This window comes from Catenulispora sp. EB89 (assembly GCF_041261445.1).
Taxonomy (GTDB): domain Bacteria; phylum Actinomycetota; class Actinomycetes; order Streptomycetales; family Catenulisporaceae; genus Catenulispora.
Genome location: NZ_JBGCCU010000008.1, coordinates 288040 through 402218, shown reverse-complemented (window position 1 = coordinate 402218; position 114179 = coordinate 288040). Strand labels below are relative to the sequence as shown.

The 114179-nt window shown below is 71.1% G+C and carries 105 protein-coding genes and 1 pseudogene; 41 read left to right on the top strand and 65 right to left on the bottom strand.

Annotation, left to right across the window (positions count from 1 at the left end; all coding sequences use genetic code 11):
- Positions 1-96 precede the first annotated feature (96 nt).
- Complete coding sequence (locus tag ABH920_RS20285; protein WP_370350607.1) at positions 97-744, bottom strand: TetR/AcrR family transcriptional regulator; 648 nt, start codon at positions 742-744, stop codon at positions 97-99.
- A 230-nt stretch (positions 745-974) separates the two neighbouring features.
- The gene (locus tag ABH920_RS20280) at positions 975-1448 is read right to left on the bottom strand and encodes a MarR family winged helix-turn-helix transcriptional regulator (protein WP_370350606.1); all 474 of its coding nucleotides are present in this window, start codon (positions 1446-1448) and stop codon (positions 975-977) included.
- Between the two features lie 139 nt (positions 1449-1587).
- Between ABH920_RS20280 and ABH920_RS20275 the strand changes: the two genes are divergently transcribed.
- A complete protein-coding gene (locus tag ABH920_RS20275) occupies positions 1588-2844 on the top strand; it encodes an alpha/beta hydrolase (RefSeq protein ID WP_370350605.1) in 1257 nt (418 codons plus the stop codon).
- Positions 2845-2923: 79 nt separating this feature from the next.
- On the opposite strand, the gene ABH920_RS20270 is transcribed toward ABH920_RS20275, so the two are convergent.
- The 4 genes from ABH920_RS20270 to ABH920_RS20255 form a co-directional block, all read right to left on the bottom strand.
- The gene (locus tag ABH920_RS20270) at positions 2924-3787 is read right to left on the bottom strand and encodes a helix-turn-helix domain-containing protein (RefSeq protein ID WP_370350604.1); all 864 of its coding nucleotides are present in this window, start codon (positions 3785-3787) and stop codon (positions 2924-2926) included.
- An 89-nt stretch (positions 3788-3876) separates the two neighbouring features.
- Positions 3877-4584 carry a hypothetical protein gene (locus ABH920_RS20265; protein ID WP_370350603.1) on the bottom strand — a complete coding sequence of 236 codons (708 nt, stop codon included), beginning with the start codon at positions 4582-4584 and terminating at the stop codon, positions 3877-3879.
- Positions 4585-4675: 91 nt separating this feature from the next.
- Positions 4676-5386 (bottom strand): SDR family oxidoreductase, encoded by a 711-nt coding sequence (locus ABH920_RS20260; RefSeq protein WP_370350602.1) that lies wholly within the window; start codon positions 5384-5386, stop codon positions 4676-4678.
- A gap of 145 nt (positions 5387-5531) precedes the next feature.
- Complete coding sequence (locus tag ABH920_RS20255; protein WP_370350601.1) at positions 5532-6473, bottom strand: LysR family transcriptional regulator; 942 nt, start codon at positions 6471-6473, stop codon at positions 5532-5534.
- A 139-nt stretch (positions 6474-6612) separates the two neighbouring features.
- Between ABH920_RS20255 and ABH920_RS20250 the strand changes: the two genes are divergently transcribed.
- Positions 6613-7521 carry an NAD(P)H-binding protein gene (locus ABH920_RS20250; RefSeq protein ID WP_370350600.1) on the top strand — a complete coding sequence of 303 codons (909 nt, stop codon included), beginning with the start codon at positions 6613-6615 and terminating at the stop codon, positions 7519-7521.
- Entirely contained in the window at positions 7521-7895 is a 375-nt protein-coding gene (locus ABH920_RS20245; protein ID WP_370350599.1) for a darcynin family protein, read from the top strand. Before ABH920_RS20250 ends, ABH920_RS20245 begins: the two co-directional genes overlap by 1 nt.
- Positions 7896-7964: 69 nt before the next feature.
- Here ABH920_RS20245 and kstD read toward each other — a convergent pair whose 3' ends face one another.
- The 11 genes from kstD to ABH920_RS20190 all read right to left on the bottom strand — a co-directional run bounded on the left by kstD (position 7965) and on the right by ABH920_RS20190 (position 23572).
- Positions 7965-9725, bottom strand: coding sequence for a 3-oxosteroid 1-dehydrogenase (gene kstD, locus ABH920_RS20240; RefSeq protein WP_370350598.1), 1761 nt, complete (start codon positions 9723-9725; stop codon positions 7965-7967).
- 101 nt (positions 9726-9826) lie between these two features.
- A complete protein-coding gene (locus ABH920_RS20235) occupies positions 9827-11683 on the bottom strand; it encodes a serine/threonine-protein kinase (RefSeq protein ID WP_370350597.1) in 1857 nt (618 codons plus the stop codon).
- A gap of 152 nt (positions 11684-11835) precedes the next feature.
- Positions 11836-12774, bottom strand: coding sequence for an aldo/keto reductase (locus ABH920_RS20230; protein WP_370350596.1), 939 nt, complete (start codon positions 12772-12774; stop codon positions 11836-11838).
- Positions 12771-13682: a carbohydrate ABC transporter permease gene (locus ABH920_RS20225; protein WP_370350595.1), complete on the bottom strand. Its 912-nt coding sequence runs from the start codon at positions 13680-13682 to the stop codon at positions 12771-12773. The genes ABH920_RS20230 and ABH920_RS20225 overlap by 4 nt, the downstream gene beginning before the upstream one ends.
- The gene (locus ABH920_RS20220) at positions 13679-14569 is read right to left on the bottom strand and encodes a carbohydrate ABC transporter permease (protein WP_370350594.1); all 891 of its coding nucleotides are present in this window, start codon (positions 14567-14569) and stop codon (positions 13679-13681) included. Before ABH920_RS20220 ends, ABH920_RS20225 begins: the two co-directional genes overlap by 4 nt.
- Before the next feature lie 46 nt (positions 14570-14615).
- Positions 14616-15938, bottom strand: coding sequence for an ABC transporter substrate-binding protein (locus ABH920_RS20215; protein WP_370350593.1), 1323 nt, complete (start codon positions 15936-15938; stop codon positions 14616-14618).
- A gap of 40 nt (positions 15939-15978) precedes the next feature.
- Complete coding sequence (locus ABH920_RS20210; RefSeq protein WP_370350592.1) at positions 15979-17433, bottom strand: aldehyde dehydrogenase family protein; 1455 nt, start codon at positions 17431-17433, stop codon at positions 15979-15981.
- 151 nt (positions 17434-17584) lie between these two features.
- Complete coding sequence (locus ABH920_RS20205) at positions 17585-18268, bottom strand: ThuA domain-containing protein (protein WP_370350591.1); 684 nt, start codon at positions 18266-18268, stop codon at positions 17585-17587.
- A 263-nt stretch (positions 18269-18531) separates the two neighbouring features.
- On the bottom strand, positions 18532-19746 hold the full coding sequence (locus ABH920_RS20200) for an ROK family protein (protein WP_370350590.1): 1215 nt from the start codon (positions 19744-19746) through the stop codon (positions 18532-18534).
- Positions 19747-19874: 128 nt separating this feature from the next.
- The gene (locus ABH920_RS20195; protein WP_370350589.1) at positions 19875-21281 is read right to left on the bottom strand and encodes a S8 family serine peptidase; all 1407 of its coding nucleotides are present in this window, start codon (positions 21279-21281) and stop codon (positions 19875-19877) included.
- A gap of 230 nt (positions 21282-21511) precedes the next feature.
- Positions 21512-23572 carry a phosphocholine-specific phospholipase C gene (locus ABH920_RS20190; RefSeq protein ID WP_370350588.1) on the bottom strand — a complete coding sequence of 687 codons (2061 nt, stop codon included), beginning with the start codon at positions 23570-23572 and terminating at the stop codon, positions 21512-21514.
- A gap of 303 nt (positions 23573-23875) precedes the next feature.
- Between ABH920_RS20190 and ABH920_RS20185 the strand changes: the two genes are divergently transcribed.
- Positions 23876-24568 (top strand): B3/4 domain-containing protein, encoded by a 693-nt coding sequence (locus ABH920_RS20185; RefSeq protein WP_370350587.1) that lies wholly within the window; start codon positions 23876-23878, stop codon positions 24566-24568.
- On the opposite strand, the gene ABH920_RS20180 is transcribed toward ABH920_RS20185, so the two are convergent.
- Positions 24565-26373, bottom strand: coding sequence for an ABC transporter ATP-binding protein (locus ABH920_RS20180; RefSeq protein ID WP_370350653.1), 1809 nt, complete (start codon positions 26371-26373; stop codon positions 24565-24567). The genes ABH920_RS20185 and ABH920_RS20180 overlap by 4 nt on opposite strands.
- 173 nt (positions 26374-26546) lie before the next feature.
- Positions 26547-27386, bottom strand: a complete 840-nt coding sequence (locus ABH920_RS20175; protein ID WP_370350586.1) for an SAM-dependent methyltransferase — start codon at positions 27384-27386, stop codon at positions 26547-26549.
- Positions 27387-27666: 280 nt separating this feature from the next.
- Here ABH920_RS20175 and ABH920_RS20170 point away from each other — a divergent pair, with 280 nt between their 5' ends.
- The 3 genes from ABH920_RS20170 to ABH920_RS20160 all read left to right on the top strand — a co-directional run bounded on the left by ABH920_RS20170 (position 27667) and on the right by ABH920_RS20160 (position 30033).
- A complete protein-coding gene (locus ABH920_RS20170) occupies positions 27667-28719 on the top strand; it encodes a phosphatidylinositol-specific phospholipase C domain-containing protein (RefSeq protein ID WP_370350585.1) in 1053 nt (350 codons plus the stop codon).
- 127 nt (positions 28720-28846) lie between these two features.
- Positions 28847-29629 carry an ArsR/SmtB family transcription factor gene (locus ABH920_RS20165; protein WP_370350584.1) on the top strand — a complete coding sequence of 261 codons (783 nt, stop codon included), beginning with the start codon at positions 28847-28849 and terminating at the stop codon, positions 29627-29629.
- A gap of 20 nt (positions 29630-29649) precedes the next feature.
- Positions 29650-30033: a VOC family protein gene (locus tag ABH920_RS20160; RefSeq protein WP_370350583.1), complete on the top strand. Its 384-nt coding sequence runs from the start codon at positions 29650-29652 to the stop codon at positions 30031-30033.
- Here ABH920_RS20160 and ABH920_RS20155 read toward each other — a convergent pair.
- Positions 30030-30314, bottom strand: a complete 285-nt coding sequence (locus ABH920_RS20155) for a DUF427 domain-containing protein (RefSeq protein WP_370350652.1) — start codon at positions 30312-30314, stop codon at positions 30030-30032. The two genes, ABH920_RS20160 and ABH920_RS20155, sit on opposite strands and share 4 nt — an antisense overlap.
- 188 nt (positions 30315-30502) lie before the next feature.
- Here ABH920_RS20155 and ABH920_RS20150 point away from each other — a divergent pair, with 188 nt between their 5' ends.
- Complete coding sequence (locus ABH920_RS20150) at positions 30503-31027, top strand: hypothetical protein (RefSeq protein ID WP_370350582.1); 525 nt, start codon at positions 30503-30505, stop codon at positions 31025-31027.
- A gap of 57 nt (positions 31028-31084) precedes the next feature.
- Here the strand turns inward: ABH920_RS20150 and ABH920_RS20145 are convergent, their stop codons facing one another.
- The 3 genes from ABH920_RS20145 to ABH920_RS20135 all read right to left on the bottom strand — a co-directional run bounded on the left by ABH920_RS20145 (position 31085) and on the right by ABH920_RS20135 (position 33384).
- A complete protein-coding gene (locus ABH920_RS20145) occupies positions 31085-31852 on the bottom strand; it encodes a hypothetical protein (protein WP_370350581.1) in 768 nt (255 codons plus the stop codon).
- Complete coding sequence (locus ABH920_RS20140) at positions 31849-32268, bottom strand: hypothetical protein (protein WP_370350580.1); 420 nt, start codon at positions 32266-32268, stop codon at positions 31849-31851. The genes ABH920_RS20145 and ABH920_RS20140 overlap by 4 nt, the downstream gene beginning before the upstream one ends.
- 153 nt (positions 32269-32421) lie before the next feature.
- Positions 32422-33384 carry an aldo/keto reductase gene (locus tag ABH920_RS20135; RefSeq protein ID WP_370350579.1) on the bottom strand — a complete coding sequence of 321 codons (963 nt, stop codon included), beginning with the start codon at positions 33382-33384 and terminating at the stop codon, positions 32422-32424.
- Between the two features lie 95 nt (positions 33385-33479).
- On the opposite strand from ABH920_RS20135, the gene ABH920_RS20130 reads away from it, so the two are divergent.
- Positions 33480-34049, top strand: coding sequence for a TetR/AcrR family transcriptional regulator (locus tag ABH920_RS20130; protein WP_370350578.1), 570 nt, complete (start codon positions 33480-33482; stop codon positions 34047-34049).
- Between the two features lie 304 nt (positions 34050-34353).
- On the opposite strand, the gene ABH920_RS20125 is transcribed toward ABH920_RS20130, so the two are convergent.
- Entirely contained in the window at positions 34354-34938 is a 585-nt protein-coding gene (locus ABH920_RS20125) for a DoxX family protein (RefSeq protein WP_370350577.1), read from the bottom strand.
- A 359-nt stretch (positions 34939-35297) separates the two neighbouring features.
- On the opposite strand from ABH920_RS20125, the gene ABH920_RS20120 reads away from it, so the two are divergent.
- Together ABH920_RS20120 and ABH920_RS20115 are read left to right on the top strand one after the other, a co-directional pair.
- Complete coding sequence (locus ABH920_RS20120; protein WP_370350576.1) at positions 35298-36038, top strand: MerR family transcriptional regulator; 741 nt, start codon at positions 35298-35300, stop codon at positions 36036-36038.
- A 27-nt stretch (positions 36039-36065) separates the two neighbouring features.
- Positions 36066-36890 (top strand): hypothetical protein, encoded by an 825-nt coding sequence (locus ABH920_RS20115; RefSeq protein ID WP_370350575.1) that lies wholly within the window; start codon positions 36066-36068, stop codon positions 36888-36890.
- 76 nt (positions 36891-36966) lie between these two features.
- Here the strand turns inward: ABH920_RS20115 and glpD are convergent, their stop codons facing one another.
- The 3 genes from glpD to ABH920_RS20100 all read right to left on the bottom strand — a co-directional run bounded on the left by glpD (position 36967) and on the right by ABH920_RS20100 (position 41416).
- Positions 36967-38697, bottom strand: coding sequence for a glycerol-3-phosphate dehydrogenase (glpD, locus tag ABH920_RS20110; protein ID WP_370350651.1), 1731 nt, complete (start codon positions 38695-38697; stop codon positions 36967-36969).
- 210 nt (positions 38698-38907) lie between these two features.
- Positions 38908-40428, bottom strand: coding sequence for a glycerol kinase GlpK (gene glpK, locus ABH920_RS20105; protein WP_370350574.1), 1521 nt, complete (start codon positions 40426-40428; stop codon positions 38908-38910).
- 130 nt (positions 40429-40558) lie between these two features.
- Entirely contained in the window at positions 40559-41416 is an 858-nt protein-coding gene (locus ABH920_RS20100) for an MIP/aquaporin family protein (protein ID WP_370350573.1), read from the bottom strand.
- Positions 41417-41752: 336 nt separating this feature from the next.
- Between ABH920_RS20100 and ABH920_RS20095 the strand changes: the two genes are divergently transcribed.
- Complete coding sequence (locus ABH920_RS20095) at positions 41753-42520, top strand: IclR family transcriptional regulator (RefSeq protein ID WP_370350572.1); 768 nt, start codon at positions 41753-41755, stop codon at positions 42518-42520.
- Positions 42521-42664: 144 nt separating this feature from the next.
- Positions 42665-44194: a glycerol kinase GlpK gene (glpK, locus tag ABH920_RS20090; RefSeq protein WP_370350571.1), complete on the top strand. Its 1530-nt coding sequence runs from the start codon at positions 42665-42667 to the stop codon at positions 44192-44194.
- Between the two features lie 60 nt (positions 44195-44254).
- Here the strand turns inward: glpK (ABH920_RS20090) and ABH920_RS20085 are convergent, their stop codons facing one another.
- Together ABH920_RS20085 and ABH920_RS20080 are read right to left on the bottom strand one after the other, a co-directional pair.
- Positions 44255-44896: a cysteine hydrolase gene (locus tag ABH920_RS20085; protein WP_370350570.1), complete on the bottom strand. Its 642-nt coding sequence runs from the start codon at positions 44894-44896 to the stop codon at positions 44255-44257.
- Between the two features lie 77 nt (positions 44897-44973).
- Positions 44974-45852, bottom strand: a complete 879-nt coding sequence (locus ABH920_RS20080) for a LysR family transcriptional regulator (protein WP_370350569.1) — start codon at positions 45850-45852, stop codon at positions 44974-44976.
- 156 nt (positions 45853-46008) lie between these two features.
- Between ABH920_RS20080 and ABH920_RS20075 the strand changes: the two genes are divergently transcribed.
- Positions 46009-46728 (top strand): SDR family oxidoreductase, encoded by a 720-nt coding sequence (locus ABH920_RS20075; protein ID WP_370350568.1) that lies wholly within the window; start codon positions 46009-46011, stop codon positions 46726-46728.
- Here the strand turns inward: ABH920_RS20075 and ABH920_RS20070 are convergent.
- Both ABH920_RS20070 and ABH920_RS20065 read right to left on the bottom strand, forming a co-directional pair.
- A complete protein-coding gene (locus tag ABH920_RS20070; RefSeq protein WP_370350567.1) occupies positions 46677-47102 on the bottom strand; it encodes a hypothetical protein in 426 nt (141 codons plus the stop codon). The two genes, ABH920_RS20075 and ABH920_RS20070, sit on opposite strands and share 52 nt — an antisense overlap.
- A gap of 155 nt (positions 47103-47257) precedes the next feature.
- On the bottom strand, positions 47258-47911 hold the full coding sequence (locus tag ABH920_RS20065; RefSeq protein WP_370350566.1) for a TetR/AcrR family transcriptional regulator: 654 nt from the start codon (positions 47909-47911) through the stop codon (positions 47258-47260).
- Between the two features lie 106 nt (positions 47912-48017).
- Here ABH920_RS20065 and ABH920_RS20060 point away from each other — a divergent pair, with 106 nt between their 5' ends.
- Both ABH920_RS20060 and ABH920_RS20055 read left to right on the top strand, forming a co-directional pair.
- Positions 48018-48392, top strand: a complete 375-nt coding sequence (locus ABH920_RS20060) for a hypothetical protein (RefSeq protein WP_370350565.1) — start codon at positions 48018-48020, stop codon at positions 48390-48392.
- Between the two features lie 10 nt (positions 48393-48402).
- Positions 48403-49233, top strand: coding sequence for an alpha/beta hydrolase fold domain-containing protein (locus ABH920_RS20055; protein WP_370350564.1), 831 nt, complete (start codon positions 48403-48405; stop codon positions 49231-49233).
- 19 nt (positions 49234-49252) lie between these two features.
- Here the strand turns inward: ABH920_RS20055 and ABH920_RS20050 are convergent, their stop codons facing one another.
- Positions 49253-52093, bottom strand: coding sequence for an ABC transporter permease (locus tag ABH920_RS20050; protein ID WP_370350563.1), 2841 nt, complete (start codon positions 52091-52093; stop codon positions 49253-49255).
- A gap of 139 nt (positions 52094-52232) precedes the next feature.
- Between ABH920_RS20050 and ABH920_RS20045 the strand changes: the two genes are divergently transcribed.
- Together ABH920_RS20045 and ABH920_RS20040 are read left to right on the top strand one after the other, a co-directional pair.
- Positions 52233-52667, top strand: a complete 435-nt coding sequence (locus ABH920_RS20045) for a DUF4240 domain-containing protein (RefSeq protein WP_370350650.1) — start codon at positions 52233-52235, stop codon at positions 52665-52667.
- A 70-nt stretch (positions 52668-52737) separates the two neighbouring features.
- Entirely contained in the window at positions 52738-53481 is a 744-nt protein-coding gene (locus ABH920_RS20040; RefSeq protein WP_370350562.1) for an alpha/beta hydrolase, read from the top strand.
- Here ABH920_RS20040 and ABH920_RS20035 read toward each other — a convergent pair.
- The 7 genes from ABH920_RS20035 to ABH920_RS20005 all read right to left on the bottom strand — a co-directional run bounded on the left by ABH920_RS20035 (position 53478) and on the right by ABH920_RS20005 (position 63157).
- A complete protein-coding gene (locus ABH920_RS20035; RefSeq protein ID WP_370350561.1) occupies positions 53478-54056 on the bottom strand; it encodes a hypothetical protein in 579 nt (192 codons plus the stop codon). The genes ABH920_RS20040 and ABH920_RS20035 overlap by 4 nt on opposite strands.
- A gap of 239 nt (positions 54057-54295) precedes the next feature.
- A complete protein-coding gene (locus tag ABH920_RS20030; protein WP_370350560.1) occupies positions 54296-56704 on the bottom strand; it encodes a glycoside hydrolase N-terminal domain-containing protein in 2409 nt (802 codons plus the stop codon).
- On the bottom strand, positions 56701-58539 hold the full coding sequence (locus tag ABH920_RS20025) for a carbohydrate-binding protein (protein ID WP_370350559.1): 1839 nt from the start codon (positions 58537-58539) through the stop codon (positions 56701-56703). The genes ABH920_RS20030 and ABH920_RS20025 overlap by 4 nt, the downstream gene beginning before the upstream one ends.
- 15 nt (positions 58540-58554) lie before the next feature.
- Positions 58555-59475, bottom strand: coding sequence for a carbohydrate ABC transporter permease (locus tag ABH920_RS20020; RefSeq protein ID WP_370350558.1), 921 nt, complete (start codon positions 59473-59475; stop codon positions 58555-58557).
- On the bottom strand, positions 59472-60440 hold the full coding sequence (locus ABH920_RS20015) for a carbohydrate ABC transporter permease (protein WP_370350557.1): 969 nt from the start codon (positions 60438-60440) through the stop codon (positions 59472-59474). The genes ABH920_RS20020 and ABH920_RS20015 overlap by 4 nt, the downstream gene beginning before the upstream one ends.
- Positions 60441-60479: 39 nt before the next feature.
- Complete coding sequence (locus tag ABH920_RS20010; protein WP_370350556.1) at positions 60480-61790, bottom strand: ABC transporter substrate-binding protein; 1311 nt, start codon at positions 61788-61790, stop codon at positions 60480-60482.
- Between the two features lie 173 nt (positions 61791-61963).
- Positions 61964-63157: an ROK family protein gene (locus ABH920_RS20005; protein ID WP_370350555.1), complete on the bottom strand. Its 1194-nt coding sequence runs from the start codon at positions 63155-63157 to the stop codon at positions 61964-61966.
- 138 nt (positions 63158-63295) lie between these two features.
- On the opposite strand from ABH920_RS20005, the gene ABH920_RS20000 reads away from it, so the two are divergent.
- Positions 63296-65398 carry an alpha-galactosidase gene (locus ABH920_RS20000; RefSeq protein WP_370350554.1) on the top strand — a complete coding sequence of 701 codons (2103 nt, stop codon included), beginning with the start codon at positions 63296-63298 and terminating at the stop codon, positions 65396-65398.
- Between the two features lie 36 nt (positions 65399-65434).
- On the opposite strand, the gene ABH920_RS19995 is transcribed toward ABH920_RS20000, so the two are convergent.
- The gene (locus ABH920_RS19995) at positions 65435-66040 is read right to left on the bottom strand and encodes a TetR/AcrR family transcriptional regulator (RefSeq protein ID WP_370350553.1); all 606 of its coding nucleotides are present in this window, start codon (positions 66038-66040) and stop codon (positions 65435-65437) included.
- Between the two features lie 65 nt (positions 66041-66105).
- Between ABH920_RS19995 and ABH920_RS19990 the strand changes: the two genes are divergently transcribed.
- Positions 66106-66561, top strand: coding sequence for a VOC family protein (locus ABH920_RS19990; RefSeq protein WP_370350552.1), 456 nt, complete (start codon positions 66106-66108; stop codon positions 66559-66561).
- Between the two features lie 36 nt (positions 66562-66597).
- On the opposite strand, the gene ABH920_RS19985 is transcribed toward ABH920_RS19990, so the two are convergent.
- The 3 genes from ABH920_RS19985 to ABH920_RS19975 all read right to left on the bottom strand — a co-directional run bounded on the left by ABH920_RS19985 (position 66598) and on the right by ABH920_RS19975 (position 68689).
- Positions 66598-66990 (bottom strand): nuclear transport factor 2 family protein, encoded by a 393-nt coding sequence (locus ABH920_RS19985; protein ID WP_370350551.1) that lies wholly within the window; start codon positions 66988-66990, stop codon positions 66598-66600.
- Between the two features lie 80 nt (positions 66991-67070).
- On the bottom strand, positions 67071-68024 hold the full coding sequence (locus ABH920_RS19980; protein WP_370350550.1) for a hypothetical protein: 954 nt from the start codon (positions 68022-68024) through the stop codon (positions 67071-67073).
- Between the two features lie 149 nt (positions 68025-68173).
- Positions 68174-68689 carry a hypothetical protein gene (locus ABH920_RS19975; protein ID WP_370350549.1) on the bottom strand — a complete coding sequence of 172 codons (516 nt, stop codon included), beginning with the start codon at positions 68687-68689 and terminating at the stop codon, positions 68174-68176.
- Positions 68690-68972: 283 nt separating this feature from the next.
- Here ABH920_RS19975 and ABH920_RS19970 point away from each other — a divergent pair, with 283 nt between their 5' ends.
- From ABH920_RS19970 to ABH920_RS19945, 6 genes are all read left to right on the top strand, one after another.
- Positions 68973-70001 (top strand): LacI family DNA-binding transcriptional regulator, encoded by a 1029-nt coding sequence (locus tag ABH920_RS19970; protein WP_370350548.1) that lies wholly within the window; start codon positions 68973-68975, stop codon positions 69999-70001.
- Positions 70002-70090: 89 nt separating this feature from the next.
- On the top strand, positions 70091-71359 hold the full coding sequence (locus ABH920_RS19965) for an extracellular solute-binding protein (protein WP_370350547.1): 1269 nt from the start codon (positions 70091-70093) through the stop codon (positions 71357-71359).
- An 11-nt stretch (positions 71360-71370) separates the two neighbouring features.
- Positions 71371-72447 (top strand): carbohydrate ABC transporter permease, encoded by a 1077-nt coding sequence (locus ABH920_RS19960; protein WP_370350546.1) that lies wholly within the window; start codon positions 71371-71373, stop codon positions 72445-72447.
- Positions 72444-73268, top strand: coding sequence for a carbohydrate ABC transporter permease (locus ABH920_RS19955; protein ID WP_370350545.1), 825 nt, complete (start codon positions 72444-72446; stop codon positions 73266-73268). The genes ABH920_RS19960 and ABH920_RS19955 overlap by 4 nt, the downstream gene beginning before the upstream one ends.
- Before the next feature lie 77 nt (positions 73269-73345).
- The gene (locus ABH920_RS19950) at positions 73346-75367 is read left to right on the top strand and encodes a TIM-barrel domain-containing protein (RefSeq protein ID WP_370350544.1); all 2022 of its coding nucleotides are present in this window, start codon (positions 73346-73348) and stop codon (positions 75365-75367) included.
- A complete protein-coding gene (locus tag ABH920_RS19945) occupies positions 75364-77688 on the top strand; it encodes a hypothetical protein (protein WP_370350543.1) in 2325 nt (774 codons plus the stop codon). The genes ABH920_RS19950 and ABH920_RS19945 overlap by 4 nt, the downstream gene beginning before the upstream one ends.
- 318 nt (positions 77689-78006) lie before the next feature.
- Here the strand turns inward: ABH920_RS19945 and ABH920_RS19940 are convergent, their stop codons facing one another.
- Entirely contained in the window at positions 78007-78840 is an 834-nt protein-coding gene (locus ABH920_RS19940; RefSeq protein WP_370350542.1) for a phytanoyl-CoA dioxygenase family protein, read from the bottom strand.
- 277 nt (positions 78841-79117) lie between these two features.
- On the opposite strand from ABH920_RS19940, the gene ABH920_RS19935 reads away from it, so the two are divergent.
- Entirely contained in the window at positions 79118-79750 is a 633-nt protein-coding gene (locus ABH920_RS19935) for a hypothetical protein (RefSeq protein ID WP_370350541.1), read from the top strand.
- 30 nt (positions 79751-79780) lie between these two features.
- Here ABH920_RS19935 and ABH920_RS19930 read toward each other — a convergent pair whose 3' ends face one another.
- From ABH920_RS19930 to ABH920_RS19905, 6 genes are all read right to left on the bottom strand, one after another.
- Positions 79781-80464 (bottom strand): hypothetical protein, encoded by a 684-nt coding sequence (locus ABH920_RS19930; RefSeq protein WP_370350540.1) that lies wholly within the window; start codon positions 80462-80464, stop codon positions 79781-79783.
- A gap of 133 nt (positions 80465-80597) precedes the next feature.
- Positions 80598-81230 carry a hypothetical protein gene (locus ABH920_RS19925; RefSeq protein ID WP_370350539.1) on the bottom strand — a complete coding sequence of 211 codons (633 nt, stop codon included), beginning with the start codon at positions 81228-81230 and terminating at the stop codon, positions 80598-80600.
- A gap of 11 nt (positions 81231-81241) precedes the next feature.
- Entirely contained in the window at positions 81242-81775 is a 534-nt protein-coding gene (locus ABH920_RS19920) for a SigE family RNA polymerase sigma factor (protein ID WP_370350538.1), read from the bottom strand.
- A 140-nt stretch (positions 81776-81915) separates the two neighbouring features.
- On the bottom strand, positions 81916-82674 hold the full coding sequence (locus tag ABH920_RS19915; RefSeq protein ID WP_370350537.1) for a hypothetical protein: 759 nt from the start codon (positions 82672-82674) through the stop codon (positions 81916-81918).
- 308 nt (positions 82675-82982) lie between these two features.
- Entirely contained in the window at positions 82983-83876 is an 894-nt protein-coding gene (locus ABH920_RS19910) for a serine hydrolase (RefSeq protein ID WP_370350536.1), read from the bottom strand.
- Entirely contained in the window at positions 83869-84795 is a 927-nt protein-coding gene (locus tag ABH920_RS19905; protein WP_370350535.1) for a LysR family transcriptional regulator, read from the bottom strand. Before ABH920_RS19905 ends, ABH920_RS19910 begins: the two co-directional genes overlap by 8 nt.
- Before the next feature lie 84 nt (positions 84796-84879).
- Here ABH920_RS19905 and bla point away from each other — a divergent pair, with 84 nt between their 5' ends.
- A complete protein-coding gene (gene bla, locus ABH920_RS19900) occupies positions 84880-85869 on the top strand; it encodes a class A beta-lactamase (protein WP_370350534.1) in 990 nt (329 codons plus the stop codon).
- A gap of 8 nt (positions 85870-85877) precedes the next feature.
- Here bla and mraY read toward each other — a convergent pair whose 3' ends face one another.
- The 3 genes from mraY to ABH920_RS19885 form a co-directional block, all read right to left on the bottom strand.
- A complete protein-coding gene (gene mraY / locus ABH920_RS19895) occupies positions 85878-86951 on the bottom strand; it encodes a phospho-N-acetylmuramoyl-pentapeptide-transferase (RefSeq protein ID WP_370350649.1) in 1074 nt (357 codons plus the stop codon).
- 307 nt (positions 86952-87258) lie between these two features.
- The gene (locus ABH920_RS19890) at positions 87259-87510 is read right to left on the bottom strand and encodes a hypothetical protein (protein WP_370350533.1); all 252 of its coding nucleotides are present in this window, start codon (positions 87508-87510) and stop codon (positions 87259-87261) included.
- 177 nt (positions 87511-87687) lie between these two features.
- Positions 87688-88401: an alpha/beta hydrolase gene (locus tag ABH920_RS19885; RefSeq protein ID WP_370350532.1), complete on the bottom strand. Its 714-nt coding sequence runs from the start codon at positions 88399-88401 to the stop codon at positions 87688-87690.
- Positions 88402-88642: 241 nt separating this feature from the next.
- On the opposite strand from ABH920_RS19885, the gene ABH920_RS19880 reads away from it, so the two are divergent.
- Entirely contained in the window at positions 88643-90406 is a 1764-nt protein-coding gene (locus tag ABH920_RS19880) for an FAD-dependent oxidoreductase (protein ID WP_370350531.1), read from the top strand.
- A gap of 19 nt (positions 90407-90425) precedes the next feature.
- Here ABH920_RS19880 and ABH920_RS19875 read toward each other — a convergent pair whose 3' ends face one another.
- Both ABH920_RS19875 and ABH920_RS19870 read right to left on the bottom strand, forming a co-directional pair.
- On the bottom strand, positions 90426-91025 hold the full coding sequence (locus tag ABH920_RS19875; RefSeq protein WP_370350530.1) for a DNA-3-methyladenine glycosylase I: 600 nt from the start codon (positions 91023-91025) through the stop codon (positions 90426-90428).
- Positions 91026-91035: 10 nt separating this feature from the next.
- A complete protein-coding gene (locus ABH920_RS19870) occupies positions 91036-93909 on the bottom strand; it encodes an AAA family ATPase (protein ID WP_370350529.1) in 2874 nt (957 codons plus the stop codon).
- A 164-nt stretch (positions 93910-94073) separates the two neighbouring features.
- On the opposite strand from ABH920_RS19870, the gene ABH920_RS19865 reads away from it, so the two are divergent.
- Positions 94074-94589: an RNA polymerase sigma factor gene (locus ABH920_RS19865; RefSeq protein ID WP_370350528.1), complete on the top strand. Its 516-nt coding sequence runs from the start codon at positions 94074-94076 to the stop codon at positions 94587-94589.
- Positions 94582-96000, top strand: coding sequence for a hypothetical protein (locus ABH920_RS19860; protein ID WP_370350527.1), 1419 nt, complete (start codon positions 94582-94584; stop codon positions 95998-96000). The genes ABH920_RS19865 and ABH920_RS19860 overlap by 8 nt, the downstream gene beginning before the upstream one ends.
- Positions 96001-96028: 28 nt before the next feature.
- On the opposite strand, the gene ABH920_RS19855 is transcribed toward ABH920_RS19860, so the two are convergent.
- Positions 96029-96676, bottom strand: coding sequence for a TetR/AcrR family transcriptional regulator C-terminal ligand-binding domain-containing protein (locus tag ABH920_RS19855; RefSeq protein ID WP_370350526.1), 648 nt, complete (start codon positions 96674-96676; stop codon positions 96029-96031).
- Positions 96677-96772: 96 nt separating this feature from the next.
- Here ABH920_RS19855 and ABH920_RS19850 point away from each other — a divergent pair, with 96 nt between their 5' ends.
- The gene (locus ABH920_RS19850; RefSeq protein WP_370350525.1) at positions 96773-97585 is read left to right on the top strand and encodes an alpha/beta fold hydrolase; all 813 of its coding nucleotides are present in this window, start codon (positions 96773-96775) and stop codon (positions 97583-97585) included.
- 36 nt (positions 97586-97621) lie between these two features.
- Here ABH920_RS19850 and manD read toward each other — a convergent pair.
- Positions 97622-98883, bottom strand: a pseudogene (manD, locus tag ABH920_RS19845) (D-mannonate dehydratase ManD).
- Between the two features lie 104 nt (positions 98884-98987).
- Here manD and ABH920_RS19840 point away from each other — a divergent pair.
- Entirely contained in the window at positions 98988-100226 is a 1239-nt protein-coding gene (locus tag ABH920_RS19840) for a cytochrome P450 (protein ID WP_370350524.1), read from the top strand.
- Here ABH920_RS19840 and ABH920_RS19835 read toward each other — a convergent pair.
- The 3 genes from ABH920_RS19835 to ABH920_RS19825 all read right to left on the bottom strand — a co-directional run bounded on the left by ABH920_RS19835 (position 100204) and on the right by ABH920_RS19825 (position 103675).
- Positions 100204-100935: a response regulator gene (locus tag ABH920_RS19835; RefSeq protein WP_370350523.1), complete on the bottom strand. Its 732-nt coding sequence runs from the start codon at positions 100933-100935 to the stop codon at positions 100204-100206. The genes ABH920_RS19840 and ABH920_RS19835 overlap by 23 nt on opposite strands.
- 24 nt (positions 100936-100959) lie before the next feature.
- On the bottom strand, positions 100960-102144 hold the full coding sequence (locus ABH920_RS19830; protein WP_370350522.1) for a sensor histidine kinase: 1185 nt from the start codon (positions 102142-102144) through the stop codon (positions 100960-100962).
- A 103-nt stretch (positions 102145-102247) separates the two neighbouring features.
- Positions 102248-103675: a WGR domain-containing protein gene (locus tag ABH920_RS19825; protein ID WP_370350521.1), complete on the bottom strand. Its 1428-nt coding sequence runs from the start codon at positions 103673-103675 to the stop codon at positions 102248-102250.
- Positions 103676-103776: 101 nt separating this feature from the next.
- On the opposite strand from ABH920_RS19825, the gene ABH920_RS19820 reads away from it, so the two are divergent.
- A complete protein-coding gene (locus ABH920_RS19820) occupies positions 103777-104355 on the top strand; it encodes a GNAT family N-acetyltransferase (protein WP_370350520.1) in 579 nt (192 codons plus the stop codon).
- 40 nt (positions 104356-104395) lie between these two features.
- Positions 104396-105016 (top strand): pentapeptide repeat-containing protein, encoded by a 621-nt coding sequence (locus tag ABH920_RS19815; RefSeq protein WP_370350519.1) that lies wholly within the window; start codon positions 104396-104398, stop codon positions 105014-105016.
- A 73-nt stretch (positions 105017-105089) separates the two neighbouring features.
- On the opposite strand, the gene ABH920_RS19810 is transcribed toward ABH920_RS19815, so the two are convergent.
- The 3 genes from ABH920_RS19810 to ABH920_RS19800 all read right to left on the bottom strand — a co-directional run bounded on the left by ABH920_RS19810 (position 105090) and on the right by ABH920_RS19800 (position 107502).
- On the bottom strand, positions 105090-105653 hold the full coding sequence (locus ABH920_RS19810; RefSeq protein ID WP_370350518.1) for a hypothetical protein: 564 nt from the start codon (positions 105651-105653) through the stop codon (positions 105090-105092).
- A gap of 44 nt (positions 105654-105697) precedes the next feature.
- Entirely contained in the window at positions 105698-106423 is a 726-nt protein-coding gene (locus ABH920_RS19805) for a hypothetical protein (RefSeq protein ID WP_370350517.1), read from the bottom strand.
- A 143-nt stretch (positions 106424-106566) separates the two neighbouring features.
- Positions 106567-107502 (bottom strand): DMT family transporter, encoded by a 936-nt coding sequence (locus ABH920_RS19800; RefSeq protein WP_370350516.1) that lies wholly within the window; start codon positions 107500-107502, stop codon positions 106567-106569.
- 71 nt (positions 107503-107573) lie between these two features.
- Here ABH920_RS19800 and ABH920_RS19795 point away from each other — a divergent pair, with 71 nt between their 5' ends.
- Positions 107574-108536, top strand: coding sequence for a LysR family transcriptional regulator (locus ABH920_RS19795; RefSeq protein ID WP_370350515.1), 963 nt, complete (start codon positions 107574-107576; stop codon positions 108534-108536).
- Between the two features lie 255 nt (positions 108537-108791).
- On the opposite strand, the gene ABH920_RS19790 is transcribed toward ABH920_RS19795, so the two are convergent.
- Complete coding sequence (locus ABH920_RS19790; protein ID WP_370350514.1) at positions 108792-109157, bottom strand: hypothetical protein; 366 nt, start codon at positions 109155-109157, stop codon at positions 108792-108794.
- A gap of 199 nt (positions 109158-109356) precedes the next feature.
- Between ABH920_RS19790 and ABH920_RS19785 the strand changes: the two genes are divergently transcribed.
- The 5 genes from ABH920_RS19785 (at position 109357) to ABH920_RS19765 (ending at position 113148) form a co-directional block, all read left to right on the top strand.
- Positions 109357-109656: a hypothetical protein gene (locus tag ABH920_RS19785; protein ID WP_370350513.1), complete on the top strand. Its 300-nt coding sequence runs from the start codon at positions 109357-109359 to the stop codon at positions 109654-109656.
- Positions 109653-110492, top strand: a complete 840-nt coding sequence (locus ABH920_RS19780; RefSeq protein ID WP_370350512.1) for a hypothetical protein — start codon at positions 109653-109655, stop codon at positions 110490-110492. Before ABH920_RS19785 ends, ABH920_RS19780 begins: the two co-directional genes overlap by 4 nt.
- Positions 110489-110914, top strand: coding sequence for a hypothetical protein (locus ABH920_RS19775; protein WP_370350511.1), 426 nt, complete (start codon positions 110489-110491; stop codon positions 110912-110914). The genes ABH920_RS19780 and ABH920_RS19775 overlap by 4 nt, the downstream gene beginning before the upstream one ends.
- Positions 110915-111008: 94 nt before the next feature.
- Positions 111009-111392 carry a roadblock/LC7 domain-containing protein gene (locus tag ABH920_RS19770; RefSeq protein WP_370350510.1) on the top strand — a complete coding sequence of 128 codons (384 nt, stop codon included), beginning with the start codon at positions 111009-111011 and terminating at the stop codon, positions 111390-111392.
- Positions 111393-111723: 331 nt separating this feature from the next.
- The gene (locus ABH920_RS19765; RefSeq protein ID WP_370350509.1) at positions 111724-113148 is read left to right on the top strand and encodes an MFS transporter; all 1425 of its coding nucleotides are present in this window, start codon (positions 111724-111726) and stop codon (positions 113146-113148) included.
- A 25-nt stretch (positions 113149-113173) separates the two neighbouring features.
- Here ABH920_RS19765 and gap read toward each other — a convergent pair whose 3' ends face one another.
- Positions 113174-114172, bottom strand: a complete 999-nt coding sequence (gene gap / locus ABH920_RS19760; protein ID WP_370350508.1) for a type I glyceraldehyde-3-phosphate dehydrogenase — start codon at positions 114170-114172, stop codon at positions 113174-113176.
- Between the last annotated feature and the right edge of the window lie 7 nt (positions 114173-114179).

Below are 114179 nucleotides of genomic sequence, written 5' to 3'. Positions count from 1 at the left end.
AAGAGGAATGCGGGCACCGGACGATGCCGTCCGGCGGCCCGCCCACCCTACCGACTAAATGGCACGCCGCGACAGTAAACCGCCGAGTGGCCCCGATCACACATCCCGGGCCTGCGCTGCGGCCAGCCCGATCCGCGCCGAGGCCCGGATGGTGTCCTCCAGCGACAGACCGTGCTCCCCCGGCGCGCGGCACACGTAGTGCCGCAGCCCCTGGTGCATAGCGGCCAGCAGCATCGAGGCCTTGACCCGGACCCCCAGGTCGTCGGCCGGCAGGCCGAAGCGCTCGGCCAGCACCTGCGCCAGCGGCGCCACCGCCTCGGAGTAGCAGCGGCTCCACACCGCGTCCAGCAGCGGCTCGGTGTGCGTGAGCCGCAGCAGGTCGATGACCAGCAGCACCCGCGTCGGGGAGGCGGCGTCGCTGAACCAGCGGGTGTCGTCGGCGGCCTCGACCAGCGGACGCTCGGCGGGCAGGTCGCGCACGTAGGAGGTGAACCGGTCCAGCCCGAACGACAGCAGCGGCGCGGCACAGGCCTCCTTGCTGGGGAAATAGCGCCACAGCGTGCGGGTGGCGATGCCCGCGGCGTCCGCGATCTGCGCGACCGACGTCCCGTCCAGCCCCTGCTCGGTGAACAGCCGCACCGCCGCGATCGCGATCTCCAGGCGGATCTCGTCCTTGCGCGACTCGCTCAGCGGCGGCCTGCCGCCACGCCGCGCGGGTTCCGTCGCGGTCTGCGTCTGGGCCATGGGTGGCGCCTTCCCTGGTGGGTCTCCGTATTGGCTGAAAACCCATGTTAATGGCGCGTTGCGACAAATGGAAAAGGCGGTCGGGCCGGTGCGGGCCGGTCGCAGCGCCTGGGACGCCCGGCGCACGGAGCCGGCGTCGGCGTCGGCGTCGTGCCCCCGGGCGACATCATCCTCTGGTTCGGCTCCGAGAACCACACGCCGACTGTCGGTTCCGTATTCCGATGCCCGCATCAGAGCCGGTCGTAGATCGCCGCCAGTTGCCGCAGCACGTCGACCGCGGCGTCCAGGGCGGCGGTGTCATGGTGCGCGAACGCGGTGTCGAGCGCCTTGGTCAAGATCGCTTGGCGCTCGTCGTGGCGGCGGCGGCCGGTATCGGTGAGAGCGACCAGGACTGATCGCTTGTCGTGCGCGGGGCGTTCGCGGGTGACGTAATCGGCCGCGACCAGGCCGTTGACGAGTTGGGTGGTGGCAGCGTCGGTGGTCTCGGTGGCGGCGGCCAGTTGCCTGATCGACAGAGGGCTTCCCGCCTCGGCCAGGGCGCGCAGGGCCCGGGCGTGGGTGAGCGAGAGCGCGCCCGGGATGCGGGTGGCGCGCCCGCGCAGTCGGGAGTCGGCGGCGCTGAGGCTGTAGGCGGCGCGCGCGAGTACGTCGAGGGCTTGGTCGCGGGTGGGACCGGCAGCGGAGCCGGGGTGCGGCTCGGGCATGAGGATCGTCCTCTCGAAGTGCGGTTCGGCGGTCGGGGTTCGACGGTCGGGTTGACATCCACTTTAACCTAAGTACTTAATAGTTAAGTACTTAGGTGTTGCGGCGAAGGCCGGACACCCCGCGTGAAAGGACGTCATCATGACCATTCGTTCGACCGGCCAGAACTGGGCCCTGGACATAGCCCTCGCCCAGGGCGGCTTCGACGCCCTGCACCCCCGGGCCAAGGGCACCCTCGAGCAGCTCGGCCACGACCACACCGACTTCGACAAGGTCTTCGGCCTGGTCAGCAGCGGAGCCATGCTGCCCAAGGCCTGGGCCGCCGTGGCCGGACAGGCCGAGGAGCGCGCCGCCCACCACGACCGCGGCGGCTTCACGCAGACCGCAGCCGACCTGTACGTGCGCGCCGCCGTGATGTGGGGCCGCGCGCAGTATTCCATCTTCGACGCGACCGACCCGCGCAAGCTCGCCTTCCGTGAGCACGCCGACCACTGCGTAGCGCGCATCGGCGCGCTGCGCGGGAACCGGGTGCGCCGGGTGGTCCTGGACTTCGAGGGCGGGCAGATCTTCGGCCTGCTCCACCTGCCGGCAGGTGACGTGATCGGCGCCGCCGCCGTCATCCTCGGCCCCGGCATGGACATGATCAAAGAGGACTACATCTACGCCGCAGAGCGCTACTACACCTCCCGCGGCATCGTGGCCCTGTCCATCGAAGGCCCGGGCCAGGGCGAGACCAGGGCGAACGGACTGACCGTCGACCTGACGAACTACGAGCGCGCCATCAGCCGCTACATCGACTACCTGGCCGCGCTCCCGCAGGTCGACCCCGCCCGAATCGGCATGTTCGGCATCTCCATGAGCGGCTACTGGGGCTCGCGCGCCGCCACCACCGACCCCCGCCTCGCCGCGCTGGCCGCGTTCGAGGCCGTCACCGGCGACTTCACCACCATCTTCGAGCGCGCCCAGCCCACCTTCAAGAACAACTACATGTTCATGGCCGGCTACACCGACGAAGAGGCCTTCGACCACGACCTGGTCGCCCGCATGCCGCTCGGCGACCTCGTCGGGCAGATCACCTGCCCGGTGCTCTACGGCATCGGCGAGTTCGACGAACTCACCCAACTCGAGCAGGCTCTGGCCAGCTACGAGCGGGTCAGGGCGCCAAAGGAGATGCGCGTGTACGAGAACGAATTCCACCCGCTGGGCGGGGCCGCTGCGGAGGTCTTCCGCTTCGGCGCCGAATGGATCGAGCGCGCCCTGAACGGGGAGTTCCGCGAGCCGGGACGCGACGTGCGCCACTACGTCCACAGCGACGGGCGCACCACCGACCACACCGCCAACCCGACCTGGTGGCTCGGCACCATACCCACCCAGATCGCCGACGCCCGTAAGGCGTGAGACCGGAGGCCGGGGCGGCCCACCCGCAGGGGCCGCCCGACCCGACCGAGCGGCTAGGCGTCCTGCCAGGAATCAGAACTCAGAACTCGTTGATGAGCTTGGCCAACGCCTCGGTGGTGAGCGCCGGAGTCAGCGCATTGACACTGATCCGCTCCATCACCTGCAGATACACGTCCACATCATCGTTCTTGTCCAGATACAGCGCCCCGGACAGGTGCTCCAGGTACACCACGTCCGGCAGGTCCTGCTCGGCGAAGCGCAGGATGGTGAACGCGCCGGCGTCGGCGGCCTGTGCGCCGCACTCGAAGGGCAGCAGCTGCACCGTGACGTTCGGCCGCTCCATCATCTCCAGCAGGTGCGAGAGCTGCCGGCGCATGATCTCCGGGCTCCCCATCGGGCGCCGGACCGCCGCCTCGTCGAGCACCGCCCAGAAGCGCGGCGGGTTCTCGTCGTGGGACAGGACGTGCTGCCGTTCCTGGCGGATCGCGACGCGGCGCTCGACGTCCGCGTCGAGGGCGGTGTTGCCCCGGGCCACGACGGCGCGGGTGTAGTCCGAGGTCTGGAGCAGGCCGGGGATGAACTGCACCTCGTAGGTGCGGATCAGGTCGGCCGCCGCCTCCAGGCCCACGTAGTTGGCGAACCAGCTGGGCAGGACGTCGTGGTAGCCGTGCCACCAGGAGGCCGCGTTCGCCGCGTCGGCCATCGACAGCAGCGGCTCGCGCTCCCGCTCGTCGGTGACGCCGTACAGGGTCAGCAGGTCCGCGACGTCGCGGACCTTGAAGCCGACGCGCCCGAGTTCCAGCCGCGAGATCTTCGATTCCGAGGAGCGGATCTCGTAACCCGCCGCCTCCCGCGTGATGTGCGCCGCCTCGCGCAGGCGCCGCAGCTGGGAGCCGAGCATGAGGCGTCGAACAGTGCTGGACGTGCCTTGCGCCTCGCTCACCTGCACAAGGTACAGGCTTCCGGCGCGAGAGTCAGCGACACGGTCGATTTCGCAATCTCAGGGATATCCCCGAGAGGTTCACCAGGGGTTCACCGAGCCTGGAACACGTCCCCGTAGCGCTCCCAGCGCGGCCACGGCCCGAAGTGCACGGCGTACCACTGCCCGCGCCACGACAACAGGGAGAAGACCCCGAACGAGTGCGACACCCCGTCGAGCGTGTACCTGACGCGCGAGCCGTAGAGCCGATAGTAAGGGATCTTGTTCTCCTCGGACCCCGGCGTCATCCACTCCGCGTTGCCCGCCGGCACGTCGATCCCGACCAGCTGCGCCCGCTGCGCACCGGCGCCGAGCAGCCGGTGCGCGGCGTGCACGTCGAGGTCGAAGTAGCCCAGCAGGCGGTAGTCGTAGTCGCCGGCGGCGTTCCACAGGGCCTTGAGCTGGACGTACGCGGTCTTCGGGAAGAAGAACGGATGCGCTTCCTGCGGATCGTCGTCGACGATGCCCTGCCACAGCGCGTGCAGCCGGGCCTGGAACTGCTGGTCGGCGCTGCTCGGCAGGGCGCGGGTCTGCGGCAGGGTGCCCGGGTCGACGGCTGGCGCGGCGAGCACGGCCGGCGCCGAAGCCGGCTCCGGCGCCAGGCGGGAGGGCACGTGAAGGTGCAGCGGCGCTTCCGCGGTCGCCGTCACGGCTCTGGTCTGCGCGGGCTGAGACACCGCGTGGCGCGTGCTCTCCACCCCGGCCCACGCGGCGACGGCCACCGTCGCGCCGAGCGCGGCGACCCTGGTCAGCGGCCTCATGACAGGGTTCTTCTCCCCCGGGCACGCGCGCCATTCCCGGGTTCGCCCCGATGGCCTAGAGCCCGGTGCCGCAGTGCCGCAGTGCCGCAGGTCAGCCGAGCTGGCCGGTCGGCCGCACCACGAGCTGGTTCACGTCCACGCCCTCGGGCTGGTTGACCGCGAACAGGATCGCGGCGGCGATCTGCTCGGCGGTCAGCGCCGGCGCCGCCTGCGGTGATCCGCCGCGCTCGTCCCAGAATGGGGTGTCCACGACGCCCGGGGCGACCAGGGTGACGCCGACGCGGTCCTTGGCCACCAGCAGTCGCACGTTCTCGACCAGCGCGTGCACGGCCCACTTGGTGACGGAGTACATGTTGCCGGGCGTGTACCGGATGCCCGCGACCGAGCCGACGACCACGATCCGGCCCTTGGTCTCCCGCAGGTGCGGCAGCGTCTCGCGGACGAGCAGGGCCGGACCGAGGACGTTGGTCAGGACCATGGCACGCATGGCGTCGGGGTCGTGGGACTCCAGGTTGCCGGGCAGGGAGTAGCCGGCGTTGGCGATGACCGTGTCCAGGCGGCCCCAGGTGTCCACGACTTGACGGACGGTGGCGGCGACGTCGTCCGGTTCGGCGGCGTCGCCGCTGATCGTCAGCAGCCGGTCCCCGGCGTCGGCGTCGGCCTTCACGGAGGCGGCGAACGCGGCCAGCTTGTCGGCGTCGCGACCGGTGACCGCCACCCGGTGACCCTGTTCGAGCAGGGCACGGGCGGTGGCGGCGCCGATTCCGCTGGAACCTCCGGTGATCAACGTGACAGGTTCCATGCGGCGACCTCCGGGGCTTCAGATGTTGATCAACGGCGACCGACGCATGATATCCGACTCTTTCGACGCGGGGACGTCGCGAAGGGCGGCCTTCGCAGAGCCCTGGCACAGGTCGTTCAGGACCGGTCCTGAGCCGTTTCCGCGCTCACGAGGACGAAGGCGCGAGAACCCTGCGCACCGCGCCGCGCAGCCAGAAGTGCGCGCCGTCGGCTGTGTGCCGCGGGTGCCAGGCGATGCCGATGGTCAGCGGCGGCAGGGCCACGGGGACGTCGAGCAGGCGCAGCCCGAGGGCGTCGGCGTCCTGGGTGAGCGGCGAGGGAACGGCGCCGGGCAGTGCGGCCGGGACGAGGCAGACGACGTCGCTGCGGGCGGCCAGGGCCATCGCGGCGAGGTGGCTCGGGAGCACGACGCCGACCCGGCGGCGCAGGTCGTGTTCGGCCAGCGCGGTGTCGAGGGGCCCGGTGAAGCGGCCGCGGCGGCTGACCGCGACGTGCTGCGCGGCGGCGAGGCGGGCCGGGGTCAGCGGGCCCTCGGTGAGCGGGTGGCCGGGGCGGACGGCCGCCGCCATGCGCAGCGTGACCAGTTCCTCGACCTGGGTTTCGGGGTCCACGTGGTCGATGGAGCCGACCTCCAGATCGATCCGGCCGTCGCGCAGGGCGGGGCCGCCCTCCAACTCCTCGGCCCGGATGCGGAAGGAGACGCCGGGCGCCTCACGCTCGGCGAGTCGCAGCAGTCCGGGGGCCAGCGCCGCGCCGACCAGGTCGGCGGCCTGGAGAGTAAAGGTGCTGCGAAGCGTGGCGGGGTCGACGCTCGCGCCCGGGCTGAGCAGGGCTCCGAGGCTGCGCACGACGGCGGCGGCCTCCTCGCGCAGGGCTTGGGCGCGCGGGGTGGGGACCATCGTCTGGCCGGCGCGGACCAGGAGCGGGTCCTGCAGGAGGCGGCGCAGGCGGCCGAGGGTGCGGCTCATCGCGGCCGGCGAGGTGTGCAGGCGCGCGGCGGCGCGGGTCACGCTGTTCTCGGCCAGCAGGGCGTTCAGGGCGATCGCGAGGTTGGCGTCGAGGGTTGGTTCCGGGCTGCTCACCTGCATTATTCCATTTCCGTCAAGGATTCCGTGCTGAAGTTCCCATTGTGGCATCACGGCGGGGCCGCACAGGATGAGGGACGTACCGAACACCGATACCGACATCGGCACCGAACACCGATCCAGAACGAGCAACGAGGTTTTCATGATCGTCATCACCGGCCCGACCGGGAACATCGGCCGTCATCTGCTGTCCCTGCTGCTGGAGTCCGCCCCGGCCGCGGGCGAGGAGCTGCGTGTGATCGTGCGCGATCCCGGGCGGCTCCCGGAGGCGGCGCGCGGGCGCGTCGACGTGGTCATCGGCTCGCACGGCGATGCCGCCGTGCTCGACCGGGCCTTCGACGGCGCGGACGCAGTCTTCTGGCTGGTCCCGCCGGACGCGTCCCAGCCGCCGCACGAGGCGTGGAGCGCTTTCAGCCGCCCGGGGGTGAAGGCGTTCGGCGCGCACGGGGTCGGGCACGTCGTCGGCGTGTCGGCGCTGGGGCGCGGCACCCCGTTCGCCGACCGCGCCGGCCTGGTCAGCGCCTCGCTCGCGATGGACGACCTGATCGGCGAATCAGGCGTCGCCTACCGCGCGCTGGCCAACCCGTCGTTCTTCGAGAACCTGCTGGAGGAGGTCGACTCGATCCGTGAGAAGGGCGTCTTCCTCGACTGCGTGGACGGCGACCGCAGGGCGCCGATGGTCGCCGTCGCCGACATCGCGGCCGCCGCGGCTTCGCTACTGCTGGACCGCACGTGGCGCGGTGTCGGCAGCGTGCCGGTGCTCGGGCCGGAGGACCTGTCCCCCAACGACCTGGCGCGCATCATGAGCGAGCAGCTCGGGCGTCCGGTGCGCTACGAGCGCGAGTCGTTCGACGCGGTGTCCGCGACGCTGGTCGGGTACGGGCTCAACGCGGAGTTCGTGCAGGGCATCGTCGAAATGAAGCGGGCCAAGGAGAACGGCCTCGACGCCGGCGTGGCCCGCACCGCGGAGACCGCCTCGCCGACCCGCTTCGAGCAGTGGTGCGCCGAGACGCTGAAGCCCGCCTTCTTCGCCGCGCTGGAGGCATCCTGATGTCTGCGTCCACTCAAGCCACCGCCGAGCCGCCGGTCACAGCGTTCATGCTGGTCAAGACCACCCCCGAATGGCTGGCGCTGAGCGTGCAGGAACGCGTCGCGGCCTTCACCACCCAGGTCCTCCCGGCGATCAAAGCCAAGACCACCGGCGTCCGCTCGCGCTTCTACGACACGGAGTTCTACTCCGCACGCGTCACCGACGTCTGGGTCTGGGAGGCCGACGACCACCACGCCTACCAGCTGCTGATCGACGCGCTGCGCGAGACGCCGTTCTGGGACCGGTACTTCGAGGTCGTCGACCTGCTCGTCGGGACCGAGAACGGCTACGCACGGACGTACGGGGTCGAGGCGGTGGCCAGCGTCAGCACCTGACCGGCGCATCGCAGACCCGGGCAAGTCCAGCTCAAGCGAGCCGGCCTCGCCCGCCTCGGTCCACCCGGCTCAAATATCGTTCCCCGCAACGTACCCGAACGTCATCGCCGGCCCGATCGTCGAGCCCGCGCCCGCGTAGCTGTGCCCCATCACCGCGGCACTCGCGTTGCCCGCCGCGTACAGGCCGGGGATCACCGTGCCGTCGCTCCGGAGCACGCGCGCCCGCTCGTCGGTGACCATGCCGCCCTTCGTGCCGAGGTCGCCGGGGACGATGCGGAGGGCGTAGAACGGCGCGAGCCACAGGGGCGCCAGGCACGAGTTCGGGATCACCGCCGGGTCCGTGTAGTAGTGGTCGTAGACGCTCGCGCCGCGGCCGTAGTCCGTGTCGGTGCCGGTGAACGCCAGGCCGTTGAAGTGGGTGACGGTGTTCGTCAGCGTCGATGGGGAGACGCCGATCTGGTTCGCGAGGCCCCACAGGGTCAGGTCCCTGTAGACCGAGCCGTTCTGGTACCAGGAGTCGGGGAACGGCAGGGTCGGGAGGATGTCGCGGAAGACGTAGCGGTCGCGGAAGTTCTGGTCGATGATCAGCCACGCCGGGATGTCGGGCGCCGTCGCGTTCTGCCGGTACATCGTGTGCACCACGTCCACGTACGGCGCCGCCTCGTCGACGAAGCGGTGCCCGGCCTGGTTCACGATCAGGCCACCGGGCAGCGTCCGCTCGGCCAGGCAGAAGTACGGCCCGTCGCCGCTGGGGATCGTCGGGCCCCACCAGGCGTCGTCCATCAGCGCCAGCGCGGCGCCGGCGCGCTGGCCGGCCAGGATGCCGTCGCCGGTGTTCTCCTTCGCGCCGACGCTCCAGCTCGTGCCGATCGGCTGCTGCTGGTACTGCGCGCGCATCGCGGCGTTGTGCTCGAAGCCGCCGGAGCCGACGATGACGCCGCGCCGCGCGTTGATCAGGCCCGGCGTGCCGTTCTGCGTGACGACCACCCCCGCCGCGCTCCCGTTGACGATGTTCAGGTCCGTCAGCGGCGTGTTCAGCAGCACCGGGACGCCGGCCTGCATCAGCCCCGCGCGCAGCCCGGTGGCCAGCGACTGCCCCATGGTCAGCGGCTTCTGCCCGGCCAGGGCGGCGGCGGCCCCGCGCGCGGCGGCCTCGGCGGCCACCGCCGTGCCCTTGGCGTTGACCGCGGCCAGGTTGATCCACTTGTAGTCCTGGCTGAACACCACCAGCCCGGCCGGCACCGGCAGGTAGGCCGGGTTCAGGTTCGCCAGCTCCGATCCCAGGATGTGCCCGTCGATGACGTCCGGCTCGATCGACCGGCCGCCGGGCATCCCGCCGGGAAGCTCCGGATAGTAGTCGGAATAGCCGTCCATCCACTTGAAGCGGCACGGGCTGTGCGCCATGACGAACGACAGCATCGCCGGTCCGTTGGTCAGGAACGCGGCCTGGCGCGCCGGGGTCGAACCGCTGCCGACGACCGCCGCGAGGTATTCGGCCGCCAGGGCCGGGGTGTCGGGGACGCCGGCGGCGAGGATCACCGAGTTGTTGGGGATCCAGATCCCGGCGCCCGAGCGCGCGGCCGAGCCGCCGAACGTCGGCGCCTTCTCGACGACCACCACCGACAGGCCACGCGCCGCGACGGTGAGCGCGGCGGTCATCCCGGCGGCGCCGCAGCCGACCACGACGACGTCGTACGTCCCGAGCACGGGAGCGTCGGCGTAGGCGTTAGTACCGCCGAAAGCTCCGGCGCCGAAGAGGGCGGCGGTGGTCCCCGCGGCGGCGCCCTGCAGGACGCGGCGGCGGGAAAGGTCTGTTCCGTGCTCGGGCATGGGGCCCTCCGAATCCGAGACCTGACGATGCGTCAGAACGCATCAGGAATCTGATCCGGTGCTCTTGGGAAGTCAAGAGTCCTTCCGGCCCCGGCCGTGGGTCAGGGATTCAGCGGCGGCGCGACCACGAGCGAGACCGACAGCGACCGGTTCCCCGACGAGGCCCGCACGTGGTACCGCCCGTCCGGCAGCACGATCGCGCCCGCTCCCTGGTCCAGGGCGACGCTGAACGTTCCGCTCCCGTCGGCCACGGTCTCGGCCTGCGGCACGGCGGCGTCCAGGAACGTGACCGTGACCGTCTGCCCCGCCGGCCACCCGACGCCTTCCAGGATGAAGGTGGTCCGAGGGTCGCCGAACGGCGGCCGGACGTCCAGCCGCGTCCCGTCCACCACGGTCGCGGCGCCGGGCGGCGGACCCTGCGGCGGACCCCCGCCCGGTGGCGGGCCCTGCGGCGGCGGACCACTGCGGGTCGGCGGGGGCGACGAGGCGGTCGGCGGCGGGGAACCGGGAGGCGAGCCGGTGGGCCGAGCACTGGTCGCGCCGGCTGCCCCGGCTGCCCCGCTCACCCTGCTAGTCCCAGTCGCCGCTGCGCCGGCCGTCGGCCCGGCCCCCGCCTGCGTCGAGTCCGAGGCCTTGCCGCCGAGCGTCACCACGCCGGCGAGAAACAGGGCACTGATCGTCGCCGCGCCGATCGCCAGCACCACACTGCCCGCGACCACCGCCGGCCCCATCGGCGAGCGCCGCTGCCAGCGCCCCGGACCCCACCGTCCGACGCCGGACCCGGCGCGGGCCCGCCGCCGGCTCGACGCCGCGCGGCTGGCCGGCACCCAGTGCGACCCGTCCTCGTCCGGTGGCAGCGACGGGTGGCGGGGCCGCGGGTCGTGGTCCGGGGAGTCGTCCGCGGTCCCGGCCCCGAGGTCGTAGGTCCCGTCGCCGGTGAACACCGTCTGGTCCACGGGGTCCGAGAGATCCCCGAGGCTGTCGGCGGAGCGCACCGCGACGTGGGTCTCGTCGTCCGAACCCTCGCCCGCCGCGTCCGGCGTCGAACGCCGGGTCCGCGCCAGCTCCATCTGCTCGCTGCGATAGCCCTCGATGTACTCCAGCACCGCGTCGGGCAACGCCTGCGTGGCGTCGGCCGCGGCCAGGTGCGGCGCCAGGGCGGCGAGCAGCGAAGCGGGCGTCGGGCGGTCCGTCGGCTTCAGCGCCAGACAGGCCGCGACCAGCCCGCGCACCTCCCGGGGCACCTGCGCCAGGTCCGGGGGCCGCCGCATCTTCTGCAGCAGGACCCCGACGGCCTTCTCCTCCTGGTACAGCGCGGCGCCGGTGGCCGCGTGGTAGAGCGTCGCGCCGAGCGCGAACACGTCGGCGGCCGGTCCCACGACCGGTTCCCCCGCCGCCTGCTCGGGCGCCATGTACAGCGGCGTCCCGAGCACCATCCCGGCGGCCGTGCCCTGCGGCAGTCCGTCCCTGCGGGCCAGCCCGAAGTCGATGACCCGCGGACCGTCGGCGGTGACGAGCACGTTGGCGGGCTTGAAGTCCCGGTGCACGAGCCCGGCCCGGTGGACGCACTCCAGCGCCTCGGCGCAGCCGGCGGCCAGCCAGCGCACCGCCGACACCGCGAGCGGGCCGCAGGTGGCGACCAGTTCCTCCAGCGACGGCGCGGGCACGTACACCGTGGCCAGCCACGGCAGGTCGGCGTGCGGGTCGGCGCCCACCACGGCGGCGGTGAACGCGCCGCTGACCCGCTTGGCCGCGTCCACCTCGTGCGCGAACCGGCGCCGGTATCCGGGGTGCTCGGCGAGCCCGGCCCGGATGGTCTTCACCGCCACCAGCCGCGAGGACGCCGAGCGCGCGAGGTACACCTCGCCCATGGCGCCCGCGCCGAGGCGCCGTACCACCTCGTAGGGCCCGATCCGGGCAGGGTGGAACGCCTGTGGCTGCCCTGACCGCGTCCGCATCGAGATCCGCCCTCCGCCAGAGACTGTGGCGCCGGAGCCTGGGTGCACGCTGCGATTGCAGAGTCCTTATTAATCTAGCTGCTGGGGCGGGACGTGGCGGGTCTTCAGGGAACTCCGTCCGAGTGGTAACCGAGTTGTAGTAATCCAGCGATCTAGGCGGTCGCCAGATCGGTGGACGGCACCGGCGTCTCCTCCGAGAGCAAGCCCTCCTCGCGCAGACGCGTCCAGACGCCCGCCGGTACCGGCCGCGCGGCCCACTCCAGGTTCTGCGCCAGCTGCCCGGGCGAGTCCGGGCCGGTCAGGACGCAGCGCACCGCGGGATGCCCCAGCGGGAACTGCAACGCCACGGCCGCCGTGGGCACGCCGAACTCATGGCACACCTTCGCGATGCGCGCGGCCTTCGCGCGGGTCTGCTCGTCAACCGGACGGTAGCGGAACATGGCGTCGGCGACGCCGTCGATGAGCCCGCCGTGCAGCGACTGCGCCGCGACGACGGTGACGCCGCGCCGCTCGGCCTCGGGCAGCAGCTCGTCAAGAGCCTGAGTGTCCAGCAGCGTGTAGACGCCCGCTGCCAGCACCAGATCCAGGTCGGTCTCCCGGATGAACCGGGCGAGCATCGGCGCCTGCACCATGCCGACGCCGACCGCGCACACCACCCCCTCGTCGCGCAGCCGCGCCACCGTCGGCCACGCCTGCTCCAGGGCCTCGCGCCAGTGGTCGTCGGGGTCGTGGATGTAGAGCATGTCCACGCTGTCGACGCCGAGCCGCAGCAGGCTCTCCTCCAGCGAGGTCAGGATCCCCTCCCGGCTGAAGTCGTAGATCCAGTCGGCGCCGGTCTGTTCGGTGTCCGGGTGCGAAGGCCGGACCAGGCGGCCGACCTTCGTGCTCAGCACGTACTCCGCACGAGGCCGTCCGCGCAGCGCGAGCCCCAGCAGCCGCTCGGAGTGCCCGGCGCCGTACATGGGAGCGGTGTCGAAGTAGCGCATCCCGCTGTCCCACGCCGCCTCCACACAGTCCAGCGCCTGCCCGAGCCCGACACCGTCGTTGGCGATCGCGGCCGCGCCGAAGCCCAGCCGGGGAAGTGTGATCATGCCTTGACCCCTCCGGACACCAGGTCCACTCGCCAATACCGTTGCAACAGCAGGAACACCGCGGCCAGCGGCACGATCGACACCAACACCCCGACGATGACGATCGTGTACTGCGCGGCCTGGCCGCCGGTGATGATGAGCAGCCCGTACAGCCCTTCGGTCAGTGGGAACAGCTGGTCCCGGTTGAGCATCACGAAGGGCAGCAGGAAGTTGTTCCAGATGCCGATGAACTGCAACAGGAACACCGTCACCAGCGCCGGCATCATCAGGCGCGCGCCGATCGAGGCGAACATCCGCCACTCCGAGGCCCCGTCCACCCGCGCCGCCTCCAGCAGCTGGTCGCTGACCGACGCCTCGGCGTAGATCTTGCACAGGTAGATCGCGAACGGGCTGACCAGCTGCGGCAGGATCACCGCCGCGTAGTTGTTGGTCATCCCGAGCTTGGCCAGCAGCAGGAACTGCGGGATGGCCAGCATGATCTGCGGGAGCAGGACGGCCGCGACGATCAGCCGGAACAGCCAGACGCTGCCGGAGAACCGGTATTTGCCCAGCGCGTAGCCGGCGCAGCCGCAGACGATCGTGGACAGCGTCGCACCGCCGACCGCGTAGATCACCGAGTTGACGGCCCAGCGGATGAAGATGCCGTGGTCGTAGGAGAACAGCGCGCGCAGGTTGGAGAAGAAGCCGCCGTGGAAGGACGGCGCGAACGGCGCGGTCGAGAACAGCTCGCTGTTCGTCTTGGTGGAGGCGATCACGATCCACACCACCGGCAGCACGCAGTACACGGCGCCGATCAGCAGGATGACGGTCGGGACCCAGTTGGTCCGGCCGCCGGCGTTCCTGCCGGGTCCGGCCGCCCCGGTCCGGGTTCTGCCCGCCTTCGCCGTCCCGGTCGTGGCCGCTGTCATCGTTCACTCCTACGCGCTATCAGACGGAGCACCGTGTTGGCGGCCACGGTGGCGGCGACCGTCAGCACGATGAGCAGGAACGAGGCGGCCGCCCCGCGGTAGATGTCGTTGTCCACGAAGGCGTCGGTGTAGACGCGCATCAGGGGCACCCAGGTCGAGCTGATCGCGTTGGTGACCGGCTTGAGCGTGGTCGGCTCGTTGAACAGCTGGAGCGCGCCGATCAGCGAGAAGACGGTCACCAGCGTCAGCGTCGGGGCCAGCAGCGGCAGCTTGATGCGCAGCGCGATCTGCAGCTCGCTGGCCCCGTCGAGTTCGGCGGCCTGGAACAGCTCGCGCGGCAGCCCGCGCAGCGAGGTGTAGATGACGACCATGTTGAAGCCCAGGACGCCCCACACCGCGACGTTGGCCACGGCGAAGAACACCGTGTGCGAGCCGAAGTAGTTGATCGTGTCGCCGCCGATCGGGCTGGTCGCCGGCAGGTACATGAAGCCCCACAGCAGCGTGGCGACGACCCCGGGCACCGCGTACGGCAGGAAGATCGCCAGTCGCGAGAAGCCGACGAGCCGGGTCCGTTTGGCGTCCAGGCACAGCGCGAACAGCGTCGAGAAACCGATCGTGGCCGGCACCCCGATCACCGCGACCAGCAGCATCCGGCCGATGCTGTGCCAGAACTCCGCGTCGCCGAACGCCGCGCGGTAGTTCTCCAGGCCGGCGAAGACCGTGGTCGGGTTGTCGGTCCCGAACAGGCCGCCGCCGGCCTTCTGCTTCATGAAGCTGAGGTAGATCGCGTAGGCGCCCGGCGCCACCGTGAACAGCAGGAACAGCACCACGGCCGGGATGAGCAGGATCTGCGGGAGCAGCGTGTGCCTGCGGCGAGGAGCCTTCATGGCCTCTTCTTCCTGTCCTTTCCTGTCCTCATCTCGTCCTTCCAGCTCAGCCGGTGACCGAGAAGCCGCGCTTCTTCAGGTCGTCGACCGTCGCCTGCTGCATCTGGGTCAGTGCCGCGGACAGCGGCGTCTTGTTCTGCAGGGCGGCGGCGAAGTCGTTGGAGTAGGCGTCGAAGGTGACGTTCGCGTTCGGGCCCCAGACCTGGAACGTGCGCACGTTCTTGGCCGCCTGCGCGATCAGTGTGTTGTAGTCCTGCTGGTCGGACATGAACGGCGGCGGCGTCTTCAGCGCGTCCTGGTTCTGGTTGGACAGCGACGCCGGGAACGCTGCGACCTGCTGGATCAGGGTCTTGACGCCCTCGGTGGAGGAGTTGAGCCACTTGACGAACTTCGCGGCCTCGGCCGGGTGCTTGGAGTTCGCGGTCACCGCCTCGGTCTCGCCGCCCCAGATGCCCACGGTCGGGTCGCCGGCGGTCCAGGCCGGCAGCGGCGCGGCGACCCACTTGCCGGCGGTGTCCTTGGCCACCGACGGGAACTGGTTCGGCGCCCACTGCGCGCTGACCCAGCCGATGATGTTCCCGCTGTTCATGTCGGTGCTCCATTGCGGGGACCAGTTCGGCTCCGGGGACACCAGGCCCTTGTCGATCAGGTTGCTCCAGTAGTTCGCGACCTTCTGCGTCGGGGCGTCGTCGATGGCCACGTTCCAGGTGGTCCCGGACGTCGTCCACCAGTTGGCGCCGGCCTGCTGCGCGAGCCCGGCGAACCAGCCGGAGTCCACGGCCGAGAAGTTGCCGATGTACTGCTTGGGGTTCTTGGCGTGGATCGTCGCGGCGTCCGCGGCGTACTCGTCCCAGGTGGTCGGGGGCTTGAGGCCGAGGGAGTCGAAGATGTCCTTGCGGTAGAAGAAGACCATCGGGCAGACGTTCTGCGGGACGCCGTAGGTCTTGCCCTCGAACTGCACCTGCGCCAGCGAGGACTTGTCGAAGTCGGCGGAGATGTCGCCGATGTACTGGTCGATCGGGACGATCACCTTGTTGGCGATCAGCGCCGGGAGGGCCTGGTACTCGACCTCGGTGACGTCCGGGTTGGTGCCGGCGGCGTTGTTGGTGATCAGCTTGTTGTAGAGGGTGTAGCCGGTGCCCGAGGGCTTGCTCAGCTGCACCTGGATGTCGGGGTTGGCCTGGTTCCACTGGTCGACGGCGGCCTGCATGCCGCCGTCCCAGTTGACGAAGGTCAGGGTGACCTTGCCGTGGCTGCCGCTCGCGGCGCCGGCCTTGGACGAGGAACTGGAGGAGCCGCATGCGGTCATCGCGAGCGCGGTGGCGGCCAGGGTGAGGGCGGCGGTGCCCCTCATGAGGTTGGTGCGCAATCCATTGCCTCCTTTATGCATTGCATTGTCATGTGGTTGGTCATGCACCGACAGCCCAGGCCGGATAGGACACCGGCGAGGTCTGCAGGCCGATCCACTGCCGCCGGGTGAACCCGGCCAGCTGGCCTTCTCCGCCGTGGCGGGCGTAGCCGTCGTTGACGTGCACTTCGTTGCTGTGCATGCGCTCGGCGAACGCGTAGCCGCGCAGCGGGTCGCCGGTGAACACGGAGTTCATCAGCGTCCGGTGGCGGTTGGCGAGCTCCAGCGCCTGGTCCTCGGTGTCCACGACCGTGACCGGCAGGACCGGCCCGAACGTCTCCTCCTGGAAGATCGGCATGTCCGGGGTGACCTCGGTGAGGACGGTGGGCCGGTAGAACAGGCCGTCGTACTCGCCGCCGACCGCGACCCGCGCGCCGGCCCGGACCGAGGGCAGGACCAGGCCCTCGTGGAAGCGGGCGAGCTGGCCGGCGGTGATCACCGGGCCGAGGTCCACCTCGTCGCGCAGCGGGTCGCCGACCCGCAGCTTGCGCACACGCTCCACGATCGCCTCGGTGAAGGCGTCGGCGATCGAGCGCTGCACGATGTGCCGGCCGGCGCTGATGCAGGTCTGGCCCTGGTACCACAGGGCGGTCCAGACCGCGCAACTCGCCGCCTGGTCGACGTCGGCGTCGTCGAGCACGACGAAGGCGTTGTCGCCGCCGAGCTCGGTGATCACCGGCGTGCCGGTACGGGCGCCGTGACCGCGGATCGCAGCGCCGACCTCGTAGGATCCGGTGAAGTGGATCAGGTCCAGGCCGGGGTGCTGCGACAGCGCGGCGCCGGTGGTGGGTCCGTCGCCGGGCAGCACGGCGAAGACGCCGTCCGGGACCCCGGCCGCGCGCGCCGCCTCGGCGAGCACCTGGCCGCCGGCGATCGGCGTCAGCTCGGCGGGCTTCAGCACGACGGCGTTGCCGTAGGCCAGGCCCGGGGCCAGGGCGCGCATCGCCAGGCTCATCGGGTAGTTCCACGGCACGATCAGGCCGATGACGCCGAGCGGCACGGCCCGGGACAGCGACATCTTGCCGGGCTTGTAGGGCGGCAGGATCGAGCCGGCGTTCTCGGTGAGCTGGGTCGCGGAGTTCAGCAGCTGGTTGACCGACTGGCCGAGCTCCTCCTCGGCCTTCTCCGCGGTGCCGCCGGTCTCGCGGACGATCAGCGTGATGAGCTCGTCGTGGCGCTGCTGGAGCTGCGCGGCGAAATCGCGCAGGACCTCGCAGCGGGTGTTCGCGTCGGTGTCGGCCCAGGCCGGCTGCGCGCGCCGGGCGGCGGCGACCGCCCGCTCGACCTGGACGGCGGAGGCGTCGCCGTACCGGGCGAAGGCGCGGCCGGCGGCCTTGTCGAGGACCGGACGCCAGGGGGCGGCGGGGGCTTCGAAGCGGCCGTCGATGAAGACTTCGGCGGTGTACTCGACCGCCTCGGTCGTCGCGGTGGTCGCTGCGGTGCTGACAGAACTCATCAGGGATCCTGATTCTCTGCGTGCTGGTGCTTTGCGTGATGGTGCTCTGCGTGTTTCGGCCCGGTGTCCACTCGCTGACGACCGGACTTAATTAACGATGAAAGATAAGGGGGCCGGAGGGGGCTGTCAACGCCCCCGCCGAGAGCCGGATCTACCGCGCGGCCCAGAGCAGACCGCGCTCCGTCAGGGTTCTGACAGTGGGTTCGCGCAGGTCCTCGACCCGGTGCCCGACCGCCGAGACGAACACCTTCCCGGCGCCCCACCGCCGCGTCCACACCACCGGCATCGGCACCGCGTCGCCGCCCTGACCTCCGTCTCGGGCGTCAACACTGGTGGTCGCCAGGACCGTGTTGCGGGCGTCGGTGATCACCCAGTACTGCTCGCTGTGAACGTCGAAATCACCGAGCCCGGCAACGATCGGATGCCCGGCGTGCGCGTCCTCGATCTCCACGCGATAGCTCAGGAACTCCGGCGGATGAAACAGGAACAGCCCGCCGACCATGCGCAGATAGTCCGGATTGCGAAAAGCGGCCAGCACCCCGCCGTGCCACCCGGCGAACCCCGTCCCCGCCGCGACGGCAGCCACCAACCCGGCACTCTGCTTCTCGCTCAAATCCTCGCGCCGCTCCCCCTCCGACCAGCACTGGACCACCAGATCAGTACCCGCGAGCAGCTCGGCGTCGCAGTACACATCAAGACCGTCGGCGACCTCGACGACGAACCCGGCGGCCCGCAACGCCGGAATGAACAACTCGGTGGTGGCGACCGGAGCATGCCCCTCCCACCCACCACGAACAACCAGCGCGGACCGAGGAACGGGGGAACTGACTGGCATGGGGCCTCCCGGGCACGTCGAAAAGGCGCCGGAGCCGGCGCCGGTCACTTTGTCTCCAACGTAAGCGAAGTGATCGACGGCTGACAATGGCCGGGAGGATCAAGAAAGTGTGATGAGGCGGCGCCCCGACGACTGCGGCGGAAACCACAACCGGCCGACTTCTCAGACGACACCCGAAGCCGCAGGCCGGCCGCTTGTCGTCGACAACCGCAGCTCAGACTGCGATCAGACTGCGATCTGAACTGCTGCGATCCGAACAGGCCTCAGGCTGCTACGTGCCCGCCCGCCGCCAGCAGCCGCGCCACCGGAAGCGTTGCCGCTCCGAGCGCGACCGCGCCGGGGCCGAGTTCGCCGACCCCGATGCGCGTCTGGTCGAACAGGTACGGCAGCGCGTGGCGTTGTGCGGCGGCGCGGATCGCGGGCATCAGGAGCGGTCCGAGCTGCTCGCCGACCCAGCCGGCAAGGATCACCTGGTCCGGGTTGATGAGGTTGATGAGGTTGCCGACTCCGATGCCCAGGTACTCCGCGACCTCGTCGAAGGTCGCGGTCGCGGCCTCGTCGTCGCCGGCTTCGAAGCGGGTGGCCAGCTCGGCCATGCGTGCCTCGGTGCCCTCCTGGGTCAGGGGGCGGCCCTTCGGGTGCGCCAGGTAGGCGTCCAGGATGGCGGTGGCGCCGACGTAGGCCTCCAGGCAGCCGTGGGAGCCGCAGCGGCACGCCCGGCCGCGGGCCTCGATCACCGCGTGGCCCCACTCGCTGGTGGAGCTCGATCCGCTCTCGGCGAGGGTCGAGCCGACCGCGATCGCGGCGCCGACGCCGACGCCCCACAGCGCGACGACCGCGCGGCGGGCCTCGCGGCCGGCGCCGCGCCAGGCTTCGGCCTGGCCGAGGGTGCGGGCGCAGTTGTCGATGAGGATCGGCGCGGTGAGCTCGGCTCGCAGGGCGTCGCCGAGCGGTACGCCGGACCAGCCGAGGGTCGGTGCGTGGACCACGCCGCGCTCGCCCTCCTGGACCGCGCCGGGCACGCCGATGCCGATGCCGAGCAGCTGCTCCTGCGCTACCCCGGTGCTGTCGAGGAGCGAGTGGACTCCGGCAACGACCAGGCGGACCACCACGTCCGGGTCGAGGCGTCCGACCCGGATCTCGTGCGTGGAGGTGGCCTGCGTGGACAGCGTCCAGTCGAACAGCACCACGTGGATGTGCGTCTCGCCGATGTCGACGCCGACGACGTACCGGAACCCGGGACGCGCCGCGAGCACGGTCCGCGGCCGCCCGCCGTTGGAGTCCACCGACCCCGCCTCGGCGACGAGCCCGTCCCCGATGAGGTCGGACACGACGTTGCTGACCGCCGCCGAGCTCATCCCGGCCAGCCGCGCCAGCTCCGGCCGGCTCACCGCCTGCCCGAGGTAGACAGCCGACAGCAGGGCGGCGCGGCTGCGGCGGCGAAGATCGCGCGTCGTCTGCGCACCGGCCTGGATCACAGGAGGAATTGTGCCAGAAGGAGGGTCATGGTGAAGAGTGCGCTGGGAGCGGGCGGCCGGCGGGCACGAAAGCGCCTCGGAGCCGCAGCCCCGAGGCGCCCGATCAATCCAGACTCCGGCAGCTCAGCTCACTGCTTCGCCAGCACCCGGATGTGCCCGGCCCGGCCCGCGCCGACGTCCACCCGCAGGCTGCTGCTCGGCGTCGAGGCGGCGACCAGCGCCGGCACGAACGCGGCCGCGTCGATCGTGCCCCAGCCGGAGGCGATGTCGAAGCCGGTGCCGGCGCAGAAGCCGGTCACCGCCGCGGTGGTGTTGCAGCCGCTGGTCACGTCCACGACCCCGGACCCGGTCCCGTTCGGCCCGAGCGCGTACAGCGCGGGGTTGATCAGCCCCAGGTCGCGCCCGGCGGACTGGTCCGCCAGGCCGACGATCGCGGCCATCAGCGGCGAGGACTCCGACGTGCCGGAGGTCCCCTCCATCGTGATGTCCGGCAGCGAGCGCCCCGCGGCGCCGGTCGCCGAGGCCGTGCTCTGCTGCCAGGCCGGGATGCCGAACTCGTGCGACACACCGCCGCCGGACTGCGGCCAGAGCACGTCGGGCTGGGTGCGGTTGCCGTTGCCGTCCAGGGACAGCTCGGTACCGCCGACCGCCGTGACGTAGGACTCGTCCGCCGGGAACGACACCACCGGCTTGCCCCACAGCGTGCTGCCGTCGAGCTGCATGCCGTCGGCGCCGTCGTCGCCGCTGGAGGCCAGCACCGTCACGCCGTGGTCGGTCGCGTTCTTGAAGTGGCTGTCCAGGTCGTGCAGCTGCGCGGAGCTGGCGAAGTCGTCCTCCGGCGTGCCCATGCTCATCGAGATCACGTCGGCAAGGTGGTTGCTGACGGTGTAGTCCATCGCGCTCAGCAGCTCCGGGAAGCCGGTGACGCCCTCGGTCTCGCTGACCGGGGTGGCGATGATCAGGATCTTCGCGCCCGGGGCGAGCGTGTGGATCATCGAGATGTCCAGGTCCGTCTCGCCGCCCCAGCTCTGGCAGTCGCTGGTGTTCACGCCCGGGTCGGTGCACGCCGGCACCGCGCCGGACGGCTCGATGGTCTGCACGGTCGCCGCCGGCAGGCCGTTGTCCGCGTCGTACTGGTCGAGGTAGCTCTGGGCGCTCTTGTCGCCGAACGCCACCAGCGTGGCGATCGTCAGGCCCGTGCCGTCGATGTGGTTCGCGTACAGCGGCGCCGTGTCATAGGCCTGCTGCAGCCCGGAGCCCGAGGACTGAAGCGCCTGCTCGACGCGCTCGACCCGGTCCGGGATGGTCCCGGCGGAGCCGACCCGGCTCACCGCGGCGCTGAAGTGGTGGTGCTGCGGGGTCGGGACCTGGTGCGGGACGCTGCCATGCGCGGCCGGCGCGGATGACGCGCCCGGCGCGGCCTGCGCCGCGACGGCGACCGCGAGGGACACCGCGACCGCGGTCCCGACGGCGGCCAGCCTGGCTCCGGCGCGGAAGGCCCGGCGGTCGCCGAGTCCTGATGATGCCCGATGCATGTCTCCTCCTGGAGGTGGCGAGGGAGGTGGCGGTAGTTGGTGCCGGATATGGACATTGGCAAGAAATGGATCAGGGGGCTACCCAAGGGTTTACCAAAAATTCTTCAAAACATGTCGCAGGTGATGAAGAGGTCTAAAAAGGGTCACGGCAAACGGCTCGGCCGCCGCGTCGGAACGCGGCGGCCGAGCCGTGAAGTGAGGCGAGGTGAGGGGTCTGACTCCCTCGGGGCTCAGCCGGTGATGCTCGCCGCCCCGGTCTCGATGTGCCCGGTGGCCCGGCGGCTCCACGCCGAGTCCGAGCTCACCGTGACGGTGAAGTCGTACCACCCGTTGTCGTACGCGACCGCGTTGAAGTAGTCGCTGACCGTCGCCCCGGCCGCCACCTGGTACGTCCACGGCCCGTCGGTCCGGTAGTTGGCCGAGGTGATGGTGAACGTCACCGTGCTGCTCCCGGTGTTCGTCATCGAGAACCAGACCGCCTGCTGACCGGTGTTCGGAGCCGGCGCGTAGTAGGTCTTGGCCTCGGCGGTCGCGCCGCTGCCGTTGGCGTTGCCGGTGAAGCGCCGCAGGAACCGGTTCGGGCCGACGACCGTCAGGTCGTACTGCCCGTTGCCGTAGTTGGCGCCGACGTTGAAGAAGTCCTTGACGCTGCCGTCGGTCCCGTTGCTGTACGCGCCGACCGTGTACTGCCACGGCCCGCCGCTGCGATAGGCGTTGGCGTACGCCGCGAAGTGCGCGGCCGACGTCGCCTGCGGGCCCTGGTTCGCCATCTCCAGCCACACCAGGATCTTCCCGGCGGCGTCGTACTCGATGTGGTCCACCCACGCGTTCGGCTGGTACGGCAGCGCCCGCGCCGGCCTCGTCCCGCTCTCCTGCGTCGGCATCGCGTTGCTCGCCGGGGCGGGGTTGGTCTGCACGTTGCAGAACGACTGCCCGATCACCGTGCTGGTGGCCGGCAGCGACGGCAGGCCGCTCACCGGGTTGGCGAAGTCGAAGGCGCCGGTGAGGTCCCCGCACACCTGGCGGCGCCAGGCGCTGATGTTCGGGCAGGTCGCCGGGGTGCCCAGGGCCGCGGTCCAGGTCTCCAGGAAGCGGATCACCGAGGTGTGGTCGTAGACCTGGGAGTCGACCCAGCCGCCGCGGGTCCAGGGCGAGACGACCACCATCGGGACCCGGAAGCCCAGGCCGATCTGCGCGTTCTGGGTCGACTCGCCGGCCGTGCCGGACGGCGCCACCGGCGGCGGGACGTGGTCGAAGAAGCCGTCGTTCTCGTCGTAGTTGAGGAACAGCACGGTCGAGTCGAACGTCGCCGGGTCGGCGGCCAGCGCCTGGATGACCAGGTTCACGAAGTGCGCGCCGTCGTTCGGCGGGGCGTCGGGGTGCTCGGAGAAGGCCTGGCTGGCCACCACCCAGGAGACCTGCGGCAGCGTGCCGCCGAGCACGTCGGCCTTGATCGCCGCGGCGATGTCGTCCGGCGTGGAGCCGGTCGAGGGCACCGAGGACATGCCGCGCTGGTAGAGCGGGCTGGAGGTGGACGCGCCGGTGAACTGCTTGAAGTAGGCCAGCGCGTTGTCGCCGAAGTTGTCGCTCGCGTTCTGGTACACCCGCCACGACACGCCGGCGTTCTGCAGCGTCTCGGCGTACGTCTGCCAGCTCAGGCCGGACTCCGAGCCGCCGTCGTAGGCCGGGCCGCCCGCGCTGCCGCTCGGGTCGATCATGCCGGACCACAGGTAGGTGCGGTTCGGGCCGGTCGCCGACAGGATCGAGCAGTGGTAGGCGTCGCAGACCGTGTAGGCGTCGGCGAGCGCGTAGTGGAACGGGATGTCGGACCGGTTCAGGTAGCCCATGGTGCGGTTGGAGCCCTTGGCCGAGATCCAGTTGTCCATGGCGCCGTTGTTCCAGGCCGAGTGCTGAGTTGACCAGCTGTGGTCCAGCGAGCCATCGCATTGCGCAAGGTCTTCCTTGCTGGTCCCCCACCACCAGGTGTTGGTGTCGGACAGCTGCCACGGGTACTGCCGGCCCGAGCCGTTCGGCTGGTCGAACACCGAGTAGCCGCCGGCGATCTGCACCGTCGCGCGGTCGGCGAACCCGCGCACCCCCGACAGGCTCCCGAAGTAGTGGTCGAAGCTGCGGTTCTCCTGCATCAGCACCACGACATGCTTCACGTCGCGGATCGTCCCGGTACCGGCGGCCGAGGCCTGGGAGAGGACGCCGGGCAGGCTCTCCAGGCCGAGGGTCGCGCCGAGGGCGGCGGCGGAGCCGAGGAAGGTGCGGCGGGAAACGGGCGCCACGGTGGGGCCTCCTACTGGTGGGGTGTGAGGGTGGTCGAGCTTGGTGCGGTGATCGGCCTTGTGGGGACGGGCCCGGGGTGCGGGCCCAGGGGAATATCGGGCCGCCGGATGTCCGGCGCCCCCTTCCCGGATGGCTCGAACGTGAAGCATTCTCAACGATTGCGATCGAACAGAACAGCCCCATCAGGGCCCTGGCGCCGCGCCCCGGACGCCCCGATCCCGGTCGGACGAGGTGTTGGTCCTGGATTTCGCCCCCGGATTGGTCCTGTCGGGCGTCGCGTGCAGTGAGGTAAAGCTTTGCCCATGTACTTCCAGCACGCCGAGGCCATCCGGTCCGAATATCCCGACCTGGTCGCCGCGGCGATCACCACCACCGGCATCACCGCCGCGTCGGACGTCGACGAGCAGGTCGCGCGCTTCACGGCGATCGCGCAGGCCCGGCTCGCCGGCGGCCCGGAGTCCGACCTGCCCGAGATCAAGGCCTGGCGCCAGGCGTTCGCCAAGATGGGGCTCAAGCCCACGCAGTACCGCTGCGCCTCCGAGGCCCTGCTGCGCCGGCTGCGCAAGGAGGGCGAGCTGCCGCGCATCCATCCGCTGATCGACCTGTGCAACGCGGTCTCGGTCGCCTTCGCGATACCGGTCGCGGCCCTGGACCTGGACCGCATCTCCGGCGACCTCGAAGTCCGACACGCCACCGGCGACGAGGAGTACGTGACCTTCGCCGACACCATCGAGCACCCGGAGCCCGGCGAGGTGATCTTCGCCGACGCGGGCGGCAACGCGCACGCCCGCCGCTGGACGAACCGGCAGAGCGGCAGCTCGGCGATCCGGCCGGGCACCTCACGGGTGCTGATCGTCGCCGAGGCGCTGCACGAGTCGGCGGCCGAGGATGTCGCGGCACTGATGAAGACGCTGGTCGACGAGCTGGCCGGAGTGTGGGGCGGGACGCCGCGCTCGGCGGTGCTGAGCGCGGCGTCGAGGCGGTTCGAGTTTTAGAGGAAGCCGCCGGACTGCCGCGACCACAACATCGCGTACAGCCCGCTGGCCGCCAGCAGCGACTCGTGCGTGCCCTGCTCGGCGATCCGCCCGGCGTCGAGCACGACGATACGGTCCATCCGCGCGATGGTCGACAGCCGGTGCGCGATCGCGATCACCGTCCGGCCCTCCATCACCTCGCCGAGGGTCTCCTGGATGGCGGCCTCGACCTCCGAGTCGAGGGCGGACGTGGCCTCGTCCAGGATCAGGATCGGGGCGTCCCGGTGCAGGGCCCGGGCCAGGGCGACGCGCTGCCGCTGGCCGCCGGACAGCCGGATGCCGCGCTCGCCGACCAGCGCGTCGTAGCCCTGCCGTCCCTGCGAGTCGCGCAGTGCCGTGATGAACCCGTCGGCGGCGGCGCGGCGGGCCGCCGCCCGGACCGCCTCGTCGTCGGAGGCGATGCCGCCGGCGACGTTGTCGCGGACGGAGCGGTGCAGGAGCGTCGCCTCCTGCGCCACCACCGCGAACTGGCGGCGCAGGCTGTCCTGGGTGACGTCGGCGATGCGCCGGCCGTCGATCGAGATGGTGCCGGACTCGGCCTCATAGAAGCGCAGCAGGAGGCTGACGACGGTCGACTTGCCCGCGCCGGAGCGGCCGACCAGGCCGACCCGCTCCCCGGCGGCGACGTCCAGGTCGAAGCCGTCCAGGCCGCCGGAGGGGCGTCCGTAGTGGTGGCTGACGCCCTCGAAGCGGATCCGTCCCGAGACCCGCGGCAGGACGACGGCCTGCTGGGCGTCCCGAACAGCCAGCGGCTGAGCGACGGTACGCAGCGACCGGTTCAGCTGCCCGAGCGCGCCGAACATGTCCGAGAGCGCGTCGAGCAGCCACTCCCCCATCGACGTGATCCGGAAGCTGAGCGCCGAGGCCGCCGCGACCAGCCCGACCGGTGCCGCGCCGGTGCGCCACAGCACGATGCCGTAGCCGATGAGGCCCACCAGCAGGCCGCCGCCGAGCGTCGTCATGCTCGAGTTGATCGTCACCTCCAGGCGCTGCACGCCGAAGTGCGCGCGGCGCGCGGCGGCGAAGACGCGCAGGTCATCGGCCTCGCGGTCCGGGAACAGTGCGAGTGTGTCAGCGTTCGCATAGGAGTCGACGAGCAGGCCGGTCAGCGCCGACTCGGCCTCCTGAAGGCGCTCGTGGGCCGCGCGGTAGCGCGGGACGAGGAACGTCAGCAGCACCGCGTACACCACGATCCACGCCGCCAGCGGCAGCACCAGCCGCGGATCGATCGACGCGACCAGCCACACCGACCCGGCGATGTAGACCGCCACCGCGACCAGCGTGTGGATGACCGCGTACCCGGCCGTCGACGCCGCCTCCCCGCCGTCGCGGACCCAGGTGGCGATCCGGCCGGCCAGGTCGTCGCGGAACCAGCCCACCGACTGCCGCGAGACGTAACGGTGCAGCCGCCAGCGGGCCAGCGACCGGGCGTTGGCGCGGAACGCGATGTCGTCCAGGCCCTCGCCGAGCACGCTGAGCAGCGGCCGGACCAGCAGGACCAGCACCGCCGCGAAGATCAGGCCGGCCCCGTGCCGGGACCAGAAACGGTCGCGGTCGGCGCCGGCGAGCACGTCGACCAGGCGGCCGGCGTAGCCGATCAGCCACACCTCGATCGCGGCGCCCGCCACCGTCGTGGCCAGCGCGAGCACGACCACCGCGCGCAGCGGCCGGAACTCCCGGGTCAGGAAGCGGCGGACCTCGGCGGGCGGCGGGCCGGGGTCGTGGGGGCGGAACGGGTCAGCAGAGTTCTCCAACAGGCGGAACAGACGGAACAACAAGGGATGCCCTCCGGGCGGGATCGACGAACAGGGGTCCGGGGCGTCCCGTGGCGGCCATGTTCGTCTCCATCCGTGAGGGGTTGTTCTGTCGCGGGCAGGCTATCGGCGGGTGAGGTCGTCAGCACGCGGATTTCTCGGCGCGCGCCGACCCAAGACGGTCCTCAGCGCTTGACGGCCACACCCGCGTACATCGCGATGTCCTGGTCCCGCACCGGCTCCGCGTCCGCGTCCGGCCGCCAGTGATGCACCAGCGCGACGCCGGGGTCGAGCAGTTCGTAGCCGTCGAAGAACGCCTCGGTCTCGCTCTTGTCGCGCACCTGGAGCGGGATACCGCGCTTGTTGTACTCGCGGCTGACGCCGCCGACGCCGACCGGGTCGGTGTCGCCGGTGAACACCGTCAGCGCCAGGTAGCTGCCGGGGGCCAGGACGTCCATGAAGCGGCGCACGATGCCCTGCGGGTCGTCGGCGTCCAGGACGAAGTGCACGATCGCGATCAGCGACAGCGCCACCGGCTCGGAGAAGTCCAGCACCTCGCGCAGGCGCGGGTTGTCGATGATCGACTGCGGGTCGCGGAAGTCCGCGTCCACGTAGCAGGTGCGGCCCTGGGCCGTGCTGGACATCAGGGCACGAGCATGGGTCAGCACGATCGGGTCGTTGTCGACGTAGCCGACGCGCGCCTCGGGGGCGATCGCCTGCGCGATCTCGTGCACGTTCGGAGACTTCGGGATACCGGTACCGATGTCCAGGAACTGGCGGACCCCGTAGTCCTTCGTGAGGTGGCGGACCGCGCGCTCCATGAAGCTGCGCGTGGTGCGCATCGAGATCGGCAGCGCCGGCCAGGCCTCCACCGAGGCCTCGGCGGCGATACGGTCCGGCTCGAAGTTGGTCTTGCCGCCGATGAGGTAGTCGTAGACGCGCGCCGAGTGCGGCACGTCCATCCGCAGGTCCACCGCGGGGTAGTCGTCGTTCGGCGCCTGCCCGGCCCGGACCTCGTTCGTCATCGTTCGCCTTCCCGTCCCTGTCATGCGTCCGTGCGGTATGCGTCCGTGCGGTATGCCTTCGTGCTGTCGGCCCGCCTTGATCGCGGCCCTAGTCGCGCATGTTAGCGGTCGTGCCAGGACTATGCCTCCGAGCCTCCTATCAGCGTCCTTGCATCGCGGTATTCCGGACGGCCACAAATGGTTCATCTGAGGACTCTGTCTTCGTCCTGACATCGCCGCTAACCTCCACGGCAGGTGAGCAATCCTCAGCTCTCTGCAGCCACCCCCGGAGGTACCCCACATGCCCGCTCCCTGGCTCCGTCGGCTCTCGGTCGGCGGCGCGACGCTCGGCGCCGCCGTGCTCGCGATGGCCGCGGCCATCGCGCCCGCCGCCGCGGACACCGGTTCGGCCCCGCTGTCCCACAGCACCGTGGTCGGCCTGCACAACACCTATGACGAAGGCGCGGAGTTCCCGCATCTGGCCAACGCGCTGGACGCCGGGACCGGAATGATCGAGCTCGACACGTGGACCGACGTGTTCACCAACGAGTGGAAGGTCAGCCACAGCAACCCGACCGGCAACAACAACAACTGCGTCGACGCCTCCAAGCCCTCTGACATATACACCGGCTCGGCCAACAAGGACCTCGGGTCCTGCCTGGACGACGTCAAGTACTGGCTGGCCTCGCACCCCACCTCGGGCCCGCTGTACATCAAGCTGGAGATGAAGATCGGCTTCGAGGCCGACTACGGCATGGGCCCGGCGCAGCTGGACGCGCTGATCAGCCAGCACCTCGGCAACCTGGTCTACCGGCCCGCCGATCTGCTGAACGGCACCTACCCGAACCTGGACGCCGCGGCGAAGGCCGACGCCTGGCCGTCGCGCTCGGCGCTGGCCGGGAAGGTGATCCTGTACGCGATCCCGGGGACCGTGGAACTGGGCAACCCGTTCGACACCCTGCACACCGACGTCGAGTACGGCACGTACCTGAAGAACCTCGCGGCGGCCGGCAACGTCGGCCAGGCGCAGGTCTTCCCGTGCGTGCTCGGGGCGCAGGCGGGCGACCCCCGCAGCCAGTACTCCGACTCCTCGATCAAGCCGTGGTTCGTGGTCTTCGACGGTGACGCCAACACCTACGTCACCAGCGTCGACACGTCGTGGTACGACACCAACCACTACATCCTGATCATGACCGACGCGCAGAACGTCGCCCCGGCGCTCAGCGACACCGCGCCGAGCCAGTCCGACGCCGCGGCCCGGGTGGCGTTGCTGGCGAGCAAGCACGCGAGCGTGGTGTCGACGGACTGGACCGGCTTGCCGTCGGTGCTGTCCGAGGTGCTGTCCCGCGGGTAACGCTCGACCTGGTGTGACTGCCCGGCCGCGATCTCGCGGCCGGGCAGTCGGCTTTCCCCGGGTCCCGCTCCCGTTCCCGCTCCCGCTCCCGTTGACAGGAAACCAAATGGTTTCCTATTGTGGAGCCATGGACCCCGTGTTCAAGGCCCTGGCCGACCCGACGCGGCGGGCACTCCTGGACGAGCTGTTCGCCGACGACGGCCAGACCCTCGCGGCCCTCACGGCGCGGCACGCCATGACGCGCATCGCCGTGGCGAAACACCTGAAGATCCTGGAGGAGGCGGGGCTGGTCGTGACCCGCCGCCGCGGCCGGGAGAAGCTGCATTTCCTCAACCCGGTCCCGATCCGCCTGGTCCACGACCGCTGGGTCGGCAAGTACACCGAGCAGTGGGCGGCCGGGCTGGTCGGCCTGAAGCGTGACCTGGAGGCACCGATGGAGCGCGTCTTCGAGATCTACATCCGCACCACGCCGGAGCGGTTGTGGGAGGCGATCACCGATCCGGCGATCCGGGCCAAGTACCACTTCGGGATGGCGGTGGAGTCGGACTGGACCGAGGGGTCCCCGTACCGGCTGGCGCATCCGGCGGCCGAGCGGTCGATCGTCGAGGGCGAGAACCTAGAGGTCGACCCGCCGCGCCGGCTCGTGCAGAGCATGCGGGCGCTGTGGGGGCCGGACGCCGAGGCGGCCGGGACCAGCCGGGTGACGTGGGAGATCGAGCCGGTCGGGGACTCGTGCCGGCTGACGGTGGTCCACGACCAGCTGCCGCCGGACGTCCCGTCCGAGGTGTACGGCGGCTGGCCGATGGTGCTGTCCGGGCTCAAGACCTGGCTGGAGACCGGGGAGACGCTCACCACGCCCGGGTCGCAGATGTACAGCCCGCCTACTGACAAGCCCACTGACAAGCACTGATCACGAGACAGGAGTTCGCCATGTCCGCATCCCGTTCACACACCACGATCACCGACATCGGAACCGTGGGCATCCCGGTCAGCGACCAGGACAAGGCCCTGGAGTTCTTCACCGGCACGCTCGGCTTCGACAAGCGGCTGGACCTGCGCGCCGGGGAGAGCTTCCGGTGGGTCACGGTCGCCGCGCCGGGGGCCGCGGTGTCGGTCGCACTGATTGCCGCCGGGGGTGTCGGGCAGGACACCGGCATCCGGTTCATGGTCCCCGACGCCGAGGCCGAGCACACCGCCATGCGGGAGCGCGGCATCGAGGTCGGGGAGTTGCTGCGGTGGCCGGGGGTGCCGCCGATGTACGAGTTCAAGGACCCGGACGGCAACCGGTTCGAGATCGTCGAGAGTGCCGCCTAGACGGTCTCCACCTTCACCCCGCGCCAGAACGCCACGCGGTCGCGCACGTGCTCGGCCTCGGTCTTCGGCTCGGGGTAGAACCACGCCGCGTCCGCGTTGGCCTCGCCGTCCACGGTGACGGTGTAGTAGCTCGCCAGGCCCTTCCACGGGCAGACCGTGTGGGTCTCGCTGGAGGAGAAGAACTCGCTGTTCAACGACTCCGGCGGGAAGTAGTGGTTGCCCTCGACGACGACGGTGTCGTCGCTCTCGGCCAGGACCTGGCCGTTCCACACTGCTCGCATCGCCATTTGTGTCCTCCTGAAGTCGGCTCACCGAGCACAACCAGGCAACACCGCGATCCCTTCCCGTGCGCCCCGCACCGGCGGCACCTGCGTGCGGCGGGGGCAGGACCATCCCCTATTGTTTGGCGGACATCGCAGGGCAATGCTGTTTCTGCCCTCCCCCGTGAACCGTCCTCGAAAGGGTGATGATGGCCGCCGCTCCCATATCGACCACCACGATCGCACGCGCCGCACAGCTGGTCGGGTTCGCCGTCGTCGCGGTGGCGCTGGCCGTGGTCTCGTGGCGCAGCACGAGCCTGAACCTGCCGGACGTCGGGCAGTTCGCCGGGATCATCGGCTCCGGGTTCCTGGGCGGGATCATCAACCCGCTGATGAAGACGCTGAACGGCGGGCACGGCGGGGTCGTCCTCGGGGTCGCGGCCGGGGCCGTCGCGCAGCCGGAGAACTCCGTGCAGGTGGCGCAGGTCGCGCAGCAGGTCGAGGCGGTTCAGCACGACGCCGCCAAGGCACTCGGGCAGAAGAGCGACATGATGTGGGACGTGGCGGTGGTGATCGGGGCCGTGGCGATCGTGGTGGCCGCGCTGGCGCTGGCGATCAACGGCACGCACCACGTGAACGCCGCTGCCGCGCTGACGGCGCTGGCTACGGCGTTCGGGGCGTTGTTCATCGACACGTCGAACATCACGCACGCCGCCACGTCGCCCGCGAGCTGAGGCCAGGCGCCAGGGGCCCGAGCCACGCCTTGCCGGCTAGGGCTACGCCCTTAGAGGTCAGGGGTACGCCTCGACGGCGAGGTCGATGTAGGCGCCGCTGGTGTCGTTGGAGTCCTCGGCGGTCACCTTGCCGACGCTCGTGCGTCCGTCCAGGGCCGCGATGCAGACCTGGTCGCCGACCTGGACGGTCACCTGGTTGGTGGCGTGCGCCTGGAGCGCGGCCAGGCAGCCGGCCGCGGTGGGGGTGCCGTCCTGGGTCCATGACGCGAGGTTGCCGGGGCCGTTGAGCGTCGTCTCGTTGGTCGCCGCGAGGCCGAAGAGCAGGCCCGCGACCGGTGACGGACCGGCGGTGACCTGCTCGCCCCGGACGTTGACGCGGATGGTGCCCTGCCAGAGCTCGACCTTGGACGGGCTGGTGGCGGACGGCGTCGACGAGGCGCCGGTGGAGGTCGTGGGGTTCGGCGGCGTGCCGCCGTTGCTCGGGCCGGGGTTGGGACCACCGCTGCCGGGCGAGGATCCGCCGCCGAGCTGCGTCACGGAGACGACGACCGCCGCGAGCACGGCCGCGCCGCCGAGTAGCGCCGACTGGTAGCGGAACAGGCGCGGGGCGCGGAGGCGCTGCGGCTGGGAGGCGCTTGTTTGCGGGGCGATGGCCTTGCGGATCTTTGGCTGCGTTGGTTGGCCGGGTGGCTGCGGGAGCACGAAGAACGAAGCCACGTAGCGTCGCCAGAACGATTGCCCGCGCCAGTTCCGCTGCACGGCCGGGCCATGTCCGACACCGGTCAATGAGGACCAGTAGCGGCGCGCGAGAGGGCCGCGGCTCACGCTTGTTCCTGCGGCGCCGCCGGCTCTATCGCATGGGGCTCTGTTGTATGCGGCTCTGTCGCATGGGGTTCTGCTGGATCGGGTTCGAGCTCGAACGCCGTGCCCAAACGCGCCGATCCCAGCTGCCGCAACACCGTCGGCGCCGAGCACCCGACCGCGATCGCCGCGTAGGCCCCGGTCACCTGCGAGTGGAACAGGAGACCGGCGACCGCGCCGAGCAGGATCCGGGTCAGGCCGGCCGCGATGTCGGAGAGCGGGTCGACGTACGAGGTCAGGGCCGGGACCGGCGTGGCCGGCTGGTGGCCGAGGGCCTGGTGCCGTGCGGCGTTCCAGGCCAGGACCCGGTCCGAGCTCACCACCGCTTCGACGACCGCGCCGCCGATCGCGCCGTAGGCCATGGCCAGCAGCCAGTCCACCGTTCACTCCCCCAGGTCCGATGGCAGCACGCCGTGGTTGTCGGGCGAACAGCATTTCAGACCACTGCGTCGGCGGGGAAGGGCGGGGGCCGATCTTTGTGGAACCGTTTCCGTGGCGGGGTTTCCGCGACGGCGATTCAGAATGACGGCGACTCAGAACGCTGACGGTGCCGCGATGCCGTTGTCGATCGCGTCGATGGCCGCGAGCGTCTCGACGTCGAGCCGCAGCTCGCCGGCGGCGATGTTCTCCGCCAGGTGCGCCGGGTCGGCCGTCCCGGCGATGAGCAGCGTGTTGGCGTAGTGCGCCAGGTGCCAGGCGATGCCGACCTGGACCGGCGTGACGCCGAGGGCGGCGGCCGCGGTGCGCACGGCGGGCTGGTCGGCGACCTTCGGCCACTGCGGGAACGCCGAGCCGAGCGGGCAGAAGGGAACCCACGCGATGTCGTGCGCGCGGCACAGATCGAGCACCGGTTCGCTGGCGCGGTCGACCGGGCTGTGCGAGTTCTGGACGCAGACGATGCCAGCCGGCAGGGCATGCCGGAGCTGGTCGGCGCTGACGTTGCTCAGGCCGATGCCGCCGATCTTGCCGGCCTCGCGCAACGCCAGGAGCTCGGCGAGCTGGCTGTCGAGGTCGACGCGCTGGTCGCCCTCGGCGATGAGGCCCGGCGCGGCGTCGACCCGGCGGAGGTTGACGACGGCGAGGCGCTCGACGTCCAGGCGCGCGAGGTTCGCCTCGACGCTGGCGCGCAGCTGCTCGGGACGCTGCGCGGGCAGCAGCGCGTTGGCGGCGTCGCGCTCGGCACCGACCTTGGTGGCCAGGACGAGGTCGTCGGCGTAGGGGTGCAGGGCGGCGCGGATCAGGTCGTTGGCGTTGGCGGCGCGGGTTCCGTAGAACTCGGCGGTGTCGAGGTGGTTGATGCCGCTGTCGACGGCCGCGCGCACGATGGCGACGGCGGCTTCGGGGGTGACGGCCGTGCGGCCCGGGCGATGCTCGGTGAGCTGCATGACGCCGAAGCCGATGCGGGCTACGCGGTGGCCGGCGAGCGTGGCCGTGCCGCCGGGGTGGCTCGGCTGGCTGCGTTCAGCTGTGGCGTCTGCTATCTCGTTGGCGCTCATGTCCCGTTCCCGTCTGCGAAGTGGGATAGTGGAAGAACAACCGGAGGATCCTCCGGTTAGCCCCACGATAGCAGAAACGGAGGACCCTCCGCTTTATGCCCGCCACCCAGCACCCCCGCGGACGCGCCGACGCCCAACGCAACCGCCAACGCCTCATCGACGTAGCCCACCGCGCCTTCACCACCGGCGACGCCAAGGTCTCCCTGGAGTCGGTGGCCAAGGAGGCCGGCGTCGGCATCGGCACCCTCTACCGCCACTTCCCCACCCGAGAAGCCCTGGTCGAGGCCGTCTACCTCGCCGAACGCGGCCGCCTCTGCGACGCCGCCGCCGAACTCCTGACCCAACAACCGCCCGAGCAAGCCCTCCGCACCTGGATGAACCGCTTCGCCGACTACATCGCCACGAAGCGCGAGATGGCCGACGCCCTCCGCGCCCTCTTCGCCGACGGCACCGTGACCCAATCCCAGGCCCGAGAGGAACTGTCGACAGCAGTCCGCCGCCTACTCGCCGCCGGATCCGCCGCCGGGACGCTCCGCGCGGACGTGCAGGCGGAGGACGTGGTCGCGGCCCTTGTGGGAGTGGTCTCGGTATGCACGCTGCCGGAGCAGCGGGAACAGGCGGGGCGGCTGATGGACCTGCTGATGGACGGGCTGCGGCGCGGGTAGGGCACGCATCGCACGCAGGTAGCGGCAGGCCACACCGCCAACTGCGTGCCGCCCGGCCATGCCGAGCGCCGCACTGCTTGGTCACCGCCCACTGCCGCGCGGCTGCCTGTACTCACTTGCGGCTCGCGCAGGCACTGCCGTTGCGCAAGGCCAAGCACCTGTACTGGCTGCGGCACGCCCGAGCCAAAGCCCGCCGCCCAGCAGACCGCATGCCGCCCGGCAATGCCGCGCCCGCCTTCACTCGCTCGCAGCCCGCGCCGGCGAGCATTTCGCGATACCGGCCGCCGTCCTGCCTACCGCCGCATCAAGGCAGTTCGGCCACCGCCTCCTCCGGGCTCACCTCTTCCTCCTTCGCGGCAGCCTGTGCCTTGGCCGTCGCCTGCGCCGCCATCACCTTCGTGCGCCGTCGGAGTACTACCGTCGCCGCGATGGCGCTGAGTGCGTAGGCTCCGGCGAATACTTTCGGCGAGTTCAGGCGGTTGCCGGTGGCGTGGTCGATCGAGTACCGGCCTGGGCCCGTGATCGCCAGGCCTGTCGCGGCCAGTGCGAGGAAGGCTGGGTATTCGTAGCCGCCGCCGCTGTTGAAGAAGCCGGAGGGTCGGTGCACCTCCACTGCGGCCGACATGGCTCCGACCACTGCCGCGCCGGCGGCGGGGGTGGCGGCGCCGAGGGCCAGGAGGAGGCCGCCGCCGGATTCGCTGAGGCCCGCCATGGCGGCGTTCGGGAGGCCGGGGCGGAAGCCCATGGCGTGCATCGCGCCGGCTGCGCCCTTCAGGCCGCGGCCGCCGAACCAGCCGAAGAGCTTCTGCGTGCCGTGGGCGATCAGAATGCCGCCGGTGCTCAGGCGCAGTGCCAGCAGGCCCAGGTCGGTGCGTTCTCGGCAGGCCATGGGGGCTCCTTCCGGCGGGCGGTTGTGTCCTCCCACTATTGGCCCACGACGCCGGGCGCGCCGCTCGGAGGCGGCCAGTCGGACCAGGGCCGGGCACGCCGGGCACGCATCAGACGCCGGCCGTGACCGCCACACCGAGCGCCATCAGCACGACCCCCGTCGTCACGCTCAGCCCCGCTGCACCCCCGGACACGAAACGCGAGCCCGCCCGCGCGCCACCAGCAGCGTGAACACCACGTACCAGCCCGCCGTCACCGCCGCCGACAGCGCCCCGTCACCCATCGCAGTCGCCGGTGATCGCGATGTTATTCTCGATCGCACAGGAGTCCGGCACAGGAGTCCATCGGGAGGCACACGGGGTGAGCGGCGAGGAATACCGCGTCGACGACCTCGCGCGCCTGTCGGGCATGACGGTCCGCAACATCCGCGAGCACCAGTCCCGCGGCCTGCTGCCGGCCCCGACCGTGCGCGGCCGGGTCGGCTTCTACGGCCCCGAGCACCTGGCCCGCCTGGAGCAGATCAAGCGCCTGCAGGCCGAGGGCTTCACGCTGGAGTCGATCCGCCGCATGCTCGGCGGCGGTGCCGAGTTCGCCTCCTTCGCCGCCGCGGTCCACCAGGCTTTCGACGACGGCGACAAGCGCGTGGTCCGCCTGGACGACATCCACACCCTGTTCCCCGGCTTGGACGAGCCGAAGGAAGGCGAGGACAACGCCGACAGCGCCGCCCTCCTGGAATCAGCCGTCGACCTCGGCCTGCTGCGCCCGCTGGGCAACGGCCGCTTCGAGGAGCGCTCCCCGCAGCTGACGCGCATCGGCGCCGAGCTCATGGCCCTGGGCATCCCCCCGGCCAGCGCGCTGAAGGCGGCGGCCGAGGCGCGCACGCATGTGCAGGCCGTGGCGAAGGGCTTCGTGCAGCTGTACATGGACCAGATCTGGGCCCCCTTCGAGGCCGCCGGCTACCCCGCCGACCAGTGGCCGGACATCCTCAGCGGCCTGGACCGGCTGCGGCCGCTGGCGCTGGACTCGATGCTGGCGCTGATGCGGATGGCGCTGGACGAAGCGGCGACGCGGCTGATCGAGGAGCGGGCCGGGCTGCGGTAAGCAAGAGCGGGACGATGAGCGGGGGGCTTGTCAACGATGTGGCTGGACGCTTTCTTCGACGGACTGGAAAGGCTCGTCGACGAGCTGCGCGAACGGCGGCCGCGCGCCGTGTTCTGGACGATCGTCGCTCTGTGGTCGCTGGCCGCCGCCGTCCCGACGGCCGGGGCCGCGCTGACCGGCGCCGGGTGGTTCAGTGTCCTGATTCCGCTGGCGCCGCTGCTCGTCATCGCTCTGACCTGGTTCGGCGGGATCGAGTGGATACCGACCCCGGCGTGGGTCGGGGCCCTGACCGTCTGGGCGCTGCTCCCCGGCGGCCTCGCCACGGCGGGGCCGACGGACGGCGCGGCGAAGGACGCCACGGCCGTGTTCCTGTTCTGCTACGGCCAGCTCCTCGTCGCGCTGCTGGCCGCCGTCTGCGAGCGCCGCGGGTTCTCGGCCAAGACACCGTTCGCGCAGCTGCGGCTGATGCGGCTGCGGCTGATCGCGGCGGCGTTCCCGCTGGCGCTGTCTTTTCGCCCCGGACCGACCAGCCCGACCAGCCCGACCGACCTGGGCACGTCGCACACCGGGCAGGGCTGGCACGAGGTGGCGTGGCTGCTCGTCTTCGCGACGGTGATGGCCGGCTGCGCGCTGCCGGGCCCGAGATCAGCGTTGGTGGCCGCGCTCGCCGTCGCCGTCGGCGCCTGGGCGGTCCTGGCCCACGCCGGCGCGCACGACCGCTGGGCCCAGGTCGGCGGGAACGGCTGGCTCTGGGCCGCGGGTTGCTACCAGTGGCTGCGCGCCTCACGCCAGGACTTCTGGCACCGTGGGCATGAGCGCGTCGGTTGGCGGCGCGCAAAGTCATGGCCCTGAGACCCACGACAGATCGCGCCCTGCCACCCCACTCCTGTAGCTACATCTATACCTATAGCTACATCTATACACTCGATCAGCGCTGGCTCTTCTCCGACGCGGCCGCCCCGCAAGTCTCCGCATCGATCGGTCCACTCGCCCCCGGCACCGCGTTCACATCCGCCAGATCCGGCGCAGCCCGCCGCACCGCGTCGGCCTCCGAGTCGTCCTCCCGAGCCTGCGAAGCCCGCTCGGCCTCGACCCGCGCCAGGTACCGCTCCACTTCCTCCCGCACCGTCTTCTCGTCCCAGCCAAGCACCGGCGCCATCAGCGCCGCGACCTCCGGGGCGGCCGTGACGCCGCGGTCCCAGGTCTCGATCGAGATGCGGGTCCGGCGGGTCAGCACGTCCTCCAGGTGCAGCGCGCCCTCGTGCGACGCCGCGTACACCGCCTCGACCCGCAGGTAGTCGTCGGCGCCGGCGATCGGCTCGCCGAGCGAGGAGTCGGCCGCGACCAGCTCCAGCAGCTCGTCGACGCAGGACCCGTACCGGCGCAGCAGGTGTTCCACCCGCACCTGGTGCAGCCCGGTCCGGCGGGCGATCCGGCCGCGCTCGTTCCAGCGCGCCGCGAAGCCCTCCGCGCCCAGGACCGGGACCTTGTCGGTCACCGACTCCGGGACCTTCGCGCCGTCGGTGGTGTCCAGGTCCTCGACCGCCGCGTCGATGACGTCCTTGGCCATCACCCGGTAGGTCGTGTACTTGCCGCCGGCCACGACCGTCAGGCCCGGCGCCGGGGAGGAGACGATGTGCTCGCGCGAGAGCTTCGTGGTCTGATCCGCGTTGCCCGACAGCAGCGGCCGCAGACCCACGTACACGCCCTCGATGTCCTGCTCCGTCAGCGGCTTGGCGAGCACCGCGTTGGCGTGCTCCAGCAGGTACTCGATGTCCGCGCGGCTGGCCGCCGGGTGCTCGCGGTCCAGGTCCCAGTCGGTGTCGGTGGTGCCGACCAGCCAGTGCCGGCCCCAGGGGATGATGAACAGCACGCTCTTCTCGGTCCGGGATATCAGCCCGGTGCGCAGGTCGATCCGGTCGCGCGGCACGACCAGGTGGACGCCCTTGGACGCGCGCACCGAGATCGCCGCGCGCAGGTCCGCCAGTTCGTGGATGTCGTCGGTCCACACCCCGGTCGCGCCCACGACCTGGCGGGCCCGGACGTCGATGCTGCGTCCGCTCTCCAGGTCCCGCACCACCGCGCCGGTGACCCGGCCGCCTTCGCGCAGCAACCCGGTGACCCGGGTGCGGGTGGCGACGCGGGCCCCGTACTGCGCGGCCGTGCGGGCCAGCGCCATCACGAAGCGCGCGTCGTCGACCTGCGCGTCGTAGTACTGGATCGCGCCGACCAGTGAGTCGTGGCGCAGGGCGGGGGCCCGCCGCAGGGCCGCGCTCTTGGTCAGGTGGCGGTGCCGGGGCAGGGCGCGGGCGCCGCCCATGGTGTCGTAGAGCATGACGCCGGCGCCTATGTAAAAGCGCTCCCAGACCCGGTGCTTCAGCGGCAGCAGGAACGGAACCGGACGGACCAGGTGCGGCGCGATCCGGTTCAGCAGCAGGCCGCGCTCGGTCAGCGCCTCGCGGACCAGGCCGAAGTCGCGCTGCTCCAGGTAGCGCAGGCCGCCGTGGATCAGCTTGCTGGAACGGCTCGACGTCCCGGCGGCCCAGTCACGGGCCTCGACCAGGGCGACGGACAGGCCGCGGGTCGCGGCGTCCAGGGCGGCCCCGGCGCCGACCACGCCGCCGCCGATGACCAGGACGTCGAACTCCTCCTCGGCCATCTGCTGGAGCGCGCCGAGCCGGTACTGAGCGCCCAGGGGTGTGGATTGCACGGTGTTTCCTCCGTTGATACGACGAGTGGGCGCTCTGAGCGCTTCCAGCTTCCTTGCTTCTTGCTTTTGTACTTTTTGCTTGCTTGCAGAGGTGGTGACGGACGGCCGGCGACGGACGGCCGCGGCCGGGCCCGGATCCCCGGGCCCGGCCGATGCGCATCAGTCCTCGAACTCGACCCAGTCCAGCGTCCGCGCCACGGCCTTCTTCCAGTTCCGGTAACCCTTGGCGCGCGCGGCCTCGTCGGCCTCGGGCAGCCAGCGCTTGTCCTCGTTCCAGTTGCTGACCAGCTCCTCGGTCGACTTCCAGAAGCCGACCGCGAGCCCGGCGGCGTACGCGGCGCCCAGCGCGGTGGTCTCGGCCACGACCGGCTTGGACACCGGCACCCCGAGCACGTCGGCCTGGATCTGCATGGCCAGCTCGTTGGCGGTCACGCCGCCGTCCACGCGCAGCACGTCCAGCCGCACGCCCGAGTCCTGCTCCATCGCCTCCACGACGTCGCGGGTCTGGTAGGCGATCGACTCCAGCGTGGCGCGCGCCAGGTGGGCGTTGGTGTTGTAGCGCGACAGGCCGACGATCGCGCCGCGCGCGTCGGAGCGCCAGTAGGGGGCGAACAGGCCGGAGAACGCCGGCACGAAGTACACGCCGCCGTTGTCCTCGACCTGCCGGGCCAGCGACTCGCTCTGCGCCGCGCCGGAGATGATGCCGAGCTGGTCGCGCAGCCACTGCACGGCCGAGCCGGTCACCGCGATGGAGCCCTCCAGCGCGTAGACGGCGGGCTCGTCGCCGAACTTGTAGGCCACGGTGGTCAGCAGCCCGTTCTCCGAGCGGACGATCTCCGTGCCGGTGTTCAGCAGCAGGAAGTTGCCGGTCCCGTAGGTGTTCTTCGCGGTGCCGGGGGTGAAGCAGACCTGGCCGACGGTGGCGGCCTGCTGGTCGCCGAGGCTGCCGGTGATCCGCACCTCGCCGCGCAGCGGGCCGTCGGCGCGGGTGACGCCGTAGCCCTGCGGGTCGGAGGAGGGGCGGATGGCCGGGAGCATGGCGCGCGGGACGTTGAAGAACCCGAGGAGTTCGTCGTCCCAGTCCAGCGTCTCCAGGTCCATCAGCATCGTGCGGCTGGCGTTGGTGACGTCGGTGACGTGGACGCCGCCGTCGACGCCGCCGGTCAGGTTCCAGATGATCCAGGTGTCCATGGTGCCGAAGATCGCGTCCCCGGCCTCGGCGTCGGCGCGCAGGCCGTCGACGTTCTCCAGCAGCCACTGGATCTTGCCGCCGGCGAAGTACGTCGCCGGCGGCAGGCCGGCCTTGCGCCGGATGACCTGGCCGCGCTCGTCGGCGTCCAGGGCGGCGGCGATGCGGTCGGTGCGGGTGTCCTGCCAGACGATCGCGTTGTAGTACGGCCGCCCGGTGTGCCGGTTCCACACCACCGAGGTCTCGCGCTGGTTGGTGATACCGAGCGCGGCCAGGTCGGCGGCGTGCAGGTGCGCGCTGTTCATCGCGGTCTCGATGACCGCCCGGGTCCGCTCCCAGACCTCGGTGGGGTTGTGCTCGACCCAGCCGGCCTGCGGCAGGATCTGCGAGTGTTCGAGCTGGTGCCGGGCCACCTCGTTGCCGCCGTGATCGAAGATCATGAAGCGGGTGCTGGTGGTGCCCTGGTCGACCGCGCCGACGTAGTCAGCCATGAGGATTGCCTCTCTCGCGATGAGCGCTTCGGGGCGCGCTCTGGGCCTTCTGGGGTAGGCCTTCTGGAATGGGCCTTCTGGGGGATGGGAGGGCCGGCTCGGCCGGGGGTCCGGCCGAGTCCGGGACCGGCTACGCGGTCTGCTGCCCCGAGGTCGCCTCCGGGTTGTCGATCGGCACGGCGGCCGGGTCGTCCGGCGAGGTGTCGTCCGACAGGAACGTGCCGATCAGCACCCGGTACAGCCAGGCGCCGATGAGGCCGCCGATGATCGGCGCGACGATTGGCACCCAGAAGTACAAGTCGCCGTATTGGTCTCTGAACGCCGTCCCGTAGCCGGTGAAGAACGACGCCAGCCGCGGACCGAAGTCACGCGCCGGGTTGATGGCGTAGCCGGCGTCGGTGCCGAAGGCCATGCCGATGGCCACCACGAGCAGGCCCACCACGACCGGCGCCATGTTGGCCCCCGGGGAGGTGTTGCGCAGGTCGGTGATCGCCAGGATGCAGAACAGCAGGATGGCCGTGCCGATGATCTGGTCGCGGAACCCGCCCCACATGTGCACCGGGAGCGAGCCGTTGCCGGGCAGCGTCGAGAAGATGCCCTGGCTCTTGATCGTGTGGCCGGGGTCGAACTTCGCGATGACCTCGGTGTAGTTCCAGCGCACGACCAGCGCGGCGACGAACGCCCCGAGGGTCTGCGCCAGGGCGTACGGGAGCACCTTGCGCCACGAGAAGCCGCCGAAGGCGGCCAGTGCCACGGTGACGGCGGGGTTCAGGTGCGCGCCGGTGATCTTGCCGGCCACGTAGACGCCCAGCAGGACGCCGAAACCCCAGGCCCAGGCGATGCTGTCGTGGTTGCCGATGCCGCCGGCGACCACCTGTGCCACAACGCCGATGCCGAACAGCAGAAGGATGAACGTGCCCGCGAACTCCGCGGCCAGCTCTCCCACGAGCCCTTTGGCTCGAACGCGATCCGCCAAGCGATTCGCCATGTCTCCTCCTGACCGGGTGGGACACCCCGGCCGTCCGGGGCGCCTGATGTCCCACACCGAGCGTGTCGAAGCTCACCATGGGATTGACGCACAGCGTGCGTTCCCCGAAACCTCCCGTCAACGGACCCCGTACGACAATGTCGAACTCTGGTCAGGATCCCCGACCTGGGGTACCGTCGCGCGACATGGCGGTAATCTTCGCGGACACCCCGGTCCTGGCCGGTCAGGCCGGCCGGCGTGTCGCGCACGCGCCGCCGGCGGCGTCCCCGCCGTGCCCGCCACCGGGTACGGCGTTCGACGACGTCGACCACCGCACGAAGGGCTATCATCACCGCCATGCCGGGACCCGTGCAGTCCATCGAACGCGCGGCTGCGATCCTGCGCCTGCTGGCGCGCGGTTCCGGGCGGCTCGGCGTGGGCGAGATAGCGGCCTCGCTGGGCCTGGCGAAGGGGACGACGCACGGCATCCTGCGCACGCTGCAGGGCGTCGGCTTCGTCGAGCAGGACAAAGCCAGCGGCAAGTACCAGCTCGGCGCCACCCTGCTGCACCTGGGCACCAGTTATCTGGACGTGAACGAGCTGCGGTCCCGGGCCATCAACTGGGCCGACGCCCTGGCGGCGCGCAGCGGCGAGGCGGTGTGGATCGGGACGCTGCTGGACGGCAAGGTGCTCATCGTGCACCACGTCTTCCGTCCGGACGACTCGCTGCAGAGCCTGGACGTGGGCGCGCTGCTGCCGCTGCACGCCAGCGCGCTGGGCAAGGTGCTGCTGGCCTACGACACGCAGGCCGCCGCCGAACTGCAGGAGACCGAGCTGGCGCCGCTGACCCGGCGCACCCTGGTCACCCCGGCCGCGCTGCGCCGCGAGCTGACGAAGGTCCGCGAGCACGGCTTCGCCACCGACATCGAGGAGTCGACGCTGGGCCAGGCCTCGATCGCCGCGCCGATCCGCGGCTACGGCGGCCTGGTGGTCGGGGCGATCAGCATCACCGGGGCGGTGGACCGGGTGTGTCCTTCGACCGGGAAACCGGACGCGGGGCTGGCCGCCGCCGTGCAGAACGCCGCGCAGATGATCTCGCGGGACCTGGGCGCGGGGCGCTGGTAGGGCTTGGCGCCACCCTGCTCAACCGGTTTCTGAAGCACCGCCGGCACTGCCGGCACTGCCGGCACGACCGCGCCCTGCAGCACCTCGTCCCCCAGCACCGTCCCCCGCCCTCAGCCTGACTCCCCCTCACCGAAAGGCTGCACCATGGTCGCGCACTTCGTGATGTCGATCGACCAGGGCACGACGTCCACGCGCTGCATCCTGTTCGACCGCGGCGGCCGCCTGGTCTCGGTGTCCCAACGCGAGCACAAGCAGTACTTCCCCAAGCCCGGCTGGGTCGAGCACGACGCCGCGGAGATCTGGCGCAACCTGGAGCACCTGGCGCCCGAGGCGCTGGCCAAGGTCGGGGTGGGTGCCGACCAGGTGGCCGCGATCGGCATCGCCAACCAGCGCGAGACCACGGTGCTGTGGGACCGCCGCACCGGCCACCCGCTGGGACGCGCCATCGTCTGGCAGGACACGCGCACCGACGACCTGGTCGCCGAATACGCACGGCGCCCGGACGCCGCGACCGTCCTGGAACACTCCGGCCTGCCGCTGGCCACCTACTTCTCGGCGCCCCGCATCCGCTGGATGCTCGACCACACGCCGGGGCTGCGCGAGCGCGCCGAACGCGGCGAGGTGCTGTTCGGCACCATGGAGAGCTGGCTGATCTGGAACCTGACCGGCGGCGTGGAGGGCGGCGTGCACGTCACCGACGTCACCAACGCCAGCCGCACGCAGCTGATGAACATCAAGACCCTGCAGTGGGACAAGGAGCTGCTGGACTTCTTCGACGTCCCGGCGGCGATGCTGCCGGAGATCCGCTCCTCGTCCGAGGTCTACGGGACGGCGGCGCGTGCCCTGCCCGGCGTCCGGATCGCGGCGGCGCTCGGCGACCAGCAGGCGGCGCTGTTCGGGCAGACATGCTTCGCCCGCGGCGAGGCGAAGTGCACGTACGGCACGGGCAGCTTCCTGCTGCTGAACACCGGCGACACCCCGGTCCGGTCGACGCACGGCCTGCTCACCACGGTCGGATACCGCATCGGCACGGAGCCGGCGGTCTACGCGCTCGAAGGCTCCATCGCGGTCACCGGCTCGCTGGTGCAGTGGTTCCGCGACAGCCTCGGCCTGATCACGACCGCGCCGGAGATCGAAACGCTGGCCCGCACGGTGGAGGACAACGGCGGCTGCTACATCGTCCCGGCCTTCTCAGGCCTGTTCGCCCCGCACTGGAGGAGCGAGGCGCGCGGCGTCATCGTCGGCCTGACGTCGTACATCACGAAGGGCCACCTGGCGCGCGCCGTACTGGAAGCGACCGGCTGGCAGACCCGCGAAGTGGTGGACGCGATGAACGCCGACTCCGGCTTGGCCCTGACCACCCTGAAGGTCGACGGCGGCATGACGGCGGACAACCTGCTGATGCAGTTCGTCGCCGACGTCCTGGACGCGCCGGTGGTCCGCCCGATGGTCGCCGAGACCGTGTCCCTGGGCGCCGCGTACGCAGCCGGCCTCGCGGTCGGCTACTGGCCGGACCTGGAGGGCCTTCGCCGCAACTGGCACCGCGCCGCACTGTGGAACCCGTCGATGGACGCCGGCCGCCGCGAGAGCGAGTACGCGAACTGGCGGCGGGCGGTGGAGCGGACGTTCGACTGGATGCAGCCGGGGGCGGAGAAGACGGGGAAGGGCAAGTAGACAGTCAGGTGCCGGTCGAGGCCGAGGGCTGCGATACCCAAAACCGCGACAGAGGCCCCATCACAGCGCCCCGAGGATCCGGCACACCTCCTCAGTGTCCGTCAGGAACGCGTCGCCGGTGAACGCCAGGCCGGCCAGGGCGCGCTCGGCGGCTTCGGGGTGGCCGGCGCCGCAGGCGTCGCGGACGATGACGGGGATGTAGCCGAGGTCGGTGGAGTGGCGGGCGGTGGGTTCGATGCCGACTTCGGTCGCGGCGCCGACGATCAGGTAGCTGCGGATGCCGCAGTCGCGCAGGACGAGGTCCAGCGGGGTGCCTTCGAAGGCGGACATCGTGATCTTGTCGATGATCGGCTCGTCGGGGGTCGGGTCCAGGCCCTCGACCAGGTGGAAGCCGGGCGAGCCGTGCGGGATCAGCGGCCGGGTGTCTGCGGCGGCGGTCTTGTGCTGCCAGATCTTGGCCTGCCGCAGCTGGAAGACGCCGGCGAGCGCCGCGGGCATGAAGTAGTGGCGCAGGAAGATCGTGCGGATCCCGCTTTCGCGGGCGGCGGCGAGGACGCGCTTGACGTTCGCCAGCAGCTGCTCGCCGTCGGCGATCTGGCGCAGCACGCCGACCTGCATGTCGTAGACGATCAGGGCGGTCTTCGCGGGGTCGAGCGCTTCCGCGAGGGATTCGGGGATTTCCAAGCCGTTGAAACGATCCACGGGAACGACGCTACAGGCAGGCCCGGGCCCGTGAGGCAACCGAGCGCCGACCGGACGACCGGCGTGTCACGACGCTGTCATCCCGTCGGTCGCGGCGAGCTCAGGTGGACCGCGGCCAGCGCCGCGAACTCGGCGATCAACCGGCTCCGGCGGGTCGCGTCCCAGGCCAGGGCCACGCGCGTGGGCCCGAGGTCGGCGATCGACACGGTCACCACGTCAGGACGCTGATAGAACCCGGCGGTCGACGCCGGCAGAATCACGATGCCGCTCCCCGAGGCGACATGCTCCAGCTTCTCCTCGACGGCCAGCGGCGCCGGACCACCCTCGTCCCGCGGCGCGGTATCGCCGGTCAGCGCCTGCCACTCGGGAACTGCCTTGTGCGGCTGCAGCAGCGTCTCGCCGGCAAGGTCGTCGAGATGAATCTCGTCCTTGCTCGCCAGGCGATGCCCGCTCGGCAGCACCACGACCCGCGGCTCCTCGAACAACGTCGTCACCTTTAGGCCGCGCTGGTCGACCGGAAGCCGCACGAAGCTGACGTCAGCCCGGCCGTCCCGCAGCACCTCGACCTGATCGGCCCAACTCGTCCGCAGCACCTCGACCCGCAGCTGCGGATGGGCGGCAGTCAGCGCCCTGACCGCGCCGGTCACGATCAGCCCGGGCATGAAGCCGACGGTGAACGCGTCCGTCCCCCGAGCGGCGCGCCCGACCCGCCGCCGCAGCGCCTCCGCCCCCGCCAGCACCGGCCCGGCATCGGCGTACAGCGCCTCGCCGGCCGGGGTCAGCTCGGTACGCCGCCGATCGCGCACGAACAGCTGCACGCCGAGCTCCGACTCCAGCGCCCGGATCTGGCGCGACAACACCGGCTGCGCGATGTGCAGCTCCTGCGCCGCACGCCCGAAGTTCAGCTCGCCGGCGACCGCCATGAAGTAGCGGATTTTGCGAAGGTCCAGGTCCATGTAGGCCTCCCGGCTACCTGTGATGCCTTGAAGGTATCACAGCCGACCGGACGGGTCTTGGACGCGCGACCGTCGCGCAGCGGATCGTGGACGTCGTAAGGCAGACGGCGACAGCAAAGACAACGCCAACGGCACCAACGAGAAAAGGGAACCGCCATGGACATCACCGGACAGCGCGTCGTCCTGATCGGAGGCACGTCCGGGATCGGACTGGCCACGGCACACGCGGCGGCCGAGCGCGGCGCCCAGGTCGTGGTCGTCTCCGGACGGCAGCAGAGCGTCCAGAACGCGCTCAGCGAACTGCCGGCCGGCACCACCGGCCACGCGGTCGACGTCCGCGACCCGGCCGCGCTCGACACGCTCTTCCAGCAGATCGGCGCGTTCGACCACCTGGCGTACACCTCGGGCGAGCCGCTGGCCCTCTCCCCCATCGCCGAGCTCGACGTCGACACCGCGCGCCGCTTCTTCGAGATCAGGTACTTCGGCGTCCTGGCGGCCGTCCGCGCCGCCGCACCGCACCTGGCCCCGACCGGCTCCATCACCCTCACCGGCGGCTCGGCCGCCCCGCGCCCCGCCCCCGGCTGGGCCGTGGCGGCCAGCATCTGCGGCGCCATGGAGGCCCTGACCCGCGAACTCGCGCTCGAACTCGCCCCGGTCCGGGTCAACCTGGTCCGCCCCGGCGTCGTGGAGAGCCCGCTGTGGTCCGCGCTCCCGGAGGACCAGCGCGACGCGCTCTTCGAGGCCACGGCCAAGACGACGCCGGTCGGGCACACCGGCCGCGTCGAGGAGATCGCGCGCGCCTTCGTGTACTGCATGGAGCAGACCTACGCCTCGGGCGCGATCGTCCCGGTCGACGGCGGCTCCGTGCTGGTCTGAGCCTCGGCCGCCACGGTGAAGTAGTGGCTGTCGCCGAACGGCCCCAGCACCGCGACCGTGGCGGCCAGCCCGAGCGCGACGAACAGCGGCACATCGGACGAAGCCCGCATTGAGTGCTCCAGCACCTGCTCGACGACGGCCGCGGCGACGACGACCGCCGCCTTGCTGACGACCAGCGGGATCAGGTGGATGTCGATCCCGGCGCTTCTGACCTTCGCCTTCAGCGCGGCCATCAGCACGGCGAACACGACGATCGTGCGCAGGGCCTCCTCCCACGGCGGGCGGTGGCGGTTGAGGTACCAGAACAGGCCGATCATCACGCCGCCGAGCAGGTAGCGGATCGACTTCGGCAGACCGGTCAGGGTTGCATTCACGTAGCGAACGCTATTCGGATAACGATCGCTATGTCAATCGCACGGCCGAGCGCGTCGATCACGCTGAGTACGTTGATCACGCTGCGGGCATACGAAAACCGCCGCAGGCAGAACCTGCGGCGGTGCGGTGAATCAGTGACGTGTAAGAGTGCTGATCAGCCTTCGTCAGGCCTCGAGGAGGCCTCGTTGATCCCCCTGAACATCCAGCTCAGCGCCGTCCCGTAGAGCTCGGGACGCACCAGCTCCGGATCGGTCCGCCGCAGCTGCACCAGCCCCTGGAACAGCGCCAGCACCACCGTGGCCAGATCGTCGAACGGAAGATCCTCAGCCTGCCCCCGCGCCTGCGCGCGCTCCGCCAGCAGCCCGCTCAACACATCACGGTTGCCCCGGAACCGCGACGCCAACCGCTCCAGCAACTCCGGCCGACGGATCGCGTACAGCCACAGCTCGGCCTGCAACAGCGCGATGTCGCTGTCCCCGTCCGCGGCCTCGACCAGGATCCGGTTCAGCTCCGCCTGGACCTGCTCCACCGTCTTGTCGCGGCTGCCGACGATCGCCGCCGCCGCGTCCTGCCGCAGGCCGGTCCGGCTGTCCAGCAGCTCCAGGAACAGCTCGTCCTTGCCGCCGAAGTTCGAGTACAGCGCGCCGGTCGAATAGCCGGCGGTCTCGGCGATCTCGTCCACCGACGCGCCGCCGAAGCCCCGGCGCGCGAACACCTGCGCGGCCGCGTCCAGCAGCCGCTCGCGGGTCCGGGCCTTGGCCTCGGCGCGGGTGAGGCGGCGCGGGGGCGGCTCGGCGTCAGGACTCACATAACCGACGCTATGGCGATAGCGATCAAGATGTCAACGCGCGGAAAGAGCGCCGGGTCCCCATCGTCGAGGCCCAGACCGAGGTCAGCCGGTTACCCTGATCAGCATGGACGAGAATCGAGCGCGCCGCGTCGTCGACGCCCTCCGCGAGCGCGGCGTGGACGCGCACGTCGCCAAGGTCAGCGTCTACCAGTTCGGCGTGCGCGTGATGCTGTCGGGCGGACGCCAGGCCGAGTGGGACACCGACGACACCGCGGGCCTGGAGGCCCAGGTGATGAAGGACGGGATGCTGGTCGGGTACGTCCCGACGATCGAGGGCTCCGAGGACTTCGACGAGCAGCAGACCATCGACGCGCTCCTGCGCACCGACTACGACCAGCCGATCGCCACCCGCCGCACCGAAGCGCCGCCGCCCCGGCCGCCGCTGCCCCGGGAGGGCGGCGTGTTCCGCCGGTTCCTCGGCGGATTCCGGGAACGCTGAGGCCAATCGCATGAGCACCCTCGAAGGCCTGACATACGCCGAGATCCAGGGTTTTCGGCCGCTCCTGCTGGACCTGCACCTCCCGGCGCACGCCGGCGCGCACTCGCCGGTGCCGGTCGTGGTCTGGATGCACGGCGGGGCCTTCTGGTCCGGCGATCGGCGCTACCTGCCGTCGAACCTCGCGCCGAACGCGGTGTTCGACACGCTCGTCGCGGCCGGGATAGCCGCCGCGACGATCGACTACCGGTTCTCCGGTGAGGCCAAGTTCCCGGCGCAGTTGCATGACGTGCGGGCCGCGATCAGGTACCTGCGCTCCAACGCTTCGACGTGGGGACTGGACCCGGCGCGCGTGGGTGTCTGGGGCGAGTCGTCGGGCGGGACGCTCGGCGCGCTCGCGGCGCTCTCCCCCGCCGACGATGGAGCCGACCTCCCGATCGCCGCGGCCGCCACCTGGTGCTCGCCCACGGACCTGGTCGCGTTGCGCCATTTCAGCGCCATCGCGGGTCTGCTCGGCGACGACGGCGCTGGCGACCGCGACCGCGACCGCGACGGCGACGGCGACGGCGACAAGCTGAAGGCCGCCGCCACGCTGGCCAGCCCGGTCACCCACGTCCGCGCCGACGCGCCGCCGTTCCTCATCATGCACGGCGACGCCGACCGCAAAGTCCCCGTCGAGCAGGCCGAGCTCCTGCACAAGGCCCTGGTCGCGGCCGGGGCTCGCGCGGAGTTCGCCCCGGTCGAAGGCGCGGACCACGTCTTCGAAGGACACCCCGACGCGCAGCAGCTCGTCGACCAGGTCGTGGCCTTCTTCGTGCGCGAACTCGCCCCGGCCGCCCCGTAGCGACCACCGCGATAAGCACCTACCCCTGTAAGCGCCGCCGCCGCATGTCGATCCGCGACCGCGTCAGCACCGCCGCGCCGCCGGCGGCCAGCAGCGGCAGCGCGACGATCACCAGCGCCAGGAACAGCCACGGCACCGACAGATAGACCCGGTCGCCGGCCCCCATCCTCGGGGCGCCGTACGCGCCGCGTGCCCCGACCTCGATGATCCCGATCGCCGGGAGCAGGCCGAACGCCGCCCCGAGCAGCGCGCCGAGTCCGGCGGTGACCGCGGCCTGCGACGCCGCCAGCTTGCGCCGCACCCGGGACCGCGCGCCGATCGCGGCCAGCGTCTCCAGGTCGGCCTGCGCGTCGGTGATGGCCAGGCCGGTCGCGATGGCCGACGCGCCGAGCATCACCACCCCGGCCACGCCGGCGAGCGCGAGCAGCCCGAGATAGGTGTGGTCCTGGTAGCCGCGCTCGACGTAGAACGGGTAGGTGATTCCGTCCCCGGCGGCCAGATCGGACGCCTTCTGCTCCTGCGCGGCGGTGGGCATGCTCGCGTCGTCGAACAGCAACGCCGAGGGACGGTAGTAGACACCGAGCTTGTCCAGCGGCGCCGGGGCGATGACGGCGTTGGTCCGCTGCCGCGGCGCGTCGACGTAGGCTGCGGGAAGCGTCAGCTGGTTCGGCGGCTGCGTGCATTTCATCGGGCCGTTGACGGCCTGGATGCCGCCGACGTTTTCGATCTCCGATGCGACGCACACCTGGCCCAACCCGACGACGACCGTCGGATTCGGCCCGGCGTGTGAGGCGTCGGGACGGCCGAACACCACGACGCCGCCTCGGCTCAGGACGTTCTCCGCGACAGGATCCTGATACCCGAGCATGGTGCGCAGCAACTCCGGGCCGCCGACGGTGCAACAGCCCGCGTCGCCCCGTTCGTAGTGCCGGTCCGTGATCGACGCCTGCAAGCGCTCGCCCGGAACCACGCCATCGCTGACCAGGGTCGGGGCCAGGATGTAGCCGTTCTCGAGCCCGGGGCGATAGGTCACGCCCTGCACCACGGCGTACTGCCGGGTCGGCAACAGCCCGGCGATCTGCGCCCCCAGCTGCGCCGGGTCCACGCCGGCCTGCGGGTTCAGGCTCAGCGCCGCCTCGCCGGAGCGCAGCTCACTGCTGTACTCCGCGCGCGCCTTGGCGCTGTCGGAGCTGATCACCATCGCGATCGTCGAAGCGCCTGCCACGGCGGCCAGGACCGCCGCGACCGCCGGGGCGGTGCGTCCGCGGTTGCGCGCTCCGTCGCGCAGAGCGAGGCGTCCGCTCAGAGGTAGCAAGCGTCCGAATTTGCCCGACCAGGTAACGAGAATCGGAGTGCAGGCCACGACTCCGAGCTCGGCGACGACCAGGCCCACGGTGACCGGGTAGCTGTTGTGGCCTTCGGCGAACGCGCCCCACAGAATCAGTGCACTTCCGATCGCCGTTCCCACCAGACCGAGGATCGGCAGCTTCCAGTGCGGCGCGGACTGCCCGCGGCGTCCGGTGAGCGCGACGACCACGTCCTGCCGCGCGGTGCTGACGGCGGGCGCCAGCGCGGCGATGACGCCGGTGACCACACCGACCGCGAACGCCGCGAGCAGTTCGAGCGGCGCCAGCCGGAAGCCGCCCGGCGCCTGGTGCGTCGCCCGATCGAGGTACGGGAAGCCGATCGCGGCGCCGGCCACCCCGGCCACCAGCCCGACGCAGCCGCCGACCAGGCCGAGCACCACGCCGTCGGCCAGCACGACGCGGCGCAGTTGCCCGCCGTCCGCACCGGCGGTGGCGAGCAGGCCGAAGTCGCGCCGCCGACGCCGGGCACCGACCGCGAACGCGGGACCGGCGAGCAGCACGACCTCCAACAGGACGATCGTCACGCCGGTCACGGCCATCGCGAACAGGTCCTCGGCGTTGCTGCCGGCGGGGCCGGACATCGGCAGTCCGAGCGAGTAGAACGGCACCTGCGACGGCGGGGGCGGATCGGCCAGGACCTTCTTGGACTCGGCGGTGAACCCGTGCGCGTTCAGCTGCCGGACCAGGTCCCAGGAGACTCCGCCGGGGACGCGGACGAAGTAGAAGGGACTGTCGGCCTGGCTCCCGGTGGTCGCGGCGCTCGCCGTGGTCGTGGTCGCGGTCGTCGCGGTGCTCGCCGTGCTCACCGAGCTGAAGACGGCGTGCGGCGCGAAGATCGTGGAGTCGTAAGGCGCCGAGGTGCTGTCGTAGACGCCGGTGACGTGGACGGTCATCGGCGCCGACGGCGGCGCGCTGCCGTCACCGGATTGGACGCGCACCTCGATGCTGTCACCGGCACCCTTACCGAGATGACGCGCGAGCGCGGAACTGATCGCGACCTGGTCATCGCCACTCGGCGCACGCCCACTGTGCCGGGTCAGGATGCCCGCCTGAAGCGGATCGCCCGGGTCGCACTCCTGGATCCCCGCCCACGTCCGGCCGTCGCCGAGGGTGACGAGCGCCTGGAGGCTGTAGCGCACGTAGGGCCCTGCGACGTGCGACCCCGCCGGAAGCAGCGCGGCGAGGTCGGCGGCGCCACCGGGACCACGCTGCACCTGGCCCGAATCCCCAGCCCGCACCGGAGCCGAGTCGGCCCCATCCGGGCTCTGATACAGCGCCGAACCAGACCCCGCGGATATCCGCGCGTCATACCGCCCCATGTCGCGGACCGCCTGCTCCTGCGTCGTCACCTCAGCACTGCGCCACAACGTGTCGGCGGCAACAGCACCAGCGACCGGCAACGCAATCATCGCCGCCACCAGCAACGAACGACGCTTGTTCCGCCACGCCTCCCGGCGGGCGACGCGCAACGGAAGCCACCAAGCGGCGATCACGGACATATCACAGTACCCGTGCATACTCAGTAGGGTGTGGAGCCATGGAGATATACATACCGGGTATGCATCCACGCCCGCAAGGGGCTCACGGCCGACGTCGGCGACAGCGCAACGTCGGTCAGTGTCGTCCGGCATGATGGCGGCCGTGGACGAGGACTCCTTCTGGCGACTCATCGAGTACTGCACTCCGGACAGCCCTGATCCAGGCAACCGCGGCTTGGTCGCTGCGCTCATCAAGACCCTCGGCAGTGGGCCCGTGTATCGGGTCGTCGGGTTCGCCGAGCAATTGTCGTGGGCGTTGTACCGGCTGGACCGGAACGAGCTCGCGGAGGGCCACTCCGGCGACAGCTTCCTGTACGCCCGCGCCGGCGCTGTCGCTGCCGGCCGAACCGTCTACGAGAGCGTTCTTGCCGACCCGCGCGTGTTCGAGCAGTTCACCAGCGATGGGGCGGAGGAGCTGCTGTACGTACCGGACCGGGTATACCTCGACCTGACCGGCGAGGAATGGGACCGGCGGACCCGCTACAGCTACGAGTCGTACTCGAACGACGATGGATGGGCCAAGGGGTAGCGTCCCAGCCGGAATGAGGACTGACGAGCCTGGTGCATGTCCGTTGATCGTTGCGTGCTATCACAGACGCATGCGCTACACCTCGGAGACCGTGTCCGACGGCGTCATCGAGCGCTTCTTCACGCACGAAGACGCCCACGGCGTGGTCTGGTCGCCGTCCGAGGCGGCGGCACCGCGTGCCAGTCCCCTGATCCTGCTCGGGCACGGCGGCGGGCAGCACAAGGCCGCCGACGCGCTGGTCGCCAGGGCGCGCCGCTACGTCACCGATGGCGGGTTCGCGGTGGCCGCCATCGACATGCCTGGTTACGGCGACCGCCCGCACACCGAGCGCGGCCGGCAGTTGCTCGGCGCGATCAGGGAGCGGTCCGCTGCCGGCGAAGCGCCACTGGCAGCTGACGTCGTCCGCTTCAATACCGAGGTCGCCGCGCAGGCGGTGCCCGAGTGGCGGGCGACGCTGGACGCGCTGCTCGGCCAGGCCGGCATCGCTGGGCCGGTCGGCTACTGGGGCGTCTCCTTCGGCACCGCCGTCGGCGTGCGGCTGCTCGCCGCCGAGCCGCGCATCGCCGCAGCGGTGCTCGGGCTGGCGCATGGGCGCGCGTTGCTCGACCTCGCGCCGGCCATCACGATCCCCGTCGAGTTCGTTCTGCAATGGGACGACGCCATCGTGCCGAGGGAGGCAGGGCTCGCGCTGTTCGACGCGTTCGGCTCGGCCGAGAAGACCCTGCACGCGAACCCCGGCGCGCACACCGAGACCCCGGCGTTCGAGCTGGACAGCTCGCTTCGTTTCTTCAGCCGCCACCTGCGGCGAGGCTAGCCGATCGGGCTCGACAGGTCCCCCGCCAGCAGTGACTGCGGGACCTGCGTGAACGTCCAGCCGCCGGTGCCGGCGGCGCGTGTGAAGACGTAGACGATGTCGAACCTGGCGCCGGGCCAGGAGGTCGGGGGCTTCGGCGTCACCTGGCCGAGGCCGGCGATGATGTCCGGGATGTGCTGGTGCTCCCAGGCGACGAGCGTCGGCCCCGAAGGGCCGGTCGGGCCCATCAGCCACGTGGCGAGCGCCGCCTCCTGGCCGACCGAGAACTGCGTCTCAAGCGTCACGCCGAGGGCCGAGGCCAGCGGCGTCACCGTCTCCTGCGGACGCTTGCTGTTGCTGCCGCCGGTGCCCGCCGCGGCTGCGGCCACCACCGCGGGCCGGGTCAGACCGGCACGCAGCGCGACCGGCCCGCCGGAGGAGTCGCGCGGGTCGAACAGGCCGACCAGCGCCCCGGCCCGGGTCCAGCCCTGGATCGTGAGCGAGTGGTCGTCCTGCACGCCGTCGGCGGTGAGGCCGTACGGGGCGCCGGAGCCGGTGGGCTTCTCGGCGTGCCGGATGATCATCAGAACGTCCATGCCGCCCTCGCCCACATTGCTTGCGCTTGCGCTACTGCTGCTGACCGCGGCGCCGGCGCCAGCGCCATCCTGCTTATCGTGCTTGTGCTTCCCGCCGCCGGAACACGCGGCAAGCGCCGGCAGCACCCCACCGACGGCCAGCGCAGCGAGCACGCCGCGCCGACCGAATCGCCCCTCTGTCACCCCTGAACCCTATAACAACACCCGAAGTTTCCCCGCCGGTCTGAATCGGCGCCGATTCAGAATCCGCGCTCAATGAGGGATCGAACCTCCAGCTCCGCGCCGAAATCCACCGACGAGCCGCACACCACCTGAACCTCCTTCCGCCGGCCCTCGTAGTCGATCCACACCGGCCCGTCATCCCCGTGCAGCCGATGCAACGACAGAGTGCTGAGTCGCCCGCCGCGCCACACCAGATCCACAGCCAGCCCGCCCCGGCAACGAACGCCCCGAACCGCACCGTCAGGCCACTCCGGCGGCAAGGCCGGCAGAACCCTGACAACCCCGCCATGGCTCTGCACCAGCATCTCCACCACGGCCGCCATCAGCCCATAGTTGCCATCCATCTGGAACGGCGGATGCGTGCTGAACAAGTTGGGCAGCAACCCGCCCCACTCCGTCCCCTCCGGCGGCGCGCTCAGCAGCGGATCGCCGGAGTACGGCTGAACCGCCTCCAACAGCAGCTCGCGCGCCACCGCAGCATCGCGCAACCGAGCCCGCAACGTGATCTTCCACGACCACGACCAGCCCATCGCCCCCGGCCCGCGCCGATCCAGCGTCGCCAACGCCGCCTGGGCCAGCTCCGGCGTCCGATCCGGATCGATCTGGTCCAGCGGGTGGACGCCCACCAGGTGCGACATGTGCCGGTGCTGCGGATCCTGCTCGACGTGGTCCTCGCCCCACTCCAGCAGCCGGCCGTCGGCGGTCAGCCCCGGCGGTCGCAACCGCGGCAGCGCAGTCCTGATCTCAGCACACACCGAGTCCTCGACACCCAGCAACTCCGCGGCCGCGAGGCACCGAGTGAACAGCGCACGGATCAACGCCATGTCCATCGCCGTCGAGACCGACAACGACTCGATCGTCCCGGCGCGCGAGACGAACAGGTTCTCCGGCGAGGTCGACGGAATCGTGTCGAGCAAACCGTCCGCGCCATCCACCAACCAGTCCAAGCAGAACTCGGCACACCCGCGCATCAGCGGCCACGCCCGATCGCCCAGGAACTCAAGGTCCTGACTGAACTCGAAGTGGTCCCACAGATGCTGGGTCAGCCACACACCACCCATCATCCACAACGCCCACGACGGATTGCCGTGCCCCATCCCGACCGGCAGAGCCCAGCCCCACATGTCGGTGTTGTGGTGCGCGAGCCAGCCGCGCGCGCCGTAGAGCTCCCGCGCGACCGGCGCCCCGGCCTCGGAAAGCCGCTCGATCAGGCCGAACAGCGGATCGTGGCACTCGCCCAGACCGGCCTGCTCGGCGCCCCAGTAGTTCATCTCGGTGTTGATGTTGATCGTGTAGTTCGACGACCACGGCGGGCTCAGTTCCTGGTTCCAGATGCCCTGAAGGTTCGGCGGAGGACCGCCGCCGGGCCGGGACGCCGAGGCCAGCAGATACCGGCCGAGCTGGACGATCACCGTCGCCGTCAGCTGCTCGTCCTTACCGGACAACACATCCGCGGCTACGTCGAACGTCCCGGACCGGCGCGCGCCGATCGTCAGCTCCATACCGCCGAGCAGTCCGCGCAGATCCTCTTCGTGCTCGCGCAGCAGCTCAGAAGCCCCGCGCGCGGCAGCGACCTCAGCACTCTGCGACGCACGTCGCAGGTGTTCGTCCCGCGAAGCCGGAGAGTTCCGCGACCAGAAGTCGGCGCCGCTCGTCGAGCTGGTCACCACGACCAGCAACCGCGAAGCCCCAGCCACCCGCACGACCCCGTCGACCACGCGCACGTCGCCGTCGGTGTCGACGGCCATTGCCGCCACGCCGAACGGGTCGTACCCGTCGACCGGACCCTCGACCGGACCGTCGCCATAGCGATGCGGCGGCGCGGTCGGCTCGTGCGTCGGAGCGCCGTCGATCGGCATCTCGACGGCCAGGCTCAGCCCGGTCCGCCCCACGACCCGCAACTCAGAAGTGAGTTCGAGGTCGATGTCGACGCTGCCCTCGGCGACCTCCAGCGCGACGCACAGCGCCCCGGCCGGCCGACTCGCCCACGTCCGCCGCACGATCCGGCGGCCGTCCAGCTCGATCTCCTCGGCGACGACACCGCTGTCGAGGTTGAGCGTCCGGCCCCGGTAGTCGCCGTCCCCGTCGAGAGACATCCAGAGATCGACGAACGGCAGGTACTCCTGGCTGTACCGGCCCTCGAACAACATCGCCAGACTGTCAGCCCGCCGATAGTCCTCCGCCCGGATCGCCTCGCGCAGCTCGGCAAGCCGCTCCGGACCGGCACCCGCACCGAGAACCGCGGCGAGCCCCTCAGATGGGCTCGACGGAGTGCCGGACCACACGCTGGAATCGTTGATCTGCCAACGCCCCAGCCGCACCCCGCCGAAGACCATCGCCCCGAGCCGGCCGTTCCCGACCGGCGCGGCCTCGAACCAGCTGCCCGCCGGCCGAGGCCAGGCCAGCTTCAGATCGCGTGACGTCACAGCATGATCCGGTCTACGTCGGGCGAGTAGGTGGTGGAGTCAGGACCGGTGAAGGTGATGGTGTTGGCTCCGGCCCGCAACGGCAGGGTGATCGTCAGGGTTCCGACCGTGTTCCAGCCGCCGGTGCCGGGGGCCTGGACGGTGGTCTCCGGACCGCCGTTGGCGCTGTAGGTGAGCGGACGGCCGTTGGTGTCGCCGTCGTCGTAGACCACGGTGATGGTGTGCGGGCCCGCCTTGGCCGCCTTGACCCCGGTGAACGTCAGCGCGCCCTCGTGGCCGAGGCTGCCGACCTTCTGCGATCCGGAGCAGCCGCTGCATCCGGTGACGGCCGCGCCGCCGGTCAGGACGTTCAACGGCGACTCCGCCTCGTACGAGACCAGGCTTCCGCCGCTCGGCACGACCTTCAGCAGCCGGGAGCCGTGCGCCGGCAGCGTGGCGGAGAACTGGCCGGACATCGCGCCGAGGCTCTGGTGCGTCCACAGGTCCCGGACCGTCGCCGATCCGCTGACGCCGAGCGAGGCGAACGGCGCGGTGACGGTCGCCGGGGCCGTGCCGAGGTTGAAAAGCGCCACGGTGAGCGAGCCGTCGGGGTTGCGGCTGTACCAGACTTGCTGATCAGTGTCCTGTGTCAGCGGCCGGGCCGGACGGCCGGCCTGGTCGACCCCGATCACCTCGTCGTTGCCGAGCAGCGACAGGCCGTAGGAGTCGAGCTTCGTCAGGTCGTCCCCGGTGTACAGCGGCGCGGCCTCGATCGCCCACAGCGTCATGTAGCTCTGGCGCTCGTCGTTGGTCAGACCGTCCATCGAGCCGACTCCGACGTCCAGGGAGTCCAGGTTGTTCCAGCCGCCGGGCTTGGCGTCGGCGATCCACGGGATGACGTCGGTCCAGCGTCCGACCACCGAGTTCTGCCAGGTCACCAGCGAGTTGCAGTAGCACTCCACGTCGGTGTCGATGCGCCAGCCGTTGGAGTAGCGCTGCCAGGTGGCCACGTGCGCGTGGTCCAGCGACCAGGACAGGACGAACTGGATGTCCCGGCCGGTCCGCTTCAGGGCCTGCGACCACGCGGCGACGTCCGCGGTGTTGTCGTAGTTGTTGCCGCTCTTCACCGAGCCCGGGCCGACGCCGTCCATCTTCAGGAAGTCCATGCCCCAGGAGGCGAGGCGGTTGGCTTCGGCGTCGACGAACTTCTGCGCGCAGGGATTGGAGAAGTCGATTTTGTAGGCGCTGTCCCAGCCGTTCGTGGTGCGCAGATCGGAGTAGACGATGTCATGGGTATGACACGAGGGCGCACCGGCGATCGGGAAGTTCCCGGCCTGGTAGTCGGCGATCTCCAGCCCGACCGGCAGGTACAGGCCGAGCTTGAGGCCTTCGCGGTGGACGTGGTCGGCGACCGCCTTGATGCCGTCGGGGAAGCGGGTCGGGTCGGCCTTCGGGATGCCGTTGCCGTCGTACTCCGTCTTCCACTTGTCGTCCACCCACCAGCCGGCGTCGATGTTGACGTAGGTGTAGCCGTGCGGCTTCAGCTTGGCGGCCATGACGTCGGCGTTGGCGATGACCTCGGCCTCGGTGAGCGAGCCGCCCTGGCCGGCGGCGTTGACGCCGGGAGCGGTGGTGGACTCCAGACTCCAGCTGCTCCAGCCCATGTAGGGCTTGGCGGCGGTGGCGACGTTGGCGGCGGTCGCCACGTCAACGGCGGTGCTGCCGCCGTCGGCCGTCCCGGGAGCCCGGGCGGCGCCGGCGGCGTCGGGAAGCTGGATCAGCCCGAGCGCCGGCAGCGTGCCGAGCAGGGCGGCGAGCACGACCGCGCGGCGCGGCCGTCTGATGCTTATGCGCATGATGATTCCCTCAGGTCAGGTCTTGCTGGCCCCGATGGTCAGACCGCCCACGAAGTGGCGCTGCAGGACCAGATAGATGAGCAGCGTCGGGATGCACGTCAGGAGCGCCCCGGCGGCGATGAGGTTGGGATTGGTGAAGTACTCGCCCGACAGCCCGGCCAACGCCGAGGTGACGGGCCGCTTGTCGCCGGTCTCCATGAGGATCAGCGACCAGAAGAAGTCGTTGTAGATCCAGATCGACTCCAGCGTGGCCAGCGCGGCGAAGGCCGGCCGGCACAGCGGCAGGATGATCTGGAAGTACTGCCGCCACACCGGCGCGCCGTCCACCAGCGCCGCCTCGCTGATCTCCCGCGGGATCGTGCGCATGTAGTTGCTGAGCACGAAGACGCAGAAGCCGCACTGGTAGGCGACGTGGATGGTGATGACGCCGAACGCCGAGTCGTAAAAGTACCCGGAGCCGCTCAGGAAGCTCGGCAGCGGCAACTGGAGGTAGAGCTTGTACAGCGGAGTGATGATCACCTGGGCCGGCAGCAGGTTCCCCGCCGTGAACAGCATCAGCAGCGCGATGTTGAACCGGAAGTCGAACCGGGAGACGAAGAAGGCCACCGCCGAGGCGAACAGCAGCGTCAGCAGCACCGCCGGGACGGTGATCAGCAGCGAGTTCCAGAAGAAGTGCGGCATGCCGGACTGGTCGAACGCCGTGCTGAAGTTGTCGAAGCTCAGGCCGTGCGGCCAGCTCAGATAGCCGTGTTCGGCGGTGTCCGAGTACGAGCGCAGCGACGTGAACAGCGCCCAGGCCAGCGGGATGAGCCAGCCGACCGAGACCAGGGCGAGGAACACGTGCCGGCCGAGCCCCCGCGGTCTGCGGCTCCGGGTCGCCGGACGCCCGGCCGGGGCCGCCGCCTTCGGCAGGTCGGTCGCGGTGGTCGTGGTCATGCCTGGCGCTCCTTCCGGAAGTTCTGCACGAGGAAGGTGACGATCGCGGCGAGCGACACCACCAGCAGCACGGTGGCCAGCGCCGAGCCGTACCCGGGGCGGGGCGACTCACCGACGGTGTTGTTGGTGATCAGCAGCGACAGCAGCTCCAGGCCCTGTTTGCTGCCGTTGTTGCCGGAGAGCACGTAGACCATGTCGAACGCGCGCAGCGACTCCATCACCGTGACCACGATGATCGTCACGTTGATCGGCTTCATCGCCGGCACGATCACCCGCAGGAAGGTCTGCCGGCCGTTGGCGCCGTCGATCGCGGCCGCCTCGCGCAGCGAGGGGTCCACGCTCTTGAGGCCGGCCAAGTAGAGGATCATCACGTAGCCGGTGTGCCGCCACGCCGAGGCCACGAGCACCGCCCACAGGTTCAGGTGCGGGTCGCCGAGCCAGTCGATGTAGTGCTTGCCGCTGGGGTTGTTGGTCCCCAGCACGCTGTTGAGCAGGCCGTGGTCCGGGTCGTAGACGATCTCCCAGATGAACCCGACGACCGCCGTGGACAGCACCACCGGCAGGAAGATCGCCATCTGGTAGACCCGGCTGAACCTGATCTTGCGGTCCAGCTGGTAGGCCAGGAAGATGCCGGCCGGCGTCGGCACCAGCGCGGTGAACACCATCCAGATGACGTTGTGCTCCACGGCCGGCCAGAACGGCGGGTAGTTCGTGAAGATGTTCTTGTAGTTCTGCAGGCCGACCCAGTGGATCGAGGAGAGCCCGATGCCGTCCCACTGGGTGAAGGAGATCCCCACCGAGGCCAGCGCCGGGAGCCAGACGAAGGCGAGCAGCGCGAGCAGCGGCACCCCGATCAGCACCGCGAGGAAGAGCTTGTCCCCGACGGACAGCACCCGCGTGCGGGGTCTGCGCCGTGGTGCCGCGGCCTTGGCGTTCTTGCCGGTCACGTCAGCTGTGAGGGCCATGCCACTCCCCTTCGTCCTCTTGCCGTCCGCCGCCCGCCATCAGGACGTGAAGTACTGGGAGCGCTGGGACTCGATCTTCTTCAGCGTGGACGCCCCGTCGTCGGGCGAGGCCAGCCACTGCGCGAATCCGGGTTCGACCACGGCCGAGATGAAGCCCGGGTCGCTGTCCCGGTCGCCGAACTGGGTGATGTACTTCGCCGAGGCGATCATCTGCGCCGACTTCTGCTGCAGCGCGTTGTACTTGCTGGTGTCGGCCTTGGTGCTGGCCCCGACGTTGCTCGGGTCGACGCCCGCGTAGACGGTCTCGGCGGCCGAGGTGCCGATCCACTCGAGCATCTTCTTGCCGGCGTCCACGTGCTTGGCCTTGGCGCTCAGGACGAAGCCGTCGGTCGGCGCCTCGACGGCGTCCTGACCGTGGGTCGGGTCGATGGCCGGGAAGGCGAAGAAGTCCATGTCGTCGCGCAGCGACTCGTCCGTGATCGCCTGGCCCATGAACAGGCCGGTGACCGTCATCCCGGACTTCTTGTCGAACACCGACTGCGCCGCGTCCTGCCACTTGCGCCCCGAGGCGCCGGCCTCCAGGTACGGGGAGAGCTGCCGCCAGTGATCCATCACGGCGTTCAGCCGGGGGTCGGACCACGCAGCCTTGCCGCCCATCAGCTGCATGTGGAAGTCGTAGCCGTTGATCCGGAGGTTGAGATAGTCGAAGGTCCCCAGGTTGGTCCAGGAGTCGCCGCCGCCGAAGCCGGCCGCGAGCGGGGACAGGCCGTCCTTCTTCATCTGCGCGCACAGCGCGACGAAGCTGTCCCAGTCGGCGGCCGGCTGGTAGCCCTTGGCGGCGAACAGGCTCTTCCGGTAGAAGACGCCCCACGGGTAGTTGTAGAGCGGGACGAAGTAGGCCTTGCCGTCCAGGCCCAGGCTCAGCTTCTTCGCGGCGTCGGAGAAGCCGCCGCCGATCTGGGCCCAGACGTCGTCGATCGGGTGCAGCAGGTTCTTCTGGGCGAAGAACTGCATGCGGTAGCCGGCGAACCAGGTGACCACGTCCTCCGGGGTGCCCTGCAGGTACGCGGTGATCTGCTGGGCGAAGGTGTTGTGGTCCAGGGTGTTCGTGCGGACCTGCATGCCGCTGGCGGCCGTGTAGGCGCTGGTGAGCGCGCCGTAGGCCTTGCGCGGGGTCGGGTCCGAGCCGTCGGAGCCGAACGTCACCTGGCTGCCGCCGCCCCCGCTGCCGCTGGAAGAGGCGTTGCTCTTGCCGCAGGCGGCGAGCGCGGGGCTGGCCAGCAGCAGGCCGGCGCCGCCTATCGCGCCGCGAAGCAGGGTACGACGATCGGTGATCGGTCCACGGGACATGGTCGTCCTCCTGAGTGAGGGGTGAGGGTATGGGAGATCGCCTGCGGGCGGGCAGGTCCCCGTGGTGCGTCGAAGGGTGCGTCGAAGGGTGCGTCGAACTCCGGGTCCGGCGGGTGCCGGTCCGGTCAGAGGTCGGGGGTGTTCGGTGTTGTGAGGGTCGAAGCCGAAGCCCGCTAGCGGCGAGCGGGCGCGAACAGGGTCTGGATGCCGACCGAGGCGGCGCCGCGCGCCCACTCCTCGAACGGCAGCGGCCGGATGGTGAGCGGGCACCGGGCCGCCGCACCGAAGGCGTGGGTGGCGTACGCCTCCCGGATCTCGGTCTCGAACAGGTCGTAGGCGTCCAGGCCCTCCCCGGACACCACGATCCGCTCCGGGCCGATCAGGTTGACCACGGCGGTGATGCCGAGCCCGATCGCGGTGCCCGCCTCGGAGAACAGGGCGCGCACCGGGGCCGAGCCGGACCGGGCGAGCTCGGCGGCCTCGGTGAAGGTGAGGTCGTCGCGCCCGGTCAGCTGCCGGGCCCGGCCGGCGATCGCCTCAGTGGCGGCGATCGCCTCGACGCAGCCCCGGGCCCCGCAGTGGCAGCGCGGTCCGGAGGCGTCGACGCAGACGTGGCCGACCTCGCCGGCCACGCCGTAGGCCCCGGACAGCAGCCGGCCGCCGGTGACGATGCCGCAGCCGATGCCGGCGCCGACGGTGACCAGGGTGAAGTCGTCGGTGCCGACGCCGTCGCCGAACCAGTGCTCGGCGACGGTGAGCGCCTTGACATCGTTCTCGACCACCACGGCCAGGCCGGTCGCCGCGCCGACCGGACCGGCCAGCTCGACGTTCTCCCAGCCCAGCAGCGGCGAGAGCCGGACCAGGCCGGCGGCCGGATCGACGTCGCCGGAGACGGCCAGGCCCAGCAGGCGGGTCCTGGCGCGCAGCTCCGGTTCGGCGTCGAGCAGTTCGTCGACCAGCGCGGTGAGGGTGGCCAGCACGGTCGCGGGCCCGCAGTCCGCCAGCGGCCGGTGTGCCGAGGTCCGGATCCGCGCCTTGAGGTCGCAGACCACGCCGATCACCTCGTCGGCGGTCACCTTCACCCCCGCGACGAACTCCCGGTCCGGGGTGATCGCCAGCGGGCTCACCGGGCGGCCGGCGCCGGGCGCCGTCCGCTCGGAGTCCAGTTCGTGCAGATAGCCGTCGTCCAGGAAAGGCCGGGCGGCCTTGGTGACGGCGGCCGAGGAGATGCCGAGCCGCCGAGCCAGGTCGACCCGGCTGAGCGGGCCCTCGGTCAGGACCATGGCCAGCACGGCGGTCGCAGCCGGGGTGGCGGCGAGCGGCTGGGGTGCTCTGTACCCCATCCAGGAGCTCGGCTTCGGAGACATGGCGGAAACCTAAGCGCAATAATTTCTTTCGTCAAGTATTGATTCCGAGCGAAGGCCCGCCCTACGCTCGCAGCTCGCGGCTCCCACCGCCCTAGACCTGTTTGGTGAGGTTGACCTGTGCGTGTTCCCCCGCAACCCGTGACCTACGACGCTGCCCGCGGCACCTGGCTGCTGACCACACCCGACACCAGATACCTGCTGCGCACCGATCCGGACGGCAGCCCCCGGCACGTCGCGTGGGGCACGCCGGAGGCCGTCGCAGCCCACGCCGACGCCGGCGCCCTGACCTCGCCCGGGAACGCCAACAGCTTCGCCGGCGACGGCGTGGCCGACGAACTCGGCATCGAGACCGGCGCCCGCTTCGGCCCGGCCGGCCTGCAGGTCCGCTTCGCCGACGGCACGCGCGGCGCGCAGTGGGGCCCGGCCGCTCACGAGATCAGCACCGGCCCCGATAACAGCGACGGGCACCTGGTGATCCGGCTCCAGGACCGCCGCTACCCGCTGTCGGCGGAGCTGCACTACCGGGTGTATCAGGACACCGACGTCATCGAGCGCTGGACGGTGCTGGCCAACGACGGCCACGAGCCGATCAGCGTCGGCCGCCTGGACTCGGCCGCCTGGAGCCTCCCGCGCCTGACCGACTACCGGATGAGCCACGTGGTCGGCGGCTGGAACCACGAGTTCCAGCCGCGCCGCGGCCAGGTCCCGGTCGCCGAGACGGTGTTCACCAGCCGCCGCGGCCTGACCGGACACCAGGCCAACCCCTGGCTCGCGATCGACGACGGCACCGCCGACGAGGACCGCGGCGCGGTCTGGAGCACGGCGCTGGCCTGGAGCGGGAGCTGGCGGATCACGCTGCACCGGGACCCGTCCGACCGCGTCACCTGGACCGGCGGCTTCGGCCACGAGGGCATCGGCTGGACCCTGGCCCCGGGCCAGAGCCTGGCCACCCCGGTCTTCGCCGGCCTGCACACCACCGGCGGCTTCGGCGGCGCGGCCCGCGCCTGGCACGACTACGTCCGCCGGCACGTGTCCCCGACGCCGCACGAGGACCGGCCTGTCGTCTACAACTCGTGGGAGGCGACCGGCTTCGCCGTGGACGAGGCCGGCCAGCTCCGGCTCGCCGAGGCCGCCGCCGGGATCGGGATCGAGCTGTTCGTCCTGGACGACGGCTGGTTCGGCGGCAGGCGCGACGACACCGCGGGCCTCGGCGACTGGCAACCGTACCCGGGAGCGTTCCCGCAGGGCCTCGAACCGCTGGTGGAGAAGGTGCACCAGCTGGGCATGCGCTTCGGACTGTGGGTCGAGCCGGAGATGGTCAACGCCGACAGCGACCTGTACCGCGCGCACCCGGACTGGGTCGTGCACACACCGAACCGCGACCCGACCGAGCTGCGGCACCAACTGATGCTGAACTACGGACGCGCCGACGTGGCCGAGTGGGCCCACCAGTGGCTCGACCAGCTGGTGCGCGAGTACGGGATCGACTTCCTGAAGTGGGACGCGAACCGCGCCGTCACCGACGCCGGCTGGCCCGGGCATCCCGACCCCGACCGGCTGTGGATCGACCACACGCGTGCCGTCTACCGCATCATGGACCAGCTCCGCGCCGACCACCCGCGGCTGCGCATCGAGGCCTGCGCCGGCGGCGGCGGCCGTGCCGACCTCGGCGTGCTGGCGCGCACGGACCAGGTGTGGACGTCGGACAACACCGATCCGGTGGACCGGCTGGCGATCCAGCACGGCTTCGGGATGGTGTTCCCCGCCGAGGTCATGGCGGCGTGGGTGACCGACAGCCCGAACATCGCGACCGGTCGGACGACGCCGCTGCGGTTCCGGTTCCACGTCTCGATGGCCGGCGCGCTGGGGATCGGCGGGAAGCTGACGGAGTGGACGCCGGACGAGTTGGAGGAGGCTGCGGGGTTCGTCGCGCAGTACAAGCGGATCCGGCATGTGGTGCAGCACGGTGTGCTGTATCGGCCCTCGACGGAGGGGCGTTCGACGGCAGTGCACTATGCGTCTGCCGATGGTGCGGAGCATGTGGTCATCGCTTGGCGGACCGCTACTGGGTTCGGGCTGCCGCAGCCGTTGGTGCGGCTGAGCGCGCTGGATGCTGAGGCCGAGTACTACGACGTCGATCGGGACGTGCGGATCAGCGGCGCGGTGGCGCGGACCGGGTTGGAGGTGGAGCTGCCGGGTGGGGATTACGGCAGTGCTCTGCTTCATCTGCGGCGGGTGTAGGCGACGCTCACAGGCGGCGCGTGATCATCGCTCCGGCTACTCAACGCCGGCGATGATCGCGCGCGCCGTCCGCGCCGCTCGTTCCGCGGTCTCGTCCAGCGCGTCCGGCTCGATGCCGAACAAGCCCTGGCGCAGGAACACGGCCAGCCCGTGGGCCGCCGAGGAGATCCGCAGCAGGAGGTCGAAGGCCGCCGCCTCGTCCGAAGCCACGCTGCTGGCGAGCGGAAGCAGCGTCGCCAACAGAAGGTCGCCGGCTTCGGCGAGTTCGGGATGGCGCGCCTTGTCGAGGCCCGCGTAGAAGGTCACGTCGAACAGCGCCGGCCGCTCGGCGGCGAAGCGCACGTAGGCGGCGGCGAACGCGGCGAGCTGATCGGCCGGGTCGTCGAACCCGGACACCGCCGCCGAGTACAGCTCCCGCTGCTCGCGGTAGCCGGTGACGGCCAGCGCCGCGAGCAGCGCCTCCCGGTCGGCGAAGTGCTTGTAGGGCGCGGCGACGCTCACGCCGGCACGACGGCTCGCCTCGTTCAGGCTGAAGCCGTGCGGCCCCTTCTCGGCGACGAGTTCGAGGGCCGCCTTTTCCAGGGCGTTGCGCAGGTCGCCGTGGTGGTGGCCGGTGGGGCGGCGCTTGACGGGGGGCGGCATGGGGTTAAGGTTAACACTATTCACCAGGTAAATGGTGTTCACCTTGCGAGGAGAGCGAGAGACCCTTGTCCAGCACGACCAGCACGACCAGCACAGCCGCCGCACCGGCGTTCCGCGTCCACCACATCAGCCTGTCGGTCGCCGACCTCGACGTGCAGGAGCGCTGGTACCGCACCGCCCTCGGCCTCGATCAAGTCGAGGAGCGCCTGGAACTGCCCGAAGCCGGCGTCCGCACCGCCATCCTGAGCAACGGCGCGGGCCTGCGCGTGGAATTCACCGAGCGCGCAGGCTCCACACCGATCGACACCCCGGACCCGTTCGCGGCCACCGCACGCCAGACGTTCACGCACCTGGCGCTGCACGTCGCCGACCTCGACGCCGCCTTCGCGCGCCTGACCACCGAATGCGCCGCGCCCGCCGTCGTCAAGCCCGGCCCCGGTGCCACCGCGGGCGTCCGATACGCCTACGTCCACGACCCCGAGGGGAACCTCATCGAGCTGATTCAGCCCGCAACTCACTGAGAGGCGTTGCAGCCGGCAGCTTCCGCACCGCGGCTCTCAGCCGCCGGCGACCTCCGCGCTGATCTGCGCGAACTGCGCACCCATCGCCTCGGCGAGCGCCTGCGCGCCGGACAGCGGCCGGACCATGACCATGAAGTCGTCGATCTTGCCCTCGTCGTCGAAGTGCAGGAAGTCGCAGCCGTTGACCTGCTTGCCGTTCACCGTGGCCGTGAACACGAGCGCGTGGTCGCGGCCGTCCGCGCCGGCGATCTCGCGGACGTAGCGGAAGTCCTCGAACACCCGCAGGACGCCGCGCAGGATCGCCGCGGTGATCGGCTTGCCGGGGTAGGGCTTGAACGCGACAGGGCTGGTGAACACGACGTCGTCGGCGAGCATCGCCTCGATCGCCGCCGTGTCTCGGGCCTCCACCGCCGCACGGAACGGGTGCATGGTGCTCCTGGTCGGGCAAGCTGAGCTACTGCTCAGTAACGACTGGGTCGTGCCCCACAATAGCCCTCCCCGGCGTTCCCTCAACCCGTCACGGTGATGTGCCCTCCGGTCCCGATCCCGACCGGGACCGGCCCCTGGCAGCCGTGCACCGGCGTGGCCGCCGAGTCGAGGATGCCGGTGACCCAGTTGTCGGTGCCGTCGTCGTAAACCGACCAGGCTACACGCTTGCCGACGAGCGTCGCGTTGCCGCTGGACGCCGTGATCTGCCCGGTCGCCACCGCGTCGTCGCCGCCGACGTCCAGGCAGCTGATCGTGCCGCTGTAGCTCGTCGACTTGGCGATGTCGGGCTGGTAGAGCGAGTACGTGAACGTGCCCTGAGCCGTCGTCGTCGCGGCCCCGGCGGCGACGGCCGCGCTGGTAGTCAGCGTGTAATACCCGCCGGTGGCCGGATCGACCCCGGTGACCGTGCCGCTGAGCTGCCGCGCCGGCACCTGGCTCGGCTGGCCGCCAGTCAGGGTCCTGGCACCGGTCGGTCCAAGCCGGCCGCCGCTTTTGACAATGACCGAGCTACTGGAGAGCGGGAAGAACGGGACAGCACCCTGCCCCTCGGCAACCGGCTGCCCCGCGAACCCCCAGACGAATCCCACGCGCGTGCCGTCGGGACGCTCGTCGAACGTCATCGCGACCTTGGCCCCGACCAGGGTGAGCCCGGGGTTGGCAGGATCATCGGCGGCCGTGATCACCCCGTTCACCACGGCCATCTGCCCCGCCGCCGCCACGGAGACGACGGTTCCGGAGAACTCCGTGTACAGCGAACCGTCAGCGCGCCGATGGGTGACTTCGAAGGTCCCGGACGGATCGGGCGACGCCTGAGCATTGACAGTGAAGTCGATGGGGTCCCCGGCCCATTGCGGAAAGAGGTCGCCAGGCAGATTGCCGCTCCCCTGCCCGATGACAGAAACCGCCGATACCCCCGGAGCCTCGGCGGCAGCAGTAGTGGCCGTCCCCGCCGCCACACCGACGGCGACAAGCACAACAGCAAACCGATGACGCAGTGCAGACATCATGAACTCCCCGTTCTGGATGTTGACGGCGTTAACTTGCCGCCCCAGCCAGCATGCCGAACCGATGTTAACGGCGTCAACTTCCGGCCGAGCAAAGAACGGCGAGCAGCGCCACTTACTCAGGACTCTGGCATCTCATCCCCGCCGGTCCGGATGGCGTAGATCACCGCCTGCACCTTCATCACGACCGGCCACAACGGATGCCCCGTCCCGGCCCGCCCCCAGAACGCCTCGGTCGGCAGATCGGCGAAGCGCCCCGCGCCGGTGTTGACCACATGCACGCGAGTCATGCCGCGCGGCGGACGCTCCCCGTCATCCACCGACGAGAAGTACTTCAAGTAAGCCTGCGTCGTGGTGAGCAGCCGCCGCGCCGACCGTTCGGCAGCCGCCGCCTCCAGCAGGCCGACCGGACCGCTGACATCGACGTAGAGGTTCGCCGCGCCGCCGGCGACCACCGACAGCGCGACGTAGCCGTTCTCCTGACCGACGTCGACCAGGATGCCGTGCACGTCCGGGTGATCGGGGTGCCGCGGGATCGGTCCACGCTGCGCCGACTCCAGCGCCATCAACCGCATGGCGCTGTAAAGATCCCTGTCGGACGGCGCGTTCTTCCCGCGATTGTTCTTGGCGAACATGCTCACCTCCGGATAACCCGAAACGGAACGTGGTGGACGACCCCGCTTCCCCGTGACTGAGCAGATCCACAGAGTAAGCGGCCGTATCAGAGCACGGCATTCCGATCGGGCAGTCGAGCCCAAACCGTGACTTCCCGGCGGAGCCGGCCGACCGGCGCGGCACCGCCCCCGCGCAAGCCTCCCGAAACAACCCCGACACAAACCATTGCGTCACCGGAAACCCCGGTGCTACCGTCACGCCACGCCACATCGAATCAGTTCGACGATCCGAAGGGAGCACGGTATGGCCGTCACGATCGCCGACGTCGCGAAGCGCGCCGGAGTCTCGCGCAGCACCGTGTCCTACGTCCTGAGCGGAACCCGCTCCATCTCCGCGGAGACCCGGGCCCGCGTGGAGCAGGCGATCGACGAACTGCAGTTCCGCCCGCACGCCGGGGCGCGCTCCATCCGCAGCGGCCGCAACGGGGTCATCGCCATGGCGCTGCCCATGGTCTACGGCCCGCACAACCAGGTGCAGATGCCCTACGTCTGGGCGTCGCTGACCGCGGCGCAGGACCTCGGGCTCAAGCTGCTGATGCTCACCGACGACGACGGCGAGACCGCGATCCGGGACACCGTGACCGGCTCCCAGGTCGACGGCGTGATGCTGATGGAGGTCCAGCGCAACGACCCGCGCGTGGCCCTGCTCAGCACCCTGCGATGCCCCGCGGTGCTGGTCGGGACGCCCGACGACAGCGCCCGGCTGCCCTACGTCGACTTCGACGCGGCGCTGGCCGGCCGGCTGTGCGCCGAGCACCTGCTGGAGCTGGGGCACCGCCGGGTCGGCTACATCGGGCAGTCGCAGTCCACGTTCCGCCGCGACGTCGCCTACGCGATCCACGCCCGCGACGGGGCGCTGGCCACGCTGCGCGGGCAGCGGGCCAAGACCGCCTGGACGCCGTGCGACGGGCAGCCGGCCGAGGTGGCGCGCGCCGTGGACGGCCTGCTGGCCAAGGTCCACGGCCTGACCGGCCTGATCGTCTACAACGAGCGCGCGCTCCCGCTGGTCCTGGACCGTCTCAGCGGTCTGGGGCTGCGGGTGCCGCAGGACGTCTCGGTGGTCGCGGTGTGCCCCGACGACGAGGCCGAACGGCTCGCGGTGCCGGTCAGCGCCGTGTCCCTGCCGGTGGAGGAGCTGGCCCGCACCGCGGTCCGGCTGCTGGCCGGGCAGGTCAACGGGGAGTCCGTGCCGTCGGTGACGATCCTGGCGCCGACGCTGAAAGTCCGTGACACCACCGCGCCGGCTCCGGCCGGCGGCACCGGCCGTTCCTGAGCCGGCCCCTCGCGCCTCGGCGCCGCGCTCCTGAAAAGGGCCGGTGCCCGCGCGTGCCCTTTGTCGAATCGATTCGAAAGGTAAAGGCCATGATATCTGGTGCTCCGGGCCGCCGGCCCGCCACGACCGGCGTCGGCGCCCTGGCCGTCGCCTCCGCCTGCCTGCTGGTCCTGACCGCCTGCGGTTCCGGCGGCTCGTCCTCCTCCAGTTCCGGCGCAGGCTCAGGCGGCGTGCTGACGCTGAACGAGACCGACTACTACGGCTCGGCCCCGCAGAACACGCAGATCCAGGGCGTCCTCGACGAGTGCGCCACGCAGGTCGGCGGCGTGAAGGTGGTGCACCACGAGCTCCCGCGCGAGCAGCTGATGCCCAAGCTGCTCCAGCAGGCGTCCTCCAAGTCGCTGCCCGACCTGCTGCTCGTCGACAACCCCGACCTGCAGCAGGTCGCCTCGACCGGCGGCCTGGTCTCGCTGTCGGCCGCCGGGCTGTCCACCGACGGCCTGTTCCCCTCGATCGTCTCGGCCGGCGCCTACCAGGGCCAGATCTACGGCATCGCCCCGGGCGTCAACGGCCTGGCGCTCTACTACAACAAGGACCTGTTCGCCGCCGCCGGCCTGACCCCGCCGACGACCTGGGACGAGCTGACCGCCGACGCGCAGAAGCTGACCGCCGGCGGCAAGCAGGGCATCGCGTTCTCCGCGGTCGGCAACGAGGAGGGCAGCTTCCAGTTCGAGCCCTTCTTCTGGACCGCCGGCGCCGATCTGAAGACCCTGAACTCCCCGCAGGCGGTGCAGGCGCTGACGCTGTGGAAGACCTTCGTGGACAAGGGCTGGGCCTCGAAGTCGGTGGTGAACTGGACCCAGGCCGACGTCGACCAGCAGTTCGCGGCCGGCAACGTGGCGATGATGGTGAACGGCCCCTGGCAGCTGCCGGGCCTGAACGCCAAGACCGGCCTGCACTTCGGCACCGTCCCGATCCCGGTCCCCTCGGCCTCGGCCAAGCCGGTGACGCCGCTCGGCGGCGAGGTGTGGGCCGTCGGGCACAGCAACGCCGGCCGCGAGGCCAAGGCGGTCGCGGTGGTCAAGTGCCTGATGAGCCCGGACCGCGCGAGCGAGTGGTCGAAGGACGCCGGCTACATCCCGAGCAACCAGGCCGCCGCCGCGCAGCTCGGCGCCTCCGACCCGCAGTTGCAGGCGTTCGTCACCGAGATCGCCACCGCGCAGGCCCGCACCGCGGAACTCGGCACGGCCTACCCGAAGGTGAGCACGGCGCTGTCCACCGCGATCCAGGCGGCGCTGGCCGGCGGCACCTCGCCGCAGGACGCGCTGAACCAGGCGCAGAGCCAGGCCGGATCCTGACGATGGCGGCGATGACCAGCAAGTCCGCCGCGTTCTCCGTCCCCGCCGCTGCTGCTACGGCGGCGGGGCCGGGGACGGACTCGGGGCGCGCGCTGCCCGATCGCGACAGCCACAGCCACAGCGACCACGGCAGCGGCACCGGTCGCAGCGGCCAAGGTGGTCGCGGCGGCCGAGGCAGCCGAGGCGGACGCCCCCGAGCCCGCCGTAGCACCGCCTGGCGCGTAGCCGGATTCGTCGTCCCGGTCTGGATCTACATCCTCTGCTTCTACGTCTACCCGCTGATCGCGAACGTCCGCATGGGATTCCAGGACTACTCGGTCTCCTCCTTCTACTCCGGCTCGGCGCCCTACGTCGGCTTCGCGAACTACCGCTCGGTGTTCCACAGCCCGCAGTTCGCCGGCATCGTGACCAACACGCTGCTGTTCACCCTCGGCTCCCTGGTCTTCCAGTTCGGGATCGGCCTGGCGTTGGCAGTGTTCTTCCGCCGCAAGTTCCCGCTCAACGGCGTGCTCCGCTCGCTGCTGCTCGTCCCGTGGCTGCTGCCGCTGGTGGTGTCCGGGACGGTGTGGCGCTGGATGATGTACGCCGACTCCGGCGTGCTCAACCGCATGCTGCTGAACCTGCACGTGATCACCCACCCGGTGCCCTGGCTGGTCAGCACCACCTGGTCGCTGACCGCCGTCACGCTGGTCAACGTCTGGGTCGGGATCCCCTTCAACATGGTGATCCTGTACGGCGGGCTCCAGGGCGTCCCGGAACAGCTCTACGAAGCCGCGGCCATCGACGGCGCGAACGCCTGGCAGCGCTTCCGGCGGATCACCTGGCCGATGCTGCGCCCGGTGACGCTGGTGGTGCTGACCCTCGGCCTGATCTACACGGTCAAGGTGTTCGACGTCATCCAGATCGTCACGCAGGGCGGCCCGGCGAACTCCTCCCAGACCCTGACCACCTACGCCTACAACCTGTCCTTCCAGCAGCTGGAGTTCGGCAAGGGCGCGGCCGTCGGGAACCTGCTGATCCTGGTCGCGATCGTCTTCGCCGCCCTGTACCTGCGGTCGGTCCGGGAGCCGGAAGGACGGAACCGATGAGCAGGCAGGGCCGCAACGCGGCGACGACGACCACCGTCGGCGTGGTGATCGTGGGCATCATGCTGTTCCCGCTGTACTGGATGGTCAACGCCTCGCTGCTGAAGCCGTCCGACCTGGTCAGCCGCAGCCCCGTCTGGTTCCCGCTGCACGGGACGCTCGCCGGCTATCGCAGTGCCCTGAGCGCCGAGGGCGGACACCTGATGGTGAGCCTCGTGGTGTCGCTCGGCACCGTGGCGGTGACCCTGCTGATCGCGGCACCCGCCGCGTACGGCCTGGCCAAGCTGCGCGTGCCGGGACGGCGGGCCCTGATGTTCGCGCTGCTGGTCGCGCAGATGATCCCGGGCATCGTGATGGCCAACTCGCTGTACATCTCGGCGAACAAGCTCGGCATGATCAACTCGCCCTTCGCGCTGATCCTGGCCGACTCCACGCTGTGTGTGCCGTTCGCGACGCTGATCCTGCAGTCGTTCCTGAAGGGCGTGCCCGACGAGTTGGCCGAGGCCGCGTCCCTGGACGGCGCCTCGCGGCTGCGGACCTTCGTGTCCGTGATCCTGCCGGTGGCCCGCAACGGCGTCATCACCGCGGCGCTGTTCTCGTTCCTGTTCACCTGGGCCGACTTCCTGTTCGGCGTCACGCTCACCACCGACGACAGCCGGGCGCCGATCACCGTCGGGCTCTACCGGTTCATCGGCGCCAACCTCGTGGACTGGAACGGCGTCATGGCCACCGGCGTCATCGCCTCGGTCCCGGCGGCGGTGCTGCTGGTCGCCGCGCAGCGCTACGTCGCGGCCGGCATCGGCAACGCCGCGCTCAAGGACTGAGAACTCTGAATGAGCGCCCTGACGGACCGCAGCCGGTCCCTCGCTCCGACCGCATCTCTTCGATCCCGGGAGACCCCGTGCTCAACCCGTTCGCCCTCTCCGACGAGGTCCTGACCTGGCGCGGCGGCCACCACCTGCTGACCGTCGAGCCGTGGGGCGCCGACAGCGTGCGCGTGCGCGCCGGCCTGCACCGGATCGTGCCGGACCTGCCCGGTGCCCTGGAGTCCGACCGCCCGACCATGAACCCTGACATACGGCTGGAGATCGCCGCCGACGGACAGTCCGCGACGCTGGTCAACGGCCGGGCCGACGTCCGCATCGACGCGGCCACCGGCCTGCTGACCGTCCGGCATTCGCAGACCGGCGCCGAAGTCCTGCGGGAGCAACCTGCGCACTTCTGGTGGCCCGGCGCACGGCACTTCGAGGCGGCCGGCGGCGGACTCCACCGCATCGAGCAGCGCTTCGCGTCCGATCCCAGGGAGCGAATATACGGGCTCGGACAGCACGGCCACGGCCGCCTGGACCAGAAGGGCATGGTCCTGGAGCTGGCGCAGCGCAACGGCGAGGTGTCGATCCCGTTCGCGGTGTCCAATCGTGGCTACGGCCTGCTGTGGAACAGTCCGGCGGTGGGCCGGGTCGAGTTCGCCGAGAACGGCACGCGGTGGGTGTCCGACCGGGCCCGGCAGATCGACTACTGGCTGACCGTCGGCGACACTCCGGCGCAGATCCTCACCGCCTACGCGGGGGCCACCGGTTTCCCGTCGGCGATGCCGCGATGGGCATCAGGGTTCTGGCAGAGCAAGCTCCGCTACCGCAACCAGGAGGAACTGCTGGAGGTGGCCCGCGAATACGCGCGCCGCGGGCTGCCGCTGTCCGTGCTCGTCATCGACTACCTGCATTGGAAGCATCTCGGCGACTGGGATTTCGACACGGCCGACTGGCCGGACGCGCGCACCATGGTCGAGGAGCTGCACGCGCTGGGCATCGAGCCGGCGGTGTCGGTGTGGCCGTCGGTCAGTCCGTTGTCCGAAAGCTACGCGACCATGCGGGACGCCGGAATGCTGGCCACGGCCGACAACGGCGCGGCGATCACCGGGGCCTGGCCGGACGGCGAGTCGGGGGCTGAGATCGGCGTCGGCTTCTACGACGCCACCGATGCCCGAGCCCGTGCCCACCTGTGGGAGCGGCTTCAAACCAACTACTACAAGCTGGGGATCCGCGCGTTCTGGCTCGACGGATGCGAACCGGAGCTCCGGCCCGCTCCGCACACGCTGACCTACGCGGCCGGCGTCGGCAGCGAGGTGGCGAACCTGTATCCGCGCGAGCATGCCCGAGGCGTGTTCGAGCACATGCGCGCGGCCGGTGAGACCGAGGTGCTGTCCCTGGTGCGCTCGGCGTGGGCCGGGTCGCAGCGGTATGGCGTGGCCTTGTGGTCCGGCGACATCGAACCCACCTTCGCCGCCCTGGCCGCCGCGATCCCCGCCGGACTGAACGTCGCCATGTCGGGGCTGCCGTGGTGGAACTCCGACATCGGCGGGTTCCACGGCGGGGACCCGGACGACCCGGCGTACCGGGAGCTGGTCGTGCGCTGGTTCCAGTTCGGCGTCTTCTGTCCCCTGTTCCGGCTGCACGGCCACCGCGAGCCGCGCGTCAGCCACGGCACGGTCGGCGACGGCGGCGGCCCGAACGAGGTCTGGGCGTACGGGCCCGAGGCGTACGAGGCGATCACCGCGATGCTGCGGCTGCGGGAGCGGCTGCGGCCTTACATCCACGCGCACCTGCGCGACGGCGAGACCAACGGCATCCCCCTGATGCGGCCGCTGCTGCTCGCCTTCCCCGACGACGAGGCCGCCTGGGGGGTCGAGGACCAGTACCTGTTCGGCCCCGACATCCTGGTCGCCCCGGTCACCGCGCTCGGCGCCCGGCAGCGCCGCGTGTACCTGCCGGCCGGTGCGGAGTGGACGCACACCGGAACCGGGCGCCGATATCCCGGCGGATCGCACGTCACCGTCGACGCGCCGCTGGATGCCATCCCCTTGTTCGTGCGTGACGACGCCGAGCCACCCCTCGCACCACCCGTTTCCGAGGAGGCGCAATGAAGCGAACGACCCCGCACCGACCGCGCTACGGCCTGACCTCCCGATCCCGACGCGACCAGTCCGACCAGTCCGACCAGCCTGAACGCCCCGCGCGCCGCGCCCGCCGCACGCGCCGCACCCTGACCGGCGCGCTCCTGGTCGCCGCCGTGACCGTGGGCGCCGCACTGACCGGAGTACCTTCTGCTGTGGCCAACGCACCGGACACGACCGTCACCGTCGACGTCTCGCAGACCGGCAAGGCACCCACGCACGCCGGCGCCGGCTTCCTCTACGGCCTGAGCCAGGACGGGAGCGGCCCGTCCGACGCCCTCCTGCAGCCGCTGGCACCGACGCTGTTCCGCGGCGGCGGCGCGCGCCTGACCGGCGGCGGCTGGATCGGCGACGGGTACTCCGCCGGCAGCGGCTACCGGGCCCGCATCAACTCCGCCGTCGCCCAAGCCCGCCGGGTGACCACGGCGCCCTACAACGGCCGTTACGACCTCCTCGTCTCGGACCTCTACGGCGCCGACACGACGCAGCCTTCGAACACCGTCTACCCCTGCGACAACGGCGACTGCTCGAACTGGAAGGCCTTCATCGACCAGGTGGTCGGCGATGTCCAGGCCTCCGGGGTCACCGTCGCCTACGACATCTGGAACGAGCCCGACGGCACGGGCTTCTGGCAGCGCGGCGTGAACAGCGCGCAGTACTACCAGATGTGGGACACGGCGGTGAAGGAGATCAGGAGGCTGAGTCCGTCGGCGACGATCGTCGGGCCCTCCTACAGCGGGTACAACCACTCCTGGCTCGACGGCTTCATCGGCCAGACGAAGGCCGACAACACGCTGCCGAACGTCCTGAACTGGCACTTCGGCACCGATCCGGCCGCCGACGGCGCCGACGCGGCGTCGATCGTCGCGGCGCACGGCCTGAGCCCGATGCCGTTGTCCATCAACGAGTACCTGTTCGGCAACCAGCAGACGGCCGGCTACACGGCCTGGTTCCTGGACCGGCTCGCGGTCTCGAACATCGGCGCGGCGGCGCACGCCATCTGGAGCGACTGCTGCGTGGCCGGCACGCTGGACTCGGTGCTCGGCGGGACCGGCAACCTGGCCTCACCGACTGGTCAGTGGTGGGCTTATCGGGCTTATGCAAGCCTGACCGGCCACCTGGTCTCGGCCACGAGCGGCAACGCTGCCGTCGCGGTCGCCGCCTCGGCGGATCAGAACGCCGGCCAGGCCGACGTGCTGCTCGGCAACAACAGCGGGCAGACCGGGACCACGACGGTCACGGTGCAGGGGCTGGGGTCCACGCCCTGGCTCACAGCCGGCTCGACGGTGCACGCCACACTGATGCGCATCCCGGACAACACGCCGCTGTCACAGCCGATCACCGTGTCCGACACTGATGTGACGGTGAACAGCGGAAGCATCAGCCTGCCCGCGACGTTCCAGTCGGGCACCGACGCGTTCTGGCTGGTGCTGTCTCCGCACGGCGTCGCCATCACCGGCCCCGGCGGACCCGGCGGCGGGCAGATCTACGTCGACGGCAACGAGATCGGCACCGCCAACGACCAGTGGCAGTACGACGCGAACTGGGGCGAGACCTCCGGCGTGTCGGACATGTACGCCGGCACCGCGAACTGGAGCCACACGGCGGGTGCGACCGCGACGTTCCACTTCACCGGAACACAGGTGGCTCTGCACGCGGTGCGCGACGTCGACCAGGGCATCATGACGGTCTCCGTCGACGGCGGCGCGCCGACCTCGGTCGACAACTACGCGTCGTCGCGCAACGCGTCGGGGGTCGTGTGGACGAGCCCGACGCTCGCGGCCGGTTCGCACACGTTGACGGTCGTCAACACCGGCAATAAGAACAGCGCCAGCTCGGGGAACAACGTCGCCATCGACCGCGTCGACGTCACGACGTCGTCGGCGCCCGCGCAGACGATCGTGGACGGGAACGTCACCGGGAGCGGTCAGAACCAGTTCCAGTACGACACCAACTGGGGCCTGACGACCGGCGTGTCCGACATGTATCTGGGGACTGCGAACTGGAGCCACACGGCCGGGGCCACCGCGACGTTCCGCTTCACCGGAACGCAGGTCGCGCTGCACGCGGTTCACGACGTCGACCAGGGCATCATGACCGTCGCGGTCGACGGCGGCGCCCCGGCGACGGTCGACAACTACGCGCCGTCGCGGAACGCCTCGGGGATCGCGTGGACGAGCCCGACGCTCGCCGCCGGTTCGCACACGGTCACGATCGTCAACACCGGCAACCGGAACAGCGCCAGCTCCGGGATCAACATCGCCATCGACCGGGCCGACGTCACGCCGTAGCGCTACGACGAGTACGAGTGCGGGGCCGCAGTGCATCACACGCTGCGGCCCCGTGCTGATCAGGCCGCTCAGGCCGATCACGCTGATCGCCGGGCGCGACGTCGGCGCGGCCGGCCAGCAGTCCGCCGCTGTGCCAGCTCGCCCGGCCCACAGCCCTGGCCAGACCGCTGACTCGCCCGGCCCCGCAGCCCTGCCGGCCGGCAGTCCACAGCTCTGCCCGTCCGCCAGGCCGGTCATTCCGCTCAGTCGGGCGGTCCGCACAATCCGCCGGTCCGCCCGGTCCGGCATCTGCCCAACCTGTCGATCCGCCGGCGGACATCAAGCCGCCAGCCCGTCGAACAACACCGGGTTCAGCGCCGTGTCCGGCACCTGCCCGATCTCCGCGCCGGGCATCCAGTCGCGGTCCCTCTCCTGGTTCTCGTTGGTCGGCTCGGCCAGCCGGATGTCAGCATCCATGTAGATCACCGTCATCACCCGCCGCGGCGTCGTCCCGCGGTTCGGGCCGGCGTGGTGGAACGTCCAGCCGCGGTGGAAGCTGGCGTCGCCGAGCGCGAAGGGTTCGACGACGTGCTCGAACGCCTGGTCGGCGACTGCCTGCTCGAGCTGCTGCTCCGACTCGTCGGAGATCGGGAGGTCGCGTCCGTGGGAGAAGTTGTGGCTGCCGCGCGCGAACGCCAGCGGCCCCATGTCCAGGGGCGTCTCCTGGAGCGGCAGCCAGATCGTCAGGCAGCGGTCGGAGGACAGCGGCCAGTAGTACTGGTCCGCGTGCCAGGGCGTGATGCCGCCGCTGGGCTCCTTGTACAGCGCCTGGTCGTGGTAGAGCCGTACCGCGTGGACGCCCAACAGCGCGGCGGCGATGCCGGCCAGGCGGCGGGAGAACACCAGCTGCTTGACCGTCTCGTTCTCCCGCCACAGGTTCGACACCTGGAGGAACGCCCGGCCGTAGGTATCGCGCTCGGACAGTGGCCGGTGCTGGGTGTTCAGGCGGATCACCTCAGAGGTGATCACCGGTTCGTAGTGCGCGATCGTCTCCGCGGACAGCACGCCGGACAGGTGCACGAAGCCGTCGCGCGCGAAGTCGGCGGTGGCGGTCGGGGGCAGGCGCCGGTAGGGCACGTCGAGTTCGTCGGTCGGCGCCGCCGTCGCGGTCATGTCGATGCACTCCACAGGTGTCAGGGACGGGAATGGGAACGGGCCGAGAAAGTGATACCCGGTCGGGGAGACGGCGTGGCGGTCGGTGCGCGAGAATCGTGCGGTCGGATGTCGAGAAACCGCTTTCGGGGGCGTGATGCGGCGCAGCAGGGTTCTGTCATGCACGGCTTGGGCGGCCGCGGTGCTGCTGGCAAGTGGGTGTTCGTCAGGGAGCGGAGTTTCGTTCACCGGAGTCGCTGCGGGATCGAGCGCTGCCGGCGGATCCGGCGGCTCTGGCTTGGCCGGCCACTACTTCTGGGGCACGGCCAACGGCACCAACTTCCTCGGCGTGTACTTCGCCGACGGCAGCCACGCGTACACAGGCCTGCCGCACCAGGGACTGCCCAGCTGCACCGGCAGCGACACCGGCGTCGGCACGCCGCAGGGCATCGGCGCGCAGGGCTGCACGAGCTACAGCTACAACCCGTCGACCGGCGCCGTCACCGTCGGCACCATGCAGGGCACGTACACCGGCGGCGCGTTCACGCTCGACAACCTGCACCTGGCGGAGCTGACGGTGCCGAAGGCCGGCAGCACGCTGGCGGTGACGTTCCAGAACGTCTACGCCTCCGGCGCGGGCAGCGACTTCTCCGGCGGATTCAGCGACCTGACACTGGCCTCGAACGGCCGGTTTGCCACCGCGAGCGGCGCCACCGTCGGCACCCTGAACGGCGACGCGGCGGTCCTGCCGGCCGACCAGCACGGGACGTACCGCATCGAGTCCAGCGGACGGCTGGAGCTGGACTTCGCCAGCGGGACGAACGTGGTGCGCACCATCGGCATCGACTACGAGAGCGGCAAGCAGCCGACGCTGCGCGGCGCGATGCTCGACTCGAGCTACTACGAGAACCAGGCTGCGATGAGCAACTGATCGGATCGCTGCGGCAGTCCTCTGTCGCGCCTACAAGCCACACTTCCCTGCGACGTCGGCGGCGTTGTCGCAGAACGTTCCGCCGGCGAACGGATCGACCAGCACGCCGTCCTGCACGCCCACGATGCCGTCCTCCCCCTTCTGGGCCTCGGGCGAGCCGGGGCTGGGCCAGTTCGGGTTCTCGTTGAACGTCGCCGATGTCACCGTGGCGTAGAGGGTGCCGTTCGCGTGGTTGCCGCTGGCGTGGTCGATCCTGAAGGTCAGTGTGTAGGCGACGGTGCAGCAGCCGTCGAACACCTTCTCGGTGGCGATGCCGTTCGACGTGATCGTCAGGATGCGGTCGTGTCCGGTCCAGCTGCCGATGAACGGCTTCAGAATGCTGGCGCCGGTCGGCGCGTTGCCCGCCCCCGGGTTGCTGGACGAGGGCGGCGCCGCTGCCGAGGACGACGACGTGACCGCCGCCGCGCTGCTCGACGCCGCCGCCGATGTCGATGTCGATGCCGAAGTCGATGCCGACGACGACCCCGCCGCCGTCGAAGCCCCGGTCGTCGACACCGCCGACGTCGTCGCGGCAGCACCGCCGGACGTCGTGCTCGACGCGCCAGCCCCCGCCGCCACACTCCCCGAAGTACCGGAGCACCCGGCCACCCCGAACGCCAGACCGACGACCGTCACCGCGACCGCGATCGCCCCACCCCAGCGACTGTTCCGCATTCGGCGATTGTGGCCAGCGCGAACGGCGGCGGCGACGGTAATTCTCACCTGTTCCCGCGCCGCTCGCCGGCGTACAACCAGCCGTACCTGGCGCTACCTGGCCCTACCCGACGTTACCTGGCCCTACCCCGTCCTACCCAACCATGATCAGCTTCCGCAGATCGTCCGGCAGCAGCACCCTGTGCGTCGCGGTGCCCACCGTTCCGCAGCCGCTCATGTCGATCACCAGATCCTGCGTCGAGCCGTCCGCGTACTGAAGGATCAGCAGGTGCTCGGGGTTTTTGAGCTCCATGGTGCAGATGGCGGAGTCGGGGTCCTTCCCGTGAGCCAGCCCGCGAGTCAGCGACGTGAGGGCCGAGCCGGTGATGGACTCCGAGCGCAGCGTGGTGCTGGTCTCCGTGAACCCGTAGACGCACAGCGTCGCCGCGCCGGGCGTCCCGGTGAACAGCCGGCCGGCGGAGCCGGCGGGGCGGTCGGCGTCGGGAGGCTGCGCCGGACAGTGCGCCTGTGCGATCGAATGCGCCGAGTCTGCTGTCACCCCATGGCTCCCCCCGGACAGCGACGGCCACGCCGTCACTCCCCCGGCGACCGCCAGCACCCCGCCGACGGCCAGCACCGCCCCGGAGGTCCGCACCCGGGCAGAGCGGCGGCGCGCGCCGGCGGACACCGCGTCGAACAGCCCGGGGGCGTCGGCAGCCTGGCCGGCGAGCTCGCGCAGGCCCTCGGCCAGCGGACGGGTGTCGGAATCCTGCTCCTGCTGTGACATCGGATCCGCTCCTATCGGTCTTCGGCAGGCGTGTGGCGCCGGAGGGTGGCCAGGGCTTTGGCGTGCTGGCTCTTGACGGTCCCGACCGAACACCCCATCGCCTCGGCGACCTGCGCCTCGGTGAGGTCGGCGTAGTACCGCAGCACCACCACCGCGCGCTGCCGCCGGGGCAGCGCGCGCAGCAGATCCCGCAGCACGACCCGGTCCAGCACCCCGGTCAGCGCGCTGCCCGCGCCGGAGTCGGCCGTCGGCTGCGGACGTGAGAGCGAGGACGGCAATGCTGCGACGTCGTCGCTGGGGATCTCACGCCCGCCGTCGCGGCGCCGCCAGGACAGGAACGTGTTCAGCATCGCCTTGCGCACGTACGCGTCCGGGTCGCCGGCGTCAGCGACCCGGTTCCAGCGCGGCCACACCTTCACCAGCGTGGCCTGCACCAGGTCCTCCGCCCCGTGCTGCGAACCGGTGAGCACGTAGCCCACCGCGAGCAGCCCCTGCCTGCGAGCGGCGACGTACTCGCGAAACCCCCGTGGCTCGCTGTCCGCCATCTGTCGTCCCCGCCTTCACCGTGGTCCGGCCGCGCGGCTCGGACGCCGCGCGGGTTGTGGACACTAACACTCCGGTGGCGGGGGAAAGGTTGCCCGCGTGGCGGGCGCGGATCGGGGACGTCGCTACCGTCCGATCCTCGCTACTCGGGCGAGGTCAGCCGCACGTACCCGTAGGGGTTGAAGAAGAAGTCGTCGCTCTCGTACCGCTCGCACGCACCGGTACGCAGCACCCACCGGGGCGAGTCCTCCGACATCCGGAAGCCGGATCCGTCCTCGACCTCTTTGGCGCGCGGGTCGGTGAGCAGGTAGAACGCCAGCACGTCCAGCAGCCCGGCCATGTCCGCCACCTCCCCGCCGGCGCGCTCCTGGGCCGAGGCCTCGATCTCGACGTCGGGGGCGCCGAGCAGGTGCATGCCGCAGGTGTAGAGCACGCCGTCGTCGGCGATGGGGCGCTGGACCCACGCCTCGATGAGGACGCCGGCGAGGCCTTCCAGATCGCCGGTGGCGGCGGCACGGTCGGCGAGGGCCAGCCAGCGGGTGCGGCCGTGGGCGATGCCACTGCTCTCGTTCTTGACGGCGGTCGCGCCGGAGCGCAGCAGGTCGCCGGCCGCGACCAGCAGCCCGCGCGATATGGCCAGGGCCTGGTCGCGCGGTATCGGCGGGGACAGCAGGTAGCCGACGGTGTCGTGGGACTCCACGGCCAGCAGGTCCTTCTCGTCGAACGAGACGGCGTTCATCGTGCAGGCCTGGAACGCCTGGGGCATCTGCGGATCGGGCTCGGTCTGCGAGTACTCCCAGTCGAGCGTGAAGCGGTCGGGGCCGGCGACCCGCTCGATTTCCGACAGCTCCAGACCGGAGCCGAGTACACACAACACATGACGCGGGAGGACATCGCTCATTGCGGCACACTATCGATCGACGGCGGCCGCTCAGCGGCGAGGTCCACCCCTCGGTTCGGTCGCGCGGCGGTTCGGCGGCACGGTGGTTCAGAGCGCGAGGTCAGTGCGCACGGCCGGTGCTGGCGGTCGGTGCTCGCGGTCGGCGCGCGAGGTCAGTGCACGCGGTCGGCGCGCGACGTCAGTATGCAAGGCCGGTACACGAGGTCAGTGCGCGAGGTCAGTGCGTAAGGCCGGTGCGCGAGGCCGGCGCGCAAGGCCAGTGCACGCGGTCGGCGCGCAAGGCCAGTGCGCAAGGCCAGTGCTCGACGTCAGTGCTCGCGGAGCTGGTCGTGCAGCGCGCGGGCCACGCGGCCGATCAGCGCGTCCACGGCGGGCTGGGCCGCGGCCGGCACGGTCGACTCGGTCAGGGCGACCACCGCGTAGCTCTCGCCGTCTTCGTGTTCGACGACGCCCGCGTCGTGGCGCAGGTTGAGCAGCGTGCCGGACTTGGAGGCCCAGGCGGTCGCGTCGGAGATGAAGTCGGGGCCGAGGCGGCGTTGCAGCATCCCGTCGCCCATCAGGGCCCTGGCTCGCGCGGCCACGTCAGGATGGATCGCGGACGGCGTCCACAATCGTTGCAGCAGATCGGCGAACGCACGCGCGGTGCCGACGTTGGCACGCGAGACATCGAGGTGCGCGACAGGGTGGCCGCCGCCAGGCGTACGAGCGCCGATGGCCAGGGCATGCGCGAGGTGCAGCTCCTCGGGCTGGCCGAAGACGTCGAGGATGTCGCGCATCGGATGCCGTACGGCGATGCCCGTGACGCCGGCATCCGCGAGGACGCGGTCGACGTCACTCGGCGGCACCAGGTCGAACAGCGCGTCAGCCGCGGCGTTGTCGCTGATGGCGACCGCGAGGTAGATCAGGTCGTCGATCGCGACGCGTGCGGGGTGACGGAAGCGGCCGATGCCGATCGGCGGCTGCGGCTTGTCGGGTTCGGGGGTGAGTTCGAGGGCTTGCGCGCCGTCGAGCCGCCCTGCCCGGATCGCTTCCAGGACCGCGATGGCGAGCGGCACCTTGACGAGTGAGGCGATGGGATAGGCGACGTCCGGGTCGAGCCCGATCTCCTGTCCTGTCCCCAGATTGCGCACGAGGAAGGAGCCCAGCAGACCGGCTTCGGCGAGCCGGTCGCGCAGTCCGGCCATCAGTTCTCTGTCACGCATCGACGTCCCCTGATTCGTCGGCACCCAGCGCGCGGGCGAGTTCGACGCCGACAAGCGTGCGGATGAGGGCCGCGTCGTCACCGACGTGCGCGGCCACGGTGTAGCCGCGCGCCAGCGAGGCGGCCTCGGCGATCGGCCGCCAGGCCAGGCCGAGCTCGCGCGCCTGGTCGGCGGAGGCGAGGACGAAGGCGCCGGTGCGCAGGGCCGCGCCGACCGCCGTGACCAGCGACGCGGCGACGGATATCTGCGCGGGCAGCAGCGCCGCGCGGTGTCCGGCGCGTTGCAGCACGTCGCGGACGTGGGGGACGTCGTCCTCGGGTTGGATCCAGACGCGGCGCAGAGCTGGCTCCGTACGCGAAGGCCGCAGCGTTTCGAGCCGGATCGGGCGGCGGCGCGGGGACGACGAACCCTGAGTCGCTTCACGCGGACCGGTCTGCGGTGCCGAGGCCAGCCCGAGCGGGACGACCCACAGCGCGTCATCCGGAGGCACCGCCTGCACTGCGGCGCGCACTGCCTTGTCCCGCATCCACGCCGCTCGCGCCTCCGGGCCCGCGCTGCGGATGTCCAGAGCCAGCTCGGCTTCCCGCGCCGCCGCGTCGAGCACCGCCAGGCGCCGGACGTCGCACGTCTCGGGCACGGCCAGGGTCAGCGGCCGCAGCTTGGCCTCCGCAGCGTGGAATTCGAGCGTCTCGGCGTACTGCACCAGCCGCTTGGCGGGCCCGAGCATGTCCTGGCCGAAGACCGTGAGGACGGCCCGGCGCGCCGTGCGGTCGAACAGCGGCTGGCGGAAATGCTTCTCGAGCGCCGCCACGCGGCGGCTGGCCACCGACTGCGGGATGCCCTCGGCGGCGGCGCCCAGCGTGAAGCTGCCGCGTTCGGCGACGCTGGTGAAGATGCGGCAGGCGCTGACGAGGTCCACGGGGTCAGATCGTATGCCGAATCTGCATGGAATCGCCCGGGAGGGTCTTTGACCGGATGGATCGGCGCGGCCAGGCTACTGATCATGAGGAGATTCCAGGAGCAGTCCGTGGTTCGCAGGATCCCGACGGTCGCGGGGGCCGCGGGAGTCGCGCGGGTCGCTGCGGTCGCGGCCTCGCTCGGCCTGGTCGGCGCGTCGCTGACGGGATGCGCGTCTGCGGCGTCCACCTCGCCGGCCTCGCCTGCAACTACTTCCAATTCAGCGACTACTACACCCCCAGCCGATAACACCGGCGACCCGGCAGCGTTCACCCAGCTAGAATCGCGCTACCACGCACAGCTCGGGATCTACGCCCTGGACACCGGATCCGGGCACTCCGTCGCGTTCCAGGCCGACCAGCGGTTCGCGTTCTGTTCAACGATCAAGGCCCTGGTGGCCGGTGAGCTGCTCCGCCGCGAGACGGACGCGCAGCTCAACCAGACCGTCACCTACACCGCCGCCGACCTGGTCGACTACTCCCCCGTCACGTCGCAGCACGTCAAGGACGGCATGAGCCTCACCGCGGTGATGACCGCGGCGATCGAGGTCAGCGACAACACCGCGCTGAACCTGATGCTCAAGCAGCTCAGCGGCCCCGCGACGATGCAGGCGGCGCTGCGCGGCATGAACGACACGACGACCAACACCGACCGCGACGAGCCAACGGTCAACACCGCACTGCCCGGCGACGCACGCGACACGAGCTCCCCACGCGCGCTGGCCGAGGACCTGCGCACCTACGTCCTCGGCGCCGCGCTGACACCGCAACGCCGCACGATGCTGACATCATGGCTCACCGCGAACACCACCGGCGGCCAGTACATCCGCGCCGGAGTACCCGCCGGCTGGAAGGTCGCCGACAAGACCGGCAGCGGCGACTACGGCACACGCAACGACATCGCCGTCGTATGGCCGCCGCAGGGCGCCGCGCCGATCGTGATCGCAGTGCTCTCCCACCGCGACGGCAAGGACGCGAACTCCGCCGACGGCCTCATCGCCGACGCTACGAAGATCGCCTTGCAGCGGCTCGGCTGAGCTGATTCCTAGCGCACCGTCGTCCATCCGGCGTAGAACACGGCGATCCCCGCCACGACGAACACCCCGCACAGGATCCAGAACCGCACCACCACCTGCGACTCCGACCAGCCCAGCAGCTCGAAGTGGTGGTGGATCGGGGACATCTTGAACAGCCGCTTGCCGCCGGTGCGCTTGAAGTACCCCACCTGCAGCATCACCGACACCGTCTCCATCACGAACAGCCCGCCGAGCAGCACCAGCAGCAGCTCGGTGCGCGTGCAGATCGCCAACCCGGCGAGCGCCCCGCCGAGGGCCAGCGAACCGACGTCCCCCATGAAGATCTTCGTCGGGAAGGTGTTCCACCACAGGAACCCGAAGCAGGCCCCGGCGATCGCCGCGGCGATCACGGCCAGGTCCAGCGGGTCGCGCACCGGGTAGCAGCCAGCCGGGGCGCCGGCCGGCCACCGGTTCCCGCACGCCTCGCCGTGCTGCCAGACCCCGATGAACACGTACGCGGCGAACACGATCGTGCACGCCCCGGCGCACAGCCCGTCGGCACCGTCGGCAAGGTTCACGCCGTTGGACGCCCCGGCGATCAGCACACCGACCCAGAGCACGAACAGCACCGGCCCGATGGTCAGCGCGGTGTCGCGGACGATCGAGATGTGCGCCGAGGCCGGACGGTAGCCGTGCGCGTCGGGGAAGTGCAGCGCCAGCACCGCGAACACGACCGCGCCGATCCACTGCCCGACCAGCTTGGCCCGCGCGCGCAGCCCCAGGGACCGGCCGCGGAACACCTTCAGCAGATCGTCCACGCCGCCGACGACCGCCATCCCGGTCATCAGCGCCAGCACCAGCAGGCCCGAGGCGGTCGGCGAGCGCCAGGCGACCGCGTGTGTGAAGCCGTAGGCGAGCAGCGTCGCCAGCACGATGACGAGCCCGCCCATCGTCGGCCGTCCGCGCTTGGCCAGGTGCGCCTGCACTCCGTCGGTGCGGACCTGCTGCCCGATCCCGAGCCGGGTCAGTACCTTGATGGCCACCGGCGTGCCGAACAGCGACAACGCCAGGGCGAAGCCGGCAGCGTAGAGAACGCTGCGCATCTGGAGCTGGCCCTGCGGCCCGGACGTGATCGCGGCGGACAGGACGGAGTGCGAGCTCGTCATCGGGCTCCGTGCGTCGGCCCGGGCTGTCGCGCGCTCATCGGCCCAATGGTCTGGATGGGCAGACCATTTGTCACCCGAGGTGGCAGCTTCGGCCGCCACATTGCGTGCCCTGCTACGGACCTGATCATCCGCGCCGTCGTGCACGCGTCCAGGTCAGGACACTCAAGCTGGGCAGGCCCTACGGCGAACGGTCACTACGTCGACAAGCTCAACTCCGCTGATGGATGCCGGCCGAGAACCGGCCTCAGGGCTGCAATCCCGCGTCGATCCACGCCCGCAGCAGTTGCACGTGCTCGTCCGGCCACGTGGCGTCGGTCTCCGGCGGCATCTTCTTGGCGGCGATGGAGCCGTAGACGCGCTCGGCATGGGCCGGGTCCGACATGTACGAGTACTGATCGAGGTGGACGCCGAACGGGGCCATGTGTTCGATGTCGATCTGGCGGAACAGGGGACGGATGTCGGTGTCGAATCCCGGTGCGCCGGAGTCCTTGTTCATCACGCTCTCCTCGCCGACTCTGTGACAGCTCGGGCGGGGTTCCGGTCCGCCGAGTCGATCATTCGGCATGCGGGGCGCGCGGGGTGACCGGTGCGGCGGGTGGTTGGGCCGTTCGGGTGGCGGCCCGCACCACGGACCGGCCCCACCACGGACCGGCCCAAGACAGACCGGCCGCCCTCAGCCGTCCAGCGCCTTCCGGATGAACACGGCGGTGGCCACCGGCTGGGCGATGAACGCGGTGTGCGAGCCGTCGATCTCCTCGGTCGTGGCCTTCATGCGCTGGGCCATGAAGCGCTCGGCGTCCGGCGGGATCGCGTTGTCGTGCCGGGATACCAGGTACCAGCTCGGCTTGGTCTTCCAGCCGGCGGCGGTGGCGTTCTCGGTGAGCGCGGCCAGGGACAGCGGGCGCTGCGTGGCCTGCATGACCGCCGCGACGTCGACCGGGACGTCGGCGCAGAACGTTTCGCGGAACTGGCTGGTGATGTACAGGTCCGGGCCGTTCGGGGCGCCGGGGGCGTCGTACGGCGTCGGGGTGGAGGTCTTGGCCAGCAGCGAGGGCGGGAAGGGGCCCTGCACGCTGGCGCAGCTCTCGCCGGCGTCGAGGCCGAACGCGGCCAGGAACACCAGGGCGGTGACCTTGTCCAGGTCCGCCGAGGCCTGGCCGATGACCGCGCCGCCGTAGGAATGGCCGACCAGGACGACGGGCCCGTCGACGGCGCGCACCGCGTCGGCCACCGCGGCGGCGTCGAAGGCCAGGCCGCGCAGCGGGTTCGGCGGGGCGACGGCCTCGATGCCGGAGGAGTGCAGCTCACGGAGCACGCCGCCGAACCCGGACGCGTCGGCGAACGCGCCGTGCACGAGGACGACCGTGGGGGTGCTCGAACCGTTCATGATCCACATGCTCCTTGGGTGGGGCGGCTGGATGTCCTCTCAGCATCACCCGGCGCGCGGGGTCATGCCCTCACGTGTTCAGGTGAGGGCGGCCGGAGGTCGGCCGGGTATCGTGCTGCACCAGGCGCAGACGCGCAGCCATGCGGTGCCGCGCAGCCATGCGGTGCCGAGCAGCCATGCGGTGCCGAGCAGCGCAGGGCCGCATCGCGATCGGCGCGCGCCGAGACCAGGAGGACGCACCGTGGTGGACCCCGGACTCGTACCCGGACCCGGACCGCACCCGCACGTTCCCGGCAGCCTCCCGGCCGCCCCGCTGAGCCGCGGCCAGCTCGACCGTGTCAGGGCTCTGGGATCGGTGCAGGAGGTTCGGGCCGGCACCGTGCTGTTCGCCGCCGGCGCTCCGTCCTACGACTTGTTCGTGCTGCTCGACGGAGTCGCGCAGGTCGTCGATCGCAAGCTCGGCGCCGGCGAGGTGGTGCTGGCGGCCTACGGGCCCGGCGAATTCCTCGGCGAGATCGGGATGCTGCTGAGCGAGCCGGCCCGCTTCACCGCGGTCATGGTCGCCGACGGCAGTGTGCTGCGAATCCCGCTGCCGCAGGTCCAGGCCCTGATGGCGAACGACGTCGAGCTCAGCGACGTCCTCCTGCACGCCTTCCTGCTGCGGCGGGCCGCGCTGGTGCGCCGGGGCGTCGGCGTCACGCTGGTCGGGTCCCGCTACGACGCGCGCACCCGACTGCTCACGAAGTTCTTCGCCCGCAGCCGGACTGCGGTGAACTGGATCGACCTGGAGGTCCACCGCGAGGCCGAGGCGGTGCTGGCGCAGATGGAGGTGCCGGTCGGGGACCTGCCGATCGTGCTGGTCCCGGGGCGTCCGATGATGCGCAACCCGACGCGCGCCGAGCTGGCCGGCGCGCTGGGCCTGGGCACCCCGCCGGACACGCCCCAACACAGCGTCTGCGACCTGCTGGTGATCGGCGGCGGCCCGGCGGGCCTGGCCGCCGCGGTCTACGGCGCCTCCGAGGGTCTGGACACCATCCTCATCGACGCCGGCGCGTTCGGGGGCCAGGCCGGGACGTCCTCCCGGATCGAGAACTACCTCGGGTTCCCCGCCGGGCTCTCCGGCGCGGAGCTCACCACGCGCGCGGTCCTGCAGGCCGGCAAGTTCGGGGCGGTGCTGCGGAACAACGTGCGGGCCACCAGCCTGACCAGCCACCCAGACGTCCACGAGGTGACCTGCGACGACGGCTCGGCGATCGCCGCGGCGAACGTCATCATCGCCACCGGCGCCGACTACCGGGAGCTGCCGCTGGCCGACGGCGAGCAGTGGGAGGGCTCAGGCGTCTACTACGCGGCGACGTTCGCCGAGGCGCGCTTCTGCGAGGACCAGCCGGTGGCCGTCATCGGCGGGGCGAACTCGGCCGGGCAGGCCGCGATGTTCCTGGCGCGCACCGCCCGCGAGGTCCACCTGCTGGTGCGCGGGGACGACCTGGAGCACTCGATGTCCCGCTACCTGATCGACGCGGTCACCTCCGAGCCGCGGATCACCGTCCACCTGCGGACCGAGGCGGTCGAGGCCGCCGGCGAGGGCGCGATCTCGCAGCTGCGGATCGCCGAGCGCGACGCTGGGGAGCACGGCAACGGGGCGCACGGCAGCGGAGAGCACGGCGCCGGGGAACGCGACACCGAGGAACGCGACACCGGGGAACAGCGCTGGCTGCCGGTGTGCGCGGTGTTCGTGTTCATCGGCGCCGCACCCTGCACCGACTGGCTGGACGGCCAACTCGCCCGCGACCGCTCCGGCTTCCTGCTCACCGGCCGCGACCTCGAGCACCTGCCGCCCGAGGCCCGCGCCCCGTTCCCCTACGAGACCAGCCGCCCGGGCGTCTTCGCCATCGGCGACGTCCGCGGCGCGTCGGTGAAGCGGGTCGCCGCGGCCGTCGGCGAGGGCTCGGCGGCGGTGCGGATGGTGTTCGAGCAGCGGCAGGCCGATCGGGCGGAGCTGTGAGGCCGAGTCGAGCCTCGACTCACCCGGCACCGGCGGCCCGGAAGCAGCCCTTCACGTGGTCGTTGACCGCCCCGACGTTCTGCATGAACGCATAGACGCTGGTCGGCCCGACGAACCGGTAGCCCTGCCCCTTCAGCACCAGCGCGAACGCTTCGGAGTCCGGCGTCGACGTCGGCACATCGGCCAGCATCCGCGGCGCACGGCGGCGCTGCCTGGCGTAGGTCTGCACCAACTCGCCCAGCGTCGGTGAGGCCGAGACCATCGCGCGGGCGTTGTCGAGCGTGGCCTGGATCTTGGCCCGGCTGCGGATGATCGAGGCGTCGCCGACCAGCCGGTCCACGTCGCGGCCGGTCATCTTCGCGACGGCGGCGGCGTCGAAGTCCCGGAACGCGCGCCGCAGGCCCTCGCGCTTGCCGAACACCACCTTCCAGCTCATGCCCACTTCGAACACGCCGAGCGTCAGCGCCTCGAACAGCGCGGTCGGAGCCACGGTCGGCGTGCCCCAGACCGCGTCGTGGTAGGCGCTCATCGCGGTATCTCCGTTGCCGTCACCGTCACCGCCGCCGGCCCAGGCGCATCGCGTCACGCCGTCGGGGCCGGTGATCACGTCCTCGCTCATGGCACAAGCTTCACATTCCGGCACGCGACTTCGCGTCACCTGTATAGGTGAGGGCGCCGGGTTCCCGATGCAGCACGTTCGCCAGCTGCACCCGCGACTGCACGCCGAGCTTGGCGAACGCCGAGCGCAGGTGCGTCCCGACGGTGTTCACCGACACCCCGAGCTCGGTGGCCGCGGAGCGGTTGGAGTGCCCGGCGGCGACCAGCAGGGCCACGCGGCGCTCGGCCTCGGTCAGGGCGTCCGTGCCGGTGTCGGGGCGGGGGGTGGCGGTGGACCACTTGGCGCGCCGGACCCCGGCCTCGCGCATCACCTTGTGGACGTTGTCCCGGTACACGCGGGCGTCGGCAGAGTGGTAGTGATCCCAGGCGCTGTCGAGCAGCGCCAGGCCGGCGCCGCGGTCGCCGTCGGCGAGGAGCGCGCGGCCCAGGCAGTCCGCGCCGAAGCCGCGCAGCAGCGGGCGCGGGCTGCGCGCGAGGATGTCAGCGGACTGACGCAGCAGTTCCCGGTCGCCCTTGCTGCGGGCGCGGACGTTCAGCGCCAGGCCCTCGAAGCTCGCCACGCCGGGCGTGCGCTCGGCGGCCAGTTCGGCCACGTCCACCACCGTCTGCGCGAAGGCCTGGTCGTCGGCGGCCGTGCCGACCTCGTAGAACAGCCCCATCCAGCACGGCCACAACGGCCAGTACCCGCACGAGCGCGTCGCCCCCTGCGCCACCGGCGCCAGCGCGGCGGTGGCGCCCGACAGATCGCCGCGCGCCACCGCGAGCCAGCCGCGCATCACGGTCAGGCCCGGCCGGCGCAGCGCCGCGTCGGCGCCGGGCAGGTCGGCGGCGAAGTCCAGGAGGGCGGCGGCGGTGACGGCGTCGCCGCGCAGCAGCGCCACGGAGATCTGCACGATCGCCGCGTCCAGGGCGTAGACGCCGTTGCCGAGCTGCTGCCCGATCTCCAGCAGCGCCCGCGCCCCGGCCTCGGCCTCGTCGCCCCGGCCGAGGTTGAAGTCCTGCCAGATCTGCGCGCACTGCAACGCCGGCAGGATCGCGCCGTCCGTGTCGCCGTGCGCGGCCCGGACCTCGTCGAGCAGCGTCTGGGCGTGGTCGTAGCGGTCCAGGAACTGCAGCGAGGTGATCTCCTCGGCCAGGTGGTGGCCGGCGGAGGTGGTCCGCACCTCGCGGAACGCGCGCAGCGCCGCGTGGTGCCGGCCCTCGTTGCGCGCCGCCTGGCCGACGGCGTGCAGCGCGAGCGCCACGGCCTCGGCGTCGCCGCTGGCGCGCGCCAGGTCCAGCGCCGCCGACGCCTCGCGGGCCGCGTCTTCGCCGGTCGCCAGCCGGGTGTGGGCCAGGGCCCGCACCGCCGACAGCCGCGCCGCCACCTCGCGGCCCGGATCAGCGCCGTCCAGCACCCGGCCGGTGCGGGCCAGCAGCTCCTCGAGGCGGCCGGCGACCCACAGCGCCGACGACGCCTGGGCCTCGACCGCGCCGGCCAGGTCCGGGTCGTCGACCCGGGCCAGGATCGCGTCGGCCACGGCGATCGCCTCGTCGGCGCGCTCGGTGCGGCGCAGCACCGCCAGGCACCGGCGGCCGACGCCGAGCCACTCGGGGAGGTCGGGGGTGACGGCGGCGAAGGCCTCGGCGGCCAGGTCGGCGGCGTCGTCCGGGGAGGCGGCGGTCAGCTGCTCGGCGGCGGTGAGCAGCACCTCGGCGCCGGCGATGTCGCCGATGGTGACGGCCGCGCGGACGTGGACCGCCGCCGCGAACGGGTCTCCGGCCGCGTGCAGGTAGTGCCTGGACAGGCGGAGATGCCAGGCGCGGACTGTGTCTTCCGGCAGGGCCGCGCAGACCGCTTCGCTGACCAGGTGGTGGGTCGGGGCCAGCGCGGAGCCGGCCGCATCCGCCGATTCCGCCGCCTGGACGAGCCCGGAGTCCCGTGCCTCGGCCAGGACCGTCTCCCAGCCGGTATCAGGGAGCTGCGGCATAAGCGCGGTCACGACGCGCAGCGGCAGCGGCCGACCCGCGACCGCGATCAGCGCCGCCAGATCCCGCGTCGCGTCCGACAGCTCCGCGAGCCGCTGCGCGATGACCGCCGTGAACTCCAGCGGCACACTTCGGGCCGACCCCTCCGCCGAGCCTGCCGACCCCGCAATCCCTGCTGCTCCCGCCGACCCTGCCGACCCCGCCGACGCCGTCGCGCCCGCAGTCCCGGCGCGGATCACGCTGTGCAGAATCTGCACCGCCAGCAGCGGATTCCCACCGGCCGCCCCGACCAGGTCCCGCAGCTGCTCGTCCGGCGCGTGCCCGAGCCGGTCCATCGCGATCGCCGTCACGTCGGCGGCGGCCAGCGGCCCGAGCGGGACCAGCTCGACCCGGCACCGCTGCGCCCCGAGCAACGCCAGCGCGGCCTGCTCCTCGCGCGCGGCGAACATCCACACCACCGGCAGCCCGATCAAGCGTCCCATCAGGGTCCTGATCACGAACAGGCTGACCCGGTCCGCCTGCTGGAGGTCGTCCACCGCCACCACCAGCGGCGCGTCACCCGCGGCAGCCTCCAGCACGGCCGCGATCCGCTCGCCGAGCAGCAGCGGCTCGTCGCGGGCCCGCAGGATCCGCTCGTACTCGTCCCCGCCGACCAGCGGTTCCGGACCGGCCCGCAGCGCGGCGATCACCGGCGCGCCGGGGCTGACCCGCGCGACCGGGTCGCACACGGCGTGCACCACCCGCGCCCCCATCGCGGCGGCCTCCCAGCAGGCCTGGTTCACCAGCGCCGACTTCCCGATCCCGCCGGGCCCGGACACCACCACCACGGCCGACGCGCCGCTGCGGAACGCCCCGCGCACCGTCGACAGGACCCGGGTCATGGGCTTGCTACGGCCGCGAAGCGGCGCCGCCATCATGCCGTCACCATATGCCGCGCGGAGCTCGCGGGCAGGGCAGCGGCGCGGGGATGTACGCCGATCCGGCCGGGATCGCGCCGCCGGAAATAATCTTCAGATCGATGCAACCGGCCGGGGCTCGAATGCGTGCAGTTCCCGAGCGAACTCTGGGGAGGGGACAAGACTTGGCGACGACGAGCTTCGACGACGTCTACGCCGCCACCGCGCCGCGTCTGATCGGCCAGCTGTACCTGGTGATCGGCGATCTCGCCGAGGCCCAGGACTGCGTGCAGGAGGCGTACGCGCGAGCGTGGACGAGGTGGGACAAGCTCACCCGGGACGGCGGGGACCCGGTCGGCTGGGTGCGCTCCACGGCGTACCGGCTGGCGGTCTCCCGGTGGCGGCACCACACGGCCGGGCTGCGGGCGTTCATGCGGCACGGCGCGCCGGGGGTCATGGCGCCGCCGTCGGCGGACACCATCGCCGTCCGCAACGCCCTGGCCGAACTGCCGTTGGGACTGCGGGCCGCGCTGGTCATGTACTACCTCGGCGGCATGCCGGTCGCCGAGGTCGCCACGGCGCTCAACGTGCCGCAGGGCACTGTCAAGGCACGGCTGTCGCGGGGCCGCACGGCGATGGCCGCGCTGCTGACCGACACCAGCGAGTTCGGCGACGGCGCCGTGGAGGTGGCCCATGTCTGAGGAGCGGATGAACGGAGGCGGGATCGCCGCCGCCGTCGACATGACCGACTGGACGCAGTACGCGGGCCAGGCCGCTTCGGTGAAGCGGCGCGGGGAGCGGCGTCGGCGCAGGCTCCAGGCCGGCACCGCGCTGGGGACGACGTTCGCCGTCGTCGGCGTCGCGGTCGCCGCGAGCGCGCTGGACCGGGGGTCGGTGACGCGGCAGGGGGCGGCATCGACGCAGTCGTCGTCCGCTCCGGCGGTGTTCACCGGGGCTCCCGGCGGCACCGCCACCACGACGCCCGGCACATCGTCGTCGCAGGCTTCGCCGACATCCGCGGGCTACCCCTCGTTTCCGGCGCAGCTGCCGACCAAGCCGATCTTCATCGCGGATTCCGGCAAGGTCCTGCAGTCCGGCGTCATCGCCGCCGGCGCGGTCTCCGGCCACCAGTGGCAGCTCTCCTACCGCGTCATCCCCTCCGGATCGGCGGCGAACAGCCAGCCGGAGGTGACCCAGGTGGACCTCAGCATCGACGGCAAGGCGACCGGCGGCGCCGGCGGCGCGGAGGGCGCCGCGATCCAGGCCAGTGGCTACCAGGCGTACCAGCCCGCCCTGGCCGGCCAGGGCGCCGCGGGCACCTTCCCGATGGTCGTCGCGACCGGCACCCCGACGCCGGGCGTGACCTCGGTCGACCTCAGGTGGAAGAACGGCACCGTGGTCCAGGTGCCGATCCGGACCGCCCTGGGGACCCGGATCGCCGCGTTCGCCTGGAACCAGGACAACCCGCCGGACATGCTGGAGCAGGTCGGCCCCAACGGCGTCTCGAAGATCACGATCACCCACAACGGGACCGCCTCGTGGACGGCCCCGGACCCCCAGCAGCCGCCGACGCCGATCGTCCCGAAGTCGGCGCCGAACGTCACCACGCCGAGCGGCACACCGAACCTGTCGCAGACCCCGCAGGTGACCCCGCACGACTCCGGCCTGCTCGGCGCTGGCACGGTCGCCGGCCACCAGTGGCAGGTCGCCTACGAGATCATCCCCAGCGGCTCGGCGGCGAACGCCTCCGACGAGGCGTTCTGCACCGACACGACGGTCGACGGCAAGACCCTGCAGGGCGGCTGCACCAGCAGCAAGCCGTTCGGCGGCATCGGCGGCGGCATGTCGTTCTTCGACTCGGGCGGGACAAACGATTTTCCCCTCGTCAGCGAAGTCGGCACCGGCTACCCGGGAACGACGTCGATGGGCCTGGAGTTCGCCGACGGCACACAGACCGTGACGGCCGTGCACAGCGTGGAGGGCGCACCGATGGCGGCGCTGGCCTTCGACCCGAACAACGGGCCGACGTACCTGCTGGAGTTCGGTTCCTACGGCGAGTACCGGATCCCGTTGCACCACAACGTGCAGTACAACTGGACGTTCAACTGGTAGCGGGCCCCCACCGCGGCATCGAGGCGCCTCAGACCTCGATGCCGCGGTACACGTGCTCGACGATCCGCCGGCCGGTCGTCTCCGGATCCAGGCCGTCGGTGGTCCCGGAGGCCATGCGGGCCAGGATCGGCGCGACCAGCAGTTCACTGACGAACTCGACGTCGACGTCGGCGCGGATCTCCCCGGCGTCGATCCCGCGCCGCAGGATGCCGTGGACGGCTGCGCGGCGGTCGGCGACGATCTCGCTGAAGTAGCGGCGGTGCAGTTCGGGGAAGGCCTGCGCCTCGGCTTGCAGGGCACGCAGAACGCCGGTGGCGCGGCGGTCGAGGGTGCGCTCGACGAGCGTTCCGAGGTAGACGGCCAGGTCCTCGCGCGCAGTGCGGCCGTCGAACTCCGGCAGCGGCTTGTTGATGGCGCTCAGGACGTCCAGGTAGAGCTCGTCCTTGGTCTTCCAGCGCCGGTAGAGCGTGTTGCGGGAGACGCCGACGTGCTCGGCGATGGTCACCAGCGACAGGCCGGACAGGGTCGCACCCGCACCGACCAGGTCGAGGACCGCCTCGATGGCCGCGGTGTCGGTCTGCGGGTCCCGGCGGCGGCCGGAGGTGCGCTCGGTGGTTCGCGCCGGGGTTCGTGCCGCGGTTCGCGCCGTCGTTCGTTCAGCGGGGGTCGCGTCCATGGCCCCAGCCTATTACAGAGCAGCACTGTTGCGTTCCGGAATCGAGGCCGCCTACATTAAGGAGCAGACCTGTTCTGTTTCGAATGGAGAACCACCATGCCCACGGTCACCACCAGCGGTTTCACGCAGTACTACGAGGTCCACGGCGATCCGGCCCATCCGCCGGTGCTCCTGATCTCCGGGCTCGGCGGCGTCGGCGCCAGCTGGGGCCCGCAGGTCGAACGCTTCGCCGCGAACCACTTCGTGCTCCTGCCCGACCAGCGCGGCACCGGCCGCACCACCCACGCCGCCGACGGCTACACCACCGAGCAGCTGGCCGAGGACATGATCGCCGTCGTGGAGCACGCCGGCCTGCCCTCGGTGCACGTGGTCGGAGCGTCCACCGGCGGGGCCATCGCACAGCACATCGCGCTCGAACGCCCGGACCTCGTGCGCTCGCTCACGCTCTCGTCGTCGTTCGCGCGCTTCGACGCGTTCATGCACCGCGAGTTCGAGATCCGCCGGAAGATGGCCGTGGAGTGGGACCGGTTCGACCTGCTCTCGGCCTACTCGCTGTTCCTGTTCTCGCCGAGGTTCACCGACGAGCACCCCGAGCGCGTGAGCGCGTGGATCGAGAACGCCGGGCGAGTCCGCGAGGACGAGGCCGCGGATCGGAAGATCGACCTCCACCGTATCGACATGATCGCCGCCCACGACACGTCGGCGCGCCTCGGCGAGATCAGCCGGCCGACCCTCGTCCTGTGCGGCGACGACAACCACTGCACGCCGATGCCGGTGTCGGAGGAACTGGCCGAGGGCATAGCCGGAGCCGAGCTCGTCGTCTTCGAGGACGCCGGCGAACTGATCGAGATCGAGCAGCCGGACCGCTACTTCGAGGTGGTCGGCTCCTTCATCGCCCGCCACCTCTGATCCGGCACTGAATCAGTCTGCTCATCCGCAGCCGGTTCACCAGTCGTGCATGGACCCGTCGAGCTTGAGCCGGTTCACCGGGAGGTAGGCGCGCTCGTACGGATGCGCCGCGCCGGCCTCGTCGTCGTACTCGACGCCGAGCCCCGGTGCCTCGCCGGGATCGAGCAGTCCGTCGCCGAAGCGGTACGTCGGCCGGAACACCTCGTCGGTGGCCGCCGAGTGCTTCATGTACTCCTGGATGCCGAAGTTGGGGATCGCGACGCCGAGGTGCAGCGCGGCGGCCAGGCCGACCGGGGAGATGTCGGTGGGGCCGTGGACCCCGGACTTGATCTGGTAGACGGCCGCGTAGTCGAAGATGCGTCGCAGGGCCGTGATGCCTCCGGCGTGCGTGACCGGGGAGCGCACGTAGTCGATGAGCTGTTCCGTTCCTCGAACAGCTCGCGGTAGTCCCAGATCGTGTTGAACACCTCGCCGATCGCCAGCGGCGTCGTGGTGTGCTCGCGGACCCTGCGCAGCATCCCGGTGTTCTCCGCCGGGGTCACGTCTTCGAGCCAGAACAAATCGTACGGCTCCAGCTCCTTGCCCAGCCGCGCGGCCTGGATCGGGGTGAGCCGGTGGTGCGCGTCGTGCAGCAGCGGCAGCTCCGGCCCGAACTCGGACCGGACCGCCTCGAACACCCGCGGCATGTGCCGCAGGTAGGCGCGCGTGTCCCACTCCTCCTCCACCGGCACCGCCGAGCGCCGCGCCGGCTCGTGGTCGTACCGGGTCGTGGCACCGCCGCCCTCGCCGACGTGCGAGTTCGAGCTCGAAGCCACGCCGTAGACCGAGGAGAGCCCGGGGATCCCGGTCTGGATGCGGATCGCGCGATATCCCTGGTCGAGGTGCGCGCGCACCGAGTCGAACAGCTCCTCGGTGTCAGCGCCGCTGGCGTGTCCGTAGGCCAGGCATCCGCGCCGGCTGCGGCCGCCGAGCAGCTGGTACAGCGGCATGCCCGCCATCTTGGCCTTGATGTCCCACAACGCCGTGTCCACCGCGGCGATCGCCGCCATCGTGATCGGGCCGCGCCGCCAGTAGGCACCCCGGTACAGGTACTGCCAGGTGTCCTCGATCGCGTGCGCGTCCCGGCTTATCAGCAGCGGTACGACGTGGTCGCTCAGGTAGGAGGCCACCGACAGCTCGCGGCCGTTCACGGTCGCGTCGCCCAGACCGGTCACGCCGTCGGCGGTGGTGAGGCGCAGCGTGACGAAGTTGCGTCCGGGAGAGCTGATCAGGACTTCGGCTGAGGTGATGGCTGTCAACACCGCACTCCTTGCGTAACGACGTCATCTGATTACCGTGTGCTCCACAGAGAACGTGGCGTGGGATGCACGGTGTGAAGACCCTAATCCGAAAGGTCACGCGAATGACTGACACCGACCACCGGTCCGAGCTGCCCGACCTGTCCGAGCTGCCCGACCTGCCGGACTTCCCGTTCCGCAGCCATTCGCTGACCCCGCCAGCCGAGTACGCCGAGCGCCGAGCCACGTGCCCGATGGGGCAGGTGCGGCTGCCCAGCGGCGACCCGGCGATCCTGTTGCTGACCTACCGGGACGTGGCCGCGGCGATGGCCGATCCGCGGCTGTCGCACGACCTGACCGGACCGGACGCGGCGCGGATGACGAAGGAGCCGAGCTTCCTTCAGGACCCTGACGTCGTGCTCAACAAGGACGGCGAGGACCACCTGCGGATGCGCCGCATCGTCGCCGCCGCCTTCACCCCGCGCCGGGTCGAGCGCTGGCGGCCGGTGATCCAGCAGATCGCGGACGAGCTGGTCGACGACCTGGAGCAGGCCGGTCCGCCGACCGACCTGGTCGCAGGGTACTGTTTCGCGCTGCCGGTGCGGATCATCTGCCGGCTGCTCGGCGTTCCCGAGCAGGACGCACTGCGCTTCCGGGTCTGGTCGAACGCGTTCTCCGCCGGCGCGCAGATGACCCCCGAGCAGACCGCGGCGGAGATCGGCGCGTTCCTCGGATACATGGCCGAGCTGATCGCCGCCAAGCGCGCCGAGCCCGGCGAGGACCTGATCGACGACCTGATCGCGGCCCGCGACGGCGCCGACAAGCTGACCGAGCACGAGCTGGTGGCCCTGGCCACGGGCCTGATCGCGGCCGGCAACGAGACCACCGCGACGGCGCTGAGCCGGGCGGTCGTCGAGCTGCTGGAGGACGACCGGCGGCTGTGGAAGCAGCTGCTCGACGATCCCGCGCTGGTGCCGGCCGCGGTCGACGAGCTGCTGCGCTTCACCGGGCTGAGCAACAGCACCCTGCTGCGCGTCGCCGTGGCGGACGTCGAGCTGCCGTCGGGGCCGGTCAGGACCGGACAGGTGATCGGGATCGCCAGCAACGGCGCGACGCGCGACCCCGAGGCGTATCCGGATCCTGACACCATCCGTTTCGACCGGGACGCGCCGCCGACGCTGATGTTCGGCGGCGGGCCGCACTACTGCCTGGGCGCGCATCTGGCGAAGGCGGAGTTGGCGATCGGGCTCGGGACGCTGCTCCAGCGGCTGCCGGGCCTGCGGATGACGGTGACGCGCGACGAGCTGACGTTCAGCGGCGGCGAGATCGTCGACTCGATGATCAGTCTGCCGGTCGCCTGGTGACGTCGGCTCGGTAGCCGTTGCGGTGGGCCCAGGCCGTGGCCTCCGCGCGGGTGGTGACTTTCAGCTTGGCGAACAGGTGGGTGACGTGGGTCTTCACCGTCGCCTCGCCGACCAGGAGGCGGCGGCCGATCGCGGCGTTGGGCAGGCCTTGGGCCAGAAGGCGGAGGACGTCGGTTTCGCGGGGCGTCAGCGGCTCCCGGCTCGGGGCGGCGCTGGAGTCGGGCTCGGGTGACTGTGACTGTGGCTGTGGCTGTGGCTGTGGCAGCGCGGGTGACGCGATGCTCGTCCTGCGGCTCGCGGCGGCCAGAAGGCGTTCGCGGGCCACGGGATCCAGCGTCGCCTGGCCGTTCACGGCGGCGTCGATGGCGCGCGCGATCGCGGTCTTGTTCGCGTCCTTGGTCAGGTAGGCACGAGCGCCTGCTTGGAGTGCGTCGACGATGAGCTGGTCCTCGGCCATGGTGGTCAGGACGATGACGGCGATCTCCGGATGGTTCGCGACGATATGACGAGTCGCCTCGACGCCGTCGACGACGGGCATGCTCAGGTCCATCAGGACGGCGTCGGGCCGCAGTTCCTCGACCCGGGCGATGGCCTGCGCGCCGTTCTCCGCGCCGCCGACGACGTCGATGTCCGGCAGCATGTCGAGCAGCATCATGAGGCCTTCGCGGATGACGGCCTGGTCGTCGGCGACCACGATGCGGTGGCTCATCGAGGCGTTCCCTTCTTCTTGCTGTCAGGCGGCGACGTGCGCGTGAACGTGCCAGCCGGCGGCACTCGGCCCGGCTCTCAGCTCGCCGCCGACCAGTAGGAGTCGTTCCCGCATGCCGGCCAAGCCGTAGCCGCCGTTCAGCCCCGGCACGGCCTCGGGCTCAGGCCCAGGTTCGAGCTCAGTCTCGGGCTCGGGCTGAGGCTCGGGGTCATGCTCGGCAACTGTTCCGGCGCCGCGAGACAGCACACTGAGATCCACCGAGTCCGGCTCGTACCTCAACCGCGCGGTCACCGGCCGACGCGGGGCGTGCTTCGCCGCGTTGGCCAGCGCCTCCTGCGTGACGCGGAGCAGCGCCAGCGTGACGTCCGGGGCCAGCGGACGCGGCGTGCCCTCGACGTCGAGGCTCGCCGACGCGCCCGAGCGCGTGCGGTGCTCGGACACCATCGCGGTCAGCGCCTCCGGCAACGGCGGGGTGTCAGAGCGCAGGGTGGCGATCGCGCGGCGGGTCTCGACGAGCCCGTCGACGGCGATGCGCCGGGCGTCGGCCACGAGCTTGATCGCCTCGGCGGTGCGCGGCGGGTCGGCGGTGAGCAGCGAGTCGGTGAGGTCCAGCTGCACGGCCAGGGCGCCGAGCGAGTGCGCGAGGACGTCGTGGATCTCCCGGGCGATGCGCGTGCGCTCGGCCAGGGCTGCGGCGCGTCGCTCCTCCCGGTGCTGGACGTGCAGGCCGCGGCGCACCGTGCCGGCCAGGTATCCGGCCAGCAGCAGGCTCGACCAGCCGACCACGGCCCAGATCTGGATCGAGCGCGCACTCAGAGCGGCGCCGACGCCGACCGCGAGGATGCCCGCAGTCAGCACGGCGATGCCCGACCGCGTCGGCAAGGCCGCCCCGACCGACATGACCGCCATGCCGACGACGATGGCTGCGATCCCGGCCTCCGGTCGCAGCATGACCAGCAGGTTCCCGGCAACCACCGGCACCAAGAGCAGTGGGACGGCGCGCGCCTCCGGGACGGACTCCGGCTGACCGGCGCGAGCGCCGAGCACGCACCACGACGCCCACGCGCCGCACACCAGCGCCGCGAGGACCCAGACGGTCGCGTCCCAGTGCAGTCCGTGGACCAAGGGCAGCACGGCGACGACCACCGCGAGGCCGATGACGCGCGGCAGGACCGGCAGCCACGCGTCTGTCCGTACGCCTCCGAGCATGCTTCCAGCCTGGCATCCCGGAAGCGGGTCACGCCGCGCGCGCCGGGTGGATCCCGGGTGGAGATCTGTCGGCTCAGGGTGGAGAAGGGTGGAGATCCCGGTCTCAGACCAGACGCTTGATATCCCCGCGCACGCGGTAGAACCCGCGGCTGGCCTCGTGGATCTCCTCGACGACGTAGCGTGCGCCGACGACCCGCATGTCGCGCGGGAACTGCACGTTCCAGCCGGTCTGGTAGCCGGTGCCGACGACGCGGACCCGGACCCGGCCGTGGTCGTCGATGCACTCGACGACGGTGCCGGCGGCCGTCGAGGTCGTGGTGGCGATGGTGGTGGTCGGGGTGGCGACCGGCATCGCGGCGCTCGCCTTCACGTCGAGCACGGTCGGCACGACGCCGCCCTGCGCCGCGGTGATGGCCGACTCGGTGGCGTCGACGCAGGCCAGGGAGCCGTCGGTGGTGACGAGGTACAGGCGCTCGTCGCGGTACTGCATGGACAGCGCAGAGCCACAGCCGGTGCGGAGCTTCCACAGGCGCCGGCCGTCGGCGGCGAAGCAGTACACGGAGGAGGCGCTGTCGCCGGCGAAGACGTAGCGGCCGTCGGGGGCGGTCGCGCAGGAGTAGACCGAGTTGTCGCAGCGGTACTCGGCGACGGCGCGGCCGTCCGCCTTGGCGATCTTGTGCACGACGTGCCGGCCGGTGCCGGCGTAGACGTGGTCGGTTTCCTGCCAGCCGAAGAGCACGACGCCGGGGGTCTTGGTGTTCCACATCTCGCGGCCGCCGTCGGCGGCGTAGGCGGTGACGCCCGCGCTGTGCCCGTGGTAGATCGCCGCGTCGTCGCCGCGCACCATCCAGGCCCCGGTGCCGGAGCTGTTGCGCGACCACTGGTGCTCCTCCTCGTGGTCGATGACGACCAGGCGCCCGCCGGCGTCCGAGACCGCCAGGACGCCCTCGTGGATGTCCAGCCAGTAGATGTCGACGTCCTCGTGGATGCGGTAGGCGGCGTGCGGGATCTTGCCGGACAGGTCGTAGACGGAGCCGTCGTCGCAGCCCGCGTAGATCCAGAAGTCGTCGGCCACCAGGCACTTGACCCCGTCGGGGAGCTGGAAGCGGGAGAGCACCTGGCCGTCGTGGCCGAGGCTGTAGACGTCGCCGGACTGGTTGCCGACCCAGCAGCGGTCGCCGTCGATGTGGATGCCGAAGGCGCTGGAGGCGGTCCGGAAGCGCCACAGCACCGGCGCGGTGGCGCGCGCCGTCGACGGAGCCGACACCACCGCGCGCCGGGTGATGCTGCGCGCGGCCCGGGCACCCATGACCGAGGGGGCGTAGCCCTTGCGCACCTTCTCGCCGATCTTCTTGGCGGCGGCCGCCTCGGCCTTCTCGACCGTGGGGAACGTCGAGGTCTGCCGCGAACCGTCGGTGCCTATGCGGCCGTAGCGGATGTCGACGACGGTGCCGGCGACGGTCACCTCGTAGAACTTGTGCGCGCTGCCGCTGTCTTCGGACAGCTCCAGATAGGTCGTCCCCTGAGTCATGGGGAGAAACGTACAACGCGTGGCCGACAGCTTGAGATGGCGATGGAGGGCTGGGCGTTAATGCGGTCGCGCGCCGATTGGTGCGGAGTTAGCCTGGCGCCGTGAGCGCACGCGACGATCTTCCTCTGGTGGTGATCCGGCCTGAGCGGATCGACGATCATGCGGCGGTGCAGGATGTGCACAGGCAGGCGTTCGGCGACGGTGACCGCGTTCCGACACTGGTCGACGCACTGCGCGCGGCCCCGGCAGCTCTGGCGCCGACATCGCTGGTGGCGACGGTCGACGAGCGGGTCGTCGGCCACGTGATGCTCAGCGCCTGCCGGTTGGACGCGCTGCGCCGGCTGGTGGACGTGCTGTCGCTGTCGCCGTTGGGCGTGCTGCCGGAGTACCAGGGCCGGGGCATCGGTACTCGGCTCGTCGCGGACGCTCTCGCGGCTGCCGACAGCCAGGGCATTCCTTCGGTGTTCTTGGAAGGCGATCCGAACTACTACGGCAAGCACGGCTTCGCCGACGCCACGAAGCTGGGCTTCCGGCCGCCGTCGCTGCGCTATCCGCCCGGCGCGTTCCAGGTCGCCACGCTGTCCTCGCACGAGGAGTGGATGACGGGCACCTTCGTGTACTCCGACGCGTTCTGGGCGCTGGATTGCGTGGGGCTGCGGCCCGACGACCTTCCGGCGTAGGACCACGATCCCGTCAGTCCCCCGCGATACGGTCGGGATCATGGCGCAGCGCAGGGGCGGAGCCCCCGATCCGGAGACCACCTCGACGATCAACGGCGAGGACTGGTACGGCCGGCGGCTCGGCGAGGAGGCGTTCGAGCGCGTCGCGTTCCTCGACGTCGACTTCACCGAGGTGGTCAGCGAGGGCGCCGCGTTCAGTGAGTGCGTCTTCCGCGGCTGCCGGTTCAACGCCTCGGTGCACACCGGGTCGGCGTTCGCGAACTGCACGTTCCGCCGCAGCTCGCTGTTCGACGCGTCGTTCACGCGTGCCAAGGTGATGGGCTCGATGTTCGACGACTGCACGTTCGGCGCCCTGAAGGTCGAGGGGGGCGACTGGTCGTTCGTCGGCCTGCCCGGCGCCGACCTGCGGGGCGCCGTGTTCCGCGGGGTCCGGATGCGCGAGGCCGACCTGACCGGTGCCAAGTGCCGGGACGCACAGTTCCGCGATGTGGATCTGTCGGGTTCCTGGGTGTTCGGAGCCTCGTTCGAGAAGAGCGACCTGCGGGGCAGCGACCTGTCCGCGTTCGACCCGACCGAGGTGAAGATGCGCGACGCGGTCATCACCGCCGATCAGGCGGTGGTGCTGGCTGTCGCGCTCGGGCTGGACGTGCGGGCGGAGTAGCCGCGGCCGCCGTCGGCTTCGGACGTGCCGACGGCGGCCGCGACTCGCGGACCTACCAGCTACAGCCGGCCGATCACCACAGGTGCTTCTCGATCCAGTGGTGGCTCGTCACGTCGAAGACGACCGTGAAGTGGCTGTACTGGGTCGGCTTCGTCCCCTGCGGCACGTTCTCCACCGCGGTGTCCGCCGGGGCGTCGACCTGGATGACCCACACGTTGGTCTGCGGCGAGAACGCGGTGTTGACGTGCTTGCCGCCGTACGCCTTCTGCTCGTAGGCGGCCAGCGTCATCTTGGTGTCGACGTGGTGCGGGGCGGCCATCGGCGCCGCGCCGGCCGGGGCCGGCGGCAGCAGCCGCAGCGCGTCCGTGACGGCTTCCTGCTCGGCCATCGGCTGGGCCGGCGCCGCGACGCCGAGAGCGCCCGGGGCACCTGCCGCCTGCGGGTCAGCCCCCTGCGGCTGGCCCGCACCGGGGCAGTACGGCCGGCCGGCGGCCGTGCACGCCGCCAGGCTGGTGTCGGCCGCCGGGCCCGGCTTGGCGGCGCTCTTCCCACTGCCGGAGGCCGCGAAGGCGACTCCCGTGCCGATCGACAGCAAAGCGACCGCGCCGACAGCAGCCCAGCGCAGGTTCTTGCGCATCTTAGACTCCCTCGTTCTGTTGGCGGAGTTCGAGCTCTGACTCATCAGCTGTGCTCCCATACCCAGTCAGAGTTCACCCAGTAGCCGGTCAAGGGCGGGTTGTCGATGTACTGCGTCGGGACCGAGGCGCCGCCGTCGCTCCAGTACCAGTTCCCCGCCCCGTCGCGGAACTCGGCGGTCATCTCGAACCAGTCCACGTGGACGTTGGACAGGCTGTTGGAGGCCACCTCGCCGCCGACGTCCTGGCGGACGCCGTACTGCGCCGCGGCGTTCGCGCTGTTCCCGACCAGGTAGCCGTCGTGGTAGACGTTCCAGGTGTTGTTGTTCCCGTGCACGATCTCGTACCAGTGGTCGGTGCCGTCCGGACTGACGTTCGCGACCCAGTGCTGCCAGTAGCCGCCGTTGTTGGCCGCGGCGTCGTCCCAGAACACCTCGTAGGCCGTGCAGCCGCAGGGGTTCGGGTCGGAACTGGAGTTGGCGTTGGTGAGCCCGGTCTCGACCCAGCCGCCGCCGGGGATCGCCAGCCACATCTCGGAGTTGATGTGTTGCGATCCGTTGTAGTCGTTGAGATACATGTTGTTGCTGTGCCAGTCGCCGTAGATACCGGTGAAGTCGCTCCGGTAGAGCCGGCCGATGGAGTAGCAGTGGGACCCGCCAGGCGGGCACGAAGACGCCGCGCTCGCCCCGGACGGTGCCAGGCCGAGCAGTGCGAGCATCAGGACGAGGATGGTGCCGAACGCGGTTCGACGCCTGGTCTTGTGTGCGGTCACGGCTTCCTTTCCCTCAAAACGGGGAGCCGCGCCAAGGGGGCCGTGGAAAAACCGGCAAGAGAACGCCAACGTGCTGCCGCCATCACCCCCGTGTTACGCGGCACCGCAGAACTTGTGTTCGGGATCGTATCAGCCGTCTGATTTCAACGGGTGATCGAAAAGGCCTTCGACGCTGTCGAGGGGAGGTTGTCCCTAGTGCCGTCACCGGAACGCCGCTGGATCAGCATCACGCCGCCGATCCCGACCAGGCCGCCGAGGAGTTCGAGCAGCCCCGGGGTCTCGCCGAGCCAGACGAACGCCACGCCGAGCGCGACCGGCGGCACCAGGTACAGCGCGGCCGTCGAGCGCGCCACGGGGTACCTGGCGACGGCGTAGCCCCAGGTCACGAAGCCCAGCGCGGACGGCGCCACGCCGAGGTAGAGCGCGGCGGCCAGCGCGGAGCCGCCGGCGTGCGAGGCGGCGTGCGAGATGGCGTGCCAGGCGGTCGGGGCCAGCGGGAGCAGGAAGAGCGTGCCGCCCCACATCGCGTAACAGGCGACTTCGAACCCTGTGTAGCGGCGCAGCAGCGGCTTGGACGCGAAGTGGTAGACGCCCTGGACCACCGCGGCGGCGAGCACGACCACCGCGCTCGTGGACACCTGCGCCGAACCGCCGCCGAGCGCGACGAGCGCCGCGCCGGCCAGCGCGATCAGGCTGCCCGCGACGACGCGCGGCGTCAGCCGCTCCCCCAGGAACGCGGCGGCGAGCAGGACGCTGAACACCGGCGCGATCGATATCAGCAGGCTGGCGGTCCCGGCCGCGACGTGCACCTCGCCCCAGTTGAGCAGCAGCTGGTAGGCGCTCATGCCGGTGGCCGCGCACAGCGCGATCCGCGGCAGATCGCGCCGCGCGGGCCACCGCACGCCCAGGAACGGCGCGACGAGCGCGAGCGCCGCCGACGCCACGGCCAGCCGGGCCACCGACAGTCCGGCGACGCCCAGGCCCGGCACGCCGACCCGGATCGCCGGGAAGGCTGAGGCCCAGAGCACGACGGTCGCCGCGAGGGCGAGGGCCCGGGGGGAGAGCTCGCGGGGGTTCACGGATCCAGCGTTGCGCCTAGAATAGGAAAGATCCAGTTACCCTTTCTTTGTCATTCCGGAAGGCTGGCTTCATGATGGACGTCCGGCGGCTACGCCTGCTGCGGGAGCTGTCGGTGCACGGCACCGTGACCGCGACCGCCGAGGCGCTGCACCTGACCGGCCCCGCGGTGTCGCAGCAGTTGGCGGCGCTGGAGAAGGAGGCCGGCGTCCCGCTGCTGGAGAAGCAGGGCCGCACGCTGCGTCTGACGTTCGCCGGGCGGCGGCTCGTCGAGCACGCCGACGTGATCCTCAGCAACCTGGCGGCGGCGGACGCCGAACTCGACGCACTGCGGTCCGGGCGGCGCGGCGTGGTGTCGATCGCGGCGTTCCCCTCGGCGGCGCGGGTGCTGCTGCCGCCGCTGTGGCGGCTGTTGGCGGACGAGAGCGGCGCGGGGCTTGAATCGCGACCCGAGTTGCGGCCCGAATCGCGGCCCCAGTTGCGGCCCGAGTTGCGGATCACCGAGGCCGAGCCGGAAGCCGCGATCGAGCTGCTGCAACGCCGCGAAGCCGACGTCGCGATCGCCCACGCCTACGGCCTGCTCCCCCGCGCGCTGCCAGCAGGATGCGAGCAGCACCGGCTGATGGAGGACCCTGTGTTGCTGGCCGTGCACCCGGACACCGCGACCGCGCACGGCCTGGCCCCCGACCGACCCGCCGACCTGGCCGACTTCCGGGACGAGGCGTGGCTGATGCCCGATCCGCGGGTGATCTCGTGCCACGAGTTCACCCGCCGCGCGTGCGGGGCGGCCGGATTCGTCCCGGCGCCGATCGCCGTGGCCACCGACTTCTCGGTGCTGACCGCCTTCGTCGCGGCCGGCGCCGGCGTCGCCCTCGTGCCGAGGATGGCGCTGCCCGCCGACACGACGGGCATCAGGCTGCATCCGCTGGCCGCGCCGATGACGCGCACCGTGTACGCGCTGACGCGCGGTGGGGAGGCGGGGCAGCCGCGGGTCGACCGGGTGCTGGAAGGGCTGCGGGCGGTTTCAGGGGCCTGATACTTAAGCCCGCCGACACTTCACTGCGCTTTGTCACGAATATGGGCTCGAACTTACCCGCGCCGGACGGCGAGATGAATAGTCGGAGCCATTCATCTCGGATATCCCCGTCCGACTTGCCGGCGGCACCGAAGGAATCGGCGGATTCATCCCGCATCCGCGCACGGTGGATCCGGCGTGCAACAGAAGGGTGAATCAGCCCTTTTCGCACCCGCCGGCGCCTTACAAGGACCGCCTATATCCGGCCGTCTATATTCAGGCCTCGACAAGCGAGCCGATCCGGCGGAGCTCGTGCCGGGCCAGCGCCAGGTTGGCGCGCGAGCGGTCGAGCGCGAGGTAGAGGAACAGGGCGCCGCCGGCGCTCGGCAGCAGGCGGATCACGTGGTACTGGCCGGTGAGGGTGATGAGGATGTCCTCCACGGTCTCGTTCAGGCCGAGCCGGGCCAGCGTGCGCATCTTCGCCCGCACGACCTCGGTGTTCCCGGCCGCGGCGACCTCCAGGTCCAGGCCGGGGCCGCCGCCGAGGAAGCCCAGGGACATGCCGCTCTCGTAGTCGACCAGGGCCACGCCGAGGGCGCCGTCGACCGTCATCGCTTCTTTCAGCGCGGCTTCGATGTTCATGGGCGGACTTCCTCACTCCGGAATTTTTCGTGGCTGCCGATCACGGGCTCGCAGGGAATTGGATCCGAGCTCGCCGTTAGTCCAGTCGGCGACTAAAGTAACCTGACACATATCGCGACGTGAAGGGGTTCCGGTGCCCGGCTTGGAAATGTCGCTCTCCGCAGCGTTCGAATCTCCTGGAGTAATCGGAGCCGCTTTGGTGGACGAGGTCACGGGTCTGACATACCGCGCGGCGGGCGACTTTTCGGCGGTCGGTACGGGATTCGAGATGGCGGAACTCACCGGGCTGATCACCGAGGGCTTGCACGAGGCCGGGGCGCAGGGCGAGCTGGAGAGCGTCGTGATCACCGGGAGCCGGCTGCACGAGGTGGTACAGGCGGTGCCGGGGCGGTCGCCGCTGAACGCGGTGATGCTGGTTCTGGTGCTGGAGCGGGAGCGCTCGAATCTCGCGTTGGCGGTGCGTGAGGCCGCTGATCTGGCAGAGAGCATTCTGACATGAATGCGGCGCGCAACGTTCCCGCGCTGTTGGCGCAGCTGCTGGCCGAGGACTTCACCGGGGCCGTCGAGGTGTCCGGGGCTCCGGGCGGGACGATCCATCTGCGACGCGGGCTGGTCGTCGCGGTGGACACGCCGAACGCGCCGTCGGTCGAGACGTTGCTCATCCGGTCCGGGCGCGTCGACGAGGACAAGTGGGCTGCGGCGGTCAGCCGTCGCGCCGCTGTTGTCGCCGAGGGCGCGGACGGCGACGGGAACTTGAATTCCGTCCTCACCGACCTCGGGCTGATCGGCCACGGGGAACTCGAGGCGGTCTGCATCGCAGCCGTCTACGACGCCGCTTTCGCCATGGCGCTCAACCCGGCGGAGGGCTGGACCGTGCACGAGGGGTCGGTGCCGCCCGAGTTGGCGGCGTGGCCGGGCGAGTCGCCGCGCACGCTCGCGGACGAGACCGCGCGCCGGATCGCCGCGCTGACCCGGAGCTGGGGCTCGCTCGCCGAGCTGGCCGCCGCGCGGTGCCGTCCGGCGACGCGGGTCGAACCGGGCGCGTTGACCGCGCGTCAGCAGGCTGTGCTGCTCGCCGCGAACGGCCGGCGGACGCCGCGCGACATCGCGTTCTTCCTGGGCTGCGGGGTGTACGCGGCGATGCTCGACATCGCGCGCCTGCGGGCCCGGCGGCTCGTGGAGTGGGAGGCGCCCCGGGCCGTGGCGGCGCTGCCGATCACGGCGCGGCGCGCCGCGCCCGCGGAAGGCCGGCCGGAGAGTCGGGGCGAGCTGCCGCGCCGGGTGCCTCGTGACCCATCAGGAAGTGGAACCGCGTCAGGAAGGGCCAGCTTATGATTCCCACGGGCCGCGAGGCCGGAAACGACGTGCGCGGCGCCTACGTGATGGCGCCGATCGAGGCGACGGGGGCGGCCAGGCCATGTGAGCCGGCCGGGGCGGCCGCAGCGCGCGAGCCGGCCGGGGCGATACAGCCGACCGAGCCGATGGCAGCGCCGACTGCCGCACCAGGCGGCGGTCCAGGTAGCGATCCGAGCGGCGGCCCGAGTAGCGGTCCGGGCGGCGGCCCGGTCGGCGGTCCAGACGATTCGGCGACGCAGGGCACTGCCCCGGCGCCGTCCGAGGCCGAGCCGCGCGATCCCCGGCTGCCGCGCCGCGTGCCGCAACCGTCCCAGCTCCGGGGCCAGGCGGCGATCACCCCGGCCCAACCGGCGGAGCAGACGCTGCGCCACCTCCGCGACGTCCTCGACCGGCTGCCCTGACCGGCATCACGAGCCCGCAACGCCCCCATCAGCCGACTGCCACCTCGGCCGCGCGACGTTCGGCCGCACCACTACACGTGCCAAGGAGCATGCCGTGAAGCCACCGACCTCATCCACAGCCGTGGTCACCGAACTCCAAGCCCTGCGCGAGCGGATCGTCGGCGTCACCGACAGCATCATCGCCACCACCGACGGCCTCCTCGTGGCATCCGACACCGGCTCCGCCGACCAGGAATCCCTCGCCGCCCTCTGCGCCGCCGGCCTGGCCCTCGGCACCCGCACCGCCGCCCACATGGGCCTCGGCGGCCTCCGCGACTCGGTCATCCGCGCCGCCGGCGGCCACGTGGTCTTCGCCGCCATCGGCGAGCACGCCCTCCTGGCAGTAGTCGGCGACGAGGGACTGGACCTGGCGACACTGCGGCGCGACCTGCCGGGCACGGTGGAGCTGTTCGGGAAGCTGCTGGCGGGAGACGCCTAACAGCTGAGGTATGCGGCACGGCACGGCACGGCCACGGAACGCGGAAGTCGGCGCGGTCGAGCGGCGCGATCACGTACCACCAGCACGGCCGCCGTGGCACGGATGGGTGCCGCGGCGATGCGGCGCGGCCAGCCCGGGGCGTCGAGCCAGTCGGTCCGGCACGTAGCCAGGCGAGCCAGGCGGTCGGGCAGTCGGCCGGTCGGCATGATCGAGCACCCCAAATCCCACCGCACCCCGGCCCTCACCAGCGCGCCTTGAGTAGACGCAACGTTGCGTCTACTCTAAAACCGCCGCCGCGCCCCCGCCCCGGCACCGCAGGAAGGGCACGCTCATGATCGACAAGTCGCATCGCGCCAAGGCACTCCTGGTCGCCGGGTGTTTCTTCATGGAAATGCTCGACGGGACCATCGTCACCACCGCCGCGCCGCAGATGGCGCGGTCGCTGCACGTCAGCTCCGCCGCCATCGGGCTGGTCATCACCTCGTTCCTGCTCACGTTCGCCGCGCTCATACCGCTCAGCGGGTGGCTCACGCGGCGTTGGGGCACGCGGCCGGTGTTCCTCGCCGCGATCGCGGTCTTCACGCTCGCCTCGCTCGGGTGCGCGCTGAGCACGACGCTGCCGGTGCTGGTCGCGATGCGGGTGGTGCAGGGCTTCGGGGGCGCGATGATGGTGCCGGTCGGGCGGCTGATCGTGCTGGCCGGCGCCGAGAAGTCGGACCTGATGCGGCTCATGGCCTACGTCGTGTGGCCCGGCCTCATGGCGCCGGTCGTCGCGCCGCTGGCCGGCGGCCTGATCACCACCTACGCGTCCTGGCCGTGGATGTTCGGCATCAACATCCCGCTCGGCGTCGTCGCCTTCGCGATCGCCTGGCGCGTCGTCGAGGCGACACCGACCGAGCGGCCGCCGCGCCTGGACCGGCTCGGCGTCGTCCTCACCTGCGCGGGCCTCGGCGGCCTCACCTACGCCGGCCACCTGTTCTCCGACGCGCACATCTCCTGGACCGCCGCCATCGCCACCGCCGTGGTCTCGCTCGCGCTGCTCGCGGCGGCCACGCGCCACCTGCTGCGGGCCGAGGCGCCGCTGGTGAACCTCCGGGTCCTGCGAATCCCCACGCTGCGCGCGTCGGTCAGCGGCGGCTCGCTGTTCTGGATCGTCGTCGGTGCGGGGCCGTTCCTGATGCCGCTGCTCTTCCAGAACGTCTTCGGCTGGAGCTCCGTGAAATCCGGAGCGGTCGTCCTGTTCATCTTCGTGGGCAACATCGGCATCAAGCCGAGCACCACCCCGCTGCTCAACCGCTTCGGCTTCCGGCCGGTCCTGGTCGCCTCCACGCTGGCGATGGCGGCGGCGATGGCCGCCGCGGGCCTGCTCACCGCCACCACCCCAATCGTCCTGACCTGCGCCGTCGTCCTGATCAGCGGCATCGCCCGCTCGGTGGCGCTGACCGCGTTCAGCACGGTGTCGTTCAGCGACGTGGCCCCGGAGCAGATGCGCGACGCCAACTCCATCGCCGCCACCGCCTTCCAGATGTCCGCCGGCCTGGCGATCGCCGTGTCCACCATCGCCCTGCGCGCCGGCGGCCCGCTCGGGCACCTGCTGCCGGGAACCCCGGACGCGCGGACCGCTTACACCGTCGCGTTCCTCATCCTGACGCTGTTCTCGCTGTGCGTGACCGGCACGGCGCTGCGCATGCACCCCGACGCCGGGGCCCGCGTGCGCCGCATACGGACCGCCGTCCCGGCCAACGAGGCCTCGTAGCGTCGTAGCCCCGCAGTCCGTAACCTCAGCCCGCGGCGAGAAGTTCCAGCGTGTCGACCACGCGGTTGGAGAAGCCCCACTCGTTGTCGTACCAGGCGACCACCTTGACGTGCCGCCCCTCGACCCGGGTGAGCGCCGAGTCGAAGATCGCCGAGGCCGAGCACCCGACGATGTCGGACGACACGAGCGCGTCCTCCGAGTACTCCAGAATGCCGGCGAGCGGGCCCTGAGCAGCGTCACGGTAGGCGGCCAGCACATCCTCGCGCGTGACGTCACGCGCCACGGTGGTGTTCAGCTCGACGATCGAACCGACCGGCACCGGCACCCGGATCGAGTCGCCCGACAGCTTGCCGTCCAGGTTGGGCAGCACGTGCCCGATCGCCTTGGCCGCGCCGGTCGTGGTCGGAACGATGTTGACGCCGGCGGCACGCGCGCGCCGCGGGTCCCGATGCGGACCGTCCTGCAGGTTCTGCTCCTGCGTGTAGGCGTGGACCGTGGTCATGAACCCGTGCTCGATACCGGCGAGGTCGTCGAGCACTGCGGCCAGCGGCGCCAGCGCGTTGGTCGTGCACGAGGCGTTGGAGACGATCGTGTGCCGGGCCGGGTCGTAGACCTCTGTGTTGACCCCGTACGCGAGCGTGACGTCCGCCCCGTCCGACGGCGCGCTGACCAGTACCTTCCTCGCCCCCGCGGTCAGGTGGGCACCGGCGGCCTTGGCCGAGGTGAACCGGCCGGTCGACTCCAGCACGATGTCGACCCCGAGGTCCGCCCACGGCAACTGGTCCGGCTCCCGCTCGGCAAGCACGGTGATCCGCCGGTTGTCGACGACCAGGACGTTTCCGTCGACGCTCACCGGGCGGCCGAGCCGTCCGGCGGTAGTGTCGAAGGCGAGGAGGCGCGCGAGGGCGGCCGGGTCGGTGAGGTCATTGACCGCGACGACCTCCAGGCCGCTGCCGCGCTCCAGCATGGCACGCAGGACATTGCGTCCGATGCGGCCGAATCCGTTGATGGCGATGCGAGTCATGGTTGTT

Coding starts and splice junctions, on each gene's coding strand:
- ABH920_RS20185 (WP_370350587.1), top strand. CDS start 23,876: ATGTACTTCCAGCACGCCGAGGCCATCCGGTCCGAATATCCCGACCTG.
- ABH920_RS19960 (WP_370350546.1), top strand. CDS start 71,371: ATGACCAGCAAGTCCGCCGCGTTCTCCGTCCCCGCCGCTGCTGCTACG.
- ABH920_RS19985 (WP_370350551.1), bottom strand. CDS start 66,990: ATGCACCCGTTCCGTGCGGCGGTGGAGGCCCGAGACACGGCGGCGATC.
- ABH920_RS20165 (WP_370350584.1), top strand. CDS start 28,847: ATGGACCCCGTGTTCAAGGCCCTGGCCGACCCGACGCGGCGGGCACTC.
- ABH920_RS20175 (WP_370350586.1), bottom strand. CDS start 27,386: ATGACGAACGAGGTCCGGGCCGGGCAGGCGCCGAACGACGACTACCCC.
- ABH920_RS19780 (WP_370350512.1), top strand. CDS start 109,653: ATGAATGCGGCGCGCAACGTTCCCGCGCTGTTGGCGCAGCTGCTGGCC.
- ABH920_RS19910 (WP_370350536.1), bottom strand. CDS start 83,876: ATGCGTGACAGAGAACTGATGGCCGGACTGCGCGACCGGCTCGCCGAA.
- ABH920_RS20170 (WP_370350585.1), top strand. CDS start 27,667: ATGCCCGCTCCCTGGCTCCGTCGGCTCTCGGTCGGCGGCGCGACGCTC.
- ABH920_RS19790 (WP_370350514.1), bottom strand. CDS start 109,157: ATGAACATCGAAGCCGCGCTGAAAGAAGCGATGACGGTCGACGGCGCC.
- ABH920_RS20265 (WP_370350603.1), bottom strand. CDS start 4,584: ATGAGGCCGCTGACCAGGGTCGCCGCGCTCGGCGCGACGGTGGCCGTC.
- ABH920_RS20285 (WP_370350607.1), bottom strand. CDS start 744: ATGGCCCAGACGCAGACCGCGACGGAACCCGCGCGGCGTGGCGGCAGG.
- ABH920_RS19875 (WP_370350530.1), bottom strand. CDS start 91,025: ATGAGCGAGGACGTGATCACCGGCCCCGACGGCGTGACGCGATGCGCC.
- ABH920_RS19965 (WP_370350547.1), top strand. CDS start 70,091: ATGATATCTGGTGCTCCGGGCCGCCGGCCCGCCACGACCGGCGTCGGC.
- ABH920_RS19810 (WP_370350518.1), bottom strand. CDS start 105,653: ATGCGCAAGAACCTGCGCTGGGCTGCTGTCGGCGCGGTCGCTTTGCTG.
- ABH920_RS19930 (WP_370350540.1), bottom strand. CDS start 80,464: ATGCGGAACAGTCGCTGGGGTGGGGCGATCGCGGTCGCGGTGACGGTC.
- ABH920_RS20015 (WP_370350557.1), bottom strand. CDS start 60,440: ATGGCCCTCACAGCTGACGTGACCGGCAAGAACGCCAAGGCCGCGGCA.
- ABH920_RS20210 (WP_370350592.1), bottom strand. CDS start 17,433: ATGAGTTCTGTCAGCACCGCAGCGACCACCGCGACGACCGAGGCGGTC.
- ABH920_RS19870 (WP_370350529.1), bottom strand. CDS start 93,909: ATGATGGCGGCGCCGCTTCGCGGCCGTAGCAAGCCCATGACCCGGGTC.
- ABH920_RS20155 (WP_370350652.1), bottom strand. CDS start 30,314: ATGCGAGCAGTGTGGAACGGCCAGGTCCTGGCCGAGAGCGACGACACC.
- ABH920_RS19955 (WP_370350545.1), top strand. CDS start 72,444: ATGAGCAGGCAGGGCCGCAACGCGGCGACGACGACCACCGTCGGCGTG.
- ABH920_RS20045 (WP_370350650.1), top strand. CDS start 52,233: ATGGCGGCCGTGGACGAGGACTCCTTCTGGCGACTCATCGAGTACTGC.
- ABH920_RS20230 (WP_370350596.1), bottom strand. CDS start 12,774: ATGATCACACTTCCCCGGCTGGGCTTCGGCGCGGCCGCGATCGCCAAC.
- ABH920_RS20150 (WP_370350582.1), top strand. CDS start 30,503: ATGGCCGCCGCTCCCATATCGACCACCACGATCGCACGCGCCGCACAG.
- ABH920_RS20135 (WP_370350579.1), bottom strand. CDS start 33,384: ATGAGCGCCAACGAGATAGCAGACGCCACAGCTGAACGCAGCCAGCCG.
- ABH920_RS20195 (WP_370350589.1), bottom strand. CDS start 21,281: ATGCATCGGGCATCATCAGGACTCGGCGACCGCCGGGCCTTCCGCGCC.
- ABH920_RS19925 (WP_370350539.1), bottom strand. CDS start 81,230: ATGTCACAGCAGGAGCAGGATTCCGACACCCGTCCGCTGGCCGAGGGC.
- ABH920_RS20095 (WP_370350572.1), top strand. CDS start 41,753: ATGCCGGGACCCGTGCAGTCCATCGAACGCGCGGCTGCGATCCTGCGC.
- ABH920_RS20075 (WP_370350568.1), top strand. CDS start 46,009: ATGGACATCACCGGACAGCGCGTCGTCCTGATCGGAGGCACGTCCGGG.
- ABH920_RS19775 (WP_370350511.1), top strand. CDS start 110,489: ATGATTCCCACGGGCCGCGAGGCCGGAAACGACGTGCGCGGCGCCTAC.
- ABH920_RS19765 (WP_370350509.1), top strand. CDS start 111,724: ATGATCGACAAGTCGCATCGCGCCAAGGCACTCCTGGTCGCCGGGTGT.
- ABH920_RS19815 (WP_370350519.1), top strand. CDS start 104,396: ATGGCGCAGCGCAGGGGCGGAGCCCCCGATCCGGAGACCACCTCGACG.
- ABH920_RS20130 (WP_370350578.1), top strand. CDS start 33,480: ATGCCCGCCACCCAGCACCCCCGCGGACGCGCCGACGCCCAACGCAAC.
- ABH920_RS19830 (WP_370350522.1), bottom strand. CDS start 102,144: ATGCTCGGAGGCGTACGGACAGACGCGTGGCTGCCGGTCCTGCCGCGC.
- ABH920_RS20275 (WP_370350605.1), top strand. CDS start 1,588: ATGACCATTCGTTCGACCGGCCAGAACTGGGCCCTGGACATAGCCCTC.
- glpD (WP_370350651.1), bottom strand. CDS start 38,697: ATGGCCGAGGAGGAGTTCGACGTCCTGGTCATCGGCGGCGGCGTGGTC.
- ABH920_RS19850 (WP_370350525.1), top strand. CDS start 96,773: ATGCCCACGGTCACCACCAGCGGTTTCACGCAGTACTACGAGGTCCAC.
- ABH920_RS20080 (WP_370350569.1), bottom strand. CDS start 45,852: ATGGACCTGGACCTTCGCAAAATCCGCTACTTCATGGCGGTCGCCGGC.
- ABH920_RS19940 (WP_370350542.1), bottom strand. CDS start 78,840: ATGACCGCGACGGCGGCGCCGACCGACGAACTCGACGTGCCCTACCGG.
- ABH920_RS20205 (WP_370350591.1), bottom strand. CDS start 18,268: ATGCCAGTCAGTTCCCCCGTTCCTCGGTCCGCGCTGGTTGTTCGTGGT.
- ABH920_RS19975 (WP_370350549.1), bottom strand. CDS start 68,689: ATGTTCGCCAAGAACAATCGCGGGAAGAACGCGCCGTCCGACAGGGAT.
- ABH920_RS19835 (WP_370350523.1), bottom strand. CDS start 100,935: ATGAGCCACCGCATCGTGGTCGCCGACGACCAGGCCGTCATCCGCGAA.
- ABH920_RS20025 (WP_370350559.1), bottom strand. CDS start 58,539: ATGCGCATAAGCATCAGACGGCCGCGCCGCGCGGTCGTGCTCGCCGCC.
- bla (WP_370350534.1), top strand. CDS start 84,880: ATGAGGAGATTCCAGGAGCAGTCCGTGGTTCGCAGGATCCCGACGGTC.
- ABH920_RS20125 (WP_370350577.1), bottom strand. CDS start 34,938: ATGGCCTGCCGAGAACGCACCGACCTGGGCCTGCTGGCACTGCGCCTG.
- ABH920_RS20035 (WP_370350561.1), bottom strand. CDS start 54,056: ATGGACGTTCTGATGATCATCCGGCACGCCGAGAAGCCCACCGGCTCC.
- ABH920_RS20255 (WP_370350601.1), bottom strand. CDS start 6,473: ATGCAGGTGAGCAGCCCGGAACCAACCCTCGACGCCAACCTCGCGATC.
- kstD (WP_370350598.1), bottom strand. CDS start 9,725: ATGCCCGAGCACGGAACAGACCTTTCCCGCCGCCGCGTCCTGCAGGGC.
- ABH920_RS20005 (WP_370350555.1), bottom strand. CDS start 63,157: ATGTCTCCGAAGCCGAGCTCCTGGATGGGGTACAGAGCACCCCAGCCG.
- glpK (WP_370350571.1), top strand. CDS start 42,665: ATGGTCGCGCACTTCGTGATGTCGATCGACCAGGGCACGACGTCCACG.
- ABH920_RS19860 (WP_370350527.1), top strand. CDS start 94,582: ATGTCTGAGGAGCGGATGAACGGAGGCGGGATCGCCGCCGCCGTCGAC.
- ABH920_RS20225 (WP_370350595.1), bottom strand. CDS start 13,682: ATGACAGCGGCCACGACCGGGACGGCGAAGGCGGGCAGAACCCGGACC.
- ABH920_RS20235 (WP_370350597.1), bottom strand. CDS start 11,683: ATGCGGACGCGGTCAGGGCAGCCACAGGCGTTCCACCCTGCCCGGATC.
- gap (WP_370350508.1), bottom strand. CDS start 114,172: ATGACTCGCATCGCCATCAACGGATTCGGCCGCATCGGACGCAATGTC.
- ABH920_RS20010 (WP_370350556.1), bottom strand. CDS start 61,790: ATGTCCCGTGGACCGATCACCGATCGTCGTACCCTGCTTCGCGGCGCG.
- ABH920_RS19825 (WP_370350521.1), bottom strand. CDS start 103,675: ATGACTCAGGGGACGACCTATCTGGAGCTGTCCGAAGACAGCGGCAGC.
- ABH920_RS20160 (WP_370350583.1), top strand. CDS start 29,650: ATGTCCGCATCCCGTTCACACACCACGATCACCGACATCGGAACCGTG.
- ABH920_RS20060 (WP_370350565.1), top strand. CDS start 48,018: ATGGACGAGAATCGAGCGCGCCGCGTCGTCGACGCCCTCCGCGAGCGC.
- ABH920_RS20245 (WP_370350599.1), top strand. CDS start 7,521: ATGTCTGCGTCCACTCAAGCCACCGCCGAGCCGCCGGTCACAGCGTTC.
- ABH920_RS19970 (WP_370350548.1), top strand. CDS start 68,973: ATGGCCGTCACGATCGCCGACGTCGCGAAGCGCGCCGGAGTCTCGCGC.
- ABH920_RS20100 (WP_370350573.1), bottom strand. CDS start 41,416: ATGGCGAATCGCTTGGCGGATCGCGTTCGAGCCAAAGGGCTCGTGGGA.
- ABH920_RS19945 (WP_370350543.1), top strand. CDS start 75,364: ATGAAGCGAACGACCCCGCACCGACCGCGCTACGGCCTGACCTCCCGA.
- ABH920_RS19915 (WP_370350537.1), bottom strand. CDS start 82,674: ATGAGCGATGTCCTCCCGCGTCATGTGTTGTGTGTACTCGGCTCCGGT.
- glpK (WP_370350574.1), bottom strand. CDS start 40,428: ATGGCTGACTACGTCGGCGCGGTCGACCAGGGCACCACCAGCACCCGC.
- ABH920_RS19890 (WP_370350533.1), bottom strand. CDS start 87,510: ATGAACAAGGACTCCGGCGCACCGGGATTCGACACCGACATCCGTCCC.
- ABH920_RS20020 (WP_370350558.1), bottom strand. CDS start 59,475: ATGACCACGACCACCGCGACCGACCTGCCGAAGGCGGCGGCCCCGGCC.
- ABH920_RS19920 (WP_370350538.1), bottom strand. CDS start 81,775: ATGGCGGACAGCGAGCCACGGGGGTTTCGCGAGTACGTCGCCGCTCGC.
- ABH920_RS19885 (WP_370350532.1), bottom strand. CDS start 88,401: ATGAACGGTTCGAGCACCCCCACGGTCGTCCTCGTGCACGGCGCGTTC.
- ABH920_RS19995 (WP_370350553.1), bottom strand. CDS start 66,040: ATGCCGCCCCCCGTCAAGCGCCGCCCCACCGGCCACCACCACGGCGAC.
- ABH920_RS20220 (WP_370350594.1), bottom strand. CDS start 14,569: ATGAAGGCTCCTCGCCGCAGGCACACGCTGCTCCCGCAGATCCTGCTC.
- ABH920_RS19855 (WP_370350526.1), bottom strand. CDS start 96,676: ATGGACGCGACCCCCGCTGAACGAACGACGGCGCGAACCGCGGCACGA.
- ABH920_RS20250 (WP_370350600.1), top strand. CDS start 6,613: ATGATCGTCATCACCGGCCCGACCGGGAACATCGGCCGTCATCTGCTG.
- ABH920_RS20040 (WP_370350562.1), top strand. CDS start 52,738: ATGCGCTACACCTCGGAGACCGTGTCCGACGGCGTCATCGAGCGCTTC.
- ABH920_RS20260 (WP_370350602.1), bottom strand. CDS start 5,386: ATGGAACCTGTCACGTTGATCACCGGAGGTTCCAGCGGAATCGGCGCC.
- mraY (WP_370350649.1), bottom strand. CDS start 86,951: ATGCGCAGCGTTCTCTACGCTGCCGGCTTCGCCCTGGCGTTGTCGCTG.
- ABH920_RS20055 (WP_370350564.1), top strand. CDS start 48,403: ATGAGCACCCTCGAAGGCCTGACATACGCCGAGATCCAGGGTTTTCGG.
- ABH920_RS19840 (WP_370350524.1), top strand. CDS start 98,988: ATGACTGACACCGACCACCGGTCCGAGCTGCCCGACCTGTCCGAGCTG.
- ABH920_RS20280 (WP_370350606.1), bottom strand. CDS start 1,448: ATGCCCGAGCCGCACCCCGGCTCCGCTGCCGGTCCCACCCGCGACCAA.
- ABH920_RS19795 (WP_370350515.1), top strand. CDS start 107,574: ATGATGGACGTCCGGCGGCTACGCCTGCTGCGGGAGCTGTCGGTGCAC.